A 112,057-nucleotide genomic window follows, 5' to 3' on the forward strand; every position below is an offset into this window, starting at 1 on the left:
GTGAGGCCGTCCGGCAACGCGTCTTCGGCGACCGCCAAAGTCACTCCCGTCGTCAGAGCCGCCGTGAGCGCGAGGCCCGTCAGTCCCAGCGCGCGGCGGCGCATACGGGCGGCGGCGACGGAGCACAGCAGCACCCCCGTGCACAGGACGAAGCCGGTGGTCGAGCCCAGCACCGCCGCGGTCACCGCGATCCCGGCTGCCAGCAGGCGCAGCGCGAGACGCAGCACCGGTGGATGGGCCGCCCAGGCGGCGCAGCACGCGGCTCCGGCGGAAAGGGGCAGCAGCGCGGCCGTGGCGCCGGCGTACCCAAGGGGCCAGGTGATCCCCGCGCCGGGAGTGGTGTGCGGGGCGGCGACCGCGAGGCCGAGTCCGGCGAGCGCGCCCGCGCAGGGCGCGGCGACGGGCAGAAGCGCCCCGAGGATCCGTCCCGAGGCGTAGCCGGCTGTCACGGCGAGCACCGCCAGGAGAACGCCCTCGGGCCGGCCGGCATGTGCGCCCGCCGTGATCAAGGACCAGATCGCGCACGCCGCGAGCACGATCACGCCCGCGACGTCGGACGCGTTGCGTCTCTCGCCCGCGGCCGCGGAATCGGCCGCAGACGTCATCCCCGTGGACCCCACCCCGTCGCCCCCCGACTGTGCCGGACCCTGGCCGTGGCGGCTGTCCGGCCGCACGTCAGAGGCTCGGCCACACCGTAACGGGTGATGCGCCGGTTTGTGGATGAGTTGCGCAGGAACGTTGCGGCAGATGTGGAGGGCGTCGATGCCGTGGTCCACCCGGATCCCGTGTGGGGCCGCGTGGACCACGCTGTCAGCGCCCAGGTCACGCGCCGTACACTCCCGGAGTGACCGCCACCGCGACATCCGTAGACGAGCCGGAACAGCTCGAACCCCAGTCCGCGCCCGCATCGCGCGCGGCCAGAGTGACCCTGCGTCTCGTTCCGGCGGCCTCCGCGGCGCTCTCCGGCGTGCTGCTGTACGTCAGCTTCCCGCCGCGCACGCTCTGGTGGCTGGCCCTTCCGGCCTTCGCGGTTTTCGGCTGGACCCTGCGCGGTCGCACCTGGAAGGCGGGCCTCGGGCTCGGCTATCTGTTCGGCCTCGGGTTCTTTCTGCCGCTGCTCGTGTGGACCGGTGTCGAGGTCGGCCCCGGCCCGTGGATCGCTCTCGTCATCGCGGAGTCGGTGTTCGTCGCGCTCGTCGGCGCGGGCATCACGGCCGTCTCCCGGCTGCCGGGGTGGCCCCTGTGGGCGGCGACGCTGTGGATCGCGGGCGAGGCCGCACGCGCGCGCGTGCCGTTCGGCGGGTTCCCCTGGGGAAAGATCGCCTTCGGGCAGGCGGACGGCGTCTTCCTTCCGCTCGCCGCGGTGGGCGGCACACCGGTACTGGGTTTCGCGGTCGTGCTCTGCGGCTTCGGGCTGTACGAGGTGCTACGCCTGGTTCTCGAAGGCCGCCGCACCCGGGTCGTACGGCGCGGTGCCGCCGCGGTCGCCCTGCTGAGTGTCGTCGTCCCCGTGGTGGGGGCGCTCGCCGCTCGGTCGCTGGTGAGCGACAAGGCCGAGGACGGCACGGCGACCGTCGCGGTCATCCAGGGCAATGTGCCGCGCGCGGGGCTGGAGTTCAACGCCCAGCGGCGGGCCGTTCTCGACTACCACGCGCGGGAGACCGAACGGCTTGCCGCCGAGGTCAAGGCCGGCAAGGTCGCCCAGCCCGACTTCGTGCTCTGGCCGGAGAACTCTTCCGACATCGACCCGTTCACCAACCCCGACGCCCGCGCCGTGATCGACAACGCGGCCAAGGCGATCGGCGCCCCCATCTCGGTCGGCGGAGTCGTCGAGCGGGACGGCAAGCTCTACAACGAGCAGATCCTGTGGGACCCGGACAAGGGCCCGGTCGACACGTACGACAAGCGGCAGATCCAGCCGTTCGGTGAGTACCTGCCCATGCGTTCGCTCATCGGGGCCATCAACAGCAACTGGACGTCCATGGTGAGCCAGGACTTCAGCCGCGGCACCAAGGCGGGTGTGTTCACCATGGACGGCACCAAGGTCGGCCTCGCCACCTGCTACGAGGCGGCCTTCGACTGGGACGTGCGCGACACCGTCCTCGACGGAGCGCAGATGATCTCGGTGCCCAGCAACAACGCCACCTTCGACCGCAGCGAGATGACCTACCAGCAGCTCGCCATGTCGCGCGTCCGCGCCGTGGAGCACAGCCGCACCGTCACGGTGCCGGTGACCAGCGGCGTCAGCGCCATCATCATGCCGGACGGGAAGATCACTCAGAAGACCGGGATGTTCGTGGCCGACTCGCTCGTCCAGAAGGTGCCGCTGCGATCCTCCGAGACCCCGGCCACGGGCCTGGGGATCCTTCCCGAGATGGTCCTGGTGCTGGTTGCGGCGGGTGGGCTCGGCTGGGCGGTGGCGAGGACGGTGCGCGGACGGCGTGGCAACGGCGTTCAGGCCGCCGTCTCCGGACCGTAACGGAGCGGTGGAACCGGGCCGTTAGGGTCGGTGCATGGCTACTCCCGACTTCATCCGTACGATCCGGGCCACCGCCGGCCACCAGCTGCTCTGGCTGCCCGGAGTCACCGCCATCGTCTTCGACGACGAGGGCAGAGTGCTGCTGGGGCGCCGCTCCGACACGGGCAAGTGGTCGGTGATCGGTGGCATTCCGGACCCGGGGGAGCAGCCCGCTGCCGGAGCGGTCCGGGAGGTTTTCGAGGAGACGGCCGTGCGGTGCGTCGTCGAGCGCGTGGTACTCGTCCAGGCCCTCGCGCCGGTCACCTACGAGAACGGCGACAACTGTCAGTACATGGACATCACATTCCGGTGCCGGGCTGTCGGTGGCGAGGCGCGGGTCAACGACGACGAGTCGCTGGACGTCGGCTGGTTCGACGTGGACGCGTTGCCGGAGCTGAACGAGTTCTGCCTGCTGCGGATCAAGCAGGCACTCTCCGACGCACCCACATGGTTCGACCCTACGACCTGAGTGTGAAGTATGTACGGTGATCATATGGGTTGGCGTGCGGTATGAGCCCGGCCCGCACCATGGACGACCTGCATGTGCACGTGAACACGGTCGCGCAGCGGCTGGAGCGCGTGGGCCGACTGCTTGGGGACGACTGGCAGAGCCCGGCCCGCGCGCTGGAGATCCAACTCGCCCTGCGGCTGTACCGGTTGTCGTCGGCCGGGCCGCACTGATCCGGCTGTTGGCGCGCCACTACAGGGACGAGCGGGAACGCCCGCAGAGTGTCGAGGCCGCGCCCCGTTGTAGCATGAACCGGAAATTTACCCCCTCTCTGGGAGTCAAACGATCGAGATGGCGTCGAGCCCCGGGACTGACCGGCCCCCGCTGCGTCGGGATGCCGAGGCGAATCGCCGTCGTATCCTCGCCGCGGCCCGAGAGGTGTTCCGGGAGCGGGGGACGGAAGCGAGCCTCAGTGACATCGCCGCTCATGCGGGGCTGGGCCTGGGGACCGTCTACCGGCGCTTCTCGAACAAGGAAGAGCTGCTGGACGCGCTCTTCGACGACATGATCGACACTCTCGCGGCCGCGACGGAAGAGGGTCTCGCCGACCCGGATCCGTGGCACGGGCTGGTGACCAGCATGGAGAAGGCCTGCGAGATCCAGGCCTTCGACCGGGGACTGCGCGAGGCACTGCTCGGACCCGCGGCCGGCCCGCGGAGGCAGGCCCAGGTCCTCACCCGGATCACGCCCATCATGGACGCCGTGATCGCCCGGGCGAAGGAGCAGGGCGCCCTGCGCGCGGACATCGTGCCCGTGGACATCCCCATGATCCAGCTGATGGTGGCCGCGGTCACCGACCGTACCGGCCAGCCCGACCTGTGGCGCCGCTATCTGCGACTGATCCTGGACGGCCTGCGGGCGGAACCCGGCGCGCCCTCCCCCTTGCCTGAACTGGCCATCGCCGACACGGGGTTCATGGACGCGATCGACGAGTCGATCGCCCGCGAGGCCGGCGAACGGGCTCCCCGCTAGTTCCGCCTTCGCCGCGGTATCTCCTCGGTCCGGCTCGGCCTCCGGCCACGGATCCGCACGGTTTCTCTCCGGCTCGGCCTCCGGCCACGGATCCGCACTGTCTCTCTCAGCCTCAGCCTCTGGTCATGGACCTGCGCGGTCTTCCAGGGCGCTGAACGCCGCCCTCACGTAAGTGGGAATCAAATTCCCACTTAGTGCTATCGTGGCTCGGGAAGTGGGAATCGCCTTCCCATTTGTTGTGTGCGGACGACCGGAGGAGTGGCATGGCCAAGAACGAGAACATGAAGGCGGCCGGGAGCAGGCGGCGCACGAAGGTCGGTGCCGGGCTCGCGGCATCCGTGGTGCTCGGGCTGGTCCTCACGGCCTGCTCCTCGGACGGCGAAAGTACGGCCTCCAGTGCGTCGGCCTCCCCGAAGTCGACGGATTGCCCCGCCTCGCAGACGCCGAGCGGCGCCGGGGGAGCGGCCCCCAGTGGGGAGGCGCCCAGTGGTGCGGCCGGCGGCGCGTCCATATCCGTCGCGAAGACCGTCAAGGCGAGCGACACCAGCACGAGCACCGTCATCGACCCGACCGATGCGCAGATCCAGTGCGGGAAGACGGAGGTCACGACGCACAGTGACGTCGTCTACTCCTCGCCGACCACCAACGGCAAGAAGACGGAACTGAAGCTGGATCTCCAGGTACCGGAGGGCGAGGGCAAGAAGCCGCTCGTCGTCTACATGACCGGTGGCGGCTTCGCCATGGCGGACAAGACCGGCAACCTGAATCAGCGGACGTACGTCGCCGAGCAGGGGTACGCCGTCGCCAGCATCGAGTACCGGACCGTCACCAGCGGCGCCACCTACAAAGAGACCCTCCAGGACGTCAAGTCCGCGATCCGCTATCTGCGTGCACACGCCGACGAGTACGGCATCGACCCGGCGAATGTCGCCGTGTGGGGGCAGTCCGCAGGTGGCTACCTCGCCGCGATGACCGGCACCACCAACGGCGTCAAGGAGTTCGAGGCCGGCGACAATCTGGACCAGAGCAGCGACGTGCAGGCGGTCGTCGACGAGTTCGGTCCGTCCGAACTGTCCAAGACCGCCTCCGACTTCGACGCCGCGACACAGAAGACGTACCTGGAGGCCGGAACCACCACCGCGCAGTTCGTCTTCGGCGCCGGCACCAAGAAGACGCTGAATGACGATCCCGCCGCCATCAAGGCGGCCGACCCCAGCACCTACGCCGACTCCTCGGACCCCGCCTTCGTGCTGCTCCACGGAAGCGACGACCACCTCGTCTCACCGAGCCAGACCCTGACGCTGCACAACACCCTGCTGGCCAAGGGCGTCGACAGTACCCGCTACGTGCTCAAGGGCGCGGACCACGGCGACCTGACGTTCATGGGCGGCGACGCCTCGGCCGGACTCAAGTGGTCGTCGGAGCAAGTGATGGGCGACATCGTGACCTTCCTCGGCAAGCATCTCGGCGGCTGACCGACCCGCCCCGGCCACCCGGAAATATCTCCCCGCCCCGTCACCCGTAAATTCTGGGCCCGCAGGCCAAGCACTTACGGGTGAAGAGAACTTCATCAGGCGAACTGCATCCCCGCCAGACGAACTGCACCCTCATCAGGCGCACTGCACCCTGACCAGGCGAAGTGCACCTTCATCAGGCGAACGACAAGCTCCCGCACCACCAGCACACCGCTCGCTCACCCACTCCGCTCTCACCCAAGGGGTCGACGATGACTCTCTCCGGTACCACCGACGCGCACCCGGCGCGCCCCGAGCACACCTTCCGTTCCGTCTTCCCGGTGCTGGCCCTGTGCTGGCTGGCGGTGTTCTTCGACGGCATGGACGTCAATATCTACGGTGCTGTCATGCCGCACATGCTCGAGGACGACGGCCTCGGCCTGACCACCTCGACGGCGGGCACCATCGGCAGCTGGACCACCTTCGGCATGCTCATCGGCGCGCTCACCGCGGGCAACGTCACGGACTGGCTCGGCCGCAGGCCCGTCCTGGCGTGCAGCGTGACGCTCTTCTCCCTCGGTTCCGCGCTCTGCGCCTTGGCCGGGACAACCACTCTGTTCGGTGCCGGGCGGTTCATCGCCGGACTGGGGCTCGGCGGTCTGATGCCGCTGTGCCTGGCCATGGTGATGGAGTTCGCGCCGCCCCGCAGGGCAGCGCTCACCACGGGGCTGCTGATGACCTCGTACCACGCGGGCGGTATGGCGGCGACCGTCCTCGGCCTGACCGTCGCCCCCTCGGCGGGCTGGCGTTGGGTGTTCTGGGCCGGCGTGCTGCCGGCCGTGATCGCCGTCCCCCTGCTGCTCAAACTCCTGCCCGAGTCGCCCGGTGTCCTGCTCTCAAAGGGGCAACGCGAGAAGGCCGACCAGGTCGCCGACCGTTACGGTCTGCCCCGGCCCACCGCGGTCGCGAGCCCGGCAGCCGGAGCCCGGGGCCGGCTGGACGCCGTACTCGCGCTGTTCCGCCCCGAATCCCGGTGGGCCACCCCGCTGTTGTGGCTGGCGTCCTTCTGCGGACTGCTCCTGGTCTACGGGGTCAGCACCTGGCTGCCCACGATGATGAAGGCGTCCGGTTATGGAATGACGTCCTCCGTGAGTTTCCTGCTGGTCATCAACGCGGGTGGAATCGTGGGCATGTTGATCGCCGGCCGGGCCGCCGACCGCTTCGGTCCGGTGCGGGTCTCTGCGATCTGGTTCACCCTGACCGCGGTTGGCGCGCTGCTGCTGAAGTCGCACCTGTCGCTCGGCCTGACGTACGCCGTCGTGGCGGTGACCGGTGTGTGGCTGTTCAGCGCCCAGGTGATGGTCTACGCGACCTCCAACTCCCTTTACCGGGACAGCGAACGGGCCACCGGACTCGGCTGGGTCACCGGCGTGGGCCGCGCCGGTGCCGTCGTCGGCCCCTCGCTGGTCGGCACCCTCGCCTCCAACGGCAGCGAGAGCTGGGGCTTCATCGCCTTCGCGCTGGCCGGAGTGACCGGCGCGGTCGCCATTGCCCTGGTACCCGCCGCCGGCCGCCTCGGCAGCCGTGCCCGTACCGGCCCGGTGCCGGTGGCCGCCCGGACGGACGCCTGACGGATAAGGGTGAACCAGATCCGAAGAGGCGGCGATCGCGCGTCCATCCCGGAGCTGCCCGCGGCAAGTGAGGCACCGTTTCGCACCGGTGTCTGAGGCCTCCGCTAGAGTCGGCGCTTCCCCGGTCAGGCGCTCTGCCGCGGGGTGGGTGCACGCTGGGGGATGACGGCACGATGGGGTTCGAACGACTGGAACTGTCCGGCTACGAGGTCCAAGGGGTCCTGGGGCAGGGCGGGTTCGCCACGGTGTACCGGGCGTCCCAACTCGCCGTCGGCCGCGAGGTGGCGCTCAAGGTGGACAGCCGGGTACTGGCCTCGCCCCGGGACCGGCAGCGTTTCCTGCGGGAGGTCACCGCTGCCGGCCAGTTGTCCGGGCACCCGCATGTGGTCTCCGTGTACGACGCCGGGGTACTCGGCGACAACCGTCCGTACATGGTGCTGGAACTGTGCCCCGGCGGCTCGTTGGGCGACCGGCTGCGCAGCCACGGACCGCTGTCCGTCAAGGAGGCGTGCGACATCGGCGTGGGCATAGCCGACGCGGTGGCCGCGGCCCACGCCGCCGGAGTGCTCCACCGTGACATCAAACCGGGCAACATCATGATCAACCGGTACGGCGGTGTCGCCCTCGCCGACTTCGGACTGGCCGCCATGCCCAGGCCGGGCCGGGAAGTCTCGGTCACCCGGGAGGCGTTGACTCCGGCGTACGCGCCGCCCGAGGCCTTCCACATGGCCGAACCGACCCCGGCGGGCGATGTGTACTCACTCGCCGCGACGGTCTACGCCCTGCTTCTCGGCCGCCCGCCGCACTTCCCCGAGGACGGCGGCCAGCTCAGCATCGCGGAACTGATCGTGCGTCACGCCTGGCCCTACTCCGACCTGCCGGGAGTTCCGGCCGGCCTCAACGAGGTCCTCGGACAGTCCCTGGCAGCGGACCCGGCATACCGGATATCCGACGCCGGAGTACTGCGTGACGCCCTCGCCGCGGTGAACACGGGAGCCGTCCAACGCGGCGGCCTCGCACAGCCGTTCCCCACGGCCGCCACGGTTCCCGCCGACCGGGACGCCACGCCGTCGCACCATGCCCTTCGGGACTCCGTCCCCGCAACTACGTCTCCCCGACCGCCGGATCGGCCGGACGAGACGGGAACGACGGGCACGGGTCTGGGGTCGCGCGATCGGCAGCCGAGCAGAAAGCGTCCCCGGCTGATCGCCGTACTGGCGGCGGTGGCCGTCTCGGTGAGCGTGTCGGTCACGGTGATCACGTATCAGAACCGGCCGTCGGGCACTCCTGGCGCCGACTCGTCTGTGACTCGGGAGACGGACACGAGTACGAGCACTGACGGGAACGCGGGTTTCGGCGGCGTGTCGACCAGCACCCAGGACTGCCCGGCCGCGGCGATCGAGGGCCTGGGCGGCAGGTGTGTCACGACCCCCGAGTGCTGGAGCGGGATCACCGACATCTCGGGGACCATCACCGTCAGCCGCGAGGACTGCCAGGTGAAACATGTCTGGGAGACCTTCGCCATCGCCCCGCTGCCCGAGGACGGGATGACGTACAACGCCCGGGACCTGATCAAACACCCCGACGTCCGGTCCCTGTGCGCGCAAGCGGTCATGCTCGACTCCAGGTCGGCCGCGGGCCGGGCGGTGACCGCGGAGTGGAGGGCCGACATCATTCCGCCGTCCGCCCAGCAATGGGCGGACGGTCTGCGGGTCTTCCGCTGCGTCGGCGCGGCGAGCACGGACGACGGTGAGATCACGGACAGCCACTTCGGCGCGGCGGGCTGACTCCCGGCACCGGCATCTGGGTTTCCCGACTCCCCTGGTGGACAAGGGTGTCCGTCGGATGGCGTAGTGCGGGATGAACGCCTGCCGGTGACTCCCGGTGACCATCGCGAGGGGAGCATTCTGGGCGAGCGGCACAGAGCCGCGGCCGTGGTGCGCATACGGGGGTATGCGAGGCGTGCAGGGCATACGGGGGCCTGATGGACGAGCCGACGCTGACGGGTGGTCTCCGCGAGCAGCGGGTCGCGGACGACCGCGGGGTGCGGGTACCGGTCGGGCGCGAGAACGAGTGCGCGTTGCTCGACGGACTGCTGGAGTCGCTGCCCGACCGGGGGGCCGCGCTGCTGCTGCGGGGTGACCCCGGCATCGGGAAGACCGACATGCTCGACCATGTCGCCCGGCGCGCACTCGCCGGGGACCTGGCTGTGCCCAACTCCCCCTGTGGTGCCTCACGGCAGGCAGCGGTACGGGTCCTGCGGGCACACGGGGTCGAGTCGGAGTCGGTCCTGCCCTACACCGTGCTCGCCGACCTGCTGCTCCCGCTGCGCCGCCACTTCGCCGGCCTGCCGTCGAGCCAACGCAGAGCGCTGGAAACGTGCTTCGCGCTGGTCGACGCCGATGGGCCGAATCCGTACGCCGTGTGCGCCGGGACCCTGGGTGTGCTCGCCGCCGCCGGTGAGGCCGGGCCGCTGGTGGTGCTCGTGGACGACCTGCACTGGTCGGACCCCTCGTCGCGACGGGCTCTCCAGTTCGTCGCACGCCGCCTCGCCACCGAGCGAGTGGTTCTCGTGATGGCCGCCCGTCCAGCTCCGGACGACGACGTGACCTGGGAGGGCGTGCCGCGGCTGACCCTCGCGCCGCTGGAGGAGGACGACTGCCGGCGACTCCTCGAGCGCGCCGGAGTCGACCCCGCGGAGCCCCCGGTCACCCGCCTGGTCCGGCTGAGCTCGGGAAACCCGCTGGTCCTGGTGGAGTACGCGGCGGCGCTCGTGGACGCGCGTCAGCGCGGCGACCAACTGGCCGACACGGCCTGGGAGATGCCCGGGCCGATGGTCGAACGGGCCTGGTGGGGACGGATGCGGACACTCTCCCGGGAGACGCGCACGGCCCTCGTGTACGTCGCGGCCTGCCGGTCCCCTGAACTCGCCCTGCTGGAAAAGGCGTTGGCCACCGACGGGCTGTCGCTCGGCGCCCTCGACGAGGCCGAGGAGAGCGGACTGATCCGCGCCCTTGACCACGGCTACGAGCTGCGGCATCCGGTCCTGCGACCGCTGGTGTTCAGGCACTGCTCGATCGCCCAACGACTGCGCGCCTACCGGACGTTGGCGGATCTCTCCGAAGGGGAGGTACGGACGTGGTACCTGTCCTGCGCCGCGGCCGGTCCGGACGAGACGGTGGCCGCGGCACTCGCGGACGCGGCCGAACGATCCCGCCGCCGCGGCGCACTCGGTTCGGCGGCGCACGCCTGGCACCGTGCCGCGGAGCTGTCGCCCTCGGCCGCTGACCGGGCGGAGCGGTTGCTCAACGCCGCGCGGAACGCCTTCCACGGCGGAGCCGCCAAAGACGCCGTCGACTGGTGCGAACAGGCCCTGCGCTGGAGCGAGGACGTACGGCTCACCGCCGATATAGAGCTGCTGCGCGGCCAGGCCCGCAGCTCTCTCGGCGATCCCGGCCGCGCCCACCGTTCACTGGTGGCGGCGGCCGAGGCGGTGGAACCGGTGGACCGCCTCCGTGCCTGCGCGTTGTACGGGGCGGCCGTCCTGCCCGCGACGATGGACGGCCGGATCCGGCGGGCGGTCGACACCTCGGAGCGATGCGCCGCTCTGGCCGACCTCCTTGAGAGGGACCCTGGTGCGCTCTCGTCCCGGCACCTCGCCGACGTGATGCGGGGCTGCGCGCAGGCACTCGCCGGACAGGTGACGCAGGGGCACAAGCTGCTCCTCGCCGGACGGGCCGCCCTGCACGGCGACTGGCCTCTGGAGGGGGAGCAGTTGGCGGTGCAGATCGGCCAGGCCCTCTCCTGGGTGGGCGAAAGGGAGGAGGCGACGGCGGTGCTCGACGCGGTCATCGACGGCGCCCGGCGCGACGGAGTCCCCGCCCCGCTGCCGTACGCCCTCGTCGGCCGGTGCGAAGTCATGTCGTGGAGTCGCTGGCCGGCGGCCAGGGCCGCCGGGGCCGAAGCGCTGCGCTGGGCCCAGGAACTCGGACACCGGGCGATGACCGGGTACGCGCTCCTCCTGCTGGCGCGCCTCGACGGGCTGTGCGGCGACCGGGCGGGCTGCGAGGACCGTGTCGCGGCCTACCAGCGGCACTGTGGCAAGGTGCGCGGGCTGGAGGTCCTCGCCCAGGCGGCGCTGGGTTCGGCGGCGCTCGCCGGAGGGGAACCGCAGGCGGCCACCGGGCATCTGGAACGGGCCCTGTCCCTCGCGCGGGAGACGGGGCTCGGCAACCCCAATCTGATGCCGTTCCTGACCGAGCTCGCCGAGGCGTACGTCCGCACCGGCGAGCGGGACAGTGCGGCCCGGCTCGCGGACTGGATCGAGGGACTGGCCCGGTCCACGGGACTCGCCTGGCCGGAGGCCGCCCACGCGCACTGCAGAATCATGCTCTCCGAGTCCGCCGACGAGGCACAGGAATGGCTCAGTACCGCCGAACGCGTCCATGCGCGCGAGGAGATGACCTTCGAGCTCGCGCGGACCCAGCTCGTCTGCGGCGAGTTGCTGCGCCGATTTCGGCGGCCCACGGCGGCCCGCGGGCTGCTTCTCGCCGCCCAGTTGGCCTTCGCCGGCCTGGGCGCGGCCCCCTGGCGGTCGCGGGCGGCAGTGGAACTCGCCGCCGCCGGACACCGGGCCGCCGGCACGCGGGCACCGGTGTCGCGGATCGGCCGCCTCACCGCCCAGGAACTGCAGGTTGCACTGGCCATCGGGGACGGACTGAGCAACGGCGAGGCCGCCGCTGCCCTGTTCGTGTCCCGCAAGACCGTGGAAGCCCATCTGACGCGCGTCTACCGGAAGGTCGGTGTGCGGTCTCGGTCCGAACTGGCCCGCTACCTGGTGCACGCCGACGTGACGCACTGACAACGACAAGCACGGTCAGGGGAGAAGCCCCCGAGTCACGGCCCGGGCGACATCGGGGTGCGCCAGGTACTCGTGGATGGCGTGCGCCTGCTCGCGCGGGTTCGTGACGACGGATTCATGGAGGTCGCCGCCCCACCGGGGACGCAGCGGGCATCCGATGGTGACCGGGTCGGCCGGGCACCAGACGTTGTCCCAGCGCGCCACCCGCTCCGGACGCCGCAGCTTCGGGGCGAGCAGCCGCTCGTGCACGGCGTCGAGCCCGAGCGGACTGCCCGCCGTGACGAGAAACCGTACGTCCACCGCGGCATCCAACTGCGTCAACAGGTCCATGGCAACCACGGTCCCAAGACTGTGCGCGACGATCGTCAGCCCTCCCGAGTCCGGCACGCTCTCGCGCACGGCGTCAAGGACCGCCTGCCGGGTCCCGCGGTCTTCGAGGTAGCGGGCCACGTCGCCCAGAACGGCCGACATGAACAAGGCGTCCAGGTCCGTGCGCGCCGCCAGCCAGGCCAGCGAGCGCCGCAGCGCGCCGGACGCGCCGCCCGGCAGGCTGAAACCCTCCTGCGCGGTGAGCAGTTCCTCCGGCATACCGGCCTTGACCGCGGCCTCCCGGACCAGCTCCTCGTAGAGCACCCGGGTCGTGGGGTCGGTGGGCGGCGTCGCCGAGGCGAACCCCAGCGCCGACTCGTCACCGAGCAGGGCCTCCCGGCCCGACGTACCGGCCGTGCGGTTGCCGTAGAACGGGAGCCATACGTCGACCGGATCCACCGTCGGCAGACCGGCGAGGGTGAGACCCCGGTTGAGGCCGGCCGTCCAGGAGCGGCGCATGCCCTCCGGATCCGCGTTCTCCTGACCGCGTCCGTGCAGGAACAGCAGGCTGCCGCGCCCCGCGAACGCTCCCGTACGTCCCCTGAGCCCTCGGCGCTGGGAGGCCGCCGCGGCGGCTCGCGTGGGCAGGGCCTCGGCGGCGGGCAGTGCCGTGGGCGCGGTGGCGGGGAGCAGACCCAGGTCCCCGAGCACCTGCTCCCGTGCGGTCCCGGACAGTGATGTCCGCAGCCGGGCCACGATACGGCTGACCCGGGCACCCTCGTTGGCGGCCCAGTCCACCAGGTCGTCCGGGTCCCCGGGCTGTACGAGAGTGCCGTCGCGCCGCAGTTCCCTGCCCTGGTCGTCCTTGCGGGGGACACCGGCATGATGCAGCGCCACCACTTCCCACTGGTCGTTGAAGACGGGCGAACCGGAGTTCCCGGGCTCGGTGTCCGTCTCGTAGTGCAAGAAGTTCTCGAGCTGGAACAGCAGTTCGTTGCGGCGGATGGCGATCTCCTTCAGCCGGCCGCTCGGGTGCCCGATGATGTTGACGGACTCGCCGTTCACCAGCTTTCCCTGCGCCCCGATGAGCCGGTTCCAGCCGAACTGCGCCCCCGGCGGACGCCCGTCCGCCCCCGTCTCGACGCGTACGAGGGAGAAGTCCAGCTCCTCGTCGGTGAGCGGGACGAAGTCCCCGACCAGCCGGTACGCGGCAGGCTGGGCAGGCGCGTTGTCGATCCCGGTCTCGGCGGCGAACTCCACGACGACCTGGGCGGCCGCGTCCGCGTCCGGCAGCACATGGTGATTGGTCAGCAGCAGATCCGCGGAGACGAGGAACCCCGTTCCCAGTGGCAGCACGCGGCCGTTGTCGAACACCGAGATACGGCCCACCGTCGCGGCGGCACGTGAGCCCCGCGAGAGGAAGTTGACTGCCTGGAGGTCCTTGGAGGCACCGATGATCCGCTCAAGCAGCCGCCGCCCCGGCAACTCCTCGGAGACGAGCGACATCACCGTCTCCATGGGCAGCGCGCCCCCGCTGATCAGGTGCTCCGCGCGGGCCTGGAGCTGGGATTCGCTGTCCGGCAAGGACGCGCCCTGCCCGGACAGTTCCTCGGCTGCCGCGCGTTCCGGGAGCGCCGCACCGAATCGCTCGGCTGCGGCCTCGTCATGACGCCGCCGGGCGTCCTGGACGCGCTCGTACATGTCCGTGGTGAAGTCGTGGTTGTCCATGCGCACCATCCCGAAGGCGAGGCCGAGGCAGAAAGCGGGCTGCCTTCTGCTTAGCCGGGTCTTCCGTGGTGCCGCATCGGGGAACTCCCTACGCCCCTGGATCCTGGCCGACGGAATCACAACGGGACGTCGGCCAGGACTACTTGACGACGGTCGACCAGTCCGGAGACTGCGCCGGGTCGAGGCTGCGCAGGCGCTCCAGGACCTCGGGTTTCTGGACGTCCATCCAGTCGGCCAGTTCCCGGAAGGAGACGCAGCGGACCTCCTTGCGCACGCACACGTTCTTGATGACGTCGTCGATGGCCTTCATGTAGATGCCGCCGTTCCAGTCCTCGAAGTGGTTGCCGATGAACAGGGGCGCCCGGCTGCCGTAGTACACGCGGTCGAAGCCGGCGAGATAGGAGTCGACGGTCTCCTGCCGCCACAACTCGTACTTGGCCGGGTCGCCCTCGGTCTCGCCGTCGGACTGGTTGTAGAGGAAGTTGAAGTCCATGGACAGGCCCTGGTACTCGCCCCCCTCGTAGGGAAGCATCTGGAGCGGGAAGTCCCAGAGGCCGTTCTTTTTGGTGGGCCATATCTGGAAGTCACCCGGCGAGCTGGCGTCGTAACGCCAGTCGAAGCTCTTGATCGCCTCCAGCAGGTTCTTCTGGCCCTCCAGACACGGCGCCCGACCGCCGATGATCTCCTTCTTCGCGTCGAAGGGAAGCGGCGGCAGGTCGGTGTAGCCGGTGTTGGTCTTCCAGTTCTCCACGAAGGAGTAGAACTGGCTGATCTCGCTCTTCCACTCCGCGACGCTCCAGTCGCCGCCGCCCTTGGCGTCGCAGAAGTGGCCGTTGAAGTGGGAACCGATCTCGTTCCCCTCCTCCCAGGCCAGCGAGAGCTGCTCCAGCGTGGTGCGGATGTGCTCGTCGGTGGGGTAACTGATCGCCGCCGCCCCGGGATCGTGCATCGGCGGATCGTAGAGCGTCTTCTTGTCCTTCGGCAGCAGATAGATGCCGGTCAGGAAGAACGTCATATGGGCGTTGTATTCCTTCGCCAACTCCCGGTAGTGCGAGAAGAGTTCGTCGTCGCCCTCCAGGGCGCCGTCCCAGGAGAAGACGACGAACTGCGGCGGCTTCTCTCCCGGCTTGAGCGGCTCGGCCTTCAGCTCTTCGGTCTGCGGTCCGGTGTACGACGTGGAGCCGTCCCCGATCACCTTCGTCGTGCCGTCCCAGGCGGGCTCCGTATCACTCTTGGTGGAGTTCTCCCCGTCTGCGCCGGCCTTGCCGTCCGACGATGCGGTGGCCACCGGATCGTCTCCGTTCCCAAGCACCAGCAGGGGTACGGCGATGCACACGAGGGCGAGAGCGATGACCGCGATCAGGATCCTCGGTCGGGCGGTGAGCCGGCCGAGGAAGCGAAAACGGTTCCGTCTGCGGCGACGGCGGTGGGCTTTGGAGGTCATCGGTGGCACATTCTGCGAGGAGGGATGCGGAATGGGGCTCTGTCGCCGTCGCGGCTCGCGTCAGCCGAGCGGGCTCATGGCGCTCGACCAGATGCCGTAGGGGACGTCGGTGGCGGGAGAGCCCGCCACACCCTTCAACGGCAGCGGTTCGAGGCTCTTGGTCAGATCCATGCGGTAGACGACGATCGCCGTCGACACCGACTTGTGCGTGCCGACGTACCAGGCGGCCGTGTCCTTCTCCGTGGTGCCGCCCTTGCCCGCGACCTGGGCCGTGTCCTCGGCCGCGTCGGGGTGCTGGGTGACGAAGGACTCCGTGAGCGCCTCGGTGACCTGGCCGGCGACCTCAGCGCTGATCGCACGGTCCGAAGCGGGCTTGTCCAGGAGGACAACGGTTCCGTTGCGGGTGATGCGGCGTACCGAGTACGGCTCGGTGTGGATGCCCTCGGCCGCGAACGTGGCGTAGGAGTCGGCCATCCGGATCGCGCTGGGCGTCGAGCTGCCCAGTGTCAGCGCGGGTACCTGCGGGCCCATGCTGGACGGCAGCATGCCGGCCGCCTGGGCTGTGAGACGGACCTTGTCCAGGCCGGTGTCCATGCCGAGCTGCATGAACGGGGCGTTGACGGAGTTGGCGAGCGCCTTGTGCAGGGAGATCTGCCCCCAGGACGTGCCGTTGTCGTTGTGGGCGGTGACCTTCTTGCCGCTACGGTCCCAGTAGGGGCCCTCGGGTGTGCTGACAGGCACGTCGCTGTCTCCGTTGTAGAGGGAGTCGGGGCCCACAGGGGTCGTGGGCGCGCCCCGTTCCGTGGTGACGCCGTTCTCCAGGCCGGCGGCGTAGACGAACGGCAGGAACGCGGAACCGGCCGGGACCGTCGTCGCGTTGGACTCGTTGAACCCCTGCTTCCGGTGGTCGGGGCCGCCGTAGACGGCGAGGATCCGACCGTCGTCGGCGACCGAGGCGGCGCCGTAGTGCGCGGTCTTCGCCGTCGAGGCGTCCTTCTCCTCGGCATCCTTGCGAGCGCTGGTGACAGCCTTGGTGAGAGCGTCCTCCCGCTTGCGGTCGAAGGTCGTGTAGATCTGGTAGCCGCCCAGGTCGAACTCCTTGTCGGAGATGCCCGCGGCCTTCTTGGCGTACTGGGTCGCCAACTCGACCAGGTAGTCGCTCTGGTGGCCGGTGTCGTAGACCTGGGACTGCTTCAGTGGATCGGGGAACTCCTTGTACTTCGCGCGCTCGGTCGGCGACAGCTTGCCGATCTCCACCATGCGGTCGAGGATCCACGACCACCGCTCGACGGCTCGGTCGCGGTTGTCCGCACTCAGGGTGGGGTCGTAGAGGCCCGCTCCCTTCAGCAGGGACGCGAGGAACGCGGCCTCGCTGACGTTGAGTTCGCCGACCTCCTTGCCGTAGTACGCCTGTGAGGCCCGCTGGATGCCGTAGGTGCCCCGGCCGAACCAGCTGGTGTTGAGGTAGCCCTCCAGGATCTCGTCCTTGCTCATCTGCTGGTCGAGCTTGATGGCCATCATCGCCTCGGTGAGCTTGCGGCTGACCGAGCGGTCCTGGGACAGGTAGACGTTCTTGACGTACTGCTGGGTGATGGTGGAACCGCCCTGTGTGTCGCCCTCGCCCACCGTGCGCCACAGCGCGCGGGAGACTCCGCTCAGGGAGATTCCGGGGTCGGAGTAGAAGCTCGCGTTCTCGGCGGACAGCACGGCCCAGCGCACGTCCTCGGGGATGTCCTTGAGGGGCATCTCCTGCCGCTGCACCCAGCCCGTACGGGCCATGGGCGTCCCGTCCGACCAGAAGAAGACGTTGTCCTGCTGGGTGGCGTACGTGTTGAGGTCCTCCGGGATGTCCGTGGTGACGTAGAGGACCGCCAGCAGAGAGCCGGTCACAGCGAACAGCGTCAGGCAGGTCCCCAGCCACTGACGCCAGGACGGTGCCCACCGCCGCCAGCCAGTGCGGCCCGGCCGCGGGTAACGGGGACGAAGGCGGCGTGCCGCGGGTGTGAGGCCCTGGAGGACCGGCGCGAGACGTGCGGCGACGCCTGCCGCGGCACGGCGTGCGGCGGTGGGCGGCGCGGGTTTGCGTCGGGGGCCGAGGCGAGCGGCCGTCGGTATGCGGAGGACCCGAAGCATGATCGTGGAGTCCGGGTCGGCCGGTGGCGGAACGGCTGCGGCTGCCGGTTCCTGCACGTCGGGTGCACTGCCGGACTCGGGAAGGGAGGGGCCGGCCGGGGGATACGAGGAGTCTGCCTCGGCACGCGGCAAGTCGGCTGCGGGCTGAGAGGTGTCCGTCCCCTCGACGCCGGTGCGGCTGTTGCGGCGACGGAGCCTGGCTTGTCTCGCGGCGGCCAGGCGGCGGCCCAGGCTGTCTTCCTCCGGCCTAGCCATGGACGTCTGCCGGGTTTGTGTCCCCTCCGGGGAGCACCCGGTGTATTCGCTGCCATGGCCTGGACATGCCTGCGTCTCCTCCGCGCTCGTGCTTGCTCGCGCGGGTAGATGCAGCTGCCGCAAATGCGGCTGCGAGCCCCCCTCCCTGACCTTTCGGCACATCGCGGCCCCCACAAATTACCAGTGGTCACTATGAACTCTTCGGTCGGATCGGGTTCAGAATGTGGCCAGAGGTGATCCATTTGTGTCGGAGTCGGAGTTTTCGCGAAAAGTAAGGCCGCGCGGCTCGCCCGGACGCCGCCGCGCCGGAGGGGCGAGCAGGCTTGAAGAACGGCCGGAACTGATCGTTTCCGCAAGCCCGCGTTCATCGAGCGAAGGGGCGACGAACTCTCCCTGGCACCCTCCTGAAAGAGCCCGGCGGCTCCTCGGAGAAGCGCTCAGTTGTTCCAGCTCTCGTCGTACGGATCGCGTGGGGCCGCGACCGGCTTGGCCTCGGCGACCGCGATGAAGGGGATGACGCCGTTGTTGACGGGGTCCTTGGTCTGCTTGCTGGTGTAGGTGCCGGTGACCTCGAGCCAGGAGTCCGGTTGCAGGACCGGGGGAATCGCTCCGGTCAGACCGATCTTGACCGGCTGGGCATCGGCGGCACAGCAGTTGAGGGCCATGCGGACGAGGTAGGGGGTGCCGTCGTGGCCCAGGGCGATGAAGCCGGTGACCTTGACCCGCCGGTCGCCGAGGCTGTGCCCGTGGTCGTAGGCCGCGCGCCCCGCGTAGTCGACCAGGCTGAGCGGCAGCGGGTCGCCGGCGGGCAGGTCGGCGTAACCGAAGGGGGGCTGGAGGGCCGTGCCGGTGCGCATCGCGCTGTAGGAGCCCAGCGCGGGTGGGGCGACCAGGATGAGGGCGAGCAGCGGGAGGACCAGGAGCCAGGCGATACGGGGCTCGCGGTGGGGGTGACCGTGGTCGTGGTCCTGTGCTTTGTCCTCCCGGGCCGTTCGGCGCGCGCGCCCCAGCCTCAGCTCGTACCACATGGTGGCGATGGCCGTGACGATCAGGACGACACCGGCCGCCAGCAGCAACGGGCGCAACCCGGCCTTTACGTACCGCAGATAGAGATCGCTGGTGCCGGCCTTGAGCACCGCCGCGCCGATGAGGAACAGGACGGCCGCCTGCGCCTGCCGGTTCACAGCAGCACCGCCCCGACGAGTATGGACATGAGGATCGCCAGGGTGAAGGTGGCGGGGGCGAACCGCAGGGCGAACCCTCGGCCGAACGTGCCGACCTGCATGGCGAACAGCTTCAGGTCGATCATCGGCCCGACGACGAGGAACGCCAGCCGGGCTGTCAGCGAGAACTGGGTCAGCGACGCGACCACGAACGCGTCGGCCTCGGAGCAGATCGACAGCAGTACCGCCAGGACCGCAAGGGCGAGGACGGACACCAGGAAGTTGCCCGCCGCGGCCTGCAGCCAGTTCTCCGGCACGACGGCCTTGAGCGTGGCCGCGGCCATCGCGCCGACGACCAGGAAGCCGCCCGCGTGCATCACGTCGTGCCGTACGGACCCCCAGAACGCGGCGCCCCTGCCGAGCCCTTCGTGTGCCGGACGGGCCGGCGGCCGCAGCCAGTCCGCGCGCCCCAGCCGCTGCCAGAGCCAGCCCATCGAGCAGGCCACGAGCAGGCTCGCCACGAAGCGGGCGAGGACCATCTCCGGATTGCGGGGGAACGCTACCGCCGTGGCGGTCAGCACGATCGGGTTGATCGCGGGTGCGGACAGCAGGAAAGCCAGCGCCGCCGCGGGCGTGACGCCTCGGCGCACCAGCGCTCCGGCCACCGGAACGGAGGCGCACTCGCAGCCGGGCAGGACCGCCCCGGCCATCCCGGCGACCGGCACCGCGAGGGCGGGCCGGCTCGGCAGGGCGCGGGCGAAGAACGAGGGCGGCACGAAGACCGCGATGACCGCCGACAGGAGCACACCAAGCACGAGGAAGGGGAGGGCCTGGATGATCACCGCGACGAAGACGGTCATCCAGCTCTGCATGACCGGCGCGGACAGCGCCTGCCGGATCGGTCCCTGAAGGGTGACCAGCAGGAGCAGGACCATGGTCAGGAGGAGCGGGGAGCTGATGTGCCAGCCCTGCCGGCCCTGCGGCTCGCCCGGGTCGTGGTGCCCGACCGGGGGCGGTGCCGCCTTGGTGATGGTCACGAGTGAGGTACCTCCGGTAAGGAAGGGCTCGGTGGCTTGGTGCCCCTCCACCTTCAGTACGCCGGTTCGGGCACAGCTTCTCACCGCGGCGGGCAACGTCCGTGGGCCGGTCCCCGGTTCGCGCGCGACCCTTGACGACTCCGGGCGGCCGACCTAACCTCCACTGAACACGTCTAGACAGGTAGGTCCAAGATGACGGACTCCCGCGATTCCTCCGAGAACGGACCCGAGAGCAGAGCCGGAGGCAGGCAGCTCCAGGTCGAGACACACGGCCTCGACGTGATCGGCGACGCCGAACGCAAGGGCACTCCACGGACCCTGTTCTGGCCCTGGTTCGGCGCCAACGTCTCGATCCTAGGGCTGAGTTACGGCGCTTTCGCGCTCGGCTTCGGCATCTCCTTCTGGCAGGCACTGATCGCCGGCGTGATCGGCATCGTGTTCTCCTTCCTGCTCTGCGGCTTCGTCGCCGTGGCGGGCAAGCGCGGGTCCGCGCCGACCATGGTGCTCAGCCGGGCCGCCTACGGCGTACGCGGGAACCGGCTGCCGTCGGTGATCTCGTGGGTGCTGACCGTCGGCTGGGAGACCGTGCTGACGGCGCTCGCGACCATGGCCACCGCGACGGTGTTCGGGCGGCTCGGCTGGGGCGGCGGCACCGAGACCAAGGTCGTCGCCCTGATCGTGGTCGGCGCGCTGGTCGTGGTCGGCGGTGTGATGGGCTTCGACCTGATCATGCGCCTGCAGACGGTGATCACCGTCATCACCGCGGTCCTCACGGTCGTCTATATCGCGCTGGTCGCCGACCACATCCACTGGGGCACCGTCAGCGCCGTACCGGCGGGCTCCGCACAGGAGTTCATCGGCGCGCTGGTCTTCATGATGACCGGCTTCGGACTCGGCTGGGTCAACGCCGCCGCCGACTACTCCCGCTACCTGCCGCGCGGATCCTCCAGCCGGGGCGTGATCGGCTGGACCACCTTCGGCGCCTCGGTGGCACCGCTGCTCCTGCTGGTCTTCGGCCTGCTCCTCGCGGGCTCCTCCAGCGACCTCAGCACGGCCATCGCCGCCGACCCGATCGGCGCTCTGACCACGATCCTGCCCACCTGGTTCCTGGTCCCCTTCGCGATCGTCGCCGTGCTCGGTCTGGTCGGCGGCGCGGTCCTGGACATCTACTCGTCGGGTCTGGCGCTGCTCTCCGCCGGTCTGCGCGTGCCGCGCTATCTGGCGGCGCTCGTCGACGGAGTCCTGATGATCGCGGGCTCGATCTACATCGTCTTCCTCACCGACAACTTCCTGGGCCAGTTCATCGGCTTCCTCACCACCCTGGGAGTCCCCGTCGCCGCCTGGTGCGGGGTCATGCTGGCAGACCTGGTGATGCGCCGGCGTGACTACGACGAACGGGACCTGTTCCGTAACAGCGGCCGGTACGGCGACGTCATGCTCCAGCCACTGCTCCTCACCCTCGCCGCCACCGCGCTCGGCTGGGGCCTGGTCACCAACTCGGCCGCGAGCTGGCTGGAGTGGCAGGGCTATCTGCTCGGCCCGTTCGGACTCGGTGGCAAGTCGGGTGCCTGGGCCTACGCCAACCTGGGCGTCCTGCTCGCCCTTGCCCTCGGCTTCCTCGGCACGCTGGCGCTCGGTCGCGGCCGGGTGCACGCCCAGGACCGGCAGGACCCGAGCGAGGAGGTGCTCAGCGCCGTATGAACGCCGAACCGGTTCACGGACTGCTCACCGTCATCGACATGCAGCGCGTGTTCGCCGAGCCCGACAGCCCCTGGGCGACGCCGCGCTTCGACGAAGCCGCCCAAGGTGTACGCCGCCTGCTGCCGGGCTTCGGTGAGCGCGTCACATTCACCCGCTTTTTCGCGCCCGAGAAACCCGTCGGTGCCTGGCGCGCGTACTACGATCAGTGGCCCTTCGCGCTGCGGCCGGCAGACGACCCGCTGTGGGAGCTGACGGACGAATTCGCCGGGCAGGCACGGGACTTGGTGAACGCCACCACCTTCGGCAAGTGGACCCCCGAACTCGCGGCGCGTGTCGGCGCCGAGGGGCGGCTGGTCCTCGCCGGGGTCAGCACCGACTGCTGCGTCCTGTCCACCGCCCTCGCCGCCGCCGACGCCGGAGCCGAGGTGCTGGTCGTGGCCGACGCCTGCGCGGGCGTCGACGACGACTCGCATGCCAAGGCCCTCCATGTGCTGGATCTGTACCGGCCGTTGATCCGGGTCGTCACCGTCGACGAGGTCCTCGCCGGGGGCGCGGTATGACCGGAATCCCGCTGAAGCACCAGCAGATCACCGAGGTACTCGCCAAGGAGATCCGCAGCGGACACCGGCCGGTGGGGGAGCAGCTGCCGGGGGAGCATGCCCTGGCCCAGCGCTTCGGCGTCAGCCGCACCACGGTGCGCGCCGCACTCGCCGAACTCAACGACGCCGGACTGATCGCCACCCGCACGGGCAAGGGCTCGTACGTACTTTTCGACGGCCGCCCGCTCGACGACCGCCTCGGCTGGGCGCACGCCCTGGCAGTCCAGGGCATCGGCACGCGCGTGCGGACACTTGCGGTCCGGGAGGTCCACGACAATGAGCTGGCCGGTCAACTCGCCCTGGACATACCGACGTTCATACGGGTCGAGCGGATCCGTGAGCTTGTCGCCGACGGCTCCGTGATCTCGTACGAACGCAGCTGTCTGCCGCCCGTTCCCGGTGTCAGGGAACTGCCCGGGCGCGGTCTCGGCGATCTCTCCCTCACCGAGGTGATGCGGCGGGCCGGACTCCGCCCCGACCACGGTGAACAGCGGCTGGCCGGGCGGCGGATCGACGTCCGGGAGGCGGAGGTGCTGCGCCGCGAACCGGGCGACTGGTTCCTCGACACGCGCCGCACCAGCCGCGCGGCCGACGGCTCCTTCGTCGAACATGTCGCGAGCTTGCTCGACCCCGACCACTTCCAGCTCTCCCTCGAGTTCGGCTGATCCCTCGCTTTGACCGACTCCCTACAGAAAGTACTTATGACTCTCCAGAGCCGCGCTGCCGGAGCCCTGTACGGGCTCGCCCTCGGGGACGCCCTCGGCATGCCGACCCAGATGCTGTCGCGCCCGCGGATCCTCGCGCGGTACGGACCGGTGCTGACCGGGTTCCAGCCCGCCGACCCCGATCACCCGCTGGCCGCCGGGATGCCGGCCGGGGCGATCACCGACGACACCGAACAGGCCCTCCTTCTCGCCCAGTTGCTGCTCGACGGCAAGGGGAGCATCGACCCGGCCGAGCTGGCCCGGCGCCTGGTGTCCTGGGAGGAGGACATGCGGGCCCGTGGCTCGCTCGACCTGCTCGGCCCCTCCACCAAGCGCGCGGTCGAACTGGTCCTGGCGGGAACGCCCGTGGACGAGGTCGGCCGGTTCGGCACCACCAACGGCGCGGCGATGCGGATCGCGCCCGTGGGAATCGCGGTGTCCGCGGCGGATCCCGTCGCGCTGGTGGACCGTGTCGTCGAGGCCAGCCGGCTGACCCACAACACCGGGGTCGCCCTCGCGGGCGCGGCGGCCGTGGCCGCCGCCGTCAGCGCGGGACTTGACGGAGCGTCGGTGCCGGAGGCCGTCGAAGTCGCCGTGTCGGCGGCCCGGCCGGCGGCAGGCCGCGGCCACTGGGTGGCCGCCGCCGATGTGGCCGAGCGGATCGTATGGGCCACCGAGCTGGTGCGAGGACTCGATGAGGCTCAAGTCTGCGACCGGGTCTACACGTTGGTGGGCACCAGCCTCGCGACCCAGGAGTCCGTCCCGGCCGCCTTCGCCGTTCTGACGGCCTGCCCGGAGGACCCGTGGCGGGCCGTGCTGCTCGCCGCGTCCGTCGGCGGCGACTGCGACACCATCGCCGCCGTCGCGGGTGCCGTCGGCGGCGCCTGCCACGGAGTCGACGCCTTCCCGGCCGACGCACGGGCGGCCTTGGTACGGGTGAACCCACAGTTGGACCTCGACGCGACCGCCGCCGCGCTCCTCACCCTGCGAGGGCAGCCGTGAGCCGGCTCCTGCATCTCGGCAACGTGATGATGGACCTGGTCCTGGAGGTTCCGGCGTTGCCCGAGCGCGGTGGCGACGTCCTCGCCACCCGCACCGACCGGACACCGGGCGGCGGCTTCAACGTCATGGCGGCGGCAGCCCGGCAGGGACTGCCCGTGACCTACGCCGGCGCCCACGGCACAGGTCCCTTCGGCGACCGGGCCCGCAGCGCCCTCCGCGCGGAGGACATCGACGTCCTGCTGGCACCGCGACCGGACCTCGACACCGGCCTCTGCGTCTGCCTCGTCGACGCGGAGGGCGAGCGCACCTTTGTCACGAGCCCTGGCGCCGAAGCCACGCTGACCTTCACCGATCTCGCCGAACTGCGGCCGGGACCGGCCGACTTGGTCTACGTCTCCGGCTACAGCCTGATGTACGAGGCCAATCGCGCCGCGCTCGTCGAATGGGTGCCCCTGCTGGACCAGGCCGTCACGGTGATCGTGGATCCGGGCCCCTTGGTGGGTGAAATCCCCCGTGAGGCGCTGGAGTTGCTCACGGCGCGAGCCGACTGGTGGAGCTGCAACGCCCGCGAAGCCGCGCTGCTCACGGGAGTCGACGACCCGGCCGCCGCGGCCCACGCCGTGCGGTCCCGTCTGAAGCGCGGCTCGGCCCTGATCCGGACCGGACCGGACGGCTGTCTCCTGCACCACGAAGGCACGCTCACCGTCGTCCCCGGATTCGACGTCCGGGCCGTCGACCTCAACGGCGCGGGCGACGCGCACACCGGCGTCTTCATGGCAGGGCTGGCGAGTGGTCTGCCCCCGTCCGATGCCGCCCGTCGCGCCAACGCGGCGGCCGCGCTGGCGGTCACCCGGTCCGGGCCCGCCACCGCGCCCGACGCGCACGCGCTCGAAGAGTTCCTCCGTCAGTCGCGCCCGGCGCCCCGGTAGAGGTCCGGCTCCCCGTCGAGTTCGGACCACGTCGAGACCCCGGTGGCCGGTGTCCCACAGGGCGACGCCGTCGTGGTGCTCGGTGGTCAGCACGGCATAGCGGGCGCCGACGCGGGCGAACAGCTCCGCCCAGCCGGCCGGGTCGTAGCGCGAGGCGGTGAAGCGGTCGAGCTGTTTCATGACCGCTCGTGCGTGACCTCGCCCGCGCAGAAGGACCAGGAATCGGCCCATCCGTCCATGGCGTATATGCCGTAGTGGATGAGATTCCGAGCTTGGCATCGGCGAACCAGGGTTGCATCGGCATGCACCCAAGCCAGGGGGCCGCATGGCCCTCGCGTGGGCGCCGATCACCAGTACTGGTCGGTTTTCACCCTGTGACCTGGACACCCGTCGATCGGGAAGCGGGAGGAATGCCCTGACAGCGGGTGGGTACGCGACGAGGGTGTGCCCGGGTCGGACCCCGTCCCGGGCGGCCCGTCCGTACTACCCCGGGATTCGCCATGGACACCCCCTTGAACGGCCACACCCCGCCCACGACACCCGCCCAGGAGGCACTGGACGTCCTCACCCGGAACACCGAGGACCCGGTGGCCCTGGACACGCTCGCCGGCAGCGAGGTCCTGGTCCCCGTGCCGGACGACGTCAGCGAGGAGGAGATCGCCGACCCGACCGCCGTCGCGCTGCCCGTCCTGGAGGCGCCGGGCGGTGAGCAGGTCGTGCCGGTCTTCACCTCGGAGCTGGAGATGGCCGGGCTGCTCCCGTCCGTCTCCCGCTACCGCATGGTGCCGCTGGGCGCGCTCGCCTCGCAGTGGCCGTCCAGTGAACTGGCGCTCACGATCGACGGCAGTTCGCCGCACGGCCTGACCCTCACCTCCGAGGGCGTCCGTACCCTGCTCGCCAGGCCCCAGGTGTAGAGCGTCCTACAGACTCTTGCCGGGATTGAGGATCCCGCGGGGGTCGAAGGCGTCCTTGAGGCGCCGCTGGAGCGCGTGGGCCGCGGGCCCCAGTTCGTCCGCCACCCACTGCCGCTTCAGGACCCCCACCCCGTGCTCGCCCGTCAGCGTGCCGCCCAGGCGCAGGGCCAAGGCGAATATCTCGCCGGCCGCCTCCCAGGCGGCGTCCGGCAGCACGGGCAGTGACGGGTCCACGACGATGATCGGGTGGAGGTTCCCGTCCGCCGCGTGCGCGATCGTGAAGACCGGCACGTCATGGCGCGCGGAGATGGCGCGGATCTCACGAGCCGCCTCCGCGAGGCGGGAACGCGGTACCGCGATGTCCTCGATCAGCGGACGCCCCAGGCGCTCCAGCGCAGGCAGTGCGAGGCGGCGGGCGGCGAGCAGTGCGTCGGCCTCGGCCGGGTCCGCCGCTGTCTCGACGGTCGTGGCCAGCGGCGCCAGCAGCCGGGCCACCGTCTCCGCCTCGATCGCCGCGCCCGCGCCGTCGCACTGCACCAGCAGCAGGGCCGCGCCGCGCTCGCGCAGCGCGGGGTCGATGGCCTGCAGCACCGGCCCGTCGACCAGCTCCGCCAGTGCGGGCTCGACCCCGGCCCGCCCGATCGCGTACGAGGCCTCGGCGGCGTCCTCGAAGGAGGCGAAGTACGCGGCGAGCGTGGCCGTCGCCACCGGGACGGGCCGCAGCCGCAGCGTCGCCGATGTGATCACCGCGAGGGTCCCCTCGGAGCCGGTGAGCAGCGCCGTGAGGTCGTAGCCGGTGACGCCCTTGACGGTACGGCGGCCGGTGCGCACGACGGTGCCGTCCGCGAGCACCGCCTCCAGACCGAGCACGCTGTCCCGCGTCACGCCGTACTTGGCGCAGCGCAGACCGCCCGCGTTGGTCGCGATGTTCCCGCCGATCGTGGAGATGGCCGCGCTCGCCGGATCGGGCGCGTAGCGCAGACCGTGTGCGGCGGCCGCCAGGTCCAGCTCGGCGGTGATCACACCGGGTTCGACGACGGCGAGCTGGTCGTCCGGCGACAGTTCGAGGATCCGGTTCATCCCTGACAGGTCGAGGACGAGCGTGCCCTCGCCCGCCGTCGCGCCGCCCGACAGGCCGGTGCCCGCACCGCGCGGCACCACCGGTACGCGCAGTTCGTTCGCGTGCCGGAGGGTGATGGTCACGTCCTCGGTCCGTCGGGCGTGCACGACAGCCAGCGGGCTGCCGTCGACGCGGGTGCCGGAGCGGTCGGTCGCGTGTGCGGTGAGCGAGGCCGGGTCCAGGGTGAGCCGGTCGGGGGGCAGGTCACGGGCGAGGAGGCCCAGCAACTGGGCCGAGGCGGTGATGGCTGGTGCTGTCATGGGATCAGAGCCTTCGTGTCGGTCGGCACCTGGGCTTCGCCCGATGCCGGCGTTCCGCTCGGTGCCTGTGTACCCGTCGGGGCTTTCGTATCGTTCAGCGCCTTCGACTCGTTCAGCGCCTTCGTTCCGATCGCGAGCAGGGAGATGTCCTCCTGCGGTGCGTGCACGGGCGCGCACTGGATGTCGCGGAAGTGCCGCTCCAGCGGGTTCCCACGCGCCAGGCCCGGGTTGCCGAGCAGCCGCACGGCCAGTTCCACGGCCCGTACGCCGTGCCGGTCGGCCAGCACGCGCGCGCCGAGCGCCTGCTCCGGGGTGTACGACGAGTCGCCCGCGTCGACCCGGGCGGCACCGCCGAACACCAACTGCTCGGCGGTGGCGAGCAGCACCTCGATCTCCCCAGCCGTCCGCCGGAAGCGTTCCGTACGGGCCACCGGATGGCCGAGGTTGGCCGGCACACGTGAGTGCGCGAAGGTGTGGAAGAAGGCCTGCGCGGACCGGGCGACTCCCAAGTAGAGGGCGGCGAGGGAGAGATGGAGGGCGGCGCCGGCCCGGTTGTCCTGCTCGGCGGCGGGGCCGTGCGGGCCCAGGCCGATGACGTTCTCGTACGGGATCGCCACGCCGTGGAAGGTCACGTCGTGGCTGCCGCTGGCCCGCAGCCCCAACTGGTCCCAGCGGCCGGTGATCTCGATGCCGGGGGAGTCGCCGGGGACCAGGAAGGTGCCCACGCGCGGCTCCGGTTCGTCGGTGGTGGCCCACACGAGGAACCAGTCGAGTCCGTCGGCTCCGGTCACGAACCGTTTGGTGCCGGTGACCGACCAGCCGTCGGCGGTGCGCCGCGCCAGGGTGGCGGGCAGTCCGCCCCGCGCGGGGGAGCCCAGATCGGGCTCCACGCGCGCGTGGTTGATGAGAACGGGCCGCTTCTCGGATTCCTTGAGCACACGCGCGTACAGCTCGTCCGGCCAGTGCGGCTGGACGGCCTGCCGGGCGTGGGTGTTGAGGGTCATCGCCGTGATCAGGGCGACGGACGGATCGCCCTGGCCGAGGATGTGCAGGATGCGCGCGGTCTCGGCGACACGGCCGCCCGGGCCGCCGTAGTGTTCGCCGACCGTGGCGGTGAGGAGTCCGGCCTCGTGGACGGCCTGGAGTGACTCGGCGGGGAAGGCGGCCGACCGGTCGTATTCGGGAGCGAGTTCGGCGAGGCGAAGCGTTAGCGGGGAGGTCACAGTGCCTTCTTGAGATCGGCGTTCAGGTCGCGGCTCCAGAAGGCCCCGACGTCCAGGTGCGACTTGAGCGCGCCGAGTTCGGTGAAGGCGTCGGCCACCTTCTGCTGCGAGGCGATGGTGGTGTCGCTGACCGTCTCGGCCTTACTGGGCCGCTGGGTCTGCTGGGCGACGAGGTCCTTCTCGGCCTGCTCCACGGGCTGGTGGGTGGCGTCGGCGACGACCTTGGCGAACTCGGCCTCGTGACCGTCCCTGACATACGCGTACGCCTGGGAGATCCGGGCGATCAGATCGGCCACGGCGCTGGTCTGGGCGGGGCTCTTCAGTACGGTGTCCCGCGCCGACCAGAGGAAGTTGCCGGACAGGATGTCCTTGCCCGAGCCGACCGTGGTGGCGCCCTGCTGGTGGGCGGTGATGACCGACGTGCCGTAGGAGGCGAAGGCGTCGATGCCGCCGCCGTTCAGGGCCGCGAGTCCGTCATTGGGGAGCAGGGGCTTGGCATCGATGTCGGACCACTTCAGGCCCGCCTGCTTGAGCAGCTCGTACAGGAAGTAGTGCGCGGTAGTGTTCGCGACGTAGCCGACCTTCTTGCCCTTCAGGCCCGCGATGTCGGTCACTTTGGAGCCCTTCGGGACGATGACCTCCTGATTGAGTGTCGCGGCCTTCTCCACGGCGACGACCTTGAAGTTGGGTTTGCCGTCGGCCGCCGCGAAGATCGGCGGGATCTCGCTGGAGTAGGCGAGATCGAGCGCTCCGGCGCGGATGGCCTGGAGCTGCTGGTCACCGCCCTGGAAGAGGCTCCAATTGACCTTGTAGGGGGTGTCGTCGAGGTGGGCGAACTTGAGGATCGCCTCGTCGGTCTTCCAGCCGGTGGCGCCGACGTCCAGGGTCACGGAGGAGACGTCGGACGAGGACTCGGCCTGTGCCTCGTTCCCGCAGGCCGCCGCGAACGGCAGCAGGAGGGCCAGGGCGGCGGCGGACGCGCGCAGGGTGTGACGCAACACGGAATCTCCATGAGAGCTCAGAAGGGGTTGAGAGGGGTTCAGGCGGCCTGGGAGCCGGCGGCGCGGTGGGCGAGTTCCTGCCGGACCAGCGGAAGGACGTAACGGGCGTAGTCGATCGCGTCGTTGAGCGGGTCGTAGCCGCGGATCGACAGCAGGTCACAGCCGATGTCGACGTAGTCGAGCAGCGCCTGGGCCACGGTCTCCGGGGAGCCGACCAGCGCGGTCGAGGCGCCGGCGGCGTTCGTCGCGATGGCCGGGGCCGTCCACAGGCAGCGATCGTGGACCTCGCCGCGCTCGGCGATGTCGAGGAGCCGCTGCGAGCCGACGTTGGCCGGCCGCCCGGACGTCCTGTAGTGGCGCAGCGCCTCGGTGTTCGCGGTCTGCTCCTTGAGCACGCCGAGTGTGCGGTGCGCCTTCTCCCAGGCCAGCTCGTCGGTGGGCGCGATGATCGGGCGGAACGAAACCCAGATACGGGGATGGGGGCGCCCGGCGGCGTCGGCGACCGCGTTCACGGCGGCGATCTGCTCGGCCGTCTCCTTCAGCGGCTCGCCCCACAGCCCGAAGATGTCGCCCTGCTGCCCGCCCACCCGGTAGGCGTCCTGCGAGGAACCGCCCACCGAGATCGGCACCAGCCCGTTCACCGGGCGTATGTCCGAGTGGAACCCCTCGAACTTGTAGTGCTTGCCCTCGTGCGAGACCGGCCCGTCCGCCGTCCACACCTTCCGCAGGATCTGGATGTACTCGTCCGAACGCTCGTACCGCTCGGTCTTGTTGAGGTAGTCGCCCTCCCTGTGCTGCTCCTCGTCACTGCCGCCGGAGATGATGTGCACGGACAGACGTCCGTTGCTGATCCGGTCGAGCGTCGCGAAGGCTCGGGCCGCGTGGGTCGGAAAGATGACACCGGGCCGGTGCGCGAGGACCGGGCGGATGCGCTCGGTGTGCGTGGCGACGAACTGGGCGAGCTGGAGGGCGTCCGCCGAGGCCGAGTGGTAGGCGACCAGTGTGTGGTCGAAGCCGCCGTCGTCCAGGGCGCGGGCGTAGCGGCGTACGTAGTCGGGGTCGAAACCGGTGCGCGCGCTGGCGGCGGGACCGTGCGCTCCGGAGTCGGTGTGGACGGCGCTGATGAACTCTACGGGCATGGTGAACTCCTGCCGTTCAAAGGTCACTTGCTTTCAATGTCAGTCGGGGCGGAGCTCATTTGAGGACGGACGTGTCCGCCGACTTCGCCACGTCGACGTTCGGCTCGAGCACGCCGATGCCGTTCATGAGGTCGGCGACGTCCTGGACCTTCGAGGTCACCTCGGAGGTGATGGGGAGAACCTGGCTGTACGCGGCCGTGGAGAGCGTCTTCGCGACCGAGGGGTCGGCGCCGTTCAGCTTCACGATGGCGTCCGCGTACTCGGTCTCGTGCGTGTCCGTCCACTCCAGGGCCGTACCGAGGCGCTTGAGGAAGTCGCCGAGCGCGGTCTTCTTCGCCGGGCTCGCCAGGGCCTTCTCGGAGGCGCCGATGAAGCCGTACCCACTGATGCGTCCGTCGGTTCCGTCGACGAGGAGCCGGCCCTCCTGCTGCAGACCGACGGCCATATAGGTCCCGAAGGTCGCCCAGACCCCGATCTTCCCGGAGACGAAGGCCGCCTGCGCGTCGGTCGGCAGGAGGTACTGCACCTTCACGTCGGAGTAGCTGAGACCGTTCTGCTGCAGGACGTTGGCCAGCAGGTACTCGGCGATGCTGCCCTTCGCCGAGGACACCACGACCGTCTTGCCCTTGAGGTCCTTGACGCTCTTCACGTCGGAGTTCTTGGGGACGATGATCCCGGTGCTGTGGCCGTCGTTCTTGAGTGCGGCGATGTTCTTGAACTTGACACCGCCGCTGAGCGCCTGGAGGGCGGGCAGATCGGCGGAGTACGCGGTGTCGGTGGCGCCCGCCTGGACGGCCTGGTAGAGCGGCGCGGCGCCCTCGAACTCGGCCCACTTCACCTTGTACTTGGCGCCGTCGAGGGCGCCGGAGGCGGCGAAGATGGTCTGGAGTGTCTTGGCCTGGTCGCCGATGGTCAGGGTGACCTCGTCCTGGCTGGTGGCCGTGTCCGCGGAGGAGTCGGCGCCGCAGGCGGTCAGTGCCAGCAGCGCGGTGAGGCTCAGGGCGGCGGCTGCGATTCTGCGTATCACGAGGGGGTTCCTTCGAGGGTGGGGGTGACACCGAGCCAGCCGAGAACACGGGCGCGGAGGGTGACGAACTCGGGGGCGGTGAGATCACGGGGGCGGGGCAGATCGACGGTGACGTCGTGGGCGATGCGCCCCTCGTCCATCACCAGCACCCGGTCGGCGAGCAGCAGCGCCTCCTCCACGTCATGCGTGACCAGGAGGATCGCGCAGCCGTGCCGCTGCCACAGCTCGCCGACCAGCTGCTGCACCTTGCCCCGGGTCAGCGCGTCCAGCGCGCCGAACGGCTCGTCCAGGAGCAGGAGTTCGGGTTCACGGACGAGGGCGCGGGCGAGTGAGACGCGCTGCGCCTGACCTCCGGAGAGGGTCTTGGGCCAGACGGTCGCGCGTTCGGCGATCCCGACCTCGTCCAGTGCCCGGTCGGCGAGCTTCCGGTCCGGGCGGCCGGGCAGCCCGAGAACCACATTGCGCCACACCTTCAGCCAGGGCAGCAGCCGCGGGGACTGGAACGCGGCACTGCGCCGCGCGGGCACGGTCACCTCGCCGCCGATCTCGTCGTCGAGCCCGGCGAGGATGCGCAGCAGCGTCGACTTGCCGCAGCCACTGTGTCCGAGGAGGGCCACGAACTCGCCCTCGCGGATGTCGAGGTCGAGGTCGTGCAGGACGGGGTTGCCGTCGAAGGCCCGCGAGAGCCCCCGTATCTCCACGCTGTTGGTCATGATCAGGCCTCGCCCTCGAAGTTGGCGCGCCAGGTCAGCAGCCGGCGCGAGAGAACCCGTACGGCGAAGTCGCAGGTCAGACCGAGCAGCGCGTACACCGCGAGGCAGAGCACGATGATGTCCGTGCGGAAGTACTGCTGGGCGTTGCTCATCAGATAGCCGAGGCCCGCGTCGGCGTTGACCTGCTCGGCGAAGACGAGCGCGAGCCAGGCGGTGGAGAGCGCGTACCGCAGGCCCACGAGTGCCCCCGGGAGCGCGCTCGGCAGGATCACGTACCGGATCAGGCCCAGCCGGCCGAGCCCCATCATCCGTGCCGCCTCGATGAGTTCGGAGTCGGTGGACCGGATGCCGCCGTAGATGTTGAAGTACAGCGGGTAGGTGACGCCGAGTGCGACGAGCGCGATCTTCGGGGTCTCGTCGATGCCGAACCAGACGATGAACAGCGGGATCAGACCCACCCACGGGATCGCCCGGAACATGCCCATCGACGAGTCGATGACGTCCTCGCCCAGCCGGAACAGCCCGGCCACGAGGGAGAGGCTCAGCGCGATCGTCGCACCGATCAGGAACCCGATGCCGGCCCGGCGCCCCGACGCGGCGATGGCGTGGGGCAGTTCACCGTTCTTGGTCAGATCCACGGCCTGCCGCAGCACGTCCACGGGGGAGGCGAGCACGGACTCCGGGAGGACGCCCGTGGTCGAGGCCAGGAACCACAGGAGTACGAGTCCGACGGGGCCGGTGGCACGGCGTACCGAGCGGGGGACGGTGAAGCGGCGGGTGGTGCGGGTGGTGCCGCGGATGGTGATCCGGGGCGTGCTCCGGGAGGCCGGAGCGACGGGGGTGTCGGGAGTGGGGCCGGGCAGCACGGCCGGCGCCGTGCTCAGGGGTTTCGTCGTCATGGCGGGGTTCCTCTCGCGTCGCCTCAGGACGGCAGGGGGCCGGTCGCGGCGGGGCGTGCGGGATCGGCGGACCAGGCGGACCAGGAGCCGGGGAAGAGGGTCGCCTCGTAACCGGCGATGGCGAGTGCGGCGATCTGATGGGCTGCGGTGACGCCTGAGCCGCAGTAGACGCCGATGCGCGCGGTCGCGTCGGCGCCCTTGTCCGCGAACCTCTTGCGCAGCACCTCGGGCGGCAGGAAGGTACCGTCCGCCGCGAGGTTCTCCCCGGTCGGAGCGGAGACCGCCCCCGGGATATGGCCGGCACGCGGGTCCACCGGCTCGACCTCGCCGCGGTACCGCTCGGCCGCGCGGGCGTCCAACAGCAGCCCTGTCGCGGCGAGTTCGGCTGCCCCGTCCACGTCGACGGTCTGGAGACTGTCGGGACGCAGGACGACGTCGCCCTGCGGCGGAGCGGCGGGTGTGCCCGACTCAAGCGGCAGTCCGGCCGACCGCCACGCGCCCAACGCGCCGTCCAGGAGCGTCACGTCGGTCACCCCGGCGTAGCGCAGCAGCCACCACGCGCGGGCCGCGGCCGTGTTCCCCAAGTCGTCGTACACGACGACCGGTTGACCGGCCCGCAGACCCCACCGCCGTGCCGCCGCCCGCAGATCGTCGAGGTCCGGCAGCGGATGGCGTCCGCCCTCCGGGCTCGGCGGCGCGGCCAACTCGGTGTCCAGGTCGACGTACACGGCGCCGGGGATGTGCCCGGCCGCGTAGTGGTCGCGGCCGTGCGGGTCGCCGAGCGCCCAGCGGACGTCGAGGACCGCGGGCGGTTCGGCGGAGCGCAGCAGGGCGTCGAGCTCGGCGACCGTCGTCGTCACCCGGGCGGTCATGCGAGGCCCTCGGCGATCTGGGGCAGCTCGGGGGAGAGGCGCAGCCGCTCCAGGAAGAGGACCACCGTGGCGGCGGCCGTGCGGTGCTGTGCGTCGTTCAGTACGTCATGACGGCCGGCGTTGAACGTCACGGTCCGCACCCCGGCGTGGCCGGCGTACACGCTCAGTGCCTGGTCGAGGTGGCTGACCGTGTCGTCCGCGCCGTGCAGGGCGAGCACCGGGACGCGCACGAGGTCGAGGCGCAGCTCCGGCAGATCGACTGTCGCGTCGAGTGCTCCGCGCCGGAAGTCCGGGTCGTTCGTGAGCCGGCCCTGGTGGGTGGGGCAAGCGGTGCGCGCCTGGACCTCGGTGTCCCAACTGCCGGACTCCCAGGGAGCGGTGGGCAGGCCGACGAGGATCAGTGCGTCGACGCCCGGCGTCTGCTCGGCGGCGAGGTGGGCGGCGTACCGGGCACCGGTATCCGAACCGACAAGCACCTTCGGGCCGGGCAGTGACTCGTCGGCGAGGAGCTTGGCGGCCTGGTCAAGGACCGACGGGTCGGCGCTCGGATCGCCGAGGGCGACCACGCGGTAGGCGTCGAAGGCGAGCCGGCGGCCGAAGCGCTCGTACAGGCCGCCGTGCTCACCGCGTCCGGCCAGCACGATGAGCGTGCCGCGGGCGGCCAAGCCTTCCGGTTCATTCCATGAGGACAGGAGCGGGGATGCGGGCATGAGGGGGCGACTCCCTTGACGGGGCGGGGCGGGACAACGTGGGGGGTGGAGATACGGAGACACGAGGCCGCTGCTCAGGACCGGTTTCACGTGTCAAACGCGCAACCGGAAGCGGCTCGCGGGAGGAAGGAGCGCCGAACGCCTCAGCGATGGCCGGAGGCGGAGTGCTTCAGCAGGTCAGCGACAGCGCGCGCTGCACGCCACGCCGAAGTCGATGACTCGGCGCTGCGTCAGGAAGGCAGCGGAAGCGGTGGCGTGAAGCATGGGCTCATCATGACTGGCCGTGGCCGGGAACGTCCAACGACGATTCCGCATCGAAATCGATCAGCAATCGCGATCGATGCCGGATTCGGGCTACGTTCGACGCATGTCCCAACCTGTGCTCGACATCGTGGCCCTACGCAGCCTGACCGCGATAGCCGACTGCGGCGGCTTCCATCGCGCGGCCCACTCCCTCGCCCTCAGCCAGTCCGCGGTCAGCCAGCACGTGCGCAGACTGGAGAAGACGCTGGGCCGCGCGGTCGTCGAGCGTGAGGGCCGCGGGATGCGGTTCACCACCGACGGACGCCTGCTGGTGGAGCAGGCCCGCCGTATCCTCGCCGTCCACGACGAGGCGGTACGCGCCCTGCTCGACGTGGACGGCGACACCGTGACCATCGGCTCCACCGAGCACGCCGCCGACCAGTTCCTGCCCCGGCTCACCGCCGCCGTGCAGTCTGTGCGGCCCGGCTGCCGAGTGCGCTTCCGCATCGACCGCTCGGCACGCCTCGTGGAGGCCGTGGAGCGGGGCAGCGTGGACGTCGCGGTGTACGTCACCGAGGCCGCCGCCACCGAGGGCACCCCGGTCGGCGGCCTGCCGCTCACCTGGCACGCCACGCCCGGCTGGGCGCCGCCCGGCACGCCCGATCCCGTGCCGCTGGTCGCCATCGAGGACCCCTGCGCGATCCGCCGCCGGGCCATCGCGACCCTCGCCGCGCACGGCGTTGCGGCCAGGGTCGTGGGCGACGCGGGGTATCTCGCGGGCGTCCTCGACATCGCCCGCACCGGCCAGGGCGTGGCCCTGCTCGCCGCGGTCGGCCCCGCGCCGGACGGCCTGACCCCGTACGACGGGCTGCCCTCGGTCACCCCGATCCCCATGAGCGCCCTGGCCCGCCCCGGCGCGGACCCGGCGACGGTCGCCGCCGCGTTCGACGCCGTACGGGATCTGCTGCGGTGACGCGGGGTGGGTGGCGCGGGCGGACGCTTACGTGGGGCGGACCACACGAGGCGCGTGACATGAGGCGGGTGACCTGAGGCCGTGACACGAGGCGGGTGACACGACATGCGTGACCTGAGGCTCCGGTGCACAGCATCACAATGGCCCCATGAAATGGATCTCGGGCGTGGCCGGGACACTGCTCCTGGCGATGGTCCTCGTCAGCGTCCTGCGTACTCTCGTGGTGCCCCGCGGGCTCTACTCCTCGCTGGTGATCCGCTGGTGGCGCACCCTGCGGCTACTGCTGCGACTCGCCGCCCCGGGCGGCAGCTACCAGGCCCACGACCGCGCGCAGACCTGGCTCGCCCCGCTGATGCTGGTCGGCATGCTGGCGACCTGGCTCGGCGGGGCACTGCTCGGCTTCGGACTGCTGCTGCACGCCGTGTCCACGCTGACCTGGACCAATGCCGTTCGGGAGGCCGGTTCCAGCCTGTTCACGCTCGGGTTCGCCAGTGGTGACCGGCTGCATCTGTCCGCCGTGGACTTCCTGGCGGCGGCCACCGGCCCGATCGTGATCGCCCTGCAGATCGCCTACCTCCCGACGCTGTACGCCGCCTACAACCGCCGCGAACTGGAGGTGACCCTGCTCCAGTCGCGCGCGGGCGAACCTGCCTGGGGGCCGGAGATCCTGGCCCGGCAGTGGCTGGTCGACACCGAGACCGCGCTGCCCGAGCTGTACAGGGCCTGGGAGCGGCTCGCCTCGGACATCGGCGAGAGCCACTCCACGTACCCGATTCTGTTGACGTTCCGTTCACCGCGGCCGTACCGGAGCTGGATCGTCGGACTCGTCGCGGTCATGGACGCCGCCGCCATGCAGCTCTCCCTCGCGCCGAGCAGTGCCCCGCCGGAGGCTCGGTTGGTGCTGCGCGCGGGCTTCACCGCGCTGCGCGACATCGCCCGCTCGTTGCGCTACGGCTTCGATGCCGACCCGGCCCCCGACGCGCCGATCGAGCTGACCTTCCCGGAGTTCGAGGCGGCCGTGGCGATGACCGAGGCTGCGGGATTCCCCGCGGAGCGGACGGCGGAGCAGGCATGGCCGCACTTCCACGGCTGGCGGGTCAACTACGAGGCGATCGCCTACGAGTTGTGCCGTCGGTGCGACGCGGTACCCGCCCTGTGGACCGGGCCGCGGGACTTCGCCGCCGGCACGGTCGGTCCGCAACGGCCGATGGACCGGCGTCCGGGTGGTGAGGGAGGCCCGCGTGGGGGAGGGCGTCGTGGTGGTGAGGGAGGCCCGCGTGGGGGAGGGCGTCGTGGTGGTGAGGGAGGCCCGCGTGGGGGAGGGCGTCGTGGTGGTGAGGGAGCCCCGCGTCGCGGCGGGCGCCCGGGTGGCGAGGGTGGCGAAGGGCGCCGGCGGGACGAGCGGCGCGCGGGGGGCGAGGGGCATCGGACGCAACGGCCGCCCTCCGCCGAATAGTTGGCTCCCGGCCCGGTGCTTTCCGTCCAACATGCGTGCGGGAGCGGCCCGGTGCTTTCCGTCCAACATGCGTGCGGGAGCGGTGCGTGGCTGTCTGATCGGCATGCGTGCGGGAGCGGTGCGTGGCTCTCCGACCGGCACGCGTGCGGCGGTGCGTGGATGTCTGACCGGCACGTGTGCGGGAGTGGCGCGCTGCCGCCCGACCGGCACGCGGGCGCGAGTGGCGCGCTGCTATCCCTCCAATATGCGGGCGAGGGCGGCGCGTTGCAGAGGGTGTACCTGGGCGTGCAGGTCGTGTCCCTTCGCGGTGAGCGCGACCCACACCCCGCGCCGGTCGTCCTCGCAGAGGGTGCGCTCGACCAGGCCGTCCCTCTCCAGTCGACCGATCAGGCGGGACAGCGCGCTCTGGCTCAGATGGACACGGTCGGCGATGTTCTGCACACGGCACAGCGCGCCGGGATCCGCGGCCACGCCCGAGGCGAGGATGTCGAGCACCTCGAAGTCACTGGCGCCGAGACCGTAGGGATGCAGCTCGCGGTCGATCTCGCACATCGTGCGCGCGTGCACCGAGAGAATGTTCCGCCAGTGCTCCTCAAGCCGAGCGTCCGGAGTATTCGCTGCCATATCTGAACGGTAACAGAGAACCGGCCAGTAATTGAGTGTGCAACTAGTGCAGCCGCATCCACTAGCCGCTTGCCACGACGGAACCCGTCAGGTCGACTCCCCTCGCACCAGCTCCGTAGGAAAGATCACCGCCGCCGGATCCTCGCCCCCGATCTGCGCGAGCGGCACCCGCACCATCTCGGCGCTGATGCGGTCCCAGGGCTGGCGGATGGTGGTGAGGGCGGCGATGGACGTGGTGGCGGCGGGGGAGTCGTCGAAGCCGCCCGACCGACACGTCCTCGGGGAGCCGGCGGCCGACCTTGCGCAGCGCGGCGTCTACAACCACACGTACGACGTGCTCAACGCCCTGAAGGCGCAAGGCCACCACGGCGGACATGGTGCAGGTTGGAAACGAGATCAATGGCGGCATGCTGGGGTCCGAGGGCTCGACGAGCCACTGGCCGCAGCTCGCGGGGCTGTTGAACTCCTGCTACGACGCGGTCGAGGCGGTCAGCTCGTCCACCACCGTGGCGCTGCACCTCGCCAAGGGCGGTGATCTGGCTGGGATCCGACGGACTCCGCGTCCGGCAATGGCTGGGGCCCGACGACTCCGCGTCCGGCAACGGCGGGGAGAGCCAGGCCCTCTTCGGCTACGACGGCAAGGCCCTGCCCGCCATGTCGTGGTTCAGCCGCCGCTGAGCAACGCGGACGGCGTCGGCTCCCAGGACCGCAAGCAGGTCCTGGGAGCCGACGTCAGGCACAGGCCCGCCGCCCTGGACTCAGGGATCCTCCGGCATGGAAGCGATGCCGCTTTCGATGAGGCAGCTCTCGGACGGATCAAGGGTATGCGACTGGCTGTCCCCGGGGCCGGTGCCCGACGTCCCCTCAACCGCGCCCGGTTCCTCGTCCTGGGTGCCGCCGGCGGAAGCGGAGGAACACGGCGTCTCCTGGTCCGAGTTCTGTTCGGAGTCGCTGGACCGCCCGGATCCGTCTCCCGCTCCGTCGCCGGCCGCGCAGCCGGTCAGTGTGCAGAGGAGAACCGCGGTGACGACGCCGAGCATGGCTCGTGTGGACCCTGTCATGGGTGGTTCCGCCCTCCGCGGGTGGTAACGGCCGTCAGTAGGAAGAGTACGTGGCGAACGCGTCCCCGACCCAGGTGGCGAAGTACGGCGACCGCATCTCGGTCGGGTTGTCCCTGCTGTCGTTGTTGCTGTTCACGCCGTTGACGTAGCCGCTGTAGTAGACGTTGTCGTCCTTGCCGTAGATCCAGGGACCACCGCTCGACCCGCCGGTCATGTTGCACGGCATCTTGATCTGGTCGGTGGTGAAGATGCCGCGTTGGGCGGTGGTGGCGCTGCAGTAGTACTGCCACTGGCCGTCGAAGGCCCCGGCCGCCGGATAGCCCATGGATGTCATGAAGCGCTCCTTGCCGTAGTTCCACTGGATGCCCAGTCCGCCCACGGCGTTGACCAGTTCTCCGGAGGAGTTCGGCGAGGTGATGACGATTCCGAGGTCGTAGCCGAAGTTGCCGTCGTTGATCCAGCCGTTGAAGGAGACGAGAGTCTCGGCCCACCAGGTGCCGTGGGGGCGGTTGCCGTAGTTGTAGTAGGGCACGAACTGCCAGTTCGACGCCCATGACTGGCCGGGACCGCCGTGCACGCAGTGGCCGGCGGTGAAGACCATGTTCTTGTTCGTGCTGTTGACCGCGGACGCGGAGCAAACGTAGTTGAGCCCGTCCGAGGCCGTGAAGAAGACCTTGCCCACCACCTTGGTGGCGGTCACCGACGCACTGATGTCGTCCGGGATTCCGGAGGCGCCCGCCGTGGGTTCGGATCCTGTGGTCGCAGGTCCGGTCGGCCCCTTCGGCGCGGCGGGAAGCTGTTGGTTCTGCTGCGCGGACCTGGTGACGATGTCGGTCGACTCGACGGGTATGGCCGCGGCCATACGTTCGGGCGTCCAATACTCCGCGGTACGGGCCGCGGCGGCAGCGGGCACGGTGTGTGCGACCGATTCGGCGGCGGCGGTCCGTGAGGGCTGCGTTTCCGCGGCCGCCATGGTGACGGAGGAGAGGAACAGGGCCGCGGCGAAGCCGACAGCCAGGGAACATCTGTGACGCGTGCGTAACACGTGGAACCCCCCACGATTGATGGCATGGACGCATCAATCTCCCGGGTGTGACGAAAGACTGTCAACCGGCTCTTTTCGGCAGTGAGGGAAGGTCATCTGTCCGGATATCGCGTACAGGGCGGGCCCGCCCTGTGGAGAAGGCGCGTCGGCGGTATTCGCCGACGACATCAGCGGCGACCGGACCCGGGCTTTCCTGGCTGCGTTCGGGCTTCGCGAGCGTCGCCGAAGCCCGTGCGCGTCGCCCCGGGCTGCGGGACAGTGTCGGAAGACCGCCGTGACGGAGGGGGCCAAGATGCTGAAGTTTCCCGTCAGTGGACAACGCCTGGAGATCCTGGAGTGGCTGCGCGATCCCGTGGCGCACTTTCCTCCGCAGCGGCACGGTGATCTCGTCGAGGACGGCGTCACTCCGGCGACCGTCGCCGCCAAGCTCGGTGTGAGCCGTGGCGTCGCGCGCACCCACCTCGACCTCCTCGTCGGGACCGGGCTGCTGCGCACCAAGAAGATCAGGCGTCGCACCTACTACCGCCGCGACGAGTACCGCATCGCCGAGGTCAGCCGCTTCTTCGAGAAGGGCTGGTAGGAGCCGCTGGTTTCCCATAACTCCTGCCGGGCGGGCGTGCGAGGCCCGGCGCCCCGGCGTTACGCTCTTCACCGGCCGTGATCTTCTCTCGCGGCGCGGCGGTGGGGCCCGCCGTACCCGAACCGCGGCGCGACAGAGCCGCCAACGGTCCCTGCTTGCGGTGAAGTGTGCCCGGATGACCGGGCCCCGGCGAGTAGGAGACGTACGCACGTGGCAGCCCCGCGACAAGACGCGAGCAGGCGTTCATACGTGACAGCCCAGTCGCCAGACGCGATCAGGCGTCCACACGTGACAGCCCCGAGACCAGCGCGAGCAGGCGTACGCACATGACAGCCCCGCGGCCGGATCGAGCCGACCGGGCTGACGGGGCCGACCGGGCCGAGATGCCCGCGCGGCCGGTGTCCCCGTGGCAGGGCCAGGGACCGGCCGTCGCGATGGTCGCCCTGGGCGGCGCGATCGGCGCCACGGCCCGCTACGGCGCGTCGCTGCTGTGGCCCTCCCAGGCCGGCGGATTCCCCTGGACCACGTTCTGGGTCAATGTCATCGGCTGCGCGGTGATCGGCGTCTTCATGGTGGCCGTCACCGAGGTGTGGGCGGTGCACCGGCTGGTGCGGCCGTTCTTCGGCACGGGGGTACTCGGCGGCTTCACCACGTTCTCGACGTACGCCGTCGACATCCAGAAGCTGGTCGACGAGGGCCACCCCGCCACCGGCCTCGGCTACCTCGCAGCGACCCTGTTCGCGGCGCTCGCGGCGGTATGGCTGGCGATGACAGCGGCGCGCCGCGCCTTGGTGTGGAAGCGGCGATGAACGGGCGAGGAAGGTAAGAACTGGTTGTGAACTGGCTGCTGGTGATCATCGGTGCCGTGGTCGGTGCGCCCCTGCGTTACCTGACCGACCGCGCGGTGCAGTTGAGGCACGACACGGTCTTCCCCTGGGGCACCTTCGCGGTCAACGTCGCGGGCTGTCTGATCCTGGGTTTCCTGACCGGCGCGGCCTCGGCGGGCCATGCCTCCTCCCACCTGCAACTCTTGATCGGCACGGGCCTGTGCGGGGCGCTCACCACGTACTCGACGTTCTCGTACGAGACGCTGCGGCTGACCGAGACGGGCGCAGGGTTCCTCGCCGTCGCGAACGTGATCGCGAGTGTCATGGCGGGCCTGGGGGCGGCGTTCGCGGGGGTTTCGTTCGCGCAAGCTGTGTGGTCGTAGAACGCGGGCACTCCCCCGCGCGCTGTAAGACTGTCTACAGCACTGTCGACCAACTCCCCAGAACTGGACCCCATGAGCGTCATCAACATCGGGCAGGCCGTCGTCCTCGGAGCCGTCGAGGGGGTGACCGAATTCCTCCCCGTCTCCTCCACCGGCCATCTCAAGATCACCGAGGGGCTGATGGGCATCCCCGTCGACGACAACGCCGTGGTCGGGTTCTCGGCGGTCATCCAGGTCGGCGCGATCGCCGCCGTCCTCGTGTACTTCTTCAAGGACATCGTGCGGATCGTCTCCGCGTGGGGGCGTGGCCTGCGCCATCGCGAGGAGCGCTACCACCACGACTACAAGTTCGCCTGGTGGGTCATCTACGCGACGATTCCGATCGTGATCGTGGGCCTGGCGGCGAAGCCGCTCATCGAGGGGCCGCTCGCCTCGCTCTGGGTGGTCGCGGCCTCGCTGATCGTCGGCAGCGGAGTGATGTGGGCGGCGGATCAGATGGGCCGGCACAAGCGCGGCGAGGACGACACCACGTTCAAGGACGCGATGCTGGTCGGCGGCTCCCAGATCCTCGCCCTGCTTTTCCCGGGCTTCTCGCGCTCCGGCGCCACCATGTCCACGGCCCTCATCCTCGACCTGGACCGGGTCGCCGCCACCCGGCTCTCCTTCTTCCTCGGCATTCCCGCCCTGACCGGCGCCGGGCTGTACGAGCTGAAGGACGCCCTGGGTACGGGTGTCGGCGCCGCCCCGCTCGCCGTCGGCACGCTGGTCTCCTTCGTCGTCGCGTACGGCTCCATCGCCTGGCTGCTGAAATTCGTCGCCAAGCACTCCTTCAACGCCTTCGTGATCTACCGGCTGGTGATCGGCGTGGCACTGTTCGGCCTGCTCGGAGCGGGTGTGCTCGGCTGAGGCCGCCCCGGGTGAACTCGCTCGACGGTTGACAGCCGCCTCCCCTTCCGCGGAGTATCGGTCCCGTGAACCTGTCAGACAGCCAGACAGGTGGGTCGGTGCCGCGGCGCGTCAGCGCCATGGAAGCGGTGCTCACCCACCTCCGTGGCGCCATCGAGCGCGGCGAGTACGCCATCGGCGACAAGCTCCCCTCCGAGGCGGAGCTCTGCCGCCGCCTGGAGGTCAGCCGCCCCGTGCTCCGCGAGGCGCTGCGGGCCCTGCAAGTGATGGGTCTGACCGCGTCCCGCACCGGCAAGGGCACCTTCGTCCTGGCTAACGCCGTCGAGGAACCCACCTTCGGCGACTACGCGGCCGGCGACCTTCTCGAAGTGCGCCGCCATGTCGAGATCCCCGTCGCCGGGTACGCGGCGGTGCGCCATACCCCGGAGAACCTCGACCGCATCGCCCATCTGCTGGAGCGCATGGAGCGGGAGACCGACACCACCGCGTGGGTGGCGATGGACACCGTCTTCCACATCGCCATCGCCGAGGCCTCCCAGAACCCGGTCTTCCGCAAGGTCATCGAGGAGATCCGGGACGCACTGGCCCGTCAGTCGGCCTTCCTGAACGAACTCGGCGGCCGCCGTGAGCAGTCCAACCGCGAGCACCGCGCGATCGTCGAGGCACTGGCCGACGGCAGCGAGCACGACGCCGTGGAGGCGATGTCCCACCACCTCGACCGGGTCGAGACCACCCTCACCTCCATCGTGCATCCCGGGCGCGCGGACACCCACACGAAAGGCGGACCCGAGGCGTGAACGAGCCCTCGCTCAAGCTGGAGTACGGCAGTTCACTCGCGGCGGCACCGGTGATCCGCGAGCCCCTCCACGCACCCGTCGCCCATCTCGTACGCGGCGGGGTCATCGAAGGCATCCACTACGGCTCGGTGGTCGTGATGGCCGCCGACGGCACCGTGGAGCTCCAGATCGGTGACATCGAGGCCGCCTTCTATCCGCGCTCGGCGGTCAAACCCCTCCAGGCGGCGGCGATGCTGCGGGCCGGGCTGCCGCTCGACGGCGAGCTGCTCTCGCTGGCCGCGGCCAGCCACTCCGGCGAGGAACGGCACCTGGCCGGGACCCGGCGGATCCTGGAGCTGGCCGGACTGACGGAGGACCGGCTGCGCAATGTCCCGGACCTGCCGTTCGACCCGGTCGTACGCGAGGCCTGGATCCGCGAGGGACGACTGCCCTCCCGGCTCGCCCAGAACTGCTCCGGCAAGCACGCCGCCATGCTGTACACGGCCAAGCTCAACGGCTGGTCGCTCGACGACTACCTCGACCCCGCGCACCCGCTCCAGCAGGCCATCGCCGAGATCGTCGAGGACCTCACCGGACAGGCGATCGCACGGGTGACCGTCGACGGCTGCGGCGCGCCCCTGTTCTCCGTCTCGCTGCACGGCCTCGCGCGCGCCGCGGCCAGGATCACCACCGCCGCCCCGGGCACCCCCGAGGCGCAGGTGGCCGACGCGATGCGCGAACACGCCGAGATGGCCTCAGGCTCCGGGCGCGACGTCGCCGCGCTGATGCGAGCCGTGCCGGGGCTGCTCAGCAAGGACGGCTTCGAAGGCGTGCAGTTCGCGGCGCTGCCGGACGGCCGGTCCGTCGCCGTGAAGATCGCCGACGGCGCCGACCGGGCGCGGATCCCGGTGACTGCGGCTGCCTTGGCCCGCGCGGGAGTCGACCCGGCCGCTCTCGCCGAGTTCCGCGGCGCGCCGCTCCTCGGGGGTGGCTCGGTGGTCGGTCACATACGCCCTGCCCGAGCGCTCGATCCGCTGCCGGCGCACGAGATGTGCGCCTGAGAGCGGCGCGAAGAGGACTGCGGGGCGGATGCGACCGGCCACCAGGACGCGGTGCCGATGACACCGGGGCAGCAGTCCCCGTCGTACGCCGTGCTGCCGGACGAAGGCCGCCACCGGCCCCGGAGTTGCCGAACTCGACCTGGGTAAGCGCCTGTTGCCGGCAGAACGCCTCGCGGCACCGCTCTGCCGGGTGGCACTCGCGGGCAGCGGCACCCGAAGGCCACCTCGCGGACACCGTCCCGGAGGCGCTCCCAGCCGATGGGCACCAGTCCCGGCCGCGCGGCACAATGGTGATCATGTCCCCGTCGCTGACCTTTCAGCCGGTCCTGGAACGCATCGCCGTCGAGATCGCGCAGACCCCCGGACGCGGGCGGCCCGCCGACTACATCCCGGCGCTCGCCGCCTGCGACCCGCGCCGCTTCGGCATGGCCGTCGCCGAACTCGACGGCACGGTGTACGGCGTGGGGGACTGGCGCCAGCCCTTCTCCACGCAGTCCATCACCAAGGTCTTCACCCTCGCCCTCGATCTGGCCCGTGAGGGCGACGAGTTGTGGGAGCACGTCGGCCGTGAGCCCTCCGGCAACGCCTTCAACTCCCTTGTGCAGCTGGAATACGAGAACGGCATCCCGCGCAACCCGTTCATCAACGCGGGCGCCCTCGTCGTCACCGACCGGCTCCAGACCCAGACCGGAGACGCGGCCGGCTCGCTGCTCGAGTTCCTGCGCGCCGAGAGCGGTAACCCGAGCCTCACCTTCGACAAGGACGTCGCCGCCTCCGAGGCCGCGCACGGCGACCGCAACGCGGCCCTCGCCCACTTCATGGCGTCGTACGGCAATATCGACAACCCCGTTCCGGTGCTTCTGGACCAGTACTTCCGGCAGTGCTCGATCGAGGCCTCCTGCGCCGATCTGGCGCTGGCCACCGGATTCCTGGCCCGGCACGGCATCCGGTCCGACGGTTCCCGGCTGCTCACCCAGAGCCAGTCCAAGCAGGTCAACGCGGTGATGCTCACGTGCGGTGCCTACGACGCGGCCGGTGAATTCGCCTACCGCGTGGGGCTGCCCGGCAAGAGCGGCGTCGGCGGCGGGATCATCGCGGTCGTGCCGGGACGGTGCACGTTGTGCGTCTGGAGCCCGGGCCTGGACCAGCGTGGCAACTCGGTGGCGGGCGTCGCGGCCCTCGACCGATTCACCACGCTCACAGGGGTGTCCGTTTTCTGATCCGGCACCGCCGCGGGTGCCGTCCGCGCCCGTAACAGGCCTCCGTCGCACGGATCTCACACGGAGGTCACGCGTAGGCCTCCGTACGGAGGGAAGTACGTCGCTTTACGGCCACCCGGCGTTGACACGCTTTCCGAGTGTTGGCCATGGCCTTTCCCGTCGATCTCCGCCGCTGCCAGGCTCTCGGTCTGGCCGGCTCCGCCTTTCTCGCGCTGGGCGGTGAGACGGCCGGAGCCCTGCCCGTGCGGGAGTTCCTCGCCCCCGAGTCCGCCGAGGCCGTACTCGGCCTGGTCGGTGTGTACTTCGGCGTCGTCCTGCTGATAGCGGCGTGGGCGCTCCTCGGCACCGTCGTTCGCGGCCCCGAACCGCCGACTCCGCGCTCCCTGCTGCTCGTTCTGGCCGTCTGGGCCGCGCCGCTGCTGCTCGCTCCGCCGCTGTTCAGCCGGGATGTGTACAGCTATCTCGCGCAGGGCGCGATGGTCGACGCGCACATCGACGTGTACGCGCACGGGCCCGCCCAGCTCGGCGGTCCGCTCGCCGACGAGGTGGCACCGGTGTGGCAGCAGACCACGACGCCGTACGGCCCGGTCTTCCTCGCCGTCGCCTCCGCACTGTCCGGACTCACCCGCGGGGAGATCCCCGCCGGACTGCTCGGCATGCGCCTGGTCGCCCTGCTCGGCGTCGGCCTGATGGCGGCGGCGCTGCCCCGCCTGGCCCGGCACAGCGGCGCGGATCCGGCCGCCGCGCTGTGGCTGGGCGCCCTCAACCCCCTTGTCCTGCTGCATCTGGTGGCCGGCGCGCACAACGACGCCATCATGCTCGGACTGCTCGGCGTCGGACTGGTGGCCGCACGCGGCCGGTGGCCCGTACTGGGCGTCGTCCTCATCACCCTCGCGGCGCTGGTCAAGGCACCGGCTGCGCTCGGCCTCCTTGCGGTGATCGCACTGCGCGGGCGGCGGGGGCTGGTGCCGTCCGTCCTGACCACCACCTTCGGTGCTCTCGCCACCACAGCCGTGGTGACCGCCGTGACAGGTACGGGCTACGGCTGGATCGAGGCTCTGAAGACCCCCGTGTCCCCGCAGAACTGGTCGCTCACCAGCCTCCTCGGCCGAGCCACCGGCACCCTGCTGGAGAAACTCGGCAGCGGCCTCGCCCCCTTGGCCATCCCGGCCTGGCACACCGCCGGACTCGTGCTGACCGCGCTCATCGTCCTCTTCATATGGCTGCGCCTGAGGCCCGGACCGATCTACGCACTCGGCCTGAGCCTGGCCGCCGTGGCCGCGTTCGGCCCGGCGATCAGGCCCTGGTACGCGCTGTGGGGGCTGTTCCTCATCGCCGCCGCGGCACCCAGCGGCTCGGTGCGCCACCGGGTCGCGGCCGCGAGCGGAGTGCTCGCCCTCGCCGTGCTGCCCAGCGGATACGCGCCGGACGCCCAACAGGTGGTCCTGGCCGTCTCCGGCGGACTGCTCGCCCTCGTCGTGCTCTGGCAGGCCCATCAAGCGGCGCAGGCGCCGGTACTGGAGCGCACCGCATGAAACGCCCTCGCACTCTTACCGGATTTTCCCGTATGTCCCGCAGACTTGCCCAGCTCTCTCCCCGGCTTCCCCGCACGGACCGGGGGCGCCTCTTCCTGGTTCTGGGACTCGCCGCCGCCGTCACCGTGTTCACCGCCACCGTGCCGCTCCTGCGCGACTGGTTCGACCTGCGCGTCTACTACGGGACGATCGACGCCTGGGCGCATCACGACGGCCGGATCTACGACTACCTCGTGCCCGGGACGACGTACGGCTTCACCTATCCGCCGTTCGCGGCCCTCAGCATGCTGCCGATGGCGCTGGTCGGGCTGCACACCGCGATCGCCATCGGGCTGCTGCTCAACCTTGCCGCGCTCGCCGCCGTGGTGTGGATCCTGGTCGGGCCCGCGCTGCGCCGGTACGGCTGGTTCGGCTTCGCCATGGCGGCCTGCCTGCTCGCCCTGTTCGAACCGGTCCGCGACACCTTCAGCTTCGGCCAGGTGAACCTGCTGCTCCTGGCCCTCGTGCTGAGCGACGCGTGGCTGCTGGCCACCGGCCGGGGCCGCCGGGCGGGCGCCGGAATCGGCCTCGCCGCTGCCATCAAGCTGACTCCCGCGATCTTCATCGGCATGCTGCTGCTCGCCCGTCGCTGGCGTGCCGCCGGAGTCGCGACGGCCGTTGCGGGGGCGGCCACCGCACTGGCGGCCTGGGTGGCGCCGGACGCCTCACGTTTCTACTGGACCGACGCGCTGTGGGACACGGACCGCATCGGACAACTCGGCTATGTCTCCAATCAGTCCCTGCAGGGCGTCCTGGCGCGGCTCGCGGCACCGGGCGAACCGAGCAAGGCGCTCTGGGCGGCGGCAGTCTTGGTGGTCCTGTGTGTATGGGCCCGCCGGACCTCGCGTGCCGTGGCCGACGAGGACTGGATCGCCGCGTTCGCCCTCACCGGCCTCACGGCCTGCCTCGTCAGCCCGATCACCTGGGTTCACCACCTCGTCTGGCTGCTGCCGTCCTTCGCCGTGCTGCTGCGCGGGCGCCGAGTGCGGGTCGCGGGAATCCTGTACGCGATCCTGTGCAGCAGCATGGTGTGGCTGTGGTTCCACGACGCGTCCGGCCTCGACGGCTTCGTCGGGAGCAACGCCTATACGTGGATCACGCTCGGGCTGCTGCTGTGGCTGCCGGTCGGTCAGTCGGGCGTCGGCCGTCCGCCTCTGGTCCGCAGGGCCAAGGCCACGCTTCCGGCGCCCAGACAGGCCGCGCCCGCGATCGCGGCGGCGGCCGCGGGCCAGCCGGGTCCGTCGGCCGTGGGCAGCGCGGCCGGGAGGACGGCCGGTCCTGCCGGCGGCACGGGGCGGGTGTCGAGGAGCGAGCCGACGGGTTCGACGTGCCCGGACGCCTTGAAACCCCAGTCGAGCAGTGAGCGGGCCTCCTCGTACACCGCGAACCCGCCGCCCTCCTGAGGGTTCATCACCGTGACGATCACGGTGTGCCCGCCCCGGCGCGCGGCGGCCACGAGGGTGCTGCCCGCATTGCTGGTGGAGCCGTTCTTGACGCCGATCAGGCCCTGGTACGGCTCCACCCCGTCGGCGCCGGTCAGCAGCCGGTTGGTGTTCTCGATCTCGTACGACCAGCCGCCCCCGCCGGGGAACCTGGCCTCGGCGGTGGAGCAGTACCGCGCGAACTCGGCGTTGCGCAGACCGGCCCGGCCGAACACCGCGAGGTCGTACGCCGACGAGACCTGCCCCGGCGTGTCGTATCCGTCGGGAGACATGACGTGCGTGTCCAGGGCGCCCAGAGCGCGGGCCTTGGCCTGCATCCGGGTGGCCGTGGTGCGCCAGCCGCCGTTCATCGCGGCCAGTACGTGGACGGCGTCGTTCCCGGAGTTGAGGAAGACGCCGCGCCACAGGTCCGCCACTCGGTAGGTGCGCCCTTCGGCGACGCCCACCAGGCTGCTGCCGTCGCCGATGCCCCGTAGTTCCTCCTCGGTGACGGTGTGCCGGATGCCGCCGGGCAGCACCGGGAGCACCGTGAGGGCGAAGAGGGTCTTCAAGGTGCTGGCGGGCGGCAGTTGGCGGTGCGCGTTGTGGGCGGCAAGCACCTGGCCGGTACGGGCGTCGGCCACCAGCCACGAGAGTGCGGAGACGTCGTCGGGGATCTCGGGCGCTCCGGGCCGTGGCCGTACCTGCGTCCCGGCCCGGTGCAGCGGCGGCTGAGAGGCCGAGGCCGAGGCTCGGGGTGTCCCCGGGTCCGTGCCGGCTGGGGCGGCGGCCGCACTCGGTGCGAGAGCCGCGGCGCTCGGCGTGAGGGCCAGGGCTCCGGCCGCACAGACGGCGGAACAGTAGACGGCGGCGCGGGAAGGAAATCCGATGGTCATTCCGCAAAAGTAGGAACCCGCGCGTCCTGTGCCGGGCTGCCAGGCCACAGCGGCGGGATCGAGCACCCGGATGCCGCACGCGGGAAACGTCAGGCGGGCAGCGTCGGGTGGACCTGGCGGAGGAAGGCCGCGTTGTCCGGGGTGGCGCGCATCCGCTCCAGGAGCGTTTCCAGGCCGGCCTGGCCGTCCCGTGTCTGCAGGGCGCGGCGCAGTCCTCGTACGGTGCTCAACTCGGCGGCGGGTACGAGGAGTTCCTCGCGCCGGGTGCCGGAAGGAGTGATGTCGACGGCCGGGAACACCCGCCTGGAGGCAAGGGTGCGGTCGAGGCGGAGCTCCATGTTGCCGGTGCTCTTGAGTTCCTCGAAGAAGTAGTCGTCGGCACGGGAGCCGGTCTCCACCAGGGCGGTGGCGAGGATGGTGAGGGAGCCGCCCTCCTCGGCGAGGCGTGCGGCTCCGAAGAACCGCTTGGGGCCGTGCACCGCGGCCGCGTCGACGCCGCCGCTGAGGGTGCGCCCACCGGAGGCGGCCGCGTTGTTGTGTGCTCGGCACAGCCGGGTGAGCGAGTCCATCAGGATGACGACGTCCTCGCCCTGCTCGACGAGCCGCTTGGCGCGCTCGACGACGAGTTCGGCGAGTGCGATGTGCTGCTTCGGCGTCTGGTCGAAGGTCGAGGCGAACACCTCGCCCCGGACGGAGCGCCGCATGTCGGTCACTTCTTCCGGCCGCTCGTCGAGCAGCAGCACCATCAGGTGGATCTCGGGATGGTTGCCCGCGATGGCCGCGGCGAGCTGCTGGAGCAGTACCGTCTTGCCGGTCTTGGGCGGGGCGACGAGCAGTCCGCGCTGGCCCTTGCCGACCGGTGCGATCAGGTCGACGACGCGTCCGGCCAGACCGCTCGCCGGATGCTCCAGACGGAGCCGGTCGCGCGGGTGCAGCGGGGTGAGGTCATGGAAGTGCGGGCGGCGGCGCAGCTCTTCGGGCGTACGCCCGTTGATCCGCTCCGCCTCGGTGAGGGCGCGGGGCCCTCCGCGTACGCCTTCGACGGTGTCGCCCTTGCGCAGGCCGTAACGGCGGATCAGCGCGGCGGAGACCTGGACGTCGGTCGGCGTGGGCAGGCAGCTCGTGGTGGCGCGCAGGTACCCCTGCCCGTTGTGCGCGATGTCGAGGACACCGCCGGCGTGCGCCGGGAGCTGCTTCTGTCGTACTGGGGGTTCGAGTGTGGTGGTCATGATGGGGGGTCCTTTCGAGGACGGGTTCATGAGGTCATGGGGTAGGGAGGGGGATGTGCCGGGGGAGGCGGCGTGCTCACGCCTCCGTGCGGCGGGGAGACAGCACCTCGCATACGGCGGACGGCAGGATCTGCCTGTGGCCGTGCTCAAGAGGTGATGTGCTGGAAAGCTGTTCGCCGGTCGGAAAGCGACGGGCGTGTCAGCGAGAAGAAGTGGAACCAGCACCGGCGCCCGAGACGGGGCGTACACAAGTGCTGACCGCACTGTAGCACCCCGGGGCCGGGCTCTGCTGTGATGTGGGTCTCAGTGGCCCGCGAGCAGCCCGTACAGCAGCGGGATACGCGGTTCGGTCTCCGGCAGTCGCCACCACCCGGACGGGGTACGGGTCATCTGCGGCCACCGGGGCCAGGGAAGCTCGTCGCTCTCCCGCAGTCGCCGAATCCGCAGATCCGCCCCGATCAGCGCGTTGATGACGTCGTCAAGACCGTGCATCCACTCGTAGCTGTCGGTCGCGCCCTGCACTGCCGGACCGTCCGTGTAGGTGTACGTCGCATCCCGGTGGACGGCGTCCCGGCCGCCCAAGTAGTCGTGCCGCAGGAGCAGTTCACCGCTCTCGCCCTCGGCCGGCTTGGGGCCCAGTGAGTTGAGCAACGGATGGAACTCAGCGATGTAAAACCGCCCCTCGGGACGCAGGAGTTGGGCGATGGTGGAGGCCCAGCGGTCCAGGTCGGGCAGGTAGCAGAGAGCGCCTTTTCCGGTGTAGACGACGTCGAACTTCCGCTCTCCCAGGGCCTCGACGGCGTCGTACACATTGGCCCGCACATAGGTGACGTCGGCGCCCGCCCGTGCCGCGATGTCCGTCGCGGCCGCCACGGATGCCTCGGAGATGTCGAGTCCGACGGCGCGGGCGCCGCGCTCGGCGAAGGCGATCGTCTCGGTGCCGAGATGGCATTGGAGGTGGAGCACGTCGCGGCCGGCCAGTTCACCGAGATCCTCCCACTCGAAGGCGGCGAACCAGCGGGCCGGGTCGAGTTTCTCGTGCAGCCCGTAGAAGCGGCTGGAGAGGTGGATGGGGGTGCGCGCGTCCCAGTTGGCCTGGTTGGCCCGCATCATCCGCTCGTGCTCGTGCCCGTGCCCGTCGGCCGTCTCGGTCATGAGGACATCCAATCGTGCGCGGCCGGGGAGCCGGGGGAAGAACGGCGGATGTGTCCGGACGTACACACGTGAACCTGGAAGGGTGTCGATTCGGCGCCGGCCCGTTCGTCGGTGGGGTGGAAGAAGTTCATGAGCACCGGGAGGAACCCATGAAGTACATGCTGCTGGTCTGTGGTGACGACACCGCGGACGCCTCCGGCATGGCGCCCGTCGAACCCTGGGTCGAGGAGCTGGGCGCCGAGCGCGGCGTACGGCTGCACGGCCACCGGCTGCGGCTCCCCGCCGACGCGGTCACCATCCGGGTACGGGACGGCGAAGTGCTGCGCACCGACGGCCCGTTCGCGGAGACCAAGGAGTACATCGCCGGTTACGACATCCTCGAGTGCGACACCTTGGAGGAGGCCGTGGAGGCGGCCGCCAAGCACCCGGTGGCGAGCGTCGGTGCCATGGAGGTGCGCGCCTTCTGGGACGACGAGGACGCCGAGGCGGAGATCCGCCGGATCGACGCGGAGCTCACCGCGGCGGGCCGTGAGCGGGACTTCGACCGGGCGATGGCCTGTTACGCCCCGGACGTCGAGGTCTTCCACCCCGTGAGCGGTCTGGAGCAGAGTGGGATCGAGGCCCTCCGCAAGGCGGAGGAGATGTGGTTCTCGACGCTGACCGGACCCGTGGAGCGTGAGGTGCTCGACTTCCGCGTCCGGGTCGACGAGAGCGTCGCGTTCAGCCACGCGCTCGTGCGGATGCGCGCCACGCTGGCCGGCGGTGTGCCGCTGGACACCACGGCGCGGGTCACCACGGGCTACCGCGCGGCCGGCGACCGCTGGCAGATCGTCCACCAGCACACGTCGGTCCCCTTCGACGCCGGAATCACGGAGGGCCAGTCATGAAGTACGCGCTGTTCATCTGCACCCCCGTCGGCGGCGAGGAGCTCAGCCCCCAGGAGATCGCCGACAGCCCCGCCTTCCTCTCGTACATCGAGGAGGTGCGCAGCCGCGACATCGTGAAGGGCGGCGCGCGCCTGCGGCCCTCCACCGACGCCACCACCGTGCGCGTCCAGGGCGATGAAGTGCTGCTCACCGACGGGCCGTTCGTCGAGTCCAAGGAGTACGTCGCGGGCATCGACATCATCGAGGTGGCCGACCTCGACGAGGCCATCTCACTCGCCTCACGGCACCCGGCCGCGCTCGGCGGCGGCTCGGTCGAAGTGCGGCCGGTCTGGGAGTGAACGAGGTGGAGGAGGCCGTCGCCGCGGCCTTCCGCGAGGAGTGGGGCCAGGTCGTCGCCACCCTGATCAGGGTGACCGGCGACTGGGACCTCGCCGAGGAGTGCGCGCAGGACGCCTTCGCGCGGGCCCTGGACCGGTGGCGGCGCGACGGCGTGCCGCGCCGCCCCGGCGCATGGCTGACCACGACGGCGCGCAACCGCGCCCTGGATCTGCTGCGCAGGGAGGCGGCGGGCGCCGCGAAGCTGCGGGAGGTGGCCGTACTGGCAAGGGACGAGGGGCCTTACGACCCGGACGACTTGGACAGCCCGGAGGGTGAGAGCGGAGTGGGGGACGACCGGCTGCGGCTGATCTTCACCTGCTGCCATCCGGCGCTGCCGATCGAGGCGAGGGTGGCCCTGACACTGCGTACCCTCGCCGGGCTGACCACCCCCGAGATCGCCCGCGCCTTCCTCGTCCCCGAGGCGACGATGGCGCAGCGCCTGGTCCGCGCCAAACGGAAGATCCGCAACGCGGGCATCCCCTACCGCGTACCGCCCGCGCATCTGCTGCCCGAACGCACGACGGGCGTCCTCGGCGTGGTCTACCTGCTCTTCAACGAGGGGTACGCCGCCACGGCCGGCGCCGATCTGCTGCGCACGAACCTGTGCGCCGAGGCCGTCCGGCTCGCCCGCGTCCTCGCCCGCCTGATGCCCGACGAACCCGAAGTGCTCGGCCTGCTCGCGCTGTTGTTGCTGCACGACGCCCGGCGCGGCACCCGGGTCGACGCGGCGGGCGAGCTGGTGACGCTGGAGGACCAGGACCGTACGGCCTGGGACAGGGCCGCGGTCGAGGAGGGCGCCGCCCTGCTGGAGACCGCCCTGCGCCGGGGGAGGCCCGGGCCGTACCAGATCCAGGCCGCCATCGCGGCCTGCCACAGCACCGCCGCGACGGCGAAGGAGACGGACTGGGCCGACATCGCCGCGCTGTACGGAGAGCTGGCCCGCTTCGTGCCCTCGGCCGTGGTGCGGCTGAACCGCGCGGTGGCGGTCGGCATGGCGGAGGGGACTGAGGCGGGCCTGACGCTGGTGGCGGAGTTGGAGGGCGAGGGTGAGCTGGACGGCTACCACCTGCTGCCGGCCACCCGCGCGGATCTGCTGCGCCGTGGCGGGCGCAAGGCGGAGGCGGCCGAGGCGTACGGCAGGGCCCTGGTGCTGGTGGAGAACGAGGCGGAGCGGCGGTTCCTGGAGAGGCGGCTCGCGGAGTGTCGATCCTGAGCCGGGCGCGCCGGTGTCCGGCTGGGCGTCGGATCGACCGCCCTGTCGTAGGGCGGCGGATCCGGGGGAAGGGCAGGTCAGGCCACCATCGAGGGCGAGCACCGGCCGGCGAACATCAGCGGGTTGGAGATGCCATCGTCGACTGGTCGGCCACCGCAGCGGCTGAACCGCGACCTCGAGCGCCTCGACGGGCGGCCATGGCCGCGCGACTGAAACCGCGCGGCTGTCACACCTTCGCGGCGTCGGCCGGGCTATCGGCCCAGGTCGAAGATCCCGTACGCGAAGCCTTCGGCGACAACGGTTCTGCCGTCGACCCGAACGCCGGACACCTCCAGGGGCCGTGGCTCCGCCGGGATGTCGTACGTGTGACTCACCGCGTTGCGCTGCGGATTGACGACGACGAGATACCGCCCGCCACGGACGTACACGAACGGGTAGCCGGCGTGCAGGACTTCCACCGAGCCGTCGGAGCCGAGTTCCGGTGACGCTTTGCGCAGGGCGATGAGCCGGCGTACGAAATGGAGCAGCGAGGTGTCGTCGGCACGTTGCGCGGCGACCGTGGGGCGGTCGGGCGCCGGGTCGAGCGGGAGGTAGAGGTGGTCGGCGGGGGCGGTGGAGAAGCCGGCGTTCGGACCGTCGTCCCACTGCATCGGGGTGCGGGAACCCGCTCGGTTGTAGCGGGGGCCCAGCACGCTGCCCTCCTTGTCGGGGAGGCCCGGGACGTAGCGCATGCCGATCTCGTCGCCGTAGTAGATCGCCGGAAGGGTCGGCCAGGTGAGCTGGAAGGCGAAGGCGGCGGGGAGCTGTTCTGCCGAGCGGGGGCCGCAGTTGAGGCGGGAGAAGTCGTGGTTGGCGGTCGGCAGGGAGATGAAGCCGCGGTCGGCCACGGCGGCCGATGCCTCGAACCAGGCCTCGACGAACGGGCGGGGCGAGCCCTTCCCGCTCGGGTCGAAGAAGCAGTCGAGCGGGTCCCAGGACTCGTTGACCGTGCCGTCCGTGTTGCTCCACAGCGAACGCAGGGCGCGACCGTCGGTGGGGCCGCCGAACTGGAGGAAGAAGTCCGTGTGGAAGCCCGCGGGGACGGACACCTCCGGTTCGCCCCACTCCGAGAGCAGCACCGCGTCCGGATGTGTGGCGTCCAGCCAGTGCCGCAGCTCCGTCCAGATGTTCGCCGTCTCGGCTTTGCCCGGGTCGTCCTTGACGAGCGATGCGGCCATGTCGACACGGAAGCCGGACAGGCCGAGGCCGAGCCAGTGATCCATGATCGCGCGGAGCGCGGCGCGGTTGGCCCGTGGGCCGTCGGCGTCGACCGGCTGACGCCACGGCTCCGCCGGATTCTCCTGCGCGTAGCCGAAGTTGAGGGCGGGCTGAAAGGCGAAGAAGTTCGGGAGGTACGCGCCGGGACGGCTGCCGGGGGAGGGGACGAAGCCTTCCTGGTGGGCGTCCGACGCCCAGATGTACCGGTCGTCTCCCGGGTCGTTCGCCGAAGCCTTGAACCACGGGTGCTCGTCGGATGTGTGACCTGCCACGAGATCGAGCAGTACGCGGATGCCGCGGCGGCCCGCTTCCTCGACCAGCTTGGCGAAGTCGTCGTTCGTGCCGTAGCGGGGCGCGACGCTCAGATAGTCCGAGACGTCGTATCCGGCGTCCCGGAACGGTGAGACGAAGCAGGGGTTGAGCCAGACGGTGTTGACGCCCAGCCACGCGAGGTGGTCGAGGCGCTCGGCGATTCCGTTGAAGTCGCCGATGCCGTCGCCGTTCGAGTCGGCGAACGACTGCGGATAGATCTGGTAGAAGACGGCGTCAGCCAGCCATGCGGGAGCGGGGCGGAACGAAGTCATGAAGTGGACCATAAGCCAGGGCGCGGGGCGCACGCTGCCCCTAAGCTCAGCTGGATGTTCACCCCGCAAGGTCCCACCCTCCGCGAACTGGCCGTGCAGGCCCTTTCGTCCATCGAGCACGGCTACGACTTGCTTGCACCGAAGTTCGACCACACGCCGTTCCGGACACCGGACTCGATCCTCGACGCCGTGGCCTCGGCGCTGGACCGAATCGGCCCCTTCGACCACGGACTCGACCTCTGCTGCGGAACGGGCGCGGGGATGCGGGTACTGCGCGAGCTGTGCCGGGAGAGCGTCACCGGCGTGGACATCAGCGCGGGGATGCTTGCTGTGGGGCGGGAACGGGCGGAAGCCGCTCGCGCGCGGGAGTGGGCGGAGGGTGAAGCGCCGGGGCGCACGCTCGCCGGCGGGCAGAAGCGGGCGGAGGCTTGCGGGCAGGAGCGGGCGGACGCCGGCGGGCAGGAGCCGATGGGTCCGGGCGTGCGGGGACGGGTGAACGCCGGTGTGCGGCAGCGCGCGGGCCTCGCTGGGCATGACCACGCGTCCACCGACCACGCGTCCACCGACCACGCGCCCCGCGTCACATGGGTGCGCGGTGACGCGCGCGCCCTGCCCTTCGCGCCCGTCTTCGACCTGGTGGTGAGCTTCGGCGCGTTCGGGCACTTCCTGCCGCGGGAGCTGCCGGGGCTGTTCGCCCAGGTCCACTCCGCGCTGAGGCCGGGCGGACGCTTCGCCTTCCCGATCGTGGCTCCGCCCCGCCCGAGCTCCCCCTGGTACTGGGCCCTGCTGGGCTTCGACGCGGCCATGCGGGTACGCAACGCCGTGTGGCGGCCGCCGTTCGTCATGTACTACCGGGCGTTCCGGCTCGACGAGGTACGCCGGGAACTGACGCGGGCCGGATTCGAGGTCGAACTGCAGGCGCTGCCCGAGTTCGGCAGGCGGCCGGACGGCAGCCCGCGGTGCCGGCTGGTCGTGGCCACCCGGGAAACCGATCCGACGCCCGCGTAGCCCCCAAGGTCCGCCGTTCATGGCGGACGCCTGACCGAGAGAGAGTTTGATTTGCCAACTCACTCGGCTATGGTGAGTCTGCTTTCCCAACCAAGCAGCTCGAGACCCCCGTCTCAAGGCTCACTCCATAACCGACCGTGCGAGGACCGCGATGAGGGCCGCATCACCCGACAGCACGCACGCCACGAAGGGCACGCACCCCGCGTACGCCGCCGTGGCCCGTATCGACCCCCTGTGGTGGTCATGGGAGGGCGCACACGGTGGACATGTGGCGGCCACAGCGCTGGCCGCCGTACGCGAGCACGCAACCGCCCCGGGGATACGCCCCGCACGTGCGCTGACCACCCACTTTCTGGCCCCGGTCGACGCCCGACCGATCGCCCTCTCCGTGACCGTCCCGTCCGCCGGGCGCCGCGCCTCGACCTGCGCGTTCACCGGTCACCAGGACGGGAAGCCGGTGCTCGTCGGCTCGGCGGTGTTCGGCCCGGGCAGAACGGGACCCTCGTACGAGGGCGAAACCGCCCCCGAAGTGCCGGGCCCGGCGGACTGTCCGCTCCTCGACCTGCGGCCCGGGCTGGCTCCCTTCGCCAAACAGATGGAGATGCGCCCCGCCACCGAGGACCGGCCGCTCGCCGGAGGCGAGAAGGCCGAACTCCTCGTGTGGGTGCGGTTCGCCGACGACCGGCCCCTGGACGCGGGCGCGGTAGTGACACTCACCGACGTCCTGCCGCCCGCCCTCTATGCGCGCTGGCGCACCCCACGCCCCGTGCCGACCGCGGAGCTGACCGTCCACTTCACCGACGCACTGGACGCCGGCGCCGCGGAGGGCTGGGCCCTGGTGCGTATCCGCACCGAGCAGGCCGGCAGCGGCTGGGCCGTCGACGACAGTGCGGTGTGGTCGGCGGACGGCCGGCTGCTCGCTGTGGCCAGGCAGGCGCGCGTGGTGCAGGGCGCGCAGGGCGAGGAGCCGGGCGATGCCAGGACCGCTCTGCCGGGCGGGCTGAATCATGGCAACTGATCTCCGCGAGAAGGCCGGAACGCAGGTCACGCACGGCGGCAACCCATTGCCGGTCCTGGTCGCCGCCTGCCTGGGCCTGTTCACCGTCTTCCTTCAGACCACCCAGACCATCGGCACCCTCAGCGCCGTACAGGACGACCTCCATATCGCCTCGGCAGACCTGGTGTGGGTGGCCAGCATGTACACGCTGGTGGTCGCCTCCTGCGTGCTGGGCGCGGGCGCGCTCGCCGACCGGTGGGGGCGACGGCGCGTCTTCCTCGCCGGAGCCGCCGCGATGGCGGTGGGCGGGATCATCCTGGTCTTCGCCGGAAGCCTGGCCGTCGTGCTCGTCGGGCAGGCGGTCGCGGGCCTCGGCGGCGCGCTGATCACGCCCAGTTCCCTCGCGCTCATCACGCATGCCGTGCCCGACCCCCGGCGCCGGGCGGGTGCGATAGCCGCCTGGGCGGCCACCTCCGGACTCGGCCTCGCCATCGGCCCCGTCACCGCGGGCCTCGCCCTGCGCTGGTGGAGCTGGCACACCGCGTTCTGGCTCAACCTTCTCGTCGCCGCGTTCGGTGCGGCGGTCGCGCTCCGCTATGTGGAGGAGTCCCGGAACCCGGTCCAACGGTTCGACTGGGCAGGACAGTTGACGTCCATGAGCGGCCTCGCCCTGATGGTCTTCTGGCTGATCGACGGCGGCCACCATGGCTACGGCTCCGGCCGGGCGCTCACGGCCGCCGCCGGGGCGGTCGTGCTCCTCGCCGCCTTCGTGGTGGTCGAACTGCGCCGCACCGCCCCGATGATCGACCTTCGCCTGCTGCGCGATCCCTCCTACGCCGGCTCACTGCTGCTCGCCGCGACCGTCCTGTTCGCCTTCGTCGGCCTCGCCGTCCTGGAGGTGCTGTGGCTGCAACGGGTCCGGGGGCTGAGCGCGCTTGAGGTGGGTACCCAACTCCTTGCGGAATTCGGCACGTTCATCGCGGCCTCGGTGCTGGCAGGACTGCTCCTGCGCCGTCTCGGACCGCGCACGCTGATCACTGCGGGGATGCTGATCGCGGCCGTCGGAGCCACGCTCTTCGCACGTGTGGACGCCGGCACGACCTTCAGCGGATACGCCGCAGCCCTCGTCCTCTTCGGCCTCGGCTGCGGGCTCGTCAACGCGCCGTCCACCGCGCTGGCCGTCAGCCACGTCCCACGCGGCCGCGAGGGCGAGGCAGGCGGCACGGTGAACGCCGCCCGGCAGATCGGCTCCGTATTGGGTACCAGCATCCTCGGCACACTGATGACCTCGCGTTTCGACGACCACGTCACCCAGGTCGGCGACCCACGGGTCGCCTTCAGTGATGCGGTCGGCTACGCGGTGTGGGTCGTGGTGGCGGTGCTCGTGGCCGGCACCGCGCTGTCGCTCGGGCTCTCCGTGTGGGCCCGGCGCGCCGCCGCACCACAGCCGGCCGGTTAGCAATGCCGACGCAGGCCTGCCCCCGGCCGTGGGCCGGGGGCAGGCCGGTGGGACACCACGCCCGGCGGGGACTGTCGGTACGCGGTCGTCCTCCGCGCCGTTCGGTCAGCTGCGGATGAAGTCGAGAAGGTAGCCGTTGAAGGCCTCCTCGTACGCGCCCACAATGCCGTGCGGGCCGCCCGGATGGACCTTCAGCGTCGCGTCCTTGACGAGCTGGGCCGTCTTGAGGGCCGCCGCCGCGATCGGCACGATCTGGTCGTCGTCGCCGTGCACGACGAGAGTCGGCACGTCGATCCGGGACAGGTCCTCCGTGAAGTCGGTCTCCGAGAACTGCTCGACGCAGTCGTACGCCGCCTTGAGTCCGGCCTGCATGGCCTGGAGCCAGAACTCGTCGCGCTTGCCCTGCGAGACCGTGGAGCCGTCGCGGTTGGCGCCGTAGAAAGGCGAGCTGAAGTCCTTGAAGTACTGCGCACGGTCCCCCGCGACGCCGGCGCGGATCTCGTCGAACGCCTCGATGGGCGTGCCCTGCGGGTTGGCATCGGTCTTCAGCATCAGTGGCGGGACGGCTCCCACCAGCACCGCCTTGGCGACCCGCGAGGAGCCGTGCCGGCCGATGTAGCGGGCCACCTCGCCGCCGCCGGTCGAATGCCCCACCAGGATCGCGTCGCTGAGGTTGAGCGAGTCGATGAGTTCGGCCAGGTCGTCGGCGTACTGGTCCATGTTGTTGCCCTGCCACGGCTGCCCGGAGCGGCCGTGCCCGCGGCGGTCGTGCGCAATTGCGCGGAATCCGTTGTCGGCGACCAGCTTCAACTGCCCGTCCCACGCGTCGGAGTCGAGCGGCCAGCCGTGGCTGAAGACGACGGGCTGACCTGTGCCCCAGTCCTTGTAATAGAGGTTGGTCCCGTCAGAGGTGGTGAACGTGCTCATGAGGTTGGTTCCCTTTCGAGAGTTCGTCGAAGTGGCCTACGAACGCCGGTTCGGGTCAGGTGAAGGGGGCGGATCACCTCCGCCGCCGTGTGCGCGAATTCCCGCCACCCTGGGTCGGTCGGCGCGTGCCCGCGCTCCGGGTTCTCGGCATCGATCTTCACCTGGCACAATTGTGCGCTTATGCCATAATCGCAGGATCCTCGGAGTGCGCAACGCGTCCCGCAATGCCGAGCGCGAGATGACGCCCGGCCTCGGGAGAGCGCAGGTGGAGCGCACCCACCCCAGCCAATTCACACGCCGGTTCAAGGAGGCGTACGGGGTGACGCCCCAGGACGGGCGCAAGGCGTCGCAGCCTCACGGCTCCACGAGTCCGGCGCCGCCCAGGGCCAGTGCCACCCCCGCGTCGGGCCCCAGCTCGTGGCCCTCGCGGACGGCCTGGGCGAAGCGGGTGTCGCCGAGTTCCGCGCGCAGCCGGCGTGCGTACTCCCGGCGGAAGACGGTCGTCTCGGAATGGCCGAGCCGGGGGACCCCGGCTGCGTACCAGAGACGTCTGCTGACGCCGAGGAGCCGCGCGGCGAGTTCCGGTTCGCCCTGGCAGGCAGTCGCGGCCACCAGCAGATCGGCGACCGCCGCGGTGCCCAGCCGGTCGTTCATCCGCCACTTGGCGGACAGCGCCTCACGTCCCGTGCGCAGCGCCTCGTCCGGACGGCCCAGGCCCACCCCGGAGAGCGAGAGGAAGAAGTCGCCCCAGGCCCGCATCCACAGCTCACCGCGTTTCGCGCAGTCCGCGCGCAGCCGCTCGGCCACCGCCGCACACCGCTCGAACGCGCCCTGGCCGGCCAGCAGATACGCCTGCACGGCGAGCGTCAGCAGTTGGAAGAACTCCGCGCCGCCACCGCCCCCCGGCCCCTGCGGGGTGTTCCCGTACAGCACGGCCGAGCGCGCCGACTCCCCGCGCACGGCCAGGCTCGCACCGGTCAACGGCAGCGCGGGCACCGGCAGTCGACGTTCCTCGGCGAGCCATACGTACGCGGCGCTCACGGACTCGGCGGCATCCAGATCGTCCGGTACGACGGTGACCAGGCGGTGCGTCCAGATGGCGAGCGTGTGCTCCGGGCCCGCGGGGTGCTCCCGGCGCAGCGCCCGTTCCAGGTAGCCGCGCCCTTCCTCGGCGAAGCCGCAGGCGAACCAGAAGTACCAGAGGGTGCCCGCGAGTTCGAGCGCGGTCTCCGGCTCGGGCGCGGCGATGCACTCCTCCACGGCGAGCCGCAGATTCGCGTGCTCCGCGGTGAGGCGCTCGGCCCACATCCGCTGCCCGGGGCCGAGCCACTCGGCCTCGCCCTGCCGCGAGATCCAACGGAAGTAGTCCCGGTGGCGCAGGCGTACGGCCCCCTCCTCGCCGAGACCGGCGAGCCACTCGGTGCCGAAGGAGCGGACCGTGTCGAGCATCCGGTAGCGCACCGCCGCGCCGTCGCCCTCGCGGGTCACGATCGACTTCTCGGTGAGTGACGAGAGCAGCGCGAGGATCTCCTCGGCGTCCAACGGGCCGCCGTGGCACACGAATTCGGCCGCCTCCACATCCCAGCCGCCGGCGAACACCGACAACCGGGCCCACAGCAGCCGCTCCAGCGGGGTGCACAGCTCGTGGCTCCAGCCGATCGCCGTACGCAGGGTCTGGTGCCGGGCGAGGCGTGGCCGGGCAGGCGAGACCAACAGCTCGAAACGGGAGTCCAGGCCCTCCAGAAGCCGGTCGAGGGGGAAGCCGCGCAGACGCACGGCCGCCAGTTCCAGGGCCAGCGGAATCCCGTCGAGACGGGCGCACACGGCGGCCACGCTCACCCGGTTGGCGTCGGTCAGCGTGAACGACGGCACGGCCGCGGCGGCGCGCGCGGCGAACAGCGCCACCGCGTCTTCCCGTTCGCCGAGCGGCAGCGGTGCCACCGTGAGCAGTTGCTCGCCCGGCACGCCCAGTGGCTGCCGGCTGGTGGCCAGCACGTGCAACTGCGGTACCTTCGCCAGGAGTTCCTGCACCACCCGCGCGCACTCGTCGAGAACGTGCTCGCAGGTGTCGAGGACCAGCAGCGACGGAGCCCCCGCGAGATGCTCGCAGAGCGCCTCCAGGAGCGGCAGCAGCGTCTGCTCGGCCAGCCGCGTCGCCTGCGCCACGGCGTTGGTGAGCAGACCGGGGTCCTGCAGCTCCGAAAGCTCCACGAACCACACACCGCCCGGAAAGTCCGCCGGCGCGGTGTGCGCGGCCCGCAGCGCGAGCCGGGACTTGCCGACGCCTCCGGGGCCCGTGAGAGTGAGGAGCCGCGTGGTGCCCAACAGGCCCGAGACGGCGGCGAGTTCGCTTCTCCGTCCAATAAAGGCGTTGGCCTCGGCGGGCAGATTGCCGATCCCGCCCTTGCGTAATGAGCCCGCCATCGTTCCCCCTCACCGGACCCGATGGCGGTCACGATAACCCTCTGACGCGCGGCCCGCTTCCGGCGTAGCGTAGAAGGGCGTCCCGGTACACCGACCTTGGGGGGTGCGGGGGATGACCGTCGTACCGGCGCTGCGTTCAGTGGGCCAGATGCGCTCCGGGGACCATCTGCTCCTCGGCTACGACACGGACGAGGAGCGGGAGACCGTACTCGCCGCGTTCCTCCTCGACGGAGTGGCCTGCGGCCAGCGCGGGCTCGTGCTGACCCCTGCGGAGATCCCGGCGGGCCTGGCCCTGTCCTTCCTGGAGGCGCACGGCTGCGCCGTCGACGACGAGATCGCCGCCGGGCGGCTGGCGGTCGATCCGCATCTGGCCGCGCCCGAGGGGCTGTGGGATCTGGACGACATGATCCGCCGCGAGGCGCGCCGGGCGGTCGGCGACGGCTTCCTCGGCCTGCGCGTCAGCATGGAGGTGCTGTACGGCGGGGCGGACAAGGGGCTGAAGATGCTGCACGACAGCGAGCTGCTCCTGGACCCCGTCTTCGCCTCCCTGCCGGTCCTCGGCATCTGCCAGTACGACCGACGGGTCTTCGACGAGGGCGACCTGGCCCGGCTCGACGGGCTGCACCACGGCCGGGTCGCCGCCGACCTCGTCTGGCAGGACGACCTGCTCTCCATCACCCGCACCTTCGCACCCCCCGGCCTCGCCCTCGCCGGGGAGATCGACGACACGAACGTCACCGCCGTCGCCCGCGCCCTGCACGACGAGACGGTCCGCGCCCGTGCCCGCACGGTGAACGGCATCCACGCCCGCCTCGATCTGCGCGACCTGTCCTTCGTCGACGTCGGCGCACTGCGCCTGCTGGTCTTCTCGGCCCTCGACCTGCACGCGGGCGGCGGCAACCTCGTCCTGTACGGCGTCGCCCCGCATGTCCGGCGGGTCATGCGGGTGACCGGCTGGGACCGCGTTCCCGGCCTGCGGCTGGAGCAAGGAGAAGGCATGCCATGATCCGCACCGGGTTCGTCCACCAGGCACTGTGCTTCGGCTCGGACGACGAATTCCTCGACGGGACCGTCGCGTTCACCCGCGACGGGCTGGAGGCCGGCGACACCGTCCTCGCCGTCACGCAGGCCCAGCACGCACCCCTCCTTGAGGACGCCCTCGGCACGCTCTCCGGCGACGTCGAGTTCGCAGACGCCGAGGACTGGTACCGCCACCCCTCCCGAACCCTGGCCCGGTACCACGAGTACTGCGCCGACCACGGCACGGACCGCCGTGTCCGCATCATCGGCGAACCCGTCTGGAGGGGCCGCACGGAGTTCGAGACACGGGAGTGGACACGCTACGAGTCGCTCCTCAACGTCGCGTTCGCCGACTCCGGCCACTGGATCCTGTGCCTCTACGACACCCGCACCGTCCCCGGCGACATCGTGCGCGCCGCCTCCCGCACCCACCCCGAACTGGCCCTCGGCGCCCGCACCGCGGCAGCCAGCCCCCACTACACCGACCCGGCCGTCTTCTACGCAGAGTGCGACACCGGCCGCCCGCTCGCGCTCCTTCCCGAGGGCGCCGACGACATCCCCTTCGGGCGGGGCAGGTCGGCGACCGTGCGTGCGGCCCTCGCCGCCTACGCCCGCCGCTCGGGGCTGCCCGAGCAGCGGACGTACGACATGGTGGCGGCCGTGCACGAGGCCGTGGTCAACGCCGTGCGGTTCGGCGGCGGGGGAGGGGTACTGAGGCTGCGCAGCGACCCCGACTACGTGATCTGCGAGGTCGCGGACGACGGCGCGCGCAACCCCGCGACACCCGCCCGGTTCCCCGGCCAGCTGCCGCCCGGCGCACGCGCCGTGCGAGGTCACGGCATGTGGCTGGTACGGCAGTTGAGCGACCTGGTCGCCGAGGATCTCGGTCCCACGGGCTCCGCCGTACGCATGTACTTCCGCCGCCCCGGGGATCTCACCCGGCCGCCGGCAGGGTGAACTCGTAGACCAGGGCGTCCTGTTGGGCGTCCACGACCAGGTCGGTGATCTCCAGTGGCCGGTCGTACTGGTCGTGCACGCGCCGGGTGACCCGTACCGATTCTGGGAGTTGGGTGATGGAGTCGCGGTGGTGCAGGGCAAGGCCAGCTTTGCGCATCCAGTCGTAGGCGCGCCCCAGTTGCGCCGACGCGGTGCCGTCGGCCCGGTCGCGGTAGCGGGCCAGCTCCTCGACCTCGGTCACCGCGACGGCGGAGAAGGAGGTCACGGCCGTACGCTGGCCGCTTCCGTCCGCCGCGGCCGACTCGTATCGGTGCACCAGCGTCGGCAGCCGCGGGGGGAGTCCCAGGGCGTGTGCGTGTTCCGGAGGCGGAGCCTCCCAGGTGACGGTGGTCCGGGGGACGGTGCCCGGTTCGGGGGCGTGCGCCCCCAGGGGGAAGTCCAGTGACGGGATGTGCTCGGCGGTGCTGCCGGGAAGTGTCGCGTGGCTGCCGCGCCGGTCGGTGGAGACCAGGCCGCCGCGCCGCAGCATGTTGAGCGCCTGCCGTATGGTTTCGCGGCTCACGCCGAACCGGTTGGCCAACTCCCTTTCTCCCGGCAGTCGCTCGCCGGGCGGAATGGTCCCGTCGCGCAGATCGCCGAGCAACTGTGCGGCGATCCGCGAGTAACGGGGCTCGTGGTCGGATGGGTGGACGGTGCGGGCCATGTCCGCGCCCCTCCTGCGTGTGAAAAAGACAAACGTGTAGTGACAACCCAGACGTGGTGACGAAACGTAGCCGTGCGGGCTCAGTGCGCGACCAGTCTAAGCATTGGTCTAAACCACCATGGAAGGGCGGTCCGGCAGTTCGGCCGATTTCAGCCCGCGGCCCCCGGCGGTGGGGGCGCCTTCAGAGCGTGTTGTACAGGGCGTCCGCAAGCGCCGTCTGCCTTGGGTCGTCGGCGATGTGCGGGCCCATGCGGTTCATGACGGACCCCGGGGAGATGCCCGCCTCCGGGTCGGCGAGCCCGCAGGAGCCACCGAAGCCGTCATGTCCGAAAGCCCTCGGGTTGGGCCCGAACGAACCGTAGGTGCCATGGCCGTTCGCGGCCGGGATCCCGGCGGCCCGCGGATGCACCAGCTCGTACCGACTGGTCGGATGGGTCGGAAGCGGCCGGACCGCATTCGTCATCGCGTGATCTCCCGCAGGCCACCCAACGCCCGTACTGTGCTGCCCAGTTGACCGATGAGACGCAGGAGGCATGGGGACAATGCGGAGACATGTGAAGGTGTTGGCACGTACCGGCATCGCGGTGGCGACAGCGAGCGTGCTGGCCCTCGCCACGGGCCCCCAGGCGACGGCCGCCGACCTGTCGTACTCGTCCAGCACCTCCGTGGGCGTCCACAACGCCTACGACAAGGCGAAGTACCCCTACTTCGCCGACGCCCTCGACTCCGGCGCCGGAATGCTCGAACTCGACGTGTGGACCAATGTGTTCGGAGTCTCCTGGCGGGTCTCGCACGACAACCCGTTCGGCAACGACAACAACTGCGTGAACGCGGCCAACGCTTCCGAACTCCGCACCAAGGCCACCAACAGCAACCTCGCGGGCTGCCTCGCCGACATCAAGGCCTGGCACGACGCGAACCCTGGACACCGGCCCATCCAGCTCAAGATAGAGATGAAGGACGGCTTCCTGGGCACCAGCGGCCGTGGGCCCGCCCAGTTGGACGCCCTGCTCACCTCGAAGCTCGGCGACGCCCTGCTCCGCCCCGCCGACGTCGTCGGTTCCCACCCCGACCTCGACACGGCCGTCCGCGCCGACGGCTGGCCCGCGCGCTCGGCGCTGGCCGGCAAGTTCATCGTCGAGCTGATCCCCGGCACCGTCGAGGAGAGCAACCCCTTCGACACGCTGTGGACGGACCGCGAGTACGCCACCTACCTGCGCGACCTCGCCGCCGCCGGACGCCTGCGCGAGGCGGCCGCCTTCCCCGCCGTGCACAACGCGGCCACCGGCGACCCCCGCACCCGCTACACCGACGCCACGATCCGCCCCTGGCTCGTCGTGTTCGACGGCGACGCGTCCACCTACACGAACGGCACGATCGACACCGCCTGGTACGACGACCGCCACTACCTCGTCGTCATGACCGACGCGCAGAACGTGTCCCCGGCCATCGACGGCACCAACCCCACCCAGCAGCAGGCCCTCGACCGCCTCGCCCTGCTGGCCGGGCAGCACGCCACCGTCGTCTCCGCGGACTGGTACCCGCTGCCCGCCGTCCTGGCCACGGTCGTACCGCGGGGATGAGCGGCTGAGGCGACCTCAGAGGTAGGACGGCAGCCAGCGCAGTTTGGCCGCCTCCTGGTAGGTGCCACCGCCCTCGTGGTCGTTGAAGTCGTAGACCTCGATCGCCTTGTCCTGCGCCCCCCACGCGTTGAAGGCCGCGAAAACCGTGGAGGGCGGGCAGGTCTGGTCCTCCAGGGCGACCGAGAAGAGAGCCGGTGCCCGGCCGCGCGCGGCGAAGTGCACGCCGTCGAAGTAGGAGAGCGTGCGCAGCACTTCGTCGGTGCGGCCGCGGTACGTCTTGAGGTAGTTGCCGATCTCGCGGTACGGGTTGCGGTCCGTCAGCTTGACGGCGCGGGGGAAGTCGCAGAGGAACGGCACGTCCGGGGCGATCGCCGCCAGGTCGGGGACAAGACCGCCCACCGCGATCGAGATCCCGCCGCCCTGGCTTGTGCCGACGGCCGCCGTACGCGCCTCGTCGACCAGGTCGTGCGAGCGGGCCGCCTCCACGGCGCGCACCGCGTCCGTGAACACCCGGCGGTAGTAGTAGTTCTCGGGGGCGTCGACACCCCGGGTCATGTATCCGGGGTACGCGGACGCGCTGCCCACCGGATCCGGCGTCCCGCCGCCGCCCCAGGCGCTGCCCTGACCCCGCGTGTCCATCACGAAGTGCGCGAATCCCGCCGAGGCCCACAGCAGATGCGTGTGCGGAAGGCCGCGTCCGCCGCCGTAACCGACGAATTCGACGACCGCGGGCAGGGGTGAGTTCGCCCAGGCCGGCAGCGTCAGCCAGCCCTTGACCGGGTGCCCGCCGAACCCGGCGAACGTGACGTCGTACACCTTGACCGTCTTCAGGTGCGTCTCGACCGGCTCGAAGCGGGCGGCGAGGTCGTGCTCGCGGGTCTCCTGGAGCGTTTTGGCCCAAAAGGTGTCGAAACCCTCGGGCTCGACGGACGCGCTCCGGTAGGCCCGGAGTTCGTCGAGAGGGAGGTCGAACAGGGCCATGAAGGACCACCTTTGGCATCGGGATGCGGATGATCACACCGTACGTCGGTCGTCGGCGGGGCCGCCAGGCCCTTCCTGCCCGCCGCGCCGCACGAGTGAACCGGCCCCCGCACGACTGATCGGCGCCCGCCGTGGAACCCGCCCGGCACCGGCAAGGCCCGGCAGTCGGCCGCTCCCGCCACCTCGGACACGCGCGCCTCGACGCCCGGGAACCACCTGCCCCGACACCGGAAAGGCCTCCGCAGAAGGCGGGCCTCACGCACGAAAGGCATCCGCCCCGACACCCGAAAGGCCCTCTCCATGAACTCCGGCCCCCGCACCATCACGGTTGGCATCGACGGTTCGCGGGCGAGTCTCGACGCGGCGGACTGGGCCGCCCGCGAGGCCCAGCGCCGCCGCCTCCCGCTGCGTCTGCTGCACGCGGCGCCCGGACCGGCCGTGTCCGGACGGATCCGGGACGTCGACGTCCCGGCCGGGTACACCCGTACGGCGCTCGACCGGGCCGCGATCCAACTGGCGTATGCCCACCCGGCGTTGGACATCATCGCGCGGAGCACCGACACACCCGCCGTACCGGCACTGCTCGCGGCGGCCCTGGACGCCGAGACCCTGGTTCTCGGTTCACGCGGTCTGACCGGGTTCGCGGGTTTCCTGGTCGGCTCGGTCGCCCTCGCCGTCACGGCCCGCGCCGAAGGCCCGGTCGTCGTCGTGCGCGCGGGCGAACTGCCCGAGGACGAACGGATGCCGGCCGTCGACGGCACACCGCCGAGCGCGGCCCCCTATCTGCCGGTGGTCCTCGGCCTCGATCTGAGCCACCCGGCCGATGACCTCATCGGGTACGCCTTCGACAGGGCCGCCGTTCGCTCCGCACCCCTGCACGTCGTGCACACCTGGACCGTGCCTCCGCCGCGCGGTCACGCGCCGGTCGTGCCACTGTCCGGTGCCACGGCGGGGCGGGCGGACGGCACCTGGCACGTGCTGACCAGCACCTTGCAGCCGTGGCGCCACAAGTTCCCGGAGACGACCGTCTCCGAGCAGGTGATCTACGGCCATCCCGGGCACCATCTGCTGATGGCCTCCACCCGGGCCGGCCTGCTGGTCACCGGGCGCCGGTCGGGCGAGGGCCTGGGCCGAGCCGTGCACTCGCTCATCCAGCACGCCATGTGTCCGGTCGCGGTGGTGCCGCACGGCTGAGAGCCGAGCAGGGCAGGGCACGACAGGAAGGGCGCCTCAGCCGAAGCGCTCGATACGGATCCGGTGCACCGGCTGACCGGCCGCCACCAGCAGTCGCGACGCGTGCTCCGCGAACCCGTTGGAGCCGCACACATAGGCTTCCCACCCACCAGGTGGCTGCTCGGCCAGGAGCGGCGCCACATGTGCCGCCGCCATACGTCCTACCGGCACACCGTTCGGCGCCTTGCGCGTGAAGACGGTTGTGGTCTCCTCGCCGTACTCCCGCGCGTAGATGAGTTCCTCGGGACCGCGCGCCGAGACGAGCAGGCGCAGCGGCACGTCCAGACCGCGAGCGCGATGGTGTCGCAGCATCGACATCAGCGGTACGACACCGGAGCCGGCGCCGATGAGCAGCGCGGGCCGGTCGCCGGGCCAGGCGAAGAAGCCGCTGAGCGGGCCCCGCACCTGCACCGTGTCGCCGGGTTCGGCCACGGTGTGGAACCAGCCGGAGACCTCGCCGCCCTCGACATGGTCCAGCGTCAGTTCGATGTGTCCGTCCTCGTCCGGCGGAGAGGCGATGGAGTAGTGGCGCTGCGCCACATAGCCGTCCGCGGCGGTCAGCCGCAGCATCAGATGCTGGCCGGGCAGATGCCCCGTCCACTGCGGCACCGCGAACCGGAACGTGGAGGCGTGCGGCGTCTCCCGGCGGATCCCGGTGAGCGTCGCGGTCTGCCAGGTGGCCGCGGCGCTGTCGCTCACGGCGATCCGCCCGGGCACGGCGAAGCCGGTGCTCGGCACGAAGGTCTCGGTCGTCGTCTCAGTCACCGAAGTAGCGTCAGTCACCGGAGTAGCGCTGCTCTTCCCAGGGGTTGCCGCGTGCGTGATAGCCGTTCCGTTCCCAGAAGCCCGGCTCGTCGTGGTCCAGGAGCCGCAGGCCGGCGATCCACTTGGCGCTCTTCCAGAAGTACAGGTGGGGCACGATCAGCCTTGCCGGGCCCCCGTGTTCGGCGGGCAGCGGCTTGCCGTCGTACTCCCAGACGATCCAGGCGCGGCCGCCGGTGAGGTCGGCGAGCGGCAGGTTCGTGGTGTACCCGGTGTGCGAGTAGGCCACCGCGTGCGTGGCGCTCGCGTCCGGGCGTACCGCGTCCAGGAACGTGTCCAGGGACACGCCCCCGAAGCGCACGCCGAACTTCGACCAGCTCGTCACGCAGTGGATGTCACCCTCGTACGTCGACGCGGACAGCGCGTGTGCCTCGTCCCAGTCCCAGCCGCGCGGCTCGGCCACCAGACCGCCGACCCGGAAGGTCCAGTCGGCGGGCGCCAGGTCGGGGGTGACTTCGGCGGACAGGACGGGCCAGTCGTCGCCCGCGTCGTACTGGCCGGGCGGCAGTCCGGCGTTGCCGGCGCGCGGACGCCCGGTGAAGCCTCGGGTGACGTTCATACGGGTGGTGCCTCCAGGCCGCCGGGACGACGGCCCGCCGGTCGAGCGTGATCAGTGGTTATGGATTCAACCGTACGTGGCCGGCGACCATGCCCGTGCCCCCGAAGGCTCCCGATCATTGCGGACATATGAACTCTGCCGGGCCCGGGAATAGCCGCGCCGTGATCTTCCTTGCTGCTATTGCCGATGCCGGTGGCCCCGCCTGCTGCGGCAGGTGACAGTGGTCCCGGCAGCCGGTGACAGCGAAGGAGAGTGAGGGAGCAGATGCCCAAGGCGTACGTCTTCACACGGTACGGCGGTCCGGAGGCCGAGGCCCTGGTGGACCTGGACCGGCCGACGCCGGGCCCCGGGCAGGTACTCGTCGCGGTCCGCGCGGCGGGCGTCAACCCCGTCGACTGGAAGCAGCGGACCGGCTACGGCCCCGGTGGCGGCGCGGCGCGCGAGCTCCCCGCGGTGTTCGGCAACGAGGTCGCGGGGGTCGTCGAGGAGGTCGGCGCGGACGTGACCGGCTTCGCCGTGGGGGACGAGGTCTTCGGCAACCCGGTGACCGGCGGATACGCCGAGTACACCCTGCTGCCCGTGACCGTCACCGCGCACAAGCCCACCGAGCTGGCGTACACGGACGCCGCGGCCCTGCCCGTCGCGGCGGCGACCGCGTACGACGGGATCAAGCAGCTCGCGCTGCCCGCGGGCGCGACCCTGCTGATCACCGGTGCGGGCGGCGGTGTCGGTGTCGCGGCCACGCAGATCGCGCGCGCCCTCGGGGTGCGGGTCATCGGCGTCGCGAGCGACGGCAAGAAGGACTTCGTCGAGTCGCTCGGCGCCGTGCACGTCCCCTCGGGGCCGGGTCTGGCGGAGCGCCTGCGCGGGGCTGCGCCGGACGGCGTGGACGGCGTCTTCGACCTCGTCGGGGGCGAGGTCCAGGAAGCCGCGGCGTCGCTGCTCACCGACCCCGCGAAGCTGATCACCGGCGCCGACCGGCAGACCGCCGCACGGCTCGGCGGCGCGCCCGTCGAACGGGCCCGCAACGCCGCCGTGCTCGACGAGGTGGCGAAGCTCGTGGTCGACGGCAAGCTGAAGCCCTTCATCACACAGACCTTCCCGCTCGACCGCGCCGGCGAGGCGCTGCGCACGGTCGAGGAAGGACACGCGCGCGGCAAGATCGTGATCGAGGTCGGCGCATGAGCGCGCACCCCCTGGACAATCCGGCGCTCGCCGCGCTGACCGGCCCGCACGCCCACTTCGCGGAACGCCGCGGCCGTGTCCTGCGCTACCCCGTCGACGTATCGCCGTGGTTGGCCCTCCCCGACGACCCCGGCGCCGAGGACTGGGCTGACCTCGCCGCCCTGGTCGGCCCCGGCGGCGACGCACCGCTGGCCGGCTACACCGGGCAGACCCCGGACGGCTGGGAGGTGACCTTCAGCCTGGAGGGCGTTCAGCTGGTGGACGACGGGCTTGCCGCGGCGCCGGATCCGGAAGCGGTACGGCTCGGCCCCGCCGACGTACCCGAGATGCTGGACCTGGTGGAGCGGACCCGGCCCGGCCCCTTCCTGCCGCGCACCGTCGAGCTCGGCACCTACCTCGGGATACGCCGGAACGGCGCCCTGATAGCCATGGCGGGGGAGCGGCTGCACCCGCCGGGCTGGACCGAGATCAGCGCGGTCTGCACCGACCCGGCCTTCCGCGGCGAGGGCCTGGCCACCCGGCTGATCCTGGCCGTCGCGCACGGCATCCGCGAACGCGGCGAGACCCCGTTCCTGCACACCGCGGCGACCAACACCAACGCCATCCGCCTCTACGAGTCCCTTGGCTTCCAACTCCGGCGCAAGACACGCTTCTCGGCAGCACGCGTGCCGGAGCACGCCGATGCCTGACTAGTCAGGCGCGGACGAGCCACTGACCGGCTCGTCCGGCGGCGCCGCGTTGTACCGCAGCAGATACGAGGCGAAACGCGCGAGATCCTCCTCGGGCCAGCCGGCGAGCCGGTCACGGAACGCCACCCGGCGGCTTGCGGTCACCTGGGCGAGGATCTCCGTGCCCAGGTCCGTCAGATGCAGCACCTGGACGCGGTGGTCCTCCGGGTCGATCCGCCGCCCGATGAGCCCGGACCGCTCCAGCGCGGCCACCTGCCGGCTCACCGTGGACTTGTCCAGCGCGTAGTGCGCCGCGAGTTCGGTGGCACTGCAGCCGCCGCGCTCCTCCAGATGGCCCAGCAGGGTGTACGACACCAGCGACAGCTCGGGGTGCATACGGCCGGCGTTCGCCCTGGCCCGCCGGGCGAAGGCGGTCATCTCGCGCTGGATGGTCTCGACGGCCGTCTCGGCGGTGACAACACTCTCGTCGGGCTCTTCGGCCACCTTCATGGAAACTCCCTCGCGCTACTGGTTGCACAGTACAACCTGACCGCTGGGAGCGCCCTGGCTGAGGAAAGGCGGCGGAGCCGGTCGCCGTCCGGCCGACCCTGTTAGTGTTTGCCGCGTCGGCTGCGGATCACCCCAGCCAAGGAGTTGCCCAGGAGGTGAGACCCATTACCGCTAGGTCAGGTCGGGTGCTCTCACCTCAAGGCAAGGCGGCTCACCGCCCGTAGGCGGTCGCCGCGAGAGCGCCCTTCGGCTCACCGAAAGGCCCTCGGCTTCCATGCCCCCAGTTTTCGATTCCGTTGTCGCCCAACTCCGCTCCGCCGGCTGTGTCTTCGCCGAGGACGAGGCGGAGCTGATCCTCTCCACCGCGGGTACTCCGGACGACATCGCCGCCATGGTGGACCGGCGCGTCGCCGGACTTCCCCTTGAACACGTCCTCGGCTGGGCCGGGTTCCACGGTCTGCGTATCGCCGTGGAACCGGGCGTCTTCGTGCCCCGCCGCCGCACCGAGTTCCTCGTCGACCAGGCGGTCGCCCTCGCACGCGGCGCGTCCCTCGTCGTGGACCTGTGCTGCGGCTCCGGCGCGGTGGGCGCCGCCCTGGCCGCCTCCCTCGGCGGCCCCGAACTGCACGCCGCCGACATCGACCCGGCCGCCGTGCGCTGCGCCCGCCGCAATGTCGCGCCCTTCGCCGGACACGTCCACGAGGGCGACCTCTTCGCGGCGCTGCCCGACACCCTGCGCGGCCGCATCGACGTCCTGGCCGCCAACGTGCCCTACGTCCCCACCGGCGAGGTCGGTCTGCTGCCCGCGGAGGCCCGCGACCACGAACCCCTCGTCGCCCTCGACGGCGGCTCCGACGGACTCGACGTCCTGCGCCGCGTCGCCGCCGAGGCCCCCCAATGGCTGGCCCCCGGCGGCTGCCTCCTCGTCGAGACGAGTGAACGCCAGGCGCCCCGGGCCGTCGAGGCCTTCACCCGCAGCGGCCTGACCGGCCGGCTGGCCGTCTCCGACGAGCTGTACGCCAACGTCGTGATAGGCACCAGGAGCTAGGACCCATCGGGTTTCCGGCGCCCGGAAGAAGTGAGCCACGGCATTGTGCAACTAGTTGCATAAGATGCGCTCCGTCGTCTACAACAGACACACGACACCGCGCACGGAGGGCTGCCCGATGAGCCGTTACCCGCACTTGCTGACCCCGCTCGACCTGGGCTTCACCACACTGCCCAACCGCGTGCTCATGGGCTCCATGCACGTGGGCCTGGAGGAGGCCGAGCGGGGCTTCGAGCGGATGGCGGAGTTCTACGCCACCCGGGCCCGCGGCGGTGTCGGCCTCATCGTCACCGGCGGCATCGCGCCCAACGAGGCGGGACGGCCGTACGAGGGCGGCGCCAAGCTGACCACCGACGCGGAGGCCGGACAGCACGCGGAGATCACCGCGGCGGTGCACCGCGAGGGCGGCAGGATCGCCCTGCAGATCCTGCACTTCGGGCGGTACGCCTACCACCAGGACCTGGTCGCGCCGAGCGCGCTCCAGGCGCCGATCAGCCCCTTCGTCCCACGTGCGCTCACCGACACCGAGGTCGAGCAGACCATCGACGACTACGTGCGGGCGGCCCGGCTGGCGCGGCAGGCCGGCTATGACGGCGTCGAGATCATGGGCTCCGAGGGCTACCTGATCAACGAGTTCATCGCCGCGCAGACCAACAAACGCGAGGACCGCTGGGGCGGCTCGTACGAGAACCGCACGCGCTTCCCGCTGGAGATCGTCCGGCGGGTGCGTGAGGCGGTCGGCGAGGACTTCATCATCATCTACCGCCTGTCGATGCTGGACCTGGTGCCGGGCGGCTCCTCCCTGGCGGAGGTCATCACGCTCGCCCGGGCCGTCGAGGCCGCCGGAGCGACGATCATCAACACCGGCATCGGCTGGCACGAGGCCCGTATCCCCACCATCGCGACCTCGGTGCCGCGCGGGGCGTACGCCTGGGTGACCAAGAAGGTCATGGGTGCCGTCTCGATCCCCCTTGTCACCACCAACCGCATCAACACCCCTGAGCTCGCCGAGCAGTTGCTCGCCGACGGCCACGCCGACATGGTGTCGCTGGCCCGGCCGATGCTCGCCGACCCCGACTTCGTCGCCAAGGCTCAGGCGGGCCGGCCCGAGGCCATCAACACCTGCATCGGCTGCAACCAGGCCTGCCTGGACCACACCTTCAGCGGAAAGATCACCTCCTGCCTGGTGAACCCGCGTGCCTGTCACGAGACGGAACTCGTCCTCTCACCGACCAGGCTGCGCAAGCGAGTTGCCGTGGTCGGCGCGGGTCCCGCCGGACTCGCCTGCGCTGTCTCCGCGGCCGAGCGCGGCCACGACGTCACGCTGTTCGACGCCGCGCCGGAGATCGGCGGCCAGCTCAACGTGGCCCGCAAGGTCCCCGGCAAGCAGGAGTTCGACGAGACGATCCGCTACTTCCGTACCCAGCTCGAACTGCACGGCGTGGACGTGCGGTTGAACACCCGCGTCACCGCCGAGGACGTCTCCGGCCACGACGAGGTCGTCGTCGCGACAGGCGTCAGCCCCCGCACCCCGGAGATCCCCGGCGTCGACCACCCCAGCGTCGTCAGCTACTTGGACGTGCTGCGCGACGGCGCCCCGGTCGGCGGCCGTGTCGCGATCCTCGGCGCCGGCGGCATCGGCTTCGACGTCGCCGAGTACCTGACCGACAGCGGCGACAAGACGAGCGAGGACCCGGCGGCGTACTTCCGCAACTGGGGCGTCGACATGGACTACCGGCTCCCCGGCGGCCTCGGCGCCCCCGAGCGGCCCGCCCCGCCGCGCACCGTCCACCTTCTCCAGCGCAAGGCCTCCAAGGTCGGCGCCGGACTCGGCAGGACCACCGGCTGGATCCACCGCGCCGAACTCAAGCACCGTGGCGTCACCATGGTCCCGGGCGTCCGGTACGACCGGATCGACGACGCCGGACTGCACGTCACCGTCGAGGGGCACAGCCAGGTCCTGGACGTCGACACGATCGTGCTCTGCACCGGGCAGGACCCGCGCCGCGACCTGTACGAGGAACTGCTCGCCGCGGGCGGGAAGGTGCACCTCATCGGCGGCGCCGACGTGGCCGCCGAACTGGACGCCAAGCGTGCCATCAAGCAGGGTACGGAGCTCGCGGCGGCGCTGTAGGGGCCTGCGCCCCGTCCTTAGGATGACCCCATGTCACTGCCGCACGCGATCCTCACGGCCCTGCTGGAGAGGCCGTCGTCGGGCCTCGAACTGACCCGGCGGTTCGACAAGTCGATCGGCTACTTCTGGTCGGCGACGCATCAGCAGATCTATCGCGAGCTGGGAAAACTGGAGGCCGAGGGCCAGATCCGCGCCCTGCCGTCCGAGCAGCCGGCCCGGGGACAGAAGAAGAGCTACGAGGTCCTGCCCGCGGGCCGCGCCGAACTCGCCCGCTGGACCGCCGCGTCCCAGGACCCGAAGCCCCTGCGCGACGTGATGCTGCTGCGGCTGCGCGCCTCGGCCGTCGTCGGCACCGCGGGCATCGAGGCGGACCTGCGTCGCCATCTCGGCCTGCATGAGCGGCAGTTGGCCGAGTATGAGGAGATCGAGACGCGCGATTTCCCGCCCGGCAAGGACAGCCCGCAGGACCGCCTGCGGCACCTCGTCCTGCGCGCCGGTATCGACCTGGAGACCTTCTGGACGCAGTGGCTGACCCATGCGCTGGAGGAGTTCGAGCAGTTGCCCGCGCAAGAGTAGGCGGCCGTCCCGCCGACCGGAGTCGGGTGGACGGCCGCCATGATGACGAACCCAGGATCAGAGCCGGTGCGGCTTGGCCCGGCGGCGCAGGAACCAGGCCCCCGCGATCGTGCCCGTGGCCACCAGCGCCGCGCCGCCCACCAGGGTGACGGCTCCGTAGTCCTTGGCCGCTCCGCCGAGACCTCCCATGACCCCGAGCGACGGCGTCGAGGAGACTCTGGGCGTCGAGGCGGCCGACACGACGATGGACTGGGTGCCCGCCGTCGTCCCGTCCTGGCAGACGACGATGACCGTGTAGGTGCCGGCACTCACACTCGACCAGGACGCCGCCTGACTGGTGCTCGTCCCGGTCAGGGCCACTTGTCGCCCCTGGGCGAAACTCCCCTGGCTACTGGTGAGCAGCGAGGCGTTGCCGAAGCTGCTGCCCTTGCTCGGGCAGGCGCTGGTCGTGACCGAAACCGTGGAACCGCTGGTGCTCACGGAGATCCCCGAACCCGCGGCGACGGCCGACGTGGCGGCCAGGGTGAGCGGAAGCGCAGCGGCGGCGGCCACGGTCAGGCCGGAGCGGAGAAGTATCTGAGTAGTACGCATAGGACTGCCCTCCAGCGGCACGGTTGGCGGTACATCCCATGCGCCGCCGAGGATTGGAAAGGCCCGTGCTGCCTCCAGGGAGAGCCAACGTGGCTTTGTCCCGGCCCGCATGCGGACGGGGACCGGGCAGGTGACGGATTCCATCGTCCGGCCGACGGCCGCGCACCGTGAGAACCGCGAGAAGGGACTGGGGCCGCGTCTACCCCTCGCTGCCCGTCGTCACCGTCCGCTCCGCCGAGTACCCGCCCCAGGTGCCGTCCGGCAGCTTCGCCCGGATCCGCACCCGGTGGGTCTCGCCGGCGTCCCGTCCCACATAGAAGCTGTACGTCGCCTTCTCGCTCGGCGGGGTGCCACCCCAGACGAGCGAGGTCGCGTCCTGCCCCTCGAGGTCGATCTGATACTCCGTGATCACCCCGTCCGCGTCCGGCGGAACCCACGACAGATCGAGGAAGTACGCCCCGTCAGTGAGGTGCGTGGTGGCGCGGAAGTCGGTCGGAGCGGTGCCCTTTCCGTCGTCCGAGCCGGGCGCGGTGGTGAGCCGGACGGCGCCGCTCGCGGGCGAGACGTTGTCCGCCGCGTCACGCGCCTTCACGGTGAAGGAGTAGCTGGTGCCGGGCCGCAGCCCGGTCACCACGGTCGCGGTCTGCGCGCCGCCCACACTGTGGATCTTCGAGCCGCCCTGATAGATGTCGTACGAGGCCACGCCACGGTTGTCCGTCGACTTCCCCCAGGACAGCTGTGCCGCTCCGCTCCCGACCGCCTTTCCGCTCGGACTGCCGGGGCGGGACGGAGCTTCGTCATCGGCCGCGACGGCTGCCGGTGTGGTGGCGCGGACCTGTTTGCTGGGCGGACCGGGATTCCCGTCGGTGTTCAGCGCGCGGACCGTGAAGACGTACGTCGTGGACGGCTTGAGCCTGGTGATGTCCACCATGTACTCCGCACCGGGTACTTCCTTGAGCTTCGTCATGCCGTGGTACACCACGTACCGGGAGACCTCGGGTTCGCCGGAGGCCCGGTTCCACATGACGTGCACGCTGGTGGCGCTGCCGGCCGCGGCGGTGACGCCCAGCGGTGCCGAGGGCAGCTTTCCGCCCTCGTTGTCGCTCTGTCCGCCCAGCCCACAGGACGTCAGGACGAGCAGCGAGCCGCAGATCAGCGTGTGGGGGACGCGTCGCACGGTCATGCCTTCCCTCGACGGGATTGGTCTGTACCTATAAGACACCGCTGACGCGATCACATCAAGAGGGTGGTGGCCGTTCGTCGGACCGGCGCAGGGTACGTATGCTGATTCTTGACGCGGCGCGAACTCGGCCCTTTCTCAGGGGAGTTCGTGTCCACGGCGCGGACCGCTGTCGTCGCTGTTCCCGCGCCGGCGAAGGCGGTCGAGTGGCCGGGGCCCACTGCGGCTCGGGCCCTCGGCCGCACACCGCCTCTCACGGAGGTTGCACACCGCCTGCCGCGGAAGCCGCGCACCGCCTCCCGCGACGGTTGTGCTCCGTCCGGACCCCTCCCAGTGGACGGACCGTCAGATACGCACCAGATTTGGGCGAGTGACCGTCAATGTCCCCCCAGGAGAGGGTCTCTCATCGTGCGTGTCCAGTCGCTGACGCTGGCCGTGGCAGGCGTCGCCCTGCTCGCTCCTGCCCCCGCCTCCGCGGCGCTTCCCGCCGCCGCCCGCCTCAGCGCTCCCGCGGCCGTGCGTGAGGGGGACGTCCAGGCCGCCGATCTGCTCGCGAAGCTACGCGGCTGCGCCCAGATCTCGAACGGGCGCTACCGCAGCGACGACGGCGCCCGCGCGAACATCCCCGTCTGCGGAAAACAGGGCGCGGTGTTCTGGAAGGCGGACATGGACATCGACTGCGACGGCCGCCCGGGCCCGCGCTGCAACAGCCGTACCGACCCGCTCTTCTCCGACGCCACGGCCTACCAGCAGTCCGACGGACGCCAGCTCGCCGCCGAGACCCTCCCGTACATCGTCGTCCCCGGCGTCAGCAGCATCTGGAACCACCGGGACCACGACGTCCGCGCCGGTTCGGTGGCCGCCGTGATCTACCGGGACCGCGTCCAGTACGCGGTCGTCGGCGACATCGGACCGCGCCACATCATCGGCGAGGCCTCGTACGCCACCGCCAAGGCCCTCGGTATCCGCCCCGACCCGATCGGGGGCGGGACGGACGCCGGGGTCACCTACCTGGTGTTCAAGGACTCCCGCGTCTCGCCCATCGAGAGCCACCGGGCGGCGGTGACGCTGGGGGAGAGCCTGGCGCGCAAGTTCCTCGACGAGAACTGAGCCGGCGGGGCCGACGTCATTGCTTGCGGTACGAGTACGCCTCCGCCGCGGCCGCCTCCACCGCGGCGAGGTCCGCGCCTGCCGAGGCCGTGACGACCGCGGCCACCGCGCCCTCGACGAAGGGCGCGTCCACCAGGCGCGTGTCCTCGGGGAGCTCGTCGCCCTCGGCGAGCAGGGCCTTCACGGTGAGGACCGCGCTGCCCAGGTCGGTGAGGACGGCGACCCCGGCGCCGCGGTCCACGGATGCGGCCGCGGCGGCGATCAGCTCGGCGCTCGTACCGAGGCCACCGTCCATCGTGCCGCCCGCCGGGGCGACCGGAGCCGTCGTGCCGCCGCCCGCCAGACCCCTCGCCAGCTCGGCGACCGAGGCGGCGACAGCCGCGCTGTGGGACACGAGGACGACGCCGACGAGCTGAGGGCCGGCGTCGGCGGAGCCCGTTGCGTCACTCATCCGCCGCCTCCTCCAGCGCGGCGATCAGCAGAGCCGAGGAGGTGGCGCCCGGATCCTGGTGCCCGATGCTGCGCTCGCCCAGATAGCTCGCCCTGCCCTTGCGGGCCTGTAGCGGGATCGTCGCGGCGGCGCCCTCCTCGGCGGCGGTCCTCGCCGCTGCGAAGGACTCGGCGAGCGCGTCGACGGCGGGCACCAGCGCGTCGATCATGGTCTTGTCGCCTGGCGCGGCTCCGCCGAGCGTCATCACCGCGTCCACGCCCGTGCGCAGCGCCCCGGCGAACTGTTCCTCGCTGACCTCGGCGGCGTCCCCGAGCGCCTTGCCGGTACGCCGCAGCAAGGTGCCGTACAACGGTCCCGACGCGCCCCCGACCGTCGAGATCAGCTGCCGTCCGGCGAGCGTGAGGACGGCGCCCGGTGTCTGCGGGGCCTCCTTCTCCAGCGTGGCCACCACGGCGGTGAACCCCCGCTTCAGATTGCTGCCGTGGTCGGCGTCGCCGATCGGTGAGTCGAGGGCGGTGAGCTGCTCCGCCTCGCGGTCCACGGACGCGGCGGTGGCCGTCATCCAACGGCGGAAGAAATCGGCGTCGAGCACGGAATCTCCTTGCGTGGTACGAACGTTGACCGAACCGGCGTGGGCGTCGGACGCGCGGGCGTCAGACTCCCCAGCGCAGGCCCGGTGTCTTCACCGGCGCGTTCCACAGCCGCAGCAGCTCCTCGTCGATCTGGCACAGGGTCACCGAGGCGCCCGCCATGTCGAGCGAGGTGACGTAGTTGCCCACGAGGGTGTGGGCCACGACGACCCCGCGCTCGGTCAGCACCCGCTGCACCTCCGCGTTGAAGCCGTACAGCTCAAGGAGCGGGGTGGCGCCCATGCCGTTGACCAGGACCAGCACGGGATTGCGCGGATCGAGGTCCTCCAGGACGGCGTTCACCGAGAAGTCGGCGATCTCCCGCGAGGTCATCATCGCGCGGCGCTCCCGGCCCGGCTCGCCGTGGATGCCGACGCCCAGCTCCAGCTCCCCGGCCGGCAGGTCGAAGGTGGGGCTCCCCTTGGCCGGGGTGGTGCAGGCGCTGAGGGCGACGCCGAAGCTCCGGGAGTTCTCGTTGACCTGGCGGGCCAGCGCCTCGACCCGCTCCAGCGGTGCGCCCTCCTCGGCGGCGGCGCCCGCGATCTTCTCCACGTACAGCGTCGCGCCCGTGCCGCGCCGCCCGGCCGTGTAGAGGCTGTCGGTGACGGCCACGTCGTCATTGACGAGGACCTTGGCGATCCGGATGCCCTCGTCCTCGGCGAGCTCGGCCGCCATGTCGAAGTTGAGCACGTCGCCCGTGTAGTTCTTCACGATGAACAGCACGCCGGCACCGCTGTCCACGGCGGCCGCGGCCCGCAGCATCTGGTCCGGCACCGGCGACGTGAAAACCTCGCCGGGACACGCCGCCGACAGCATTCCGGGACCCACGAAACCGCCGTGCAGCGGCTCGTGCCCCGATCCGCCGCCGGAGACGAGGCCCACCCGTCCGGCCACCGGAGCGTCCCGCCGTACGATCACCCGGTTCTCCACGTCCACCGTCAGCTCCGGATGCGCGGCCGCCATACCCCGCAGGGCATCCGCGACCACGGTCTCCGCCACGTTGATGAGCATCTTCATGGGTGCCTCCTGGTGAGATGGGCAGCCGCGCCTCTGACCGTTGTCTTTCCTGGTCAGCGTGCATGCGGCTGGTTTTTGATCTTGGCGGTCCGTAGCGGCTGGAAGCGGAGTCCGGTGGGGCTGATGCTGACCGAATGCCGCCTTTCGTGACGGGGTGTCGGGTGCTGATGTCATGCACGCGGTCGAGCCGCGCGGTCCACTCCTTTCCTTGAAGTATCGGCGTTCAGGGTGTGGTGGTCACCTGTAGCGACACCCTTGGGTCCATGGGGGGAGGGATCGGATCGAGACGGTCGACGCCGGGGCGCTGACACCGGGCCCTCGCCCGCTGGACGGCTGTTGCGGGCGTTGGGGTCGTCCTATGCGACGAATCGTGCGCAGGTGAGATGCCGAGTGGCGTGGGTGACCTGACGAACGGAAGCCTTTCCGGTACAGGACGCTCCCAGCTCCCAGCCCGGCCGCCCGAGCGCATGCACACCGAACTAGACCGGGAGGCGGTCCCGGCCGGCTCGTCGCCCAGCTCAACCCCGGCGGCGAGTAGCTCCTGCGCCGACTGCTGGAAGGTGACGAGCGATGACCGTCCTCCTGCTCGTACCCCTGATTCAGCCCTTTCGCGCGCCCGCACCTGGCACCCCCCCCACCCCGCCGTGGGTCCTCACCGCATCGGCCCCGGTCGCGGTCCTGGCGGGAGTCCGCGTAGCCGCATGCGGCGCCCTGGTCGTGACCGAACTGCTCAAGCTGCCACCCTCGGCCTGGCGCCAGGCCGCGCTCTCCGCACCCCCGCACACTGGCCGACCGCCGCCCCGCAGCCGATGACCTGTGTGTCGTCGACTCGCCCCCGGACGCGTACGCCTGGGCCCGACGACTTCACGGCATCGTCGTCACCACCGCGACGTTGCGCAGCCGGGGACCCGCCGAGCGTGAGGCCCTCTTCGCCCATGAACGGGCGCACAACCGGGCCGGCCACCACTACTTCCGGACCGCGGCCAGGACTCGCCGTCCGCTGCCACCCCGCCCAGGACGGCATCCGGCTCGCCGCCGAGCAGGCCGCCGCCACCGCTGTCGGTGACGGTGACGGTGCGCGACCGGCAGGAGATTGTCGACCGCGATAAGTCAGGCCGGCCGGGGCCATCCGTGGTCGAGCAACCGGCCTACCTCGTAGCCCCGTTGCTCACAGGTGTCGAGGATGCGGGGGAGTGCGCCCAGGGCCGAGCGCCAGGCGGCCGGGGCGGACGTGCAGTCGGAGTCGTGGAGCAGGATGGTGCCGCCGCCGTTCAGGTCGGATGTGACGGTGCGGTGGACGGACGCCGGTGTGGCGCGGGCGGTCCAGTCCTCGCCCCAGCAGGTCCACAGGACGGGGGTGAGACGGAGGCGGTTGGCTGCGAGGTGGGCGGCGGTCGACATGACGCCGTACGGGGGCCGGAACAAGGTGGGCCGCACTCCGGTGATGTCGGCGACGGTGTCTCGGGCGCGCGCGAGGTCGTCGTACGTGGCGCGTGGGCCGCGTAGCAGCAGCGGGCGGTGCAGCCAGCCGTGGATGGCGATTTCGTGCCCTGCCGCGGCGATCTCGCGGACCAGGCCGGGCGAGCGGTGCGCCTCGCGGCCCAGCAGGAAGAAGGTCGCCCGGGTTCGGCGCGCGGCGAGGAGGCGCAGGAAGTGCGGGGTGGACAGCGGGTCGGGTCCGTCGTCGAAGGTCAGGGCGATGTGGTCCGGGCGGCCCAGGCCCGAGAGGCGGGGCATGGTGCGGTTGCGCAGCGGCCCGAAGGTGGAGACGGCGGGTGCGCAATGGGCCGCCGCGAGGGCGGGCAGGGCGGCGAGAGCGGCTGTACGGAGCAACCGTGCGGCGGTCACGAGTGATGGCCCGCGGTGTGGGAGGGGAGAGCCGGGGGCGGGTCGTCCGGGTCGAGAGTGTGCCCGATGGCGTGGATCATGCCGGGGCCGTCGTACGCGGTGGCGATCCCCGTGCCCACGGCGCAGGCCCACACCGCGCATGCCACGGCGGCGGTGGCGAGGAGTCTGCGCGCCGCGCGGCGCCGTCGTCGCACGGTGGGCCGGGCGGGCAGCGGAGGCGGCCCTGCGTGGTGAACGCGTGCTATCTCCGCGGCGGGTCCGCCGTCGGACCCGGCGGTGAAGAGGGCGAGGCCGACCGTGCGTTGGCTCAGTCCGAGCGAGCCGTCGATCAGCTCGCACAGCACGGACTTGAGGCCGGCCGGGTCACGGATCCAGACGGCCGCACCGGCCTCCTCCAGGGCGGCGGCGTTGGTCAGACCGTGGCCGGGTATGCACCGGTAGCTCGCCACGGGCAGACCGGTGGCGAATGCCTCGAGGGAGCTGAGCCCGCCGGCGTTCTGGACCAGCACATCGGCGGCGTGCATCAGGGCGGGCATGTCCTCGACCCAGCCATAGGCGTGTTCGATGCCGTCCGCTCGGAGCCGCTCGGCCAGCGCCTCGTTCCGTCCGCAGACGACCACGGGGACGGCGGCGCCGCAGTCGCGCAGTTCCAGGGCGACCTGCCGGACGGGGCCCACCCCCCAGGAGCCGGCCACGAGCAGTGCCAGCGGAGCGTTCTCCGGCAGCCCGAAGCGTGTCCGGGCCGCGTCGCGCTCCCGCACGCTGCCGGGACGGAACCGCGGATCCACCACCGGGCCCCCCACCCTGACGTTCCGCGCTCCGGCGGCCCGTGCCTGGGCGGCGGGCACGGCGTGTGCGGCGAGGTGGACGTCGACACCGTCGGCCACCCACAGCGGGTGCACGGAGAAGTCGGTGAGATACGTGAGGACGGGCGCGGCCAGCCGCCCGCGCAGCCGCAGACTGCCCAGGACACGGCTGGCCCCCGGGTACGTGGAGACGACCGCACCGGTGTCGGGGTGCAGGGCGGCCAGCATGCGTTCCTCGGCGGTGCGCAGCAGGGCTCCGGCCAACGGCCCGCCACCGCCCGCGCGTTCCGTACTGCGGTAGACCCGCTGGTAGGCCCAGGGGGCCTGGACGAGCATGCGGTGGTAGCCGTCACGGACGAGCCGTCCCAGCCGGGCCGGCAGCAGGTCCAGCAGGTCGAACCGGTCCACGACGAGGCCGTGGGCCGTGAGCCGGCGGGCCAGTTCGGCGGCCGCGCCGTCGTGTCCGGCACCGATGCTCGCCGAGACGATCGCGACGCGTTCGACCCGTGCCGTGGCCTGCCCCGCATCGGGGTGCAGGGCGGCGGCCGCCAGGGCACGTGGATGTGCCGGACTTCCGAGGTGGGACATGGGCTCGTTCCTCCGCAGGTGGAGTGGGCGGCCAGACTCTACAACATGTAGTAGGTAAACTCGTACAAGATGTAGTAGTTCCCGTGATGGAGATTCTCCCGGCGTCCTACATGCCGTAGTAGGTCCGCCGGTAGGCTGGGGTGCCGAACGGGAAGGCGGGTGAACGATGGGTGACCGGACGAGCGGCGAAAGCGGCGGGGCGACCGGCAGAAGGGCACGCGGGGAACTGGAGAGCGGTGTCCTCGCCGCCCTGTGGGCCGCGCACGAGCCGCTGACCGCACGACAGGTCCTGGAGCGGCTGACCGGAGACCTCGCCTACACGACGGTGCTGACGATCCTGTCGCGCCTGCACGACAAGGGCATGCTCGTACGGCATCCGGCCGGTCGCGGATACGCGTACGCGCCCGTCCGGGACGAGGCGTCCGACACCGCCGTACGGATGCACGGCCTGCTGGAGCGCGGCTCGGACCGGGAGGCGGTGCTCACCCGCTTCGTCAACGAACTCTCCCAACAGGACGAGCAGTTGCTGCACCGCCTGCTGGGCGAGCAGGGCGCCGGACGCGGCGACGACGGGCCGTGAACCGGTGACGATCAGTGTCTACATCCCCCTCCTGGTCACCGTGGTCCTCGCGATGCTCGCCCCCCGGGCGGCCCCGCGGCCGGCACCACGGCCCGCGGCCTGGTCCCTGGCGTGCGCGGCGCTCGTGACGGCGACCGGCTGGCTCGGCTCACTGGCCCTGCTGGCCTTCACCGGGTTCGCGCAGATCCCCGAGGTCGCCGAGGAGGGCCACTGGTCGGTGGCCGCTCTGCGCACGCAGGACCCGGTCTCCCTGGCCGTCGCGGTCGTCAGCGCCCTGACCTTGACGGCGGGGCTCGTATCGCTGGGTGTGGCCGCCGTCCGGCAGGGCCGGCACGTTCTGTGGGCCCGCCGTGAATGCCACCGGGTGCCCGGGGACACCGAACTCGTGGTGCTCGACGACGAGGTCCCGCAGGCGTTCGCGCTTCCAGGCGCCTCCGGACGGATCGTGGTGTCCCGGGGGATGCTGCGCTGCCTCGGTGACGCGGAGCGCGAGGCACTCCTGGCGCACGAACGGGCCCATCTGCGAAGCCGGCACCACCTTTTCCAGGCCGTGTGGAGACTCACCGCGGCCGTCAACCCACTGCTGCGACCGCTGGCCGAGGCAGGCGGGTTCGTACTGGAGCGCTGGGCCGACGAGGAGGCCGCGGCCCACGTGGGAAGCCGTACGGTCGTGGCCCGCGCGGTCGGTCGGGCGGCCCTTGCCTCCGCCGGCGCGGGGCGCCCCGCTGCCCTTGCCGCGACCGGTGGCGCGGTGCCCCAGCGAGTGCAGGCCCTGCTGGCACCGCCTCCCGCACGCCGCGCCCTGCCCTTCGTGGCGGGCGCCCTTCTGCTGACCCTGTGCTGCGCCAGCCTGGCCAACGCCGCGTCGGACAGCGAGAGCCTGGTCGACAGCGCGGAGCGGGCCCAATGCGCCACGGACGCCGGGGCGTCGGGCGCGGGGCATCCGGCGCTGCGGCCGGACACCTGCTGCGACCACCGCGGGGGCGACGGAGCCGGGGGGCACCGCGGGTAGCCGCGTGGGGGTGCTCCGGAGCTGCGGGCTCTGCTGGTGTGGGTGGTTGCTTGGGAGTTGCGGGGTCTGTCGCTGCGGGTGGCCGCTCGGTGGCGAGGGCGCCTGCCGTGTCAGGCGGCCGCTTGGGAGCTGCGGGGCCCGCCGGTGCGGGCGGCCGCCTGGCGGCTACGGTGCCCGCCTCCCCGGCTGGCCTTTCGGCGGCTACGGCGCTTGCCTCCCCGGCTGGCCTTTTGGCGGCTACGGCGCCTGCCTCCCCGGCTGGCCTTTTGGCGACTACGGCGCCTGCCTCCCCGGCCGTCCTCTCGGCGGCTACGGCGCCCGCCTCCCCCGCCGTCCTCTCGGCGACTACGGCGCCCGCCGCCTCGGCCGGGCCCTCGGCACCACCAGCCGGATGACCCATGGCATGGCCAGGACGACGATCAGCAGCCGCAGGCTCTGCACGGTGGAGACCAGTGCCACATCGGCGTGGGAGGTGACCGCCGTGGCCAGGACCGCGTTGATGCCACCCGGGGTGGTCGCGAGATAGGCGTCGACCACGGGTGAACCGGTGGCTTTCGCGAACACCCAGGCCATCCCCGCGCAGCCGAGGCAGATGGCCGCCGTCGCCACCAGGAGCGACGGCAGCAGCGAGCGGACACGTACGACAGTCGTGCGGGTGAAACGGAGCCCCACGTCCAGGCCCACCAGGACGAAGACACCGTTCTGGAGGACCCCCGTCGGCGCGAAGCCCGGCAGGAGCCCGCTCATCGTCGCTGCGAGCGCCACCAGCATGGGGCCGATGAGCACCGGCGTCGGCAGACGAAGCCGGCGACCCGCATAGGCGCCGCACACCGCCACGAGCGCGAGGACGACCAGGCCCGCGTCCTGGTCCGAGCCGACGACCAGTGGCAGCAGCGGCCCGACCGGGTTCCCGCCGCCCGCCGCCGTGGCCCCCGCGTCCGCCGGGGCCGACGCCAGCCAGTGGGCGACGAGCGGGGCGGTGGACGCCACCAGCCCCACCCGCAGGTACTGCGTGAAGGCGACGAGCCGGACGTCGGCTCCCAGCTCGTCGGCGCAGGTGACGATCGCCGCCGAGCCACCGGGCGCCATCCCGAGAACCGCACTGGGACGGGTGATCCGGCCACGCCGGGCCAGGCACCAGGCGACCGCCACACTCAGGAAGACGGTGGCCACGGTCACCGCGGTCAGGGGCAGTGCCAACGGCGCCGCCGCTGCCAGCGCGGCCGGTGTCAGATAACTGCCCATCAGCGCCCCGGCCACCGCCTGGGACGAGCGGTTCGCGGCCTCCGGCAACCGGTCCCTGACCGCACCCGACAGGCTCAGGGCGGCGCCCACCAGCAGGGCCGCCAACAGGAACGGGGAAGGAAGACCCAAGGCCGAGGCGGTGGCGCCCGCCAGGTAGCCGGCTAAGACGATCACGGCCCAGCGACCTGCCGACGTCCGGGCTGCGGCTCCTCCTGCCGGGGTCCCGAGCCCGGTGGCCGGCGGTGCGGAAGGCCCTGACGGATCGTGCTCCCGCCGTTCTCGCTGCTGGACCGGGTGAGGAGTCGTCTGGACCGTATGAGGAGTCGGCTGGACCGAATGGGGAATCGTCCGGACCGGATGAGGAGTCATGTCGGCGCCTCTCGTGGGGGGAAAGGACGCTGTCCGCACGATCGACCGCTGTACGGACGCGCTGTCGGCAACTGTGCCCGGGGGTGCCTGTGCTGCTGCTGAGAGCACCTGAGAGGCAGCTGAGAGCCCTCCGGCCGGCCCTCTAGACTCAGGACCGGTGCATCGGGTGACCGCGTGGAGCCCGGCCGAGCAGGAGGAGTCGCCGGTGCGCGTGCTGGTGGTCGAGGACGAACCGCACATCGCCGGCGCGGTCGAACGGGTGCTGCGCGCCGAGGGATTCGGTGTCGACGTCGCCGAGGACGGTAAGAAGGGTCTGCTGCTCGCCCGGCGCAACGAATACGCCGTCATCGTCCTGGACCTCATGCTCCCGCTGCGGAACGGCTATGACGTGTGCCGCTCGCTGCGCGCGGCCGAGATCACCACACCGGTGCTGGTCCTCACGGCCAAGGACGGCGAGTACGACGAGGCGGACGCGCTGGACCTGGGCGCCGACGACTACCTCACCAAACCGTTCTCGTTCGTCGTCCTCCTCGCCCGGATCCGCGCGCTGCTGCGCCGCACCGCTCCGCAGCGGCTGCCCGTCCTGACCGCGGGCGACCTGTGGCTGGACCCCGGCGCACACCGGTGCGGCCGGGGTGAGAAGGAACTGCCGCTGACGCCGCGGGAGTTCGGTCTGCTGGAGTACCTCCTGCGGCACGCCGACACCGTGGCGAGCAAGAGCGAGCTGCTCGCGGAGGTGTGGGACGCCTGGTTCGAGGGGGATCCGAACATCGTCGAGGTCTACATCGGCTACCTGCGCAGAAAGGTCGACGTCCCCTTCGGCCGCTCCGCCATCGAGACGGTGCGCGGGGTCGGCTACCGCCTGGACGGGAGGGGTGGATGACGGCCCTTCAGGCACGGTACCGGCCGGCCCTCGGCCGGATCCGTGCGCGGCTTCCGCGAGGATCGGCGGCGTTCGGGAAACTGACCCTTCGGTTGCGCGTGGTCCTCGTCGCCACCGCGATCGTCGCCGCCTCCCTCGGACTGGCGGGTGTCGGGCTGCTCCTCTGGCTCGAACACTCCATGGTGAGCGGGCTCGACACGACGGCACGGCAGCACGTCGACGACGTGGTCTCGCTCGTCGAGCGGGACCGGCTCCACACCATCATTCCGTCGAACGGCGCGGACGTGGACGTGACGGAGGTCCTCGACTCCTCGGGCCGCATGCTGGCCAGTTCCTACGTCGGCAGCGACCCCTCGGTGGCCGGGCACTTCCCGAACCCGCTGCCCGCACCCCTGCGCGCGGGACACGCGATGACGCTGGAGGACCTGAGGATCGGGGACGGCGGCGACTTCCGGGTCGCCGTCCGGACGGCGAGCCTGCGGGGCGAGGACGTCACCGTCATCGCCGCCGTGTCACTCGGTCAGGCGGAGCGCACCGAACACACACTGACGATGGGTCTGGTGATCGGCTGCCCGGCGCTCATCGTGCTGGTGGCCTGGACGGTGTGGCACACAGCGGGACGTACGCTGCGGCCGGTGGAGACGCTGCGACGCCACGCCATGGACATCAGCGACACGGATCTGCACCGCCGCCTGGGTCTGCCGGCGTCCCGTGACGAGATCCACGCCCTAGCGGTCACCCTCAACGAAATGCTGGCGCGCCTGGAGGCGGCGTCCGTGACGCAGCGTCGGTTCGTCGCCGACGCCGCCCATGAACTGCGCAGTCCGCTGACCGCGATCCGGGCCCAGTTGGAGGTTCTGGTCCACTATCCGGATCCGGAACGGGACCGCCCGGTCACCGCGGCGCTGCTGGACGACGTCGAGCGACTACACGACCTGGTGGAAGGGCTGCTCGCCCTGGCCCGCAGCGAGAATCCCGCACCGCGCTGGTCCCACGACGTCGTGGACCTGGACGAGGTGGTGCTGGGAGAGGTCAGACGCCGGCGCGCGCTGACCGGTGCCGGTATCGACGCGAGTTCGGTGTCCGCCGGGCGGGTCCGCGGTGATGCCGACGCCCTGCGCCGTGTGGTGGTCAACCTGCTCGACAACGCCCGTCGGCACGCCGCCGGCCGGATCCGGATCGAGCTGGGCCGCCGGGAGGGGGAGATCGAGCTGACGGTCAGTGACGACGGGGCGGGTATCCCGGCCGCCGACCGGGAGCGGGTTTTCGAACGCTTCACGCGGCTGGACGAGGCCCGTTCCCGCGACACCGGTGGTTCCGGGCTCGGGCTCGCCATCGTCAGCCATGTAGTGGTGCACCACGGCGGATCCGTCACCGCACACGCGGACCCTCCCCCGGGCGAGGGTGGCCTCGGGGGCGCGAGGATCCGTGTCCTGCTGCCCTCGGCAGAGGACTGCAGCGGCTGACCACCGCCACGGGCCGCGTCCGTCCGTCGCGTCCGTCGGCCCTGCCGCCACGGTCGGTCGGCTCCGCACGGCGTCAGCCTTGGTGGTGGTGAGCGTCTTCATGGGTGCCTCCAGCTGCCGGGTTCCGAGGGCGGGATGGAGGAGGACGCGGGGGAGGTGGGGGAGGAAGGGGAGGAGTCCGGCGACGGGCCGCCCGTTCCGCTGGGCTCGGCGTCCGCCTTCTCGCTGTTCTCGGCACCGCCCGCCGTGTCACTCGGTTTCGCGGGCCGGTCCGGGGCCGGCCGGGAGGGTGGTGCGGCGGCCGCGGCGGGTCCGTCGTCGCTTCCGGAGGCGCCGGACGGTGTCCAGTTCACGGCCAGGGCGGCGGCGGTGGTGAACACGACGAGCGCGACCGCTTCTACAAGTCGGACAGCGCCCGGACAAGAACGGAGGGCAGCGGCCTCGGACTCTCGATCACGGCCGAGAACGTTCGTCTGCACGGTGGCACGGTCCGGGCGACGAACCGGGTGGAGGGCGGTGCCGCGTTCACCGTCGAGATCCCCCTGCAACGACCTCCGCACGGGCCTGTGCAACGGCCTCTCCGGCAGCCTCTGGAACGGCCCCGAGAGCAGCAGGAGTCATGAGACCTCCACGCCGGGTTTCCCGGACCGCGTTGCTGGTCACGACCGCCCTCCTGCTCTCCTCCTGCGACATCCCCAAGACCGGTGTGGTGGAGGTCGGAGAACCCGCCACCGGCATCCGGCGGTCCAGATCCCTCGACCCGGCGGCCGGCACCGACACGGCACCGACACGGCACCGACACGGGTGACCATCACGGTCCCCGACGCCTGGTCCGCCGAAGGCTCCAGCGAGACGTGCCCCTCCGCAACGGAAGCCGACTGACGACTTGACCCCTCGCCAACGTCCAGTGGGGCGGTGCGGAATCCCGCCCCGGGAATGTGGCAGCGTGGACGCGTGCTCGATGGATCAACCCCGGAGTTCCACCGCTACCGGGCCGCACGCCGGACGACGTAGAGGAGACCCCATGTCCAAGCCGCCGCTTCCCGAGGCCGCAGTCGCCATGCTGGGCAAGCCAAACCCAGCGGTCATCACGACGCTGCGGTCCGACGGGCAGCCGGTGTCGACGGCAACCTGGTACCTCTGGGACGACGGGCGGGTCCTGGTCAACATGGACGAGGGCCGCAAGCGGCTCGACCATCTGCGCAACGACCCCCGGGTCTCGCTGACGGTGCTCGACGAGGCCAACTGGTACACCCATGTGACGCTCATCGGACGCGTCGTCGAGATGCGCGACGACGAGGGACTGGCCGACATCGACCGGCTGTCCGTTCAGTACCTCGGCAAGCCGTACGCACAGCGCGACCGGGGTCGCGTCAGCGCGTGGATCGAGGTCGACCGCTGGCACGGCTGGGGCGGCCTGCGGGACAGCGATCAGGTGTCCGGCTAGCCACCGCCTCCCACAGACCAGGAAAGTTCCACCGCACCACATGGACAGGGAAGTTGATGACATGACCGACAAGCTCACCGTGAGTGTCCTGGGCACCGGAATCATGGGGGCCGCGATGGCCCGCAACATCGCCCGCGCCGGGCACACCGTCCGCGCCTGGAACCGCAGCCGGGACAAGGCCGAGCCGCTTGCCACCGACGGCGCGCACATCGCCGGCACGCCCGCCGAGGCGGTGGAGGGCGCCGACGTCGTCCTCACCATCCTGTACGACGGCCCCGCCGCCCTGGACGTGATGCGGCAGGCCGCTCCCGCGCTGCGCCCGGGCACCGCCTGGGTGCAGTCGACGACCGCCGGGATCGAGGCCATCGGCGAGCTGGCCGGCTTCGCCGGCGAGAAGGGGCTGGTCTTCTTCGACGCCCCGGTGCTCGGGACCAGGCAGCCGGCGGAGGCCGGCCAGTTGCTCGTCCTGGCCGCGGGCCCGAGCCAGCGCCGGGACGCCGTCACGCCCGTTTTCGAGGCGGTCGGCGCCCGCACGGTGTGGACCGGCGAGGACGGTGCGGCGGGCAGCGCCACCCGGCTCAAGCTCGTCGCCAACAGCTGGGTCGTCGCGGCCAACAACGCGGCCGGCGAGGTCCTGGCCCTGGCCAAGGCCCTCGGAGTGGACCCGCAGAGTTTCTTCGACGCCATTGCCGGCGGCCCGCTCGACATGGGCTATCTGCGTGCGAAGGCCGGGCTCATCTTGGAGGGCCGGCTGACTCCGGCCGCCTTCGCCGTGTCCACCGCCGCCAAGGACGCCCGGCTGATCGTCGAAGCCGCCGAGCAGAACGGTGTCCGCCTCGACCTCGCGGCCGCCGGCGCCGAACGCCTTGCCCGCGCAGCCGCCCAGGGACACGGCGACGAGGACATGGCAGCCGCCTACTTCGCCAGCTTCGACGAAGGGCGTGAGCCCTGACCTCGGACGGCGACAACTGGTGAGCCGTCGTACTCCTGGAGCCGGCCGCCGGCCGCCGCCCGTCGCTCAGGCCAGCTTCTTCAGCAGTTCGGCGGCGAGCGGGGCGGCGGAGGCCGGGTTCTGGCCGGTGACCAGATTGCGGTCGACGACCACGTACGGGGCCCACGGCTCGCCCTCCTGGAAGTCGACGCCCGCCTCCACGAGACGGTCCTGAAGCAGCCACTTGGCCTTGTCGGCGAAACCGGCCTGCGTCTCCTCGACGTTGGTGAAGCCGGTGATCCGATAGCCGGAGAACACGTTGGTGCCGTCCGGGCCGGTGGCCGCGAGCAGCGCCGCCGGGCCGTGGCACACCACACCGAGCGGCTTGCCCGAGGCCAGCGCGCGGGTGAGCAGCCGGCCGGACTCCTCGTCGACCGAGAGGTCCTCCATGGGGCCGTGACCGCCCGGGTAGATGACCGCGGCGTAGCCGTCCAGGTCCACTTCCTCCAGCTTGACGGGCTTCTGGAGCTCGTCGAACGACGCGAGGGCCGCCGCGACCCTGTCGGACCCCTCCTGCCCGCCGTTGAACTCGGGCGCCAGGCTCCCCTGATCCACCGTCGGCACGACACCGCGCGGTGTGGCGACGACCACCTCGTGGCCCGCGGCCTTGAACGCCTCATACGGAGCGACGACCTCCTCGGCCCAGAAGCCGGTCGGGTGCTGCGTGCCGTCGGCGAGCGTCCAGTGATCGACGCCGGTCAGTACGAACAGGATCTTCGACATGTGCGTTTCTCCGGGGGTGCGGGCCCTGACGAACATGGGCAGCGAATGGGATCTGCTTCATCCACATGCCCTGACCTTCCGTGTTCACCTCATCAGGGCGGCGACCTCCTCGACGCTATGCCGCCCGGAGGCAGGGGGCCAATAGGGAACCCACGGACAGTCACCGGACATCCAGTGGCCCGGCCTGCTGCCGCACCCCGGCGCGCTGCTCCAGAATCCGCAGGGCGCGTTCGCCCCATCTGATGTTCTCCTCCTCGAAGGAGCGCCCCCGCATCAGCGTGAGATACGGGCCGACGCGCTCGCTCCGCAGCAGGAACTCCTCCTCGTCGCGCCCGTCGAGGAGCCGGTCGCGCATCCGCTCGTAGCGGGCCAGCTTGGCGCGCGCCCACTCCAGCCGTTCCGCGATGGCTGCCCGTACGGCCTCCTCGTCCCCCGAGTCGACGGCCTGGACCTTGACCAGCAGCTCGTCGCGGATGGCCGTGGGCTTGGGAAGCTCGGCGGTGAAGGCGCGCAGGGCGCCGAGACCCGCCTCGGTGAGGGAGAAGACCCGCTTGTTCGGGCGCCGCTCCTGCCGTACGAGCCGGGCCTCGATGAGTCCCTCCGACTCCATACGGTCGAGCTCGCGGTAGAGCTGCTGCGGCGTCGCCATCCAGAAGTTGGCCACCGACCCGTCGAACCCCTTGGCCAGGTCGTAGCCCGACGCCTCGCCCTCCAGAAGCGCGGCAAGAACCGCGTTGCGCAGTGCCATACCCCAAGGCTAGACGGCACCCGCGCCCGCGACTAATCTGTTCCGCACCTAATCAATTAGTTGAGTACCGCTGCAAGTGGTCGAGTATGAGTGGTCGAGTATGAAAGGCGGGCGTGATGAACCCCTTCCGTAAGGCCGTAGAGGCGGGCGACCTCGACGCGATCGAGGGCCTGCTGGCTGACGACGTCGTGTTCACCAGCCCCGTCGTCTTCAAGCCCTACCCGGGCAAGGCGATCACCGCCGCCATCCTTCGCGGCGTCACCCGCGTGTTCACCGACTTCCGCTACGTCCGCGAGATCGCCGACGCCGGCGGGCGCGACCACGCGCTGGTCTTCAAGGCGACGGTGGGCGGCAAGGAAATCGAGGGCTGCGACTTCCTGCACTTCGACGAGGACGGCAGGATCGACGAGTTGACGGTCATGGTCCGTCCGCTGTCGGCGGCCCACGCGCTCGCCGAGGCGATGGGGGCGCAGTTCGACCGGATCGCGCAGGAGGCGGCGGGCGAGTGACCGGAGCCCGTCGCTCCTCCCGGGTTTGACCCGGTTCCCTTCGGCTACCCGCGCGTTGTGACCACGACGACATCCCAACAGGACCTCTTCCGATTCCTGGAGGACCGCTTCGCCTGCGCCCAGGCCTGCACCGAATGCGCCCGGGCGTGTGCGATCGACGCGAGCCGTGTGAATCCGGACGGGCCGAAGGAACAGCAACTCGTGCGCCGCGAGGGCATCCTGTGCGCGGAAGTGTGCGACGCGACCTGTCGTGTGCTGTCCGAGCAGCTCCACCAGGACGAGGCCGGTATCCGGGTCCAGGTGGAGTGGTGCCGCGCGGTCTGCCTGGAGAGTGCGCAGGTCTTCGACGAGTTCGCCAGGGCCGAGGACGCGGCGAAGGCCTGCCGTGAATGTGCCCAGGTGTGCACGGAGTTCATCGCCACGCTGAGCTGAGAGCCCCTCAGGCGCCCGAGACCCGACCGTGTGAAGCTGTCACCGGCATTCCCAATTTCTGCAACGCGTTCTACCGTGTGCGCCGTCAAGCCCGGGAGAACCAGCTCGGTCAGTGGGAGCCAGGAGGCGCCGTGCATCTCGAATACACGCCAGAGCAGCAGCGGTTGCGCACCGAACTGCGCGGCTACTTCGCCGAGTTGGTACCCGACCACTCCTACGCCCGGTACACCGACCCGGCCGCGCAGAAGCGCTTCTACCGCGACACCATCCGTCGCCTCGGCACGGACGGCTGGCTGGGTGTGGGCTGGCCCAAGGAGTACGGCGGGCGCGGGCTCAGCCCGATGGAACAGTTCATCTTCTTCGACGAGGCCGCCCAGGCGGTCGTACCCCTGCCGTTGATGGCCCTGAACACGGTCGGCCCGACGATCATGCAGTTCGGCACGGAGGAGCAGAAGAGGTACTTCCTGCCCAGGATCCTGTCCGGGGAGATCGACTTCGCGATCGGATACAGCGAGCCTGACGCGGGCACGGACCTGGCCGCCCTGAAGACGAAGGCGGTCAGGGACGGCGACGACTACGTCGTCAACGGGCAGAAGATCTGGACGACGAACGGTGACACGGCCGACTGGGTCTGGCTCGCCGTCCGCACCGACCCCGCCGCACCGCCGCACAAGGGCATCACGATGCTCCTGGTCCCGACCTCGGACCCCGGTTACTCCTGCACCCTCATCAACACCTTGGCTTCGCACGACACCACCGCGAGCTACTACGAGAACATCCGCGTCCCCGTCTCGCGCCGGGTCGGCGAGGAGAACAAGGGCTGGCGGCTGATCACCAACCAGCTCAACCACGAGCGCGTCACGCTCGCCGCGCACGGCACCATGGCGATCCGCGCCCTGCACGACGTGCAGCACTGGGCGATGGAGACCAAGCTCGCCGACGGCCGTCGCGTCATCGACCTGCCCTGGGTGCGCCGGCGACTCGCCCAGACCCACACCAGGCTCGACGCCATGAAACTCCTCAACTGGCAGATGGTGAACGCCGTCCAGAACGGCACTCTCACCCCGCAGGACGCCTCCGCCGTCAAGGTGTACGGCTCCGAGGCCCGCCGGGACGCCTACGCCTGGCTGATGGAGGTCGTCGCCGCCCCCGCCGCCCTCAAGGAGGGCTCCGCGGGCGCGGTCCTCCACGGCGAACTCGAACGCGGGTACCGGTCAGCGGTGATCTTCACCTTCGGCGGCGGCAACAACGAGATCCAGCGGGAGATCATCTCGTGGATCGGTCTGGGGATGCCACGGGTCCGGCGTTGAGCCGGCCTGTGGAGAGGCGGAGCGAGAGCAGGTGCCACTGCCAGGCGTCGAGGGCGACGAACAGGCCCGGGTCGAGCAGTCCGTCGCCCTCCCGTTCGTATGTGTCCTCGGTGAGTAGTCCGGTGAGTGAGCAGGGCTTCCCACGAAGGTCGGTCCACGGCAGCGGAACCTGCCCATGGGCCGGCCGGTCCGAGTAGTTGATCACGACGAGGTACCGCTCCTGGCCGGCGGTCCAGGACCAGGCGAGCAGGTTGCGGTGGGTGTCGTTGTCCGGCCAGCCCGTGCAGGCCAGCAGCTGCCAGTCGCCCTCGCGGAGCGGGGCCACGGCGGCCACCAGGCGGTCGTAGAACTCGCGCAGGGACGCGTCTGCCGGCTCCTCGGGACGGCGTGAGAGGAACACGGGCGGCCGGACCCGGCGTCCTTCGAACTGGCCCTCGTGCCAGAGGGTCGCGCCGGGCAGGGTGGCGACGGCCACGGCTGCCGCGCGTTCCCGCCCACCGGCGAGGGTGACGGCGGCCCGGGGTTCGTCGTGGTTCTCCAGGAACCGGACGAGCCGGCGCTGGTAGGCGGGGTCGGCGCCGAGATGGTCGCGGACCGATCCGGCGTCCTCGTGGACCAGACGGTCGTAGAGCCGCTTGTCGTAGCAGTGGTCGAAGCCCTGCTGCTGGAGGTCCCATTCGAGGTCCCAGTAGGCCTCCGCGACGAAGAGGAGGCCGGGGTGGCGGGCGCGGACGCGGGGGATGACGTACGGCCAGAAGTCCTCGGCGGGTACCGGTCCCGCCCGGTCGCCCCAGGTCTTCGCGAAGATGTCGTTCATCAGCAGCATCGCCATGTCGCAGCGCACGCCGTCCGCCTGGTCGCCGATCGCCGCGAGCGTGTCCACCGCCGCCGTTCGCAGGTCGTCGCTGAAGGCGTTCAGCTGGACGACGTCCGGCCATGGCGGGAAGAAGGGGTCGCGGCCGCGCGCGTACACCTGCCCGCCCGCGTCCAGGAAGTCCTGGGGTGCGCGGGCCAGGTCGTCCCGCGTGCCTCCGACCAGGCAGCCCGGACGCTCGGTGAGCCAAGGGTGGTCGGGGGCCACGTGGTTGGGGACGTAGTCCAGGATCAGGCGCACGCCCCGCGCGGCGAGTTCGGCCCGTGCCGCGGCCAGTCCTCCGGGGCCGCCGAGGCTCGCGTCGACGACGTAGTTCCGTACGCAGTAAGGGGACCCGGCGATGTCCGCCGGGGCGAGGTCGGGCAGGGCGTCGCGGAAGGAGGCGAGCAGGCGGTCGTCTTGCAGGGCGATGCCCAGTCCGGCAGGGCTGCGCTCCCACACGCCCATCAGCCAGACGGTGTCCACGCCCGGCCGTGCGACCTCGTCCCAGACCTCGCCCGGTACCTCGCCCAAGGTGACGCGACGTCCATACCGGACGCTCAACTCGCCCAGCCAGACCAGGGTGTTGATCTCGTAGATCACCGTCATGACAGCGGCTCCTCCCGCAGGGAGCCCCAGTCGCCGGCGCCGACGAGATGGAAGAGGGTGGCGGTGACCGCGGCCAGGCCGGTCCAGCCGGTCTGGTGGGAGGCGCCGAGGCCGGCGCCGGTGTCGCCGTGGAAGTACTCGTAGAAGAGGATCAGGTCCTTCCAGTGCGGGTCCTTGGCGAACTCGGCCTGGGCGCCGTGCACCGGACGGTGTCCGTCGCCGTCGCTCAGGAAGGTGGCGGTGAGCCGGTCGGAGATCTCGCGCGCGACCTCGTAGAGGTTCATCCGCCGGCCGGAGCCGGTCGGGCACTCCACGGTGAAGTCCTCGCCGTGGTAGGCGTGCAGGTTCAGCAGGGCGCGGATGAGGAGGAGGTTGACCGGGAACCACACCGGGCCACGCCAGTTGGAGTTGCCGCCGAACATGCCCGAGTCCGACTCGGCGGGCAGGTAGCCGACTCCGTACTGCACGCCGTGCACCTCGAAGGTGTAGGGGTGTTCGGCGTGATGGCGTGACAGGGAGCGGATGCCGTGCGGGCCGAGGAACTCGTCCTCGTCGAGCATGCGGGACAGGATCCGCCGCAGCCGGTCCTCGTCGAACAGGGCGAACAGGTGACGCCCCGCCTCGCCCGGCCCGAGGGCGTGGTGGGAGGAGACGAGAGCTTCGACGGCCGGGTGCCTGCGCACGAACTCCTGTGCTCCCTCGACCAGTTCGGGGAAACGCCGGTCCGCCCAGCCGCCGATCACGCTGGTCGCGGCGAGCGGGATCAGCCCGACGAGGGAGCGGACCTTCAGCCGGGCCGCGGTGCCGTCGGGCAGCCGCAGGACGTCGTAGAAGAAGCCGTCCTCCTCGTCCCACAGGCTCTGGTTGTCGTCGCCGATGCGGTTCATCGCGACCGTGATCCAGGCGAAGTGCTCGAACAGGGTCTGCGCGTGCTCGACGTACACCGGGTTGTCGGCGGCCAGTTCGAGGGCGATCTCCAGGAGGTTCTGGCAGTACAGCGCCATCCAGGCGGTGCCGTCGGCCTGGTCGAGGTGGCCGCCGGTGGGCAGCGGGGCGCTGCGGTCGAAGACGCCGATGTTGTCGAGACCGAGGAAGCCGCCCTGGAAGACGTTGTTGCCGTCGACGTCCTTGCGGTTGAGCCACCAGGCGAAGTTCTTCATCAGCTTCTGGAAGGCGTTCTCCAGGAAGACGCGGTCGCCGTGGCCGGTGCGGTGCTTCTCCAGTTCGTAGACGAAGAGCACCGCCCAGGCGTGCACGGGCGGGTTGACGTCGCCGAAGTTCCATTCGTACGCCGGGACCTGGCCGTTGGGGTGCAGATAGGGGCGGCGCAGCAGCAGTTCGAGCTGGGACTTGGCGAAGCCGATGTCGACGATGGACAGGGCGATGGTGTGGAAGGCGAGGTCCCAGGCCGCGAACCAGGGGTACTCCCAGGTGTCCGGCATCGAGATGATCTCGTCGTTGATCATGTGGTACCAGGCGCTGTTGCGGACGCGCGGGTCGGCGGCGAGCGGGTCGACACCGTGCTCGGTGAGCCAGCGCTCCACGTCGAGGTAGTAGTACTGCTTGCTCCACAGCATGCCGGCGAGGGCCTGCCGCACCACGCGCCGCGCGTCCTCGGTGAGACCGTCGGGCACGACGCCCTCGAAGAACACGTCGGCCTCGGTGCGTCGTGTGTCGAGCACCTGCTGGAACTCCGCCCAGGGGTCGGCGAGTTCGGTGTCGGTCAGGCGCAGCCGTACGGTGACGCTGTCGCCGGCGGACACGCTGAGGACGTGGTGGACGGAGGCCTTCGTGCCCGTCTGCAGCGGGTTGACGGCGCCGGTCTCGCCGTGGACGACGTACCGGTCGATGCCGTCCTTCACGTACGGCGTGGCGTTCGGACTGCCGAAGATCCGCTCGTTGTCGGTGTCGTTCTCGGTGAACAGGGTTTCCGTCGCGCCGGTGAAGTACAGCCACCGCGGGCCGAGTTCCTCGTGATCGGCCCGAACGGCTCCCGGGGTCCGGCGCAGGCCGGGCACGGCGGTGCCGCCCGCCCACGACCAGGTGTGCCGGAACCAGAGCGTCGGCAGCAGGTGGAGGGAGGCCTCGTCGGGGCCGCGGTTGTGCGCGGTGATCTCGATCAGCAGGTCCTCGGGGCCGGCCTTGGCGTACTCGACGAACACGTCGAAGTAGCGGTCCTCGTCGAAGACTCCGGTGTCCAGCAGCTCGTACTCGCGGTCCTGGCGGCCCCTGGCGCTGTTGGTGGCGGCCAGGTCGTCGTACGGGTACGGCTCCTGCGGGTACTTGTAGAGGTACTTCATGTACGAGTGGGTGGGCGTCGAGTCGAGGTGGAAGTAGTACTCCTTGACGTCCTCACCGTGGTTGCCCTCGGCGTTGGTCAGGCCGAACATCCGCTCCTTGAGGATCGGATCCCGGCCGTTCCACAGCGCGAGCGCGAAGCACAGCCGCTGCTTGTCGTCGCTGACGCCCGCGATGCCGTCCTCGCCCCAGCGGTAGGCGCGTGAGCGGGCCTGGTCGTGGGTGAAGTACGACCATGCGTCGCCGCCGGGGCTGTAGTCCTCGCGCACGGTGCCCCACTGCCGCTCGCTCAGATAGGGCCCCCAGCGCCGCCAAGCCGCCCGGCCCGCGTCGGCATCCGCCAGCCGCAGCCGCTCGGAGTCCGCCCCGCCACTGTTCTCCGTCATCGCGCGTCCTCCCGATGCAGCGCCTCCACCCAGACTCGGGCGTAGCGGACCCGGCCGCAACGGCCTGGCGCTCGGAGGGCGTTTTCGGGTGTGCCCGGCCCGCCCGGTCTAGAAGGCCGCGCCGCTCAGGGCGGTGGTGAACGCCATCGGGTCCCAGTACTCGCGGTACTTGACGATGAGACCGTCCTTGAACGTCACGAAGGTGGCGTAGCTCATCTCGTACGGGTTCCCGTTGGTCAGCACGCGACCGGTGACACTCCAGTCCGCGACGGCCACGTCCGGGTCGTCGGTCGGGTAGATACGCAGTGACGTGATCCTCTGCACGTCGATGAGGTCGGGGTAGCCGCGCAGGTACTCATAGGCGGCGGTCCGGCCCTCCAGCAGGGCGGGGCTGCCCGAGGGGGCGAAGGGGAACTCGAGGACGACATTCTCGTCGCACAGGTCCGTCCAGCCCTTCATGTCTTTGGCGAGGAAGGTGTCCAGGCTGCGCTGCAGCAGCTCCGCGGCAGTGAGGGTTTCGCTCATTGTTCGTTCCAACCAATCCTGAATCGGGGCAGTGGTGGTGCGGGTGTGCACCGCCTCCACCTGGGCTGATTCGTCGAGGAGAGACCCCGCGTCGAATCAGTGGCTAGACACATAGTTATGTGTCTAGCCACCTATGTCAAGGCGGCTGGAGGCCCACGGGGGCCGATCGGCAACTCCCGCGGCGATTACAGTGGTGCCTGACCAGGTCGCACCCGGGGCCGCCGAGTTCCGTCCGTATCCGTGGGCAGACACGTACACCCGGCCCGCAATCGCCCGAGGAGTGCCATGCCAGCCGCGAAGCCCGACCCGGTGATGCCTCGGCCGAGCCTCGTCGACTGCGCCCCGGTCAGCTTCGGGCTGTTCGCTCTCTCCCGTGAACTGCACGGTTACGGCGCCGAGCTCCTGCTGAAACTTGGTCTGCACCCCGGCCAGGAACTCATCCTCATGCAGCTCTTCGACCGGGACGGTCAGACGCAGGCCGAGATCCAGCAAGCCGTCGGCCTCGACCACTCCACCGTCTCGCGGTCGATCCGCCGCATGGAAGACGCCGGGCTCGTCGTCCGAGCCCCCGCCCAGCACGACCGCCGAGCAGTCATCGTCTCCCTCGCCGCCGACGGTGAGGCGTTCCGTCAGCCGCTCGCCGAGCTGTGGGCCAGCCTCGACCGGCTCGCCACCGACACCCTGCGCCGGACCGAGGGCGCCGGCTTCCTCGCCACGGTCGCGGAACTCGAACGCACCTACGCCGCCGCCCGCCGCGGCTGACCCCACCCCGGGAACGTTCCCGGGCACCGCGAAAAGCCGACGGCTTGGATGGTGCCGACCGGAAGGACCGGCCACACTGCTGGTGTGGACGCCTTTCGGGCGGGTGATCCGGGGCTCTTCACTCCGGAGTCGGTGACCTGGCAGATGCACGGCGACCCGATGATGTGGGTCGCCGGAGTCCGCGCGCTCTATCTGCAGGCTCTGCACCCGCGGGCGGTGCGGGGAGTCATGCAGAACTCGACTGCATTTGATCGTCAAAAGAGTGGCCGGCGTGACGCGTGGGGCCGGCTGATGCGCACCGCGAACTTCGTGGGGACGACGACGTACGGGACGAGTGAAGCCGCTGAGAGGGCAGGGGCGCGCGTACGGAAGATTCACACGATGCTCACAGCGGTCGACCCGGAGACGGGGGAGCGATACCGGATCGACGAGCCCGAGCTGCTGCTGTGGGTGCACTGCGCGGAGATCGACTCCTATCTGCATGTCGTACGGCGCTCGGGATTCCGCCTCACCGACGCGCAGGCTGACCAGTACATCGGTGAACACCGGGTGAGCGCACGGCTGGTGGGGCTCGACCCCGTCGACGTACCCGCGGACCGGGCCCAACTGGCCCGGTACTTCGAGAAGGTGCTGCCCGAGCTGGTAGCGGGTCCGGAGGCACGGGACGTGGACGACTTCCTGTTGCGCCCGCCGACACACCCGTTGCTCGTACCGGCGCGCGTCCTGCTGTGGCGGCGCGTGGCGCGGCTGGCGTACGCCTCTTTGCCGCCGTACGCCCACGAGTTGTACGGCAGGGCGGCCCCGCCGCCCGACGTGGTGACCCGGCGCCTGCGTGTCACGGGCACCATGCTGCGCTGTGTTCCCGCACGTCTGCGCTGGCAACTTCCGCCCAAACACATTCTGCGCGCCATGTCACGACTCGGCCCCGGCTCCCGCCCGGCGCCGTACAAAGTCGACAGATAACTCGCCATACTGGACGGGCCGGGGAGGGCGCGGGGTGAGCATCGACGGGGGCGGTCGCAGGAGATGGCGGAGACCAGACTGATCCAGAGCCGGTATCGGCTGCTCGATCTCATAGGGCGCGGCGGTATGGGCGAGGTGTGGCGGGCGCGGGACGAGTCCCTTGGCCGCCACGTGGCGGTCAAGTGCCTCAAGCCCCTTGGCCCGCACCACGATCAGTCCTTCACCCGAGTGCTGCGGGAGCGGTTCCGGCGCGAGGCCCGGGTGGCCGCCGCCCTCCAGCACCGCGGGGTGACGGTCGTCCATGACTTCGGTGAGTCCGACGGTGTGCTGTATCTGGTGATGGAGCTGCTGGAAGGGCGGAACCTCAGCCAGCTCCTGGAGGACAACAAGCAGCATCCGCTGCCGGTCGCCGACGTCATCGATGTCGCGGACCAGGTGGCCGCGGCCCTCGCCTACACCCATCAACAGGGCATCGTGCACCGCGACCTGAAGCCCGCGAACATCATGCGGCTCTCCGACGGCACGGTGAAGATCTGCGACTTCGGCATCGCGCGCCTCGGCCACGACATCGGGTTCACCTCGCGGCTGACCGGCACCGGTATCGCGATGGGCACCCCGCATTACATGTCGCCGGAGCAGATCGGCGGCACCCATGTCGACCAGCGCAGCGACCTCTACTCCTTCGGCTGCGTGCTCTACGAACTCGCCACCGGGGCACCGCCGTTCGATCTCGACGACGCCTGGGCGGTCCTCGTCGGCCACCGGGACACGCCGCCGGAACCGCCGCGCCGGCACCGGGCCGAACTCCCCGAGTACTTCGAGAAGATCATCCTGGATCTGCTCGCCAAGGAGCCCGAGGAGCGCCCGCAGGACGCCCGCGAACTCGGCCGCCGGATCAGCGCGGGCCGCACGACCGGGATGTACGTGCCGACCGTGGTGAGTCCCGTACGTCAAGTGGCGCCGGAGCAGCGTGCGTTGGAGCCCTCGGTCCAGGCGCGCCCCGAGCAGCCGCCGTCGCGGGAATCCCGGCTGCCCTCCTGGACCCGCGGCATGACGACGGGCCACAAGGCGACCGGCTCCGGTCTGAGCGTCGCACCGCCGGACGCCTCCGCGGGCCTCACGGGCGAGTGGATCGCGCGTCCGTCCACAGCCGTGGCGCGGCAGATCGAGCGCACCGAACGACCCACGCCCTCGCCCGAGGCGATCACCGCCCTGGCGGGGCGGCACAGTGCGGGACTGAGCCTTGGGCGGCTCGGCCGGTGGACCGAGGCGGGCGAGGTGCACCGCGCGGTCGCCGCCGAGCGGGAACACGTCCTCGGGCCCGATCACCCCGACACGCTCGCCAGCCGCTACGAGGTCGGGTTCACCCTCAGCCGCACCGGACGCCCCGCCGAAGCGCTGCGCGAGTACGCCCATGTCGCCCAGGCCAGGGAGCGGGTACTCGGCCCCGACCACGCCGACACCCTCGCCGCGCGGCAGGAAATGGCGTACGTGCTCGGACAGTTGGGCCGCCACTTCGAGGCACACCAGGCCTATGCGTCCGTGCTCGCCGCCCGGGAGCGTGCCATGGGCGCCGATCACCCGGACACCCTGCGCTGTCGCCACAACCTCGCCTTCAACCTGAGCAGACTGGGCCGCCTGGAGGACTCGTACCGAATGGCGAGCGAGGTGGCGTCCGCTCGTGCCCGGGTCCTTGGCGCGACGCACCCCGACACGCTCGTCACCCGTTACGAAGTCGCCTACGCGCTCGGCCAGTTGGGGCGCTGGCCCGAAGCGCTGCACACCTACCGTGAGGTGGCCGAGGCCCGCGCGCAGGCACTGGGTCCCGATCACCCGGACACGCTCGCCGCCCGCTACGAGGTCGGCATCAGCCTCGGCCGCCTCGGCCGCAGCGCGCAGGCCCTGGAGCTGTACCGGGACCTGATCGACGACCGCACCCGCGTGCACGGCGCCGCGCACCCCGAGACCCTGCGCGCCCGGCACGGCCTCGGCGTCAACCTCGGGAGGATGAGCCGGTGGGAGGAGGCCCTCGCGGAGTCCCGCGACGTGTGCGCCATCCGGGAGCGTGTCCTCGGCGCCGATCACCCGGACACCCTCGTCAGCCGGCGCGAGGTCGCGGTCGGCCTCGGCTGGCTCGGTCGCTGGGCCGATGCGCTCGCCGAGTACCGCGAGGTGGCCTCCGCCCGGGAGCGGGTCCTCGGGGCCGACCATCCCGACGCGCTCGCCAGCCGTAACGACGAAGCGCACTGTCTGGAGCAGCTGGGGCGGCGGCAGGAGGCGGTGGAGTTGTATCGGAGGGTGGCGGCGTTGCGGCAGCAGCGGGCGGCCGGGGGGCAGTGACGGGGGTTGGGGTGGTGGGTTTTCGCCCCCGCCGCCCCTGCCCGTCCCATCTTTCTGGGGCTGCGCCCCAGACTCCCCTGGGTCGTTTGTTCTCTGCCGGCCAGTGGGGGCTTGTCGCGCCGTTCCCCGCGCCCCTAAAGGGGCGTCGCGCCCCATACGGGCGCCCGCCGCCTGCCGCGTAGGCCTGGCCGTTCTCGATCATCGCGTGCTACCAAGAACCATGCCTGCACTCGAGGGATACGACGCCGTGATCGTCGGCGGTGGCCACAACGGGCTCGTCGCCGCTGCCTATCTGGCCCGGGCCGGGCGGTCGGTGGTGGTGCTGGAGCGGCTGGGGACTACCGGTGGCGCTGCCGTGTCCACCCGGCCGTTCGCCGGGGTCGACGCACGTCTGTCGCGCTACTCGTACCTGGTCAGCCTGCTGCCGCGGAAGATCGTGCGGGATCTCGGCCTGAACTTCCGGGTACGGGGGCGCACTGTCTCCTCGTACACACCCGTCGAGCGGGACGGAAAGCCGACCGGGCTGCTCGTCGGCGGTGGCGAGCGGCGCACCCGCGAGGCGTTCGCGCGGCTGACCGGATCGGACAGCGAGTACGCGGCGTGGCAGCGGTTCTACGGCATGACGGGCCGCGTCGCCCAGCGAGTGTTCCCGACGCTCACCGAGCCCTTGCCCACGCGCGACGAGCTGCGTCGGCGTGTCGATGACGAGGAGGCGTGGCGGGTTCTCTTCGAGGAGCCGGTCGGCGCCGCGGTGGAGGAGTACTTCGCGGACGACCTCGTGCGCGGTGTCGTCCTCACCGACGCTCTCATCGGGACCTTCGCGGACGCCCACGACCCTTCGCTGCGGCAGAACCGCTGCTTCCTCTACCACGTCATCGGCGGTGGCACCGGAGCGTGGGACGTGCCGGTCGGCGGCATGGGCGCCCTGACGGACGCGATCGCGGCGGCGGCGCGCAACGCGGGCGTCGTGATCGCGACCGGCCACGAGGCGGTACGGATCCAGACGGACGGGCAGGCCGCCGAGGTCACCTACCGCAGCGCCGACGGCGAGGGCGTCATCGCGACCCGGCACGTCCTGGTGAACGCCTCGCCGCAGGAACTGGCGCGCCTCACCGGCGACGAACCGCCCACCCCCGCCGAGGGCGCCCAGCTCAAGGTGAACATGCTCCTGAAGCGACTGCCGAGGCTGCGTGACACCTCCGTCGACCCCCGCGAGGCGTTCTCCGGGACCTTCCATATCGCCGAGGGATACGAGCAGTTGGCCACCGCCCATGCGCAGGCCGCGTCCGGCGAGCTGCCCACCGCGCCGCCCTCCGAGATCTACTGCCACTCGCTCACCGACCCGAGCATCCTCGGCCGGGACCTGGTGGAGCAGGGCTACCAGACCCTCACGCTCTTCGGACTCCACACGCCGGCCCGGCTCTTCGCACCGGACAACGACGCCGTACGCGACGAACTGCTGAAGTCCACCCTGGCGCAGCTCGATGCCCACCTCGCCGAACCGCTCGTCTCCTGCCTCGCCATCGACGCCGACGGCCGCCCCTGCATCGAGGCGAAGACCCCGCTCGACCTGGAACGCGAACTGCGGCTGCCGGGCGGCAACATCTTCCACCGCGACCTCGCCTTCCCGTACGCGCAGGAGGGTACGGGCCGCTGGGGCGTGGAGACCCGGCACCCGAACGTCCTGCTGTGCGGCGCGGGCGCGGTGCGCGGCGGCGGGGTGAGCGGGGTGCCCGGGCACAACGCGGCGATGGCTGTGCTGGAGGAGCGGGACCCCGGGGGCGCCGGCTGAGCCTTGTGGCGGTCTCAGTCGCCGGACTCCACCCAGCCCACCGCCTCGATCCGTGCGGCGTCCGCCGGTCGCGCCTCGTCGAAGAGGACCCGGTTGCCGGATTCGACCCGGAGTCCGTCGACGTACGCACCGCGGCCCACGTACAACTGGTCGGTCCGGTAGCGCCAGCGTGCGGTGAGCTGCGGTGTCTGGGGAAGGTCGGCGGTGAGCCGGTGCCAGACCCGGCCCGACCAGCCCGTGACCGAGCCGGTCGGATGCTCCCGCGGTTCCTCGCCGTGCGGGGCCGCCGTGGTGAAGGGAACCGGCTGCCAGGTCGCGCCGCCGTCGGTGGAGGCCTCCAGGAAGAGGAGGTCCGACTGGGGTTCGGTGTCCCACCACAGGGCGCAGCGCAGGCGTGCCGGACCGGCGCCGGAGTCGAGCGCAGGCAGGGTCAGCGTGGCCGTCGTGGCGCTCGCCATCCCGGAGAACCAGGATGTACGGCCGCGTGCGGGGCGTACCGGCACAGCGCGCGCCAGGTTGTTCGCCGCGGCGACCCGGGGCGCGGAGCCTGATCGCCAACTGCGGGCGGGATGCACGGAGTTGCCGAGGACGATCAGGAAGGAGTCGGTCGTCGGGTCGAGGACGATTGAGGTGCCGGTGAAGCCGGTGTGACCCGCGGTGCGCGGGGTGGCCATCGCGCCCATGTACCAGTGCTGGTAGAGCTCGAAGCCGAGGCCGTGCTCGTCGCCGGGGAAGGCGGTGTTGAAGTCGGTGAACATCAGGTCCACCGTCTCCGGCTCCAGGATGCGCGCCCTGCCGTACGCGCCGCCGTTGAGCAGAGTGCGGCCGAGGACCGCGAGGTCCCAGGCGCAGGAGAACACGCCCGCGTGGCCGGCCACCCCGCCGAGGGAGTACGCGTTCTCGTCGTGCACCTCGCCCCACACGAGACCCCGGTTCAGCCCCGACCAGGGCAGCCGTGCGTCCTCGGTGGCGGCGATCTCCGGCTTCCAGGAGGCGGGCGGGTTGTAGCGGGTGCGGTGCATGCCGAGCGGGGCGGTGATCTCGTCGTGGAGGAGGGCGTCGAGGGCGCGGCCCGTGATCTTCTCCAGGACGAGCTGGAGCGAGATCAGATTCAGGTCCGAGTAGAGGTACTTGGTGCCCGGCGGGTTGAGTGGCGCCTCGTTCCAGATGAGTTGGAGTTTTCCCTCGTGGGCCGGCGCGCTGTAGAGGGGGATCCAGGCGCGGAAACCCGAGGTGTGGGTGAGGAGCTGACGGATCGTGATGTCCTGCTTGCCCGCGCTCGCGAACTCCGGGAGGTACGAGGCGACCGTCGCCGCCAGTTCCAGCGCGCCGCGCTCGATCTGCTGGACCGCGAGGATCGAGGTGAACAGCTTCGACACGGAGGCGAGGTCGTAGACGGTGTCCTCGGCCGCCGCGATCTGCTGCTCGGCGGGGAACTCGACACCGGTGTCGGTCTTCTCGTCGTACGCCGCATAGCGCACCGCCTTGCCGATCGGCTGGTGCAGCGCCACGGTGCCGCCGCGCCCGGCGAGCAGTACGGCACCCGCGTACCAGGGGTGCTTGGGGGAGGGGTTGAGGAACGCCTCCGCGTCGGTGACCAGTTGGCGCAGATGGGCGGGCAGCAGTCCGGCGCGCTCGGCCGATCCGTGCCGCAGGGTCGGCCCTCCGCTCGCGTTTCCCTCGGAGGCCGCGGCGGGCCCGGCGGGGAAGGGGGCGATGGCCAGCGCGCCGCCCAAGGCCAGTACCCGTCTGCCCAGTTGACGGCGGGTCGGCCCGCCCGCCGCATCGCCCACTGCTTCTTCGGTCATCGAGGAGCCTCCCGCCCGCCGCCTGAAAGTATCTTTCCGGGTTCGCCCTGCGGGGTGAAACTTTCCTGTCAGGGGAGGGGGTGTGTCAACCGTGGCAGACGGTTCCGGTGAATCTGACGGAGCATCAGAAAATGTCTTCCCTCGTCCGGAGGACTGCGGCATCCTGCGCCCATGCAGACGGAGCTGAGCAAGAGACTGGGAGTCGAGCACGCCATCTTCGGCTTCACACCGTTTCCCGCGGTCGTCGCGGCCATCAGCCGGGCGGGCGGATTCGGTGTGCTCGGCGCGGTCCGCTACACCGCCCCCGACGACCTCAAGCGCGACCTCGACTGGATCGAGGCGAACGTTGACGGTATGCCCTACGGCCTGGATGTCGTCATGCCGGCCAAGAAGGTCGAGGGCGTCACCGAGGCCGACGTCGAGGCGATGATCCCCCAGGGGCACCGGCAGTACGTCACGGACACGCTGGCCAAGTACGGCGTGCCCGAACTCGCCGCGGGCGAGGTGTCCGGGTGGCGGATCACGGGGTGGATGGAGCAGGTCGCCCGCAACCAGCTGGACGTCGCCTTCGACTACCCGATCAAGCTGCTGGCCAACGCGCTCGGGTCGCCGCCCGTCGATGTCGTCGAGCGTGCCCACGAGCGAGGGGTGCTTGTCGCCGCTCTCGCGGGCAGCGCCCGGCACGCCCGCAAGCATGCCGAGGCGGGCATCGACATCGTCGTCGCGCAGGGCTATGAGGCGGGCGGCCACACCGGGGAGATCGCCTCGATGGTGCTCACACCTGAAGTCGTGGACGCCGTAAATCCGTTGCCCGTCCTCGCGGCCGGTGGCATCGGCAGCGGACAGCAGGTGGCCGCCGCGCTCAGCCTCGGCGCCCAAGGTGTGTGGCTCGGCTCCATATGGCTGACCGTGACCGAGGCCGAGATGCACTCGCGCGGTGTCACGCGGAAGCTGCTCGCCGCAGGGTCAGGCGACACGGTCCGCTCACGCGCGCTGACCGGGAAACCGGCTCGGCAACTGCGCACCGAGTGGACCGACGCCTGGGACGACCCGAGCGGGCCCGGCACGCTTCCCATGCCCTTGCAGGGCCTGCTGGTGGCCGAGGCGCTCTCCCGGATCCAGAAGTACGAGGTGGAGCCGCTGCTCGGCACACCCGTCGGGCAGATCGTCGGCCGGATGAACAGCGAACGCAGTGTCCAGGAGGTCTTCGACGACCTGACCCGGGGGTTCGAGCACGCCGTCGACCGGATCAACCGCATCGCAGGAAGGGGAGATCAGTCGTGAGCAAGGTGGAGAGTGCGCCGCCGAACGGCTTCTGGGCCCAGGCCGCCGCCGACCCGGACCGTACGGTCCTCGTCACCCCGGCAGGAGATGAGTGGAGCGCCGGCCGGCTGCACGCCTCGGCCAACCAACTGGTCCACGGACTGCGCGCCGCCGGCCTCGCACGCGGGGACGCCTTCGCGGTCGTCCTGCCCAACAGCGTCGAGTTCCTCGTCGCCTACCTCGCTGCCTCGCAGGCGGGCTTCTACCTCGTACCCGTCAACCATCACCTTGTCGGCCCCGAGATCGCCTGGATCGTCGCCGACTCGGGCGCCAAGGTGCTCATCGCGCACGAGCACTTCGTGGACGCCGCACGTCACGCCGCCGACGAGGCGAAGCTGCCGGTCACCCACCGCTACTCCGTCGGCCGGGTCGAGGGCTTCCGGCCGTACGCCGAACTCCTCGACGGACAGAGCGAGTCGGCGCCCGATGACCGCACCCTCGGCTGGGTCATGAACTACACCTCGGGCACCACGGGCCGCCCGCGCGGCATCCGGCGCCCGCTGCCCGGCAAGCTCCCCGAGGAGACATACCTCGGCGGCTTCCTCGGCATCTTCGGCATCAAGCCGTACGACGACAATGTGCACCTCGTCTGCTCGCCGCTCTACCACACCGCCGTCCTGCAGTTCGCGGGCGCGTCCCTGCACATCGGCCACCGTCTGGTGCTGATGGACAAGTGGACGCCCGAAGAAATGCTCCGTGTCATCGACACACACAGGTGCACGCACACCCATATGGTTCCGACCCAGTTCCACCGGCTGCTGGCACTCCCCGAGGAGGTGAGGGCCCGTTACGACGTCTCCGCCATGCGGCACGCGATCCATGGCGCGGCCCCGTGCCCGGACCATGTGAAGCGGGCGATGATCGAGTGGTGGGGCGAGTGCGTCGAGGAGTACTACGCGGCCAGCGAGGGCGGCGGGGCCTTCGCGACCGCCGAGGACTGGCTCAAGAAGCCCGGCACGGTCGGCAAGGCCTGGCCGATCAGCGAACTCGCCGTCTTCGACGACGACGGCAACAGGCTGCCGCCCGGTGAACTCGGCACCGTCTACATGAAGATGAGCACCGGCGGATTCTCGTACCACAAGGACGAGAGCAAG

General features: G+C 71.1%; 101 protein-coding genes and 7 pseudogenes (2 of these 108 cut by a window edge). 61 read left to right on the plus strand and 47 right to left on the minus strand.

Translation table 11 applies throughout. From position 1 onward, the window contains the following. Positions 1–605, minus strand: partial view of an O-antigen ligase family protein gene (locus tag ACFVKT_RS08515; protein WP_385728961.1) — the 5' portion only. 463 nt of this gene lie to the left of the window's left edge; the window shows 605 of its 1,068 coding nt (coding positions 1–605); the start codon lies at positions 603–605; the stop codon falls past the left edge of the window. Between the two features lie 239 nt (positions 606–844). Between ACFVKT_RS08515 and lnt the strand changes: the two genes are divergently transcribed. The 8 genes and pseudogenes from lnt to ACFVKT_RS08555 all read left to right on the plus strand — a co-directional run bounded on the left by lnt (position 845) and on the right by ACFVKT_RS08555 (position 11,944). Continuing rightward, a complete protein-coding gene (gene lnt, locus ACFVKT_RS08520; protein WP_385728963.1) occupies positions 845–2,479 on the plus strand; it encodes an apolipoprotein N-acyltransferase in 1,635 nt (544 codons plus the stop codon). A gap of 34 nt (positions 2,480–2,513) precedes the next feature. Then, entirely contained in the window at positions 2,514–2,987 is a 474-nt protein-coding gene (locus ACFVKT_RS08525) for an NUDIX domain-containing protein (RefSeq protein ID WP_385728965.1), read from the plus strand. A 32-nt stretch (positions 2,988–3,019) separates the two neighbouring features. Then, a pseudogene (locus ACFVKT_RS08530) lies at positions 3,020–3,199 on the plus strand (helix-turn-helix domain-containing protein); the annotation flags it as partial. A 118-nt stretch (positions 3,200–3,317) separates the two neighbouring features. Continuing rightward, positions 3,318–3,998, plus strand: coding sequence for a TetR/AcrR family transcriptional regulator (locus ACFVKT_RS08535; RefSeq protein ID WP_385728967.1), 681 nt, complete (start codon positions 3,318–3,320; stop codon positions 3,996–3,998). A gap of 263 nt (positions 3,999–4,261) precedes the next feature. Next, positions 4,262–5,473, plus strand: coding sequence for an alpha/beta hydrolase fold domain-containing protein (locus ACFVKT_RS08540; protein WP_385728969.1), 1,212 nt, complete (start codon positions 4,262–4,264; stop codon positions 5,471–5,473). Positions 5,474–5,724: 251 nt separating this feature from the next. After that, a complete protein-coding gene (locus tag ACFVKT_RS08545) occupies positions 5,725–7,083 on the plus strand; it encodes an MFS transporter (protein WP_385728971.1) in 1,359 nt (452 codons plus the stop codon). A gap of 173 nt (positions 7,084–7,256) precedes the next feature. Continuing rightward, on the plus strand, positions 7,257–8,870 hold the full coding sequence (locus ACFVKT_RS08550) for a serine/threonine-protein kinase (protein WP_385728973.1): 1,614 nt from the start codon (positions 7,257–7,259) through the stop codon (positions 8,868–8,870). Positions 8,871–9,067: 197 nt separating this feature from the next. Next, a complete protein-coding gene (locus tag ACFVKT_RS08555; protein ID WP_385728975.1) occupies positions 9,068–11,944 on the plus strand; it encodes an AAA family ATPase in 2,877 nt (958 codons plus the stop codon). 15 nt (positions 11,945–11,959) lie between these two features. Here ACFVKT_RS08555 and ACFVKT_RS08560 read toward each other — a convergent pair whose 3' ends face one another. The 5 genes from ACFVKT_RS08560 to ACFVKT_RS08580 form a co-directional block, all read right to left on the minus strand. After that, positions 11,960–13,981 carry a trypsin-like serine peptidase gene (locus tag ACFVKT_RS08560; protein WP_385728977.1) on the minus strand — a complete coding sequence of 674 codons (2,022 nt, stop codon included), beginning with the start codon at positions 13,979–13,981 and terminating at the stop codon, positions 11,960–11,962. Positions 13,982–14,120: 139 nt separating this feature from the next. Further along, positions 14,121–15,425: a hypothetical protein gene (locus ACFVKT_RS08565; protein WP_385728979.1), complete on the minus strand. Its 1,305-nt coding sequence runs from the start codon at positions 15,423–15,425 to the stop codon at positions 14,121–14,123. Between the two features lie 60 nt (positions 15,426–15,485). Then, positions 15,486–17,558, minus strand: coding sequence for a transglycosylase domain-containing protein (locus ACFVKT_RS08570; RefSeq protein WP_385729923.1), 2,073 nt, complete (start codon positions 17,556–17,558; stop codon positions 15,486–15,488). A gap of 692 nt (positions 17,559–18,250) precedes the next feature. Beyond that, positions 18,251–18,997 carry a TIGR03943 family putative permease subunit gene (locus ACFVKT_RS08575; RefSeq protein ID WP_385728981.1) on the minus strand — a complete coding sequence of 249 codons (747 nt, stop codon included), beginning with the start codon at positions 18,995–18,997 and terminating at the stop codon, positions 18,251–18,253. Beyond that, entirely contained in the window at positions 18,994–20,013 is a 1,020-nt protein-coding gene (locus tag ACFVKT_RS08580; RefSeq protein ID WP_385728983.1) for a permease, read from the minus strand. The genes ACFVKT_RS08575 and ACFVKT_RS08580 overlap by 4 nt, the downstream gene beginning before the upstream one ends. 192 nt (positions 20,014–20,205) lie before the next feature. Here ACFVKT_RS08580 and ACFVKT_RS08585 point away from each other — a divergent pair, with 192 nt between their 5' ends. From ACFVKT_RS08585 to ACFVKT_RS08605, 5 genes are read left to right on the plus strand one after another with little or no spacing between them, the layout of a single operon-like run. Beyond that, positions 20,206–21,714 carry a purine-cytosine permease family protein gene (locus ACFVKT_RS08585; RefSeq protein ID WP_385728985.1) on the plus strand — a complete coding sequence of 503 codons (1,509 nt, stop codon included), beginning with the start codon at positions 20,206–20,208 and terminating at the stop codon, positions 21,712–21,714. After that, a complete protein-coding gene (locus ACFVKT_RS08590; RefSeq protein WP_385728987.1) occupies positions 21,711–22,274 on the plus strand; it encodes a cysteine hydrolase family protein in 564 nt (187 codons plus the stop codon). Before ACFVKT_RS08585 ends, ACFVKT_RS08590 begins: the two co-directional genes overlap by 4 nt. Then, a complete protein-coding gene (locus tag ACFVKT_RS08595; protein ID WP_385728989.1) occupies positions 22,271–22,978 on the plus strand; it encodes a GntR family transcriptional regulator in 708 nt (235 codons plus the stop codon). Before ACFVKT_RS08590 ends, ACFVKT_RS08595 begins: the two co-directional genes overlap by 4 nt. 36 nt (positions 22,979–23,014) lie before the next feature. After that, a complete protein-coding gene (locus ACFVKT_RS08600; RefSeq protein WP_385728990.1) occupies positions 23,015–24,019 on the plus strand; it encodes an ADP-ribosylglycohydrolase family protein in 1,005 nt (334 codons plus the stop codon). Further along, the gene (locus ACFVKT_RS08605) at positions 24,016–24,948 is read left to right on the plus strand and encodes a PfkB family carbohydrate kinase (RefSeq protein ID WP_385728992.1); all 933 of its coding nucleotides are present in this window, start codon (positions 24,016–24,018) and stop codon (positions 24,946–24,948) included. Before ACFVKT_RS08600 ends, ACFVKT_RS08605 begins: the two co-directional genes overlap by 4 nt. A gap of 21 nt (positions 24,949–24,969) precedes the next feature. On the opposite strand, the pseudogene ACFVKT_RS08610 reads toward ACFVKT_RS08605, so the two are convergent. Continuing rightward, a pseudogene (locus tag ACFVKT_RS08610) lies at positions 24,970–25,252 on the minus strand (alpha-L-fucosidase); the annotation flags it as partial. 196 nt (positions 25,253–25,448) lie between these two features. Here ACFVKT_RS08610 and ACFVKT_RS08615 point away from each other — a divergent pair. Then, positions 25,449–25,862 carry an SseB family protein gene (locus ACFVKT_RS08615; RefSeq protein WP_385728994.1) on the plus strand — a complete coding sequence of 138 codons (414 nt, stop codon included), beginning with the start codon at positions 25,449–25,451 and terminating at the stop codon, positions 25,860–25,862. A gap of 6 nt (positions 25,863–25,868) precedes the next feature. Here the strand turns inward: ACFVKT_RS08615 and ACFVKT_RS08620 are convergent, their stop codons facing one another. From ACFVKT_RS08620 to ACFVKT_RS08660, 9 genes are read right to left on the minus strand one after another with little or no spacing between them, the layout of a single operon-like run. After that, entirely contained in the window at positions 25,869–27,242 is a 1,374-nt protein-coding gene (locus tag ACFVKT_RS08620; RefSeq protein WP_385728996.1) for an FAD-binding oxidoreductase, read from the minus strand. Then, the gene (locus ACFVKT_RS08625) at positions 27,239–28,465 is read right to left on the minus strand and encodes an acyl-CoA dehydrogenase family protein (protein ID WP_385728998.1); all 1,227 of its coding nucleotides are present in this window, start codon (positions 28,463–28,465) and stop codon (positions 27,239–27,241) included. Before ACFVKT_RS08625 ends, ACFVKT_RS08620 begins: the two co-directional genes overlap by 4 nt. Then, complete coding sequence (locus tag ACFVKT_RS08630; protein ID WP_385729001.1) at positions 28,462–29,466, minus strand: PhnD/SsuA/transferrin family substrate-binding protein; 1,005 nt, start codon at positions 29,464–29,466, stop codon at positions 28,462–28,464. Before ACFVKT_RS08630 ends, ACFVKT_RS08625 begins: the two co-directional genes overlap by 4 nt. A gap of 38 nt (positions 29,467–29,504) precedes the next feature. Next, the gene (locus ACFVKT_RS08635; protein WP_385729003.1) at positions 29,505–30,605 is read right to left on the minus strand and encodes an LLM class flavin-dependent oxidoreductase; all 1,101 of its coding nucleotides are present in this window, start codon (positions 30,603–30,605) and stop codon (positions 29,505–29,507) included. A gap of 55 nt (positions 30,606–30,660) precedes the next feature. After that, positions 30,661–31,632 carry an ABC transporter substrate-binding protein gene (locus ACFVKT_RS08640; protein WP_385729005.1) on the minus strand — a complete coding sequence of 324 codons (972 nt, stop codon included), beginning with the start codon at positions 31,630–31,632 and terminating at the stop codon, positions 30,661–30,663. Then, a complete protein-coding gene (locus tag ACFVKT_RS08645; protein WP_385729008.1) occupies positions 31,629–32,345 on the minus strand; it encodes an ABC transporter ATP-binding protein in 717 nt (238 codons plus the stop codon). The genes ACFVKT_RS08640 and ACFVKT_RS08645 overlap by 4 nt, the downstream gene beginning before the upstream one ends. 2 nt (positions 32,346–32,347) lie before the next feature. Further along, complete coding sequence (locus ACFVKT_RS08650; protein WP_385729010.1) at positions 32,348–33,244, minus strand: ABC transporter permease; 897 nt, start codon at positions 33,242–33,244, stop codon at positions 32,348–32,350. 23 nt (positions 33,245–33,267) lie between these two features. Further along, positions 33,268–34,116, minus strand: a complete 849-nt coding sequence (locus ACFVKT_RS08655) for a sulfurtransferase (protein ID WP_385729012.1) — start codon at positions 34,114–34,116, stop codon at positions 33,268–33,270. Further along, entirely contained in the window at positions 34,113–34,826 is a 714-nt protein-coding gene (locus tag ACFVKT_RS08660) for an alpha/beta hydrolase (RefSeq protein ID WP_385729014.1), read from the minus strand. Before ACFVKT_RS08660 ends, ACFVKT_RS08655 begins: the two co-directional genes overlap by 4 nt. 367 nt (positions 34,827–35,193) lie before the next feature. Between ACFVKT_RS08660 and ACFVKT_RS08665 the strand changes: the two genes are divergently transcribed. Continuing rightward, the gene (locus ACFVKT_RS08665) at positions 35,194–36,042 is read left to right on the plus strand and encodes a LysR family transcriptional regulator (protein ID WP_385729017.1); all 849 of its coding nucleotides are present in this window, start codon (positions 35,194–35,196) and stop codon (positions 36,040–36,042) included. 148 nt (positions 36,043–36,190) lie between these two features. Further along, entirely contained in the window at positions 36,191–37,498 is a 1,308-nt protein-coding gene (locus ACFVKT_RS08670; RefSeq protein ID WP_385729019.1) for a hypothetical protein, read from the plus strand. Between the two features lie 231 nt (positions 37,499–37,729). Here the strand turns inward: ACFVKT_RS08670 and ACFVKT_RS08675 are convergent, their stop codons facing one another. Continuing rightward, on the minus strand, positions 37,730–38,122 hold the full coding sequence (locus ACFVKT_RS08675; RefSeq protein WP_385729021.1) for a MarR family winged helix-turn-helix transcriptional regulator: 393 nt from the start codon (positions 38,120–38,122) through the stop codon (positions 37,730–37,732). Between the two features lie 87 nt (positions 38,123–38,209). Next, positions 38,210–38,435 (minus strand): annotated as a pseudogene (locus ACFVKT_RS08680) (substrate-binding domain-containing protein); the annotation flags it as partial. Between ACFVKT_RS08680 and ACFVKT_RS08685 the strand changes: the two are divergent. Both ACFVKT_RS08685 and ACFVKT_RS08690 read left to right on the plus strand, forming a co-directional pair. Further along, positions 38,436–38,673, plus strand: a pseudogene (locus ACFVKT_RS08685) (glycosyl hydrolase 53 family protein); the annotation flags it as partial. It lies immediately after the preceding pseudogene. After that, complete coding sequence (locus ACFVKT_RS08690; protein WP_385729023.1) at positions 38,654–38,800, plus strand: hypothetical protein; 147 nt, start codon at positions 38,654–38,656, stop codon at positions 38,798–38,800. The pseudogene ACFVKT_RS08685 and the gene ACFVKT_RS08690, both read left to right, overlap by 20 nt. 80 nt (positions 38,801–38,880) lie before the next feature. Here ACFVKT_RS08690 and ACFVKT_RS08695 read toward each other — a convergent pair whose 3' ends face one another. Then, positions 38,881–39,183 carry a hypothetical protein gene (locus ACFVKT_RS08695; protein WP_385729025.1) on the minus strand — a complete coding sequence of 101 codons (303 nt, stop codon included), beginning with the start codon at positions 39,181–39,183 and terminating at the stop codon, positions 38,881–38,883. Positions 39,184–39,217: 34 nt separating this feature from the next. Next, a complete protein-coding gene (locus ACFVKT_RS08700) occupies positions 39,218–40,228 on the minus strand; it encodes a hypothetical protein (RefSeq protein ID WP_385729027.1) in 1,011 nt (336 codons plus the stop codon). 292 nt (positions 40,229–40,520) lie between these two features. Here ACFVKT_RS08700 and ACFVKT_RS08705 point away from each other — a divergent pair, with 292 nt between their 5' ends. The 9 genes from ACFVKT_RS08705 to ACFVKT_RS08745 all read left to right on the plus strand — a co-directional run bounded on the left by ACFVKT_RS08705 (position 40,521) and on the right by ACFVKT_RS08745 (position 48,958). Then, positions 40,521–40,808 (plus strand): winged helix-turn-helix domain-containing protein, encoded by a 288-nt coding sequence (locus tag ACFVKT_RS08705; RefSeq protein ID WP_385729029.1) that lies wholly within the window; start codon positions 40,521–40,523, stop codon positions 40,806–40,808. A gap of 326 nt (positions 40,809–41,134) precedes the next feature. After that, a complete protein-coding gene (gene crcB / locus ACFVKT_RS08710; RefSeq protein WP_385729031.1) occupies positions 41,135–41,617 on the plus strand; it encodes a fluoride efflux transporter CrcB in 483 nt (160 codons plus the stop codon). Positions 41,618–41,643: 26 nt separating this feature from the next. After that, positions 41,644–42,018: a fluoride efflux transporter CrcB gene (gene crcB, locus ACFVKT_RS08715; protein ID WP_385729033.1), complete on the plus strand. Its 375-nt coding sequence runs from the start codon at positions 41,644–41,646 to the stop codon at positions 42,016–42,018. Positions 42,019–42,090: 72 nt separating this feature from the next. Further along, complete coding sequence (locus tag ACFVKT_RS08720; RefSeq protein ID WP_385729035.1) at positions 42,091–42,924, plus strand: undecaprenyl-diphosphate phosphatase; 834 nt, start codon at positions 42,091–42,093, stop codon at positions 42,922–42,924. A gap of 119 nt (positions 42,925–43,043) precedes the next feature. Beyond that, positions 43,044–43,721: a FadR/GntR family transcriptional regulator gene (locus tag ACFVKT_RS08725; protein WP_385729925.1), complete on the plus strand. Its 678-nt coding sequence runs from the start codon at positions 43,044–43,046 to the stop codon at positions 43,719–43,721. Next, the gene (locus tag ACFVKT_RS08730; RefSeq protein ID WP_385729037.1) at positions 43,718–44,761 is read left to right on the plus strand and encodes an asparaginase; all 1,044 of its coding nucleotides are present in this window, start codon (positions 43,718–43,720) and stop codon (positions 44,759–44,761) included. Before ACFVKT_RS08725 ends, ACFVKT_RS08730 begins: the two co-directional genes overlap by 4 nt. 287 nt (positions 44,762–45,048) lie before the next feature. Then, complete coding sequence (locus tag ACFVKT_RS08735; protein ID WP_385729039.1) at positions 45,049–45,981, plus strand: glutaminase; 933 nt, start codon at positions 45,049–45,051, stop codon at positions 45,979–45,981. A 146-nt stretch (positions 45,982–46,127) separates the two neighbouring features. After that, a complete protein-coding gene (gene mptB / locus ACFVKT_RS08740; protein ID WP_385729041.1) occupies positions 46,128–47,516 on the plus strand; it encodes a polyprenol phosphomannose-dependent alpha 1,6 mannosyltransferase MptB in 1,389 nt (462 codons plus the stop codon). A 32-nt stretch (positions 47,517–47,548) separates the two neighbouring features. Then, entirely contained in the window at positions 47,549–48,958 is a 1,410-nt protein-coding gene (locus tag ACFVKT_RS08745) for a glycosyltransferase 87 family protein (protein WP_385729042.1), read from the plus strand. 11 nt (positions 48,959–48,969) lie between these two features. Here ACFVKT_RS08745 and ACFVKT_RS08750 read toward each other — a convergent pair. The 3 genes and pseudogenes from ACFVKT_RS08750 to ACFVKT_RS08760 form a co-directional block, all read right to left on the minus strand. Continuing rightward, positions 48,970–49,872 (minus strand): annotated as a pseudogene (locus ACFVKT_RS08750) (D-alanyl-D-alanine carboxypeptidase family protein); the annotation flags it as partial. A gap of 89 nt (positions 49,873–49,961) precedes the next feature. Next, complete coding sequence (gene rho, locus ACFVKT_RS08755) at positions 49,962–51,101, minus strand: transcription termination factor Rho (RefSeq protein WP_385729044.1); 1,140 nt, start codon at positions 51,099–51,101, stop codon at positions 49,962–49,964. 303 nt (positions 51,102–51,404) lie between these two features. Further along, positions 51,405–52,256 (minus strand): class I SAM-dependent methyltransferase, encoded by an 852-nt coding sequence (locus ACFVKT_RS08760; protein WP_385729046.1) that lies wholly within the window; start codon positions 52,254–52,256, stop codon positions 51,405–51,407. Positions 52,257–52,405: 149 nt separating this feature from the next. Between ACFVKT_RS08760 and ACFVKT_RS08765 the strand changes: the two genes are divergently transcribed. The 3 genes from ACFVKT_RS08765 to ACFVKT_RS08775 are packed head-to-tail and all read left to right on the plus strand — an operon-like array spanning position 52,406 to position 54,734. Beyond that, positions 52,406–53,143, plus strand: a complete 738-nt coding sequence (locus ACFVKT_RS08765; RefSeq protein ID WP_385729048.1) for a nuclear transport factor 2 family protein — start codon at positions 52,406–52,408, stop codon at positions 53,141–53,143. After that, the gene (locus tag ACFVKT_RS08770) at positions 53,140–53,481 is read left to right on the plus strand and encodes a YciI family protein (protein ID WP_385729050.1); all 342 of its coding nucleotides are present in this window, start codon (positions 53,140–53,142) and stop codon (positions 53,479–53,481) included. Before ACFVKT_RS08765 ends, ACFVKT_RS08770 begins: the two co-directional genes overlap by 4 nt. Then, positions 53,472–54,734, plus strand: coding sequence for an RNA polymerase sigma factor (locus tag ACFVKT_RS08775; RefSeq protein ID WP_385729927.1), 1,263 nt, complete (start codon positions 53,472–53,474; stop codon positions 54,732–54,734). The genes ACFVKT_RS08770 and ACFVKT_RS08775 overlap by 10 nt, the downstream gene beginning before the upstream one ends. A gap of 251 nt (positions 54,735–54,985) precedes the next feature. On the opposite strand, the gene ACFVKT_RS08780 is transcribed toward ACFVKT_RS08775, so the two are convergent. Beyond that, positions 54,986–56,575 carry an alpha-amylase family glycosyl hydrolase gene (locus tag ACFVKT_RS08780; protein ID WP_385729052.1) on the minus strand — a complete coding sequence of 530 codons (1,590 nt, stop codon included), beginning with the start codon at positions 56,573–56,575 and terminating at the stop codon, positions 54,986–54,988. Positions 56,576–56,629: 54 nt separating this feature from the next. Here ACFVKT_RS08780 and ACFVKT_RS08785 point away from each other — a divergent pair, with 54 nt between their 5' ends. From ACFVKT_RS08785 to ACFVKT_RS08795, 3 genes are all read left to right on the plus strand, one after another. After that, the gene (locus tag ACFVKT_RS08785) at positions 56,630–57,583 is read left to right on the plus strand and encodes a class I SAM-dependent methyltransferase (protein WP_385729055.1); all 954 of its coding nucleotides are present in this window, start codon (positions 56,630–56,632) and stop codon (positions 57,581–57,583) included. A 151-nt stretch (positions 57,584–57,734) separates the two neighbouring features. Then, complete coding sequence (locus tag ACFVKT_RS08790; RefSeq protein ID WP_385729057.1) at positions 57,735–58,601, plus strand: acyl-CoA thioesterase; 867 nt, start codon at positions 57,735–57,737, stop codon at positions 58,599–58,601. Next, positions 58,591–60,039, plus strand: coding sequence for an MFS transporter (locus tag ACFVKT_RS08795; protein WP_385729059.1), 1,449 nt, complete (start codon positions 58,591–58,593; stop codon positions 60,037–60,039). Before ACFVKT_RS08790 ends, ACFVKT_RS08795 begins: the two co-directional genes overlap by 11 nt. A gap of 105 nt (positions 60,040–60,144) precedes the next feature. Here ACFVKT_RS08795 and ACFVKT_RS08800 read toward each other — a convergent pair whose 3' ends face one another. Beyond that, positions 60,145–60,966 carry an alpha/beta fold hydrolase gene (locus ACFVKT_RS08800; protein ID WP_385729061.1) on the minus strand — a complete coding sequence of 274 codons (822 nt, stop codon included), beginning with the start codon at positions 60,964–60,966 and terminating at the stop codon, positions 60,145–60,147. 354 nt (positions 60,967–61,320) lie between these two features. Beyond that, a complete protein-coding gene (locus ACFVKT_RS08805; RefSeq protein WP_385729063.1) occupies positions 61,321–63,390 on the minus strand; it encodes an ATP-binding protein in 2,070 nt (689 codons plus the stop codon). Positions 63,391–63,502: 112 nt separating this feature from the next. Here ACFVKT_RS08805 and ACFVKT_RS08810 point away from each other — a divergent pair, with 112 nt between their 5' ends. Both ACFVKT_RS08810 and ACFVKT_RS08815 read left to right on the plus strand, forming a co-directional pair. Further along, positions 63,503–64,396 (plus strand): MEDS domain-containing protein, encoded by an 894-nt coding sequence (locus ACFVKT_RS08810; protein ID WP_385729064.1) that lies wholly within the window; start codon positions 63,503–63,505, stop codon positions 64,394–64,396. Next, complete coding sequence (locus ACFVKT_RS08815; RefSeq protein WP_385729066.1) at positions 64,393–65,367, plus strand: anti-sigma factor RsbA family regulatory protein; 975 nt, start codon at positions 64,393–64,395, stop codon at positions 65,365–65,367. The genes ACFVKT_RS08810 and ACFVKT_RS08815 overlap by 4 nt, the downstream gene beginning before the upstream one ends. On the opposite strand, the gene ACFVKT_RS08820 is transcribed toward ACFVKT_RS08815, so the two are convergent. Beyond that, the gene (locus ACFVKT_RS08820) at positions 65,345–66,070 is read right to left on the minus strand and encodes a GntR family transcriptional regulator (protein WP_385729068.1); all 726 of its coding nucleotides are present in this window, start codon (positions 66,068–66,070) and stop codon (positions 65,345–65,347) included. The genes ACFVKT_RS08815 and ACFVKT_RS08820 overlap by 23 nt on opposite strands. Before the next feature lie 181 nt (positions 66,071–66,251). Beyond that, positions 66,252–66,437 (minus strand): annotated as a pseudogene (locus tag ACFVKT_RS08825) (EstA family serine hydrolase); the annotation flags it as partial. A gap of 166 nt (positions 66,438–66,603) precedes the next feature. Between ACFVKT_RS08825 and ACFVKT_RS08830 the strand changes: the two are divergent. After that, the gene (locus tag ACFVKT_RS08830) at positions 66,604–67,653 is read left to right on the plus strand and encodes a phosphatidylinositol-specific phospholipase C domain-containing protein (RefSeq protein WP_385729070.1); all 1,050 of its coding nucleotides are present in this window, start codon (positions 66,604–66,606) and stop codon (positions 67,651–67,653) included. Between the two features lie 15 nt (positions 67,654–67,668). On the opposite strand, the gene ACFVKT_RS08835 is transcribed toward ACFVKT_RS08830, so the two are convergent. Continuing rightward, a complete protein-coding gene (locus ACFVKT_RS08835) occupies positions 67,669–68,634 on the minus strand; it encodes an acetylxylan esterase (RefSeq protein WP_385729072.1) in 966 nt (321 codons plus the stop codon). A gap of 300 nt (positions 68,635–68,934) precedes the next feature. Here ACFVKT_RS08835 and ACFVKT_RS08840 point away from each other — a divergent pair, with 300 nt between their 5' ends. After that, a complete protein-coding gene (locus ACFVKT_RS08840; protein WP_385729074.1) occupies positions 68,935–69,828 on the plus strand; it encodes a universal stress protein in 894 nt (297 codons plus the stop codon). 36 nt (positions 69,829–69,864) lie between these two features. Here the strand turns inward: ACFVKT_RS08840 and ACFVKT_RS08845 are convergent, their stop codons facing one another. Together ACFVKT_RS08845 and ACFVKT_RS08850 are read right to left on the minus strand one after the other, a co-directional pair. Further along, on the minus strand, positions 69,865–70,632 hold the full coding sequence (locus ACFVKT_RS08845; protein WP_385729076.1) for a ferredoxin reductase: 768 nt from the start codon (positions 70,630–70,632) through the stop codon (positions 69,865–69,867). 10 nt (positions 70,633–70,642) lie between these two features. After that, positions 70,643–71,248, minus strand: coding sequence for a sulfite oxidase-like oxidoreductase (locus ACFVKT_RS08850; RefSeq protein WP_385729078.1), 606 nt, complete (start codon positions 71,246–71,248; stop codon positions 70,643–70,645). Between the two features lie 264 nt (positions 71,249–71,512). Here ACFVKT_RS08850 and ACFVKT_RS08855 point away from each other — a divergent pair, with 264 nt between their 5' ends. Further along, positions 71,513–72,433 carry an NADP-dependent oxidoreductase gene (locus ACFVKT_RS08855; protein WP_385729080.1) on the plus strand — a complete coding sequence of 307 codons (921 nt, stop codon included), beginning with the start codon at positions 71,513–71,515 and terminating at the stop codon, positions 72,431–72,433. Further along, complete coding sequence (locus ACFVKT_RS08860; RefSeq protein ID WP_385729082.1) at positions 72,430–73,122, plus strand: GNAT family N-acetyltransferase; 693 nt, start codon at positions 72,430–72,432, stop codon at positions 73,120–73,122. The genes ACFVKT_RS08855 and ACFVKT_RS08860 overlap by 4 nt, the downstream gene beginning before the upstream one ends. Here the strand turns inward: ACFVKT_RS08860 and ACFVKT_RS08865 are convergent, their stop codons facing one another. Next, entirely contained in the window at positions 73,123–73,611 is a 489-nt protein-coding gene (locus ACFVKT_RS08865; protein ID WP_385729084.1) for a MarR family winged helix-turn-helix transcriptional regulator, read from the minus strand. It abuts the gene before it with no gap. A gap of 274 nt (positions 73,612–73,885) precedes the next feature. Between ACFVKT_RS08865 and ACFVKT_RS08870 the strand changes: the two genes are divergently transcribed. The 3 genes from ACFVKT_RS08870 (at position 73,886) to ACFVKT_RS08880 (ending at position 77,369) form a co-directional block, all read left to right on the plus strand. Next, on the plus strand, positions 73,886–74,659 hold the full coding sequence (locus ACFVKT_RS08870; protein ID WP_385729086.1) for a putative protein N(5)-glutamine methyltransferase: 774 nt from the start codon (positions 73,886–73,888) through the stop codon (positions 74,657–74,659). Positions 74,660–74,777: 118 nt separating this feature from the next. After that, complete coding sequence (locus ACFVKT_RS08875) at positions 74,778–76,793, plus strand: FAD-dependent oxidoreductase (RefSeq protein ID WP_385729088.1); 2,016 nt, start codon at positions 74,778–74,780, stop codon at positions 76,791–76,793. 30 nt (positions 76,794–76,823) lie between these two features. Further along, positions 76,824–77,369 carry a PadR family transcriptional regulator gene (locus ACFVKT_RS08880; protein WP_385729090.1) on the plus strand — a complete coding sequence of 182 codons (546 nt, stop codon included), beginning with the start codon at positions 76,824–76,826 and terminating at the stop codon, positions 77,367–77,369. Between the two features lie 57 nt (positions 77,370–77,426). Here ACFVKT_RS08880 and ACFVKT_RS08885 read toward each other — a convergent pair whose 3' ends face one another. Further along, complete coding sequence (locus tag ACFVKT_RS08885) at positions 77,427–77,960, minus strand: hypothetical protein (protein WP_385729092.1); 534 nt, start codon at positions 77,958–77,960, stop codon at positions 77,427–77,429. 199 nt (positions 77,961–78,159) lie between these two features. Then, complete coding sequence (locus ACFVKT_RS08890) at positions 78,160–79,143, minus strand: fibronectin type III domain-containing protein (protein WP_385729094.1); 984 nt, start codon at positions 79,141–79,143, stop codon at positions 78,160–78,162. Between the two features lie 405 nt (positions 79,144–79,548). Here ACFVKT_RS08890 and ACFVKT_RS08895 point away from each other — a divergent pair, with 405 nt between their 5' ends. Beyond that, on the plus strand, positions 79,549–80,250 hold the full coding sequence (locus tag ACFVKT_RS08895; RefSeq protein WP_385729096.1) for a glycoside hydrolase family 75 protein: 702 nt from the start codon (positions 79,549–79,551) through the stop codon (positions 80,248–80,250). A gap of 16 nt (positions 80,251–80,266) precedes the next feature. Here the strand turns inward: ACFVKT_RS08895 and ACFVKT_RS08900 are convergent, their stop codons facing one another. The 3 genes from ACFVKT_RS08900 to dhaK form a co-directional block, all read right to left on the minus strand. Beyond that, positions 80,267–80,701, minus strand: a complete 435-nt coding sequence (locus ACFVKT_RS08900) for a PTS-dependent dihydroxyacetone kinase phosphotransferase subunit DhaM (protein ID WP_385729098.1) — start codon at positions 80,699–80,701, stop codon at positions 80,267–80,269. After that, entirely contained in the window at positions 80,694–81,293 is a 600-nt protein-coding gene (gene dhaL, locus ACFVKT_RS08905) for a dihydroxyacetone kinase subunit DhaL (protein ID WP_385729100.1), read from the minus strand. The genes ACFVKT_RS08900 and dhaL overlap by 8 nt, the downstream gene beginning before the upstream one ends. Positions 81,294–81,354: 61 nt before the next feature. Next, positions 81,355–82,347: a dihydroxyacetone kinase subunit DhaK gene (gene dhaK, locus ACFVKT_RS08910; RefSeq protein WP_385729102.1), complete on the minus strand. Its 993-nt coding sequence runs from the start codon at positions 82,345–82,347 to the stop codon at positions 81,355–81,357. Positions 82,348–83,218: 871 nt separating this feature from the next. On the opposite strand from dhaK, the gene ACFVKT_RS08915 reads away from it, so the two are divergent. After that, positions 83,219–83,413, plus strand: coding sequence for a M48 family metalloprotease (locus ACFVKT_RS08915; protein WP_385729929.1), 195 nt, complete (start codon positions 83,219–83,221; stop codon positions 83,411–83,413). Between the two features lie 44 nt (positions 83,414–83,457). Here the strand turns inward: ACFVKT_RS08915 and ACFVKT_RS08920 are convergent, their stop codons facing one another. Then, complete coding sequence (locus ACFVKT_RS08920) at positions 83,458–84,195, minus strand: polysaccharide deacetylase family protein (RefSeq protein WP_385729104.1); 738 nt, start codon at positions 84,193–84,195, stop codon at positions 83,458–83,460. Further along, complete coding sequence (locus tag ACFVKT_RS08925; RefSeq protein ID WP_385729106.1) at positions 84,192–85,589, minus strand: glycosyltransferase; 1,398 nt, start codon at positions 85,587–85,589, stop codon at positions 84,192–84,194. Before ACFVKT_RS08925 ends, ACFVKT_RS08920 begins: the two co-directional genes overlap by 4 nt. Positions 85,590–85,755: 166 nt before the next feature. Here ACFVKT_RS08925 and ACFVKT_RS08930 point away from each other — a divergent pair, with 166 nt between their 5' ends. Continuing rightward, the gene (locus ACFVKT_RS08930) at positions 85,756–86,169 is read left to right on the plus strand and encodes a BlaI/MecI/CopY family transcriptional regulator (RefSeq protein WP_385729108.1); all 414 of its coding nucleotides are present in this window, start codon (positions 85,756–85,758) and stop codon (positions 86,167–86,169) included. Between the two features lie 4 nt (positions 86,170–86,173). After that, on the plus strand, positions 86,174–87,181 hold the full coding sequence (locus tag ACFVKT_RS08935) for a M48 family metalloprotease (protein ID WP_385729110.1): 1,008 nt from the start codon (positions 86,174–86,176) through the stop codon (positions 87,179–87,181). Positions 87,182–87,526: 345 nt separating this feature from the next. Here ACFVKT_RS08935 and ACFVKT_RS08940 read toward each other — a convergent pair whose 3' ends face one another. Next, positions 87,527–88,600, minus strand: a complete 1,074-nt coding sequence (locus ACFVKT_RS08940; protein ID WP_385729112.1) for an AbrB family transcriptional regulator — start codon at positions 88,598–88,600, stop codon at positions 87,527–87,529. Between the two features lie 400 nt (positions 88,601–89,000). Here ACFVKT_RS08940 and ACFVKT_RS08945 point away from each other — a divergent pair, with 400 nt between their 5' ends. Together ACFVKT_RS08945 and ACFVKT_RS08950 are read left to right on the plus strand one after the other, a co-directional pair. Then, complete coding sequence (locus tag ACFVKT_RS08945) at positions 89,001–89,678, plus strand: response regulator transcription factor (RefSeq protein ID WP_385729931.1); 678 nt, start codon at positions 89,001–89,003, stop codon at positions 89,676–89,678. Continuing rightward, complete coding sequence (locus tag ACFVKT_RS08950) at positions 89,675–91,144, plus strand: sensor histidine kinase (RefSeq protein ID WP_385729113.1); 1,470 nt, start codon at positions 89,675–89,677, stop codon at positions 91,142–91,144. The genes ACFVKT_RS08945 and ACFVKT_RS08950 overlap by 4 nt, the downstream gene beginning before the upstream one ends. Positions 91,145–91,242: 98 nt before the next feature. Here the strand turns inward: ACFVKT_RS08950 and ACFVKT_RS08955 are convergent, their stop codons facing one another. Further along, entirely contained in the window at positions 91,243–91,623 is a 381-nt protein-coding gene (locus ACFVKT_RS08955; protein ID WP_385729976.1) for a hypothetical protein, read from the minus strand. Between ACFVKT_RS08955 and ACFVKT_RS08960 the strand changes: the two are divergent. From ACFVKT_RS08960 to ACFVKT_RS08975, 4 genes and pseudogenes are all read left to right on the plus strand, one after another. Further along, positions 91,534–91,767 (plus strand): annotated as a pseudogene (locus tag ACFVKT_RS08960) (ATP-binding protein); the annotation flags it as partial. The gene ACFVKT_RS08955 and the pseudogene ACFVKT_RS08960 overlap by 90 nt on opposite strands. Continuing rightward, positions 91,764–91,952, plus strand: coding sequence for a hypothetical protein (locus ACFVKT_RS08965; RefSeq protein ID WP_385729115.1), 189 nt, complete (start codon positions 91,764–91,766; stop codon positions 91,950–91,952). The pseudogene ACFVKT_RS08960 and the gene ACFVKT_RS08965, both read left to right, overlap by 4 nt. Positions 91,953–92,168: 216 nt before the next feature. Further along, positions 92,169–92,591 carry a PPOX class F420-dependent oxidoreductase gene (locus ACFVKT_RS08970; protein WP_385729117.1) on the plus strand — a complete coding sequence of 141 codons (423 nt, stop codon included), beginning with the start codon at positions 92,169–92,171 and terminating at the stop codon, positions 92,589–92,591. A 61-nt stretch (positions 92,592–92,652) separates the two neighbouring features. Further along, positions 92,653–93,543, plus strand: coding sequence for an NAD(P)-dependent oxidoreductase (locus tag ACFVKT_RS08975; protein WP_385729119.1), 891 nt, complete (start codon positions 92,653–92,655; stop codon positions 93,541–93,543). 66 nt (positions 93,544–93,609) lie between these two features. Here ACFVKT_RS08975 and ACFVKT_RS08980 read toward each other — a convergent pair whose 3' ends face one another. Next, positions 93,610–94,305, minus strand: a complete 696-nt coding sequence (locus ACFVKT_RS08980) for a type 1 glutamine amidotransferase domain-containing protein (RefSeq protein WP_385729121.1) — start codon at positions 94,303–94,305, stop codon at positions 93,610–93,612. Positions 94,306–94,465: 160 nt separating this feature from the next. Next, complete coding sequence (locus ACFVKT_RS08985; RefSeq protein ID WP_385729123.1) at positions 94,466–95,053, minus strand: PadR family transcriptional regulator; 588 nt, start codon at positions 95,051–95,053, stop codon at positions 94,466–94,468. Between the two features lie 116 nt (positions 95,054–95,169). On the opposite strand from ACFVKT_RS08985, the gene ACFVKT_RS08990 reads away from it, so the two are divergent. The 3 genes from ACFVKT_RS08990 (at position 95,170) to ACFVKT_RS09000 (ending at position 97,304) form a co-directional block, all read left to right on the plus strand. Beyond that, entirely contained in the window at positions 95,170–95,562 is a 393-nt protein-coding gene (locus ACFVKT_RS08990) for a nuclear transport factor 2 family protein (RefSeq protein WP_385729126.1), read from the plus strand. Positions 95,563–95,619: 57 nt separating this feature from the next. After that, positions 95,620–95,994, plus strand: a complete 375-nt coding sequence (locus ACFVKT_RS08995; protein WP_385729128.1) for a ferredoxin — start codon at positions 95,620–95,622, stop codon at positions 95,992–95,994. A gap of 131 nt (positions 95,995–96,125) precedes the next feature. After that, complete coding sequence (locus ACFVKT_RS09000) at positions 96,126–97,304, plus strand: acyl-CoA dehydrogenase family protein (RefSeq protein WP_385729130.1); 1,179 nt, start codon at positions 96,126–96,128, stop codon at positions 97,302–97,304. Here the strand turns inward: ACFVKT_RS09000 and ACFVKT_RS09005 are convergent. From ACFVKT_RS09005 to ACFVKT_RS09015, 3 genes are all read right to left on the minus strand, one after another. Beyond that, positions 97,261–98,766: an alpha-amylase gene (locus ACFVKT_RS09005; RefSeq protein WP_385729132.1), complete on the minus strand. Its 1,506-nt coding sequence runs from the start codon at positions 98,764–98,766 to the stop codon at positions 97,261–97,263. The two genes, ACFVKT_RS09000 and ACFVKT_RS09005, sit on opposite strands and share 44 nt — an antisense overlap. Further along, entirely contained in the window at positions 98,763–101,450 is a 2,688-nt protein-coding gene (locus ACFVKT_RS09010; RefSeq protein ID WP_385729134.1) for a glucosidase, read from the minus strand. The genes ACFVKT_RS09005 and ACFVKT_RS09010 overlap by 4 nt, the downstream gene beginning before the upstream one ends. Positions 101,451–101,558: 108 nt before the next feature. After that, a complete protein-coding gene (locus ACFVKT_RS09015; RefSeq protein ID WP_385729136.1) occupies positions 101,559–101,975 on the minus strand; it encodes a nuclear transport factor 2 family protein in 417 nt (138 codons plus the stop codon). Between the two features lie 285 nt (positions 101,976–102,260). Between ACFVKT_RS09015 and ACFVKT_RS09020 the strand changes: the two genes are divergently transcribed. From ACFVKT_RS09020 to ACFVKT_RS09035, 4 genes are all read left to right on the plus strand, one after another. Continuing rightward, positions 102,261–102,737 carry a MarR family winged helix-turn-helix transcriptional regulator gene (locus ACFVKT_RS09020; RefSeq protein ID WP_385729138.1) on the plus strand — a complete coding sequence of 159 codons (477 nt, stop codon included), beginning with the start codon at positions 102,261–102,263 and terminating at the stop codon, positions 102,735–102,737. A 48-nt stretch (positions 102,738–102,785) separates the two neighbouring features. Further along, positions 102,786–103,700 carry an oxygenase MpaB family protein gene (locus ACFVKT_RS09025; protein WP_385729140.1) on the plus strand — a complete coding sequence of 305 codons (915 nt, stop codon included), beginning with the start codon at positions 102,786–102,788 and terminating at the stop codon, positions 103,698–103,700. 63 nt (positions 103,701–103,763) lie between these two features. Beyond that, entirely contained in the window at positions 103,764–106,040 is a 2,277-nt protein-coding gene (locus ACFVKT_RS09030) for a tetratricopeptide repeat protein (RefSeq protein WP_385729142.1), read from the plus strand. Between the two features lie 220 nt (positions 106,041–106,260). Beyond that, the gene (locus tag ACFVKT_RS09035) at positions 106,261–107,832 is read left to right on the plus strand and encodes a phytoene desaturase family protein (RefSeq protein ID WP_385729144.1); all 1,572 of its coding nucleotides are present in this window, start codon (positions 106,261–106,263) and stop codon (positions 107,830–107,832) included. A 14-nt stretch (positions 107,833–107,846) separates the two neighbouring features. Here the strand turns inward: ACFVKT_RS09035 and ACFVKT_RS09040 are convergent, their stop codons facing one another. After that, positions 107,847–109,640, minus strand: coding sequence for a serine hydrolase (locus tag ACFVKT_RS09040; protein ID WP_385729146.1), 1,794 nt, complete (start codon positions 109,638–109,640; stop codon positions 107,847–107,849). 171 nt (positions 109,641–109,811) lie between these two features. Here ACFVKT_RS09040 and ACFVKT_RS09045 point away from each other — a divergent pair, with 171 nt between their 5' ends. Both ACFVKT_RS09045 and ACFVKT_RS09050 read left to right on the plus strand, forming a co-directional pair. Beyond that, entirely contained in the window at positions 109,812–110,924 is a 1,113-nt protein-coding gene (locus ACFVKT_RS09045; RefSeq protein ID WP_385729148.1) for an NAD(P)H-dependent flavin oxidoreductase, read from the plus strand. Between the two features lie 5 nt (positions 110,925–110,929). Next, positions 110,930–112,057: the 5' portion of an acyl-CoA synthetase gene (locus tag ACFVKT_RS09050; RefSeq protein ID WP_385729933.1), read on the plus strand. Its footprint extends 426 nt past the window's final position; 1,128 of the gene's 1,554 nt are visible here — the first part of the coding sequence; the start codon lies at positions 110,930–110,932; its stop codon lies off the right edge, out of view.

Source organism: Streptomyces sp. NPDC127595, assembly GCF_042671685.1.
GTDB lineage: Bacteria > Actinomycetota > Actinomycetes > Streptomycetales > Streptomycetaceae > Streptomyces.

Bases quoted from the DNA above. Each gene is read 5' to 3' on its own strand.
- ACFVKT_RS08835 (WP_385729072.1), bottom strand. From the start codon at position 68,634: ATGGCCCTGTTCGACCTCCCTCTCGACGAACTCCGGGCCTACCGGAGC.
- ACFVKT_RS08820 (WP_385729068.1), bottom strand. From the start codon at position 66,070: ATGGCCCGCACCGTCCACCCATCCGACCACGAGCCCCGTTACTCGCGG.
- ACFVKT_RS09010 (WP_385729134.1), bottom strand. From the start codon at position 101,450: ATGACGGAGAACAGTGGCGGGGCGGACTCCGAGCGGCTGCGGCTGGCG.
- ACFVKT_RS08645 (WP_385729008.1), bottom strand. From the start codon at position 32,345: ATGACCAACAGCGTGGAGATACGGGGGCTCTCGCGGGCCTTCGACGGC.
- rho (WP_385729044.1), bottom strand. From the start codon at position 51,101: ATGACCACCACACTCGAACCCCCAGTACGACAGAAGCAGCTCCCGGCG.
- ACFVKT_RS08885 (WP_385729092.1), bottom strand. From the start codon at position 77,960: ATGCGTACTACTCAGATACTTCTCCGCTCCGGCCTGACCGTGGCCGCC.
- ACFVKT_RS09020 (WP_385729138.1), top strand. From the start codon at position 102,261: ATGCCAGCCGCGAAGCCCGACCCGGTGATGCCTCGGCCGAGCCTCGTC.
- ACFVKT_RS08745 (WP_385729042.1), top strand. From the start codon at position 47,549: ATGTCCCGCAGACTTGCCCAGCTCTCTCCCCGGCTTCCCCGCACGGAC.
- ACFVKT_RS08990 (WP_385729126.1), top strand. From the start codon at position 95,170: ATGAACCCCTTCCGTAAGGCCGTAGAGGCGGGCGACCTCGACGCGATC.
- ACFVKT_RS08970 (WP_385729117.1), top strand. From the start codon at position 92,169: ATGTCCAAGCCGCCGCTTCCCGAGGCCGCAGTCGCCATGCTGGGCAAG.
- ACFVKT_RS08695 (WP_385729025.1), bottom strand. From the start codon at position 39,183: ATGACAGGGTCCACACGAGCCATGCTCGGCGTCGTCACCGCGGTTCTC.
- ACFVKT_RS08570 (WP_385729923.1), bottom strand. From the start codon at position 17,558: ATGCTTCGGGTCCTCCGCATACCGACGGCCGCTCGCCTCGGCCCCCGA.
- ACFVKT_RS08930 (WP_385729108.1), top strand. From the start codon at position 85,756: ATGGGTGACCGGACGAGCGGCGAAAGCGGCGGGGCGACCGGCAGAAGG.
- ACFVKT_RS08550 (WP_385728973.1), top strand. From the start codon at position 7,257: ATGGGGTTCGAACGACTGGAACTGTCCGGCTACGAGGTCCAAGGGGTC.
- ACFVKT_RS08950 (WP_385729113.1), top strand. From the start codon at position 89,675: ATGACGGCCCTTCAGGCACGGTACCGGCCGGCCCTCGGCCGGATCCGT.
- ACFVKT_RS08725 (WP_385729925.1), top strand. From the start codon at position 43,044: ATGGAAGCGGTGCTCACCCACCTCCGTGGCGCCATCGAGCGCGGCGAG.
- ACFVKT_RS08585 (WP_385728985.1), top strand. From the start codon at position 20,206: ATGACGGACTCCCGCGATTCCTCCGAGAACGGACCCGAGAGCAGAGCC.
- ACFVKT_RS08865 (WP_385729084.1), bottom strand. From the start codon at position 73,611: ATGAAGGTGGCCGAAGAGCCCGACGAGAGTGTTGTCACCGCCGAGACG.
- ACFVKT_RS08535 (WP_385728967.1), top strand. From the start codon at position 3,318: ATGGCGTCGAGCCCCGGGACTGACCGGCCCCCGCTGCGTCGGGATGCC.
- ACFVKT_RS08980 (WP_385729121.1), bottom strand. From the start codon at position 94,305: ATGTCGAAGATCCTGTTCGTACTGACCGGCGTCGATCACTGGACGCTC.
- ACFVKT_RS09045 (WP_385729148.1), top strand. From the start codon at position 109,812: ATGCAGACGGAGCTGAGCAAGAGACTGGGAGTCGAGCACGCCATCTTC.
- ACFVKT_RS08655 (WP_385729012.1), bottom strand. From the start codon at position 34,116: ATGACCGCCCGGGTGACGACGACGGTCGCCGAGCTCGACGCCCTGCTG.
- ACFVKT_RS08545 (WP_385728971.1), top strand. From the start codon at position 5,725: ATGACTCTCTCCGGTACCACCGACGCGCACCCGGCGCGCCCCGAGCAC.
- ACFVKT_RS08850 (WP_385729078.1), bottom strand. From the start codon at position 71,248: ATGAACGTCACCCGAGGCTTCACCGGGCGTCCGCGCGCCGGCAACGCC.
- ACFVKT_RS09030 (WP_385729142.1), top strand. From the start codon at position 103,764: ATGGCGGAGACCAGACTGATCCAGAGCCGGTATCGGCTGCTCGATCTC.
- ACFVKT_RS08780 (WP_385729052.1), bottom strand. From the start codon at position 56,575: ATGACTTCGTTCCGCCCCGCTCCCGCATGGCTGGCTGACGCCGTCTTC.
- ACFVKT_RS09025 (WP_385729140.1), top strand. From the start codon at position 102,786: ATGGTGCCGACCGGAAGGACCGGCCACACTGCTGGTGTGGACGCCTTT.
- ACFVKT_RS08660 (WP_385729014.1), bottom strand. From the start codon at position 34,826: ATGCCCGCATCCCCGCTCCTGTCCTCATGGAATGAACCGGAAGGCTTG.
- ACFVKT_RS08540 (WP_385728969.1), top strand. From the start codon at position 4,262: ATGGCCAAGAACGAGAACATGAAGGCGGCCGGGAGCAGGCGGCGCACG.
- ACFVKT_RS08855 (WP_385729080.1), top strand. From the start codon at position 71,513: ATGCCCAAGGCGTACGTCTTCACACGGTACGGCGGTCCGGAGGCCGAG.
- ACFVKT_RS08590 (WP_385728987.1), top strand. From the start codon at position 21,711: ATGAACGCCGAACCGGTTCACGGACTGCTCACCGTCATCGACATGCAG.
- ACFVKT_RS08890 (WP_385729094.1), bottom strand. From the start codon at position 79,143: ATGACCGTGCGACGCGTCCCCCACACGCTGATCTGCGGCTCGCTGCTC.
- ACFVKT_RS08790 (WP_385729057.1), top strand. From the start codon at position 57,735: ATGAGGGCCGCATCACCCGACAGCACGCACGCCACGAAGGGCACGCAC.
- ACFVKT_RS08735 (WP_385729039.1), top strand. From the start codon at position 45,049: ATGGTGATCATGTCCCCGTCGCTGACCTTTCAGCCGGTCCTGGAACGC.
- ACFVKT_RS08925 (WP_385729106.1), bottom strand. From the start codon at position 85,589: ATGTCCCACCTCGGAAGTCCGGCACATCCACGTGCCCTGGCGGCCGCC.
- ACFVKT_RS08830 (WP_385729070.1), top strand. From the start codon at position 66,604: ATGGGGACAATGCGGAGACATGTGAAGGTGTTGGCACGTACCGGCATC.
- ACFVKT_RS08965 (WP_385729115.1), top strand. From the start codon at position 91,764: ATGAGACCTCCACGCCGGGTTTCCCGGACCGCGTTGCTGGTCACGACC.
- ACFVKT_RS08860 (WP_385729082.1), top strand. From the start codon at position 72,430: ATGAGCGCGCACCCCCTGGACAATCCGGCGCTCGCCGCGCTGACCGGC.
- ACFVKT_RS08555 (WP_385728975.1), top strand. From the start codon at position 9,068: ATGGACGAGCCGACGCTGACGGGTGGTCTCCGCGAGCAGCGGGTCGCG.
- ACFVKT_RS08650 (WP_385729010.1), bottom strand. From the start codon at position 33,244: ATGACGACGAAACCCCTGAGCACGGCGCCGGCCGTGCTGCCCGGCCCC.
- ACFVKT_RS08810 (WP_385729064.1), top strand. From the start codon at position 63,503: ATGACCGTCGTACCGGCGCTGCGTTCAGTGGGCCAGATGCGCTCCGGG.
- ACFVKT_RS08560 (WP_385728977.1), bottom strand. From the start codon at position 13,981: ATGGACAACCACGACTTCACCACGGACATGTACGAGCGCGTCCAGGAC.
- ACFVKT_RS08675 (WP_385729021.1), bottom strand. From the start codon at position 38,122: ATGGCAGCGAATACTCCGGACGCTCGGCTTGAGGAGCACTGGCGGAAC.
- ACFVKT_RS08665 (WP_385729017.1), top strand. From the start codon at position 35,194: ATGTCCCAACCTGTGCTCGACATCGTGGCCCTACGCAGCCTGACCGCG.
- ACFVKT_RS08620 (WP_385728996.1), bottom strand. From the start codon at position 27,242: ATGACAGCACCAGCCATCACCGCCTCGGCCCAGTTGCTGGGCCTCCTC.
- ACFVKT_RS09005 (WP_385729132.1), bottom strand. From the start codon at position 98,766: ATGACGGTGATCTACGAGATCAACACCCTGGTCTGGCTGGGCGAGTTG.
- ACFVKT_RS08565 (WP_385728979.1), bottom strand. From the start codon at position 15,425: ATGACCTCCAAAGCCCACCGCCGTCGCCGCAGACGGAACCGTTTTCGC.
- ACFVKT_RS08615 (WP_385728994.1), top strand. From the start codon at position 25,449: ATGGACACCCCCTTGAACGGCCACACCCCGCCCACGACACCCGCCCAG.
- ACFVKT_RS08875 (WP_385729088.1), top strand. From the start codon at position 74,778: ATGAGCCGTTACCCGCACTTGCTGACCCCGCTCGACCTGGGCTTCACC.
- ACFVKT_RS08870 (WP_385729086.1), top strand. From the start codon at position 73,886: ATGCCCCCAGTTTTCGATTCCGTTGTCGCCCAACTCCGCTCCGCCGGC.
- ACFVKT_RS08525 (WP_385728965.1), top strand. From the start codon at position 2,514: ATGGCTACTCCCGACTTCATCCGTACGATCCGGGCCACCGCCGGCCAC.
- ACFVKT_RS09035 (WP_385729144.1), top strand. From the start codon at position 106,261: ATGCCTGCACTCGAGGGATACGACGCCGTGATCGTCGGCGGTGGCCAC.
- ACFVKT_RS08805 (WP_385729063.1), bottom strand. From the start codon at position 63,390: ATGGCGGGCTCATTACGCAAGGGCGGGATCGGCAATCTGCCCGCCGAG.
- ACFVKT_RS08595 (WP_385728989.1), top strand. From the start codon at position 22,271: ATGACCGGAATCCCGCTGAAGCACCAGCAGATCACCGAGGTACTCGCC.
- ACFVKT_RS09040 (WP_385729146.1), bottom strand. From the start codon at position 109,640: ATGACCGAAGAAGCAGTGGGCGATGCGGCGGGCGGGCCGACCCGCCGT.
- ACFVKT_RS08670 (WP_385729019.1), top strand. From the start codon at position 36,191: ATGAAATGGATCTCGGGCGTGGCCGGGACACTGCTCCTGGCGATGGTC.
- ACFVKT_RS08720 (WP_385729035.1), top strand. From the start codon at position 42,091: ATGAGCGTCATCAACATCGGGCAGGCCGTCGTCCTCGGAGCCGTCGAG.
- ACFVKT_RS08840 (WP_385729074.1), top strand. From the start codon at position 68,935: ATGAACTCCGGCCCCCGCACCATCACGGTTGGCATCGACGGTTCGCGG.
- ACFVKT_RS08815 (WP_385729066.1), top strand. From the start codon at position 64,393: ATGATCCGCACCGGGTTCGTCCACCAGGCACTGTGCTTCGGCTCGGAC.
- ACFVKT_RS08705 (WP_385729029.1), top strand. From the start codon at position 40,521: ATGCTGAAGTTTCCCGTCAGTGGACAACGCCTGGAGATCCTGGAGTGG.
- ACFVKT_RS09015 (WP_385729136.1), bottom strand. From the start codon at position 101,975: ATGAGCGAAACCCTCACTGCCGCGGAGCTGCTGCAGCGCAGCCTGGAC.
- ACFVKT_RS08765 (WP_385729048.1), top strand. From the start codon at position 52,406: ATGAAGTACATGCTGCTGGTCTGTGGTGACGACACCGCGGACGCCTCC.
- ACFVKT_RS08760 (WP_385729046.1), bottom strand. From the start codon at position 52,256: ATGACCGAGACGGCCGACGGGCACGGGCACGAGCACGAGCGGATGATG.
- ACFVKT_RS08600 (WP_385728990.1), top strand. From the start codon at position 23,015: ATGACTCTCCAGAGCCGCGCTGCCGGAGCCCTGTACGGGCTCGCCCTC.
- ACFVKT_RS08900 (WP_385729098.1), bottom strand. From the start codon at position 80,701: ATGAGTGACGCAACGGGCTCCGCCGACGCCGGCCCTCAGCTCGTCGGC.
- ACFVKT_RS08880 (WP_385729090.1), top strand. From the start codon at position 76,824: ATGTCACTGCCGCACGCGATCCTCACGGCCCTGCTGGAGAGGCCGTCG.
- crcB (WP_385729031.1), top strand. From the start codon at position 41,135: ATGACAGCCCCGCGGCCGGATCGAGCCGACCGGGCTGACGGGGCCGAC.
- ACFVKT_RS08770 (WP_385729050.1), top strand. From the start codon at position 53,140: ATGAAGTACGCGCTGTTCATCTGCACCCCCGTCGGCGGCGAGGAGCTC.
- ACFVKT_RS08800 (WP_385729061.1), bottom strand. From the start codon at position 60,966: ATGAGCACGTTCACCACCTCTGACGGGACCAACCTCTATTACAAGGAC.
- ACFVKT_RS08795 (WP_385729059.1), top strand. From the start codon at position 58,591: ATGGCAACTGATCTCCGCGAGAAGGCCGGAACGCAGGTCACGCACGGC.
- dhaK (WP_385729102.1), bottom strand. From the start codon at position 82,347: ATGAAGATGCTCATCAACGTGGCGGAGACCGTGGTCGCGGATGCCCTG.
- ACFVKT_RS08635 (WP_385729003.1), bottom strand. From the start codon at position 30,605: ATGCCCGTAGAGTTCATCAGCGCCGTCCACACCGACTCCGGAGCGCAC.
- mptB (WP_385729041.1), top strand. From the start codon at position 46,128: ATGGCCTTTCCCGTCGATCTCCGCCGCTGCCAGGCTCTCGGTCTGGCC.
- ACFVKT_RS08985 (WP_385729123.1), bottom strand. From the start codon at position 95,053: ATGGCACTGCGCAACGCGGTTCTTGCCGCGCTTCTGGAGGGCGAGGCG.
- ACFVKT_RS08975 (WP_385729119.1), top strand. From the start codon at position 92,653: ATGACCGACAAGCTCACCGTGAGTGTCCTGGGCACCGGAATCATGGGG.
- ACFVKT_RS08785 (WP_385729055.1), top strand. From the start codon at position 56,630: ATGTTCACCCCGCAAGGTCCCACCCTCCGCGAACTGGCCGTGCAGGCC.